Origin of the sequence: Gillisia sp. JM1 (genome assembly GCF_000424645.1) — a bacterium.
Taxonomy (GTDB): Bacteria; Bacteroidota; Bacteroidia; order Flavobacteriales; family Flavobacteriaceae; genus Gillisia.
The window spans coordinates 1,178,423-1,293,765 of the sequence record NZ_KE384218.1 but is presented as its reverse complement, the minus strand read 5'-3'; the positions used below and the strand labels follow the sequence as shown (position 1 = coordinate 1,293,765).

Sequence of the window (115,343 nt, the reverse complement as noted above, 5' to 3'; positions counted from 1 at the left end):
AATTTTATAAAACATATAATTTATAAATGGGAGGATATTCTTACTTACAGCTCTAAATGAAACATCTCCACCAGCAGTATGAAAAATAATATTAACCAAGTTCCTTTTTTTATACCATAAGGGCTGAAATATGCTTACAGATTGAGTTTTGTAGATCTCAAAACGCTTTTCTGTTTTATTCCAAACGCCATGTTTTTTATAAATAAAATCTTCAGAAATAATCAAGCTTAAGGATCTGAACATTAAAATCTGCCAGATTACAGCAATTACGGTATATAAGCCGACCAGCAAAAGCCAGGATGAAAAAGATAAAGCATCCACAAAAAACACTACAAAATAACTTACCAGGGCAGGAATCAGCGCAATAATTAAGTGTCTCATCAGCAAGATCCTATCCGGCGAAAAGGTTTCCTCAAAACCGCTGAGCTGGTCTGTATACAGGAACGAATTCACCTTCGCAACTGTAGCTTGATCCAGACCAGGAATTTTAATTTTACTTTTCTGAAGTTCATCTTCACTGTTTGCAAGTGAAATACGAACTTCATATAAATTCAGCCATTTTTGGACAGGATTTGTGATCACCTGCAATAATTGCACGCGCCTTGGCTGTAGAGAAATTTTTGTATTGGTCTTCAAGCCCATTTCCAATTCAAGACTCTCCTTAGTTTGAGTTAATTTTAAGTTGAAATATTTTATAAAAACTTCAGCGACAGTTATTAAAACACTCAGGAACAGTACAATGACAGCAATGAACAAGAAAATGGAAACCGATTCCATAGGACCGGGCAATTCGTTTAAATATTCCTGAATAGTTTCAGAATGTTCCTCAGATACTGTTCTTACTTCATTGTAGATAGTAGAGAAAAATGCGACAATCAATATCAATCCCCGCAAATAATTAGTGCTTATTCCTATTTTTAGTAAAGTTAAAAAACTCAATTCGTGAGTCCAGAATTGCTTGTTAGGTGTTTCTCCGGTAGTTTCTGTATTGGTTATTTCTTCGGAATATTTGTCCTTTACCTTAATTAGGATAGCCAGAAGCTGGTTTGCCTTTTCATGAGAAATAGCCTTAATACTGATTTCTTCTTTTTTGCTTCCCGCTGTTTCAATTACAAAACTGTTAACATTAAGAATGCGTTGTAGAATGGAACGTTTAATATATACCTGCTGAATTCTATCAAAAGGGATCGCAATATCTTCTGTATTGAAGACTCCTTCCTGAAGCACAAATTCCTGATTTTCATAATCTATATGAAAAAGGAATCTGCGATAATACACATAGCTGTATATTAGAACCAGAACTGAAATCACTCCCGAACCTGTCACGATGTAAACTAGGGTTTCCACACTTGGTCCGGTGAATAAAAAATATACGATAATTGCCCAAAACCCTTTTAATAAATTAAAAATTCTGGTGAGAAAAATTAGAAGGATCCCAATTTCAGATTGCCTTTGCGGAACTCCAAACAAATTAGAATTCATTTGCAGTGAGCTTTGCGGCCAAAGCCTCTTTTAACCGGAGCGCTAGATCTGGGGCCAATCCGGGAATTATAATATCACTGCCGCTACCGCCAGCAGTAAAAATTTTAAGGCTTGAGATCTTAAGCATCTTATCCAGAACATCCCGGGAAATTGAGGCGTGCTGAATTCTATTAAAGGGAACAACCGTAGTTTTATTTACCAAATAGCCCCTCCTGTACAAAATATCCTTTTCCCTAAGTGCAAATCCATAATTCTTCTGTAGCTGAAAAATGTTCCAAAATTTGAAACCAAAATATAAAACGATCCCTATAAGGAGTATGTTTAATTGAAACTGAATAATTTCGAAATAAAATAAAACCACCCAACCAATCACCGCCAGGCAGAAAAAAACCAGATTTTGAAGACTGGCTTTTATGAGATAAGCCTTTGAAATCGGTTCAAAAGAAACTTCTTCAAATTGAGGTAGTGAAGCAATATCAATTGATTTATTGGTGAAATTTTCCATTACGGAAGCCATTTCTTGACAAAGTTAGGCTTGCGCTTTTCCAGGAATGCGTCTCTTCCTTCCTTTGCTTCCTCTGTCATATATGCAAGTCTGGTGGCTTCTCCAGCAAAGACTTGCTGCCCAACCATACCATCATCGGTAAGGTTCATTGCAAATTTCAACATTTTAATAGAAGTTGGAGATTTCGCTAAGATTTCCTGAGCCCATTCGTAAGCAGTATTTTCAAGATCTGCATGCGGAACTACGGCATTTACCATTCCCATTTCAAAAGCTTGTTGAGCAGAATAATCCCTTCCTAAGAAGAAGATCTCTCTGGCGCGTTTTTGGCCTACCATTTTTGCTAGGTAAGCTGACCCATAACCACCATCGAAACTAGTTACATCTGCATCTGTTTGTTTAAAAATTGCATGTTCTTTACTGGCAAGCGTCATATCGCACACTACGTGTAAGCTATGCCCTCCTCCTACTGCCCAACCTGGTACTACTGCGATCACCACTTTTGGCATAAATCGAATTAAACGTTGAACTTCAAGAATGTTAAGTCGATGCATTCCATCTTCTCCCACATAACCTTGATGCCCTCTTGCTTTTTGATCTCCTCCACTACAAAAAGAATACACTCCATCTTTAGAGGAAGGTCCTTCTGCAGAAAGTAAAACCACTCCAATAGAAGTATCTTCTTGTGCATCATAAAATGCATCATATAATTCACTTGTTGTTTTTGGCCTGAACGCATTGCGTATATCTGGCCTATTAAAAGCGATTCTGGCTACACCATTCGCTTTTTTGTAAGTTATGTCCTCGTATGTTTTAGCAGGCTTCCATTCTATCTTGCTCATCTTTCTAATTTTTTATAAAAATAGAGTTTTTACAAAACTGTACATAATATTAGACAAAGAAGAATTAGTTTAAAATTATTTGTCATCCTGAACTCGATTCAGGATCTTTTATTAAATAAAAGAAATAATTCAAACTAATGTGCATCTCCGGACAGGTATACCGATTATTTAAAATACGGCAAAAAATTACAGCCTAGAAAGTACTGTCCACGTCAAGCTGAACTTGTTTCAGCTTCCAAATAATCCGAATTACTGGATTGTAAAGATCCTGAAATAAATTCAGGATGACGATTTCAACTTTTTAGGCTGTCTCTTTTAATGTTCTTCTAAAAATTTACTTAGAATATTTAGCAATAATCGGTTGTAATTGCATACCCCATTGTTGACCAATTTGCATAGACTTTTCAGTAATTACAGGTAATTCTGCAGTCATTTTTTGTCCAACAGGAGTTGCATAAAATGCAAGAATTTCGTCTAATTCTGCTTCAGTAAAACTTTCCATATAAACTACAGCAAGCTTATCAAATAGGCCTTTCATACTTTCTTTAACTTCTGCTTTAAAAGCATCACGGTTTTCTTCAGCAACCATACCTACTAAAGGTTTAAGCATTACATCGAAAGTTGCTCCAGAATTAATTTCAATCAATTGTACGGCTTTAGGTTTGTATGTTGAATCTGATTCTTGTGCAAAGCCTGAGAATCCTACTAATAAAAATACGACTGCGTAAAAAGTGTTTTTCATAATTAAGTTTTTTTTGAAATCCAAAAATAGAATTATTTGGGTATTATAAAACTAAAAATCCAAGTTTTTAAGCGGTTTCAAATAAATGTCTAAAGAAATCATTTCAAAATTTAGCTATTGCACAATTCTTGATACCTTTAAAATCAATAACTTCGTGGAAAGCTTGCGAGGTCTATTGGAAATACTTAAAAAAAATCAAGCAAGCCACAGTAATCAAACCCTCTATGAGGGATTAAATGAAAATAATGAAATTCTTAGGGCTGCTTGTATTATTATTGATTTCTTCAACTTATGGCGTTGCACAGGAGATCCCTGTATTAAATTCGCCTGATGATTTTATAATACAACGCACAGAGATAATACCTTCCTTATCTATACTTGCTCCAGAAAATCCATATGTCGGAAAATTTAAGATACGAACCGTGAATTTTGATGTTAAAGACCAACCCATTCAGGTAAATATTTCTGAAATAATGCGGGAAGAAGAACAAATGAGATCTAACAGTTATGTAGAACTTGCTCCTCCTGTGCAGCTCTCTCAAAAAAAGGCATCAGTTAGCTTCTCTGCGAATCCAAGAGAAACTGATGCCAGATACTTCAACCAGAATTTCAATCCTTCTTTGCCACGAACTGGAACACGAAATACGGTTTATAAAGATGCTTCAGAAACTACAAGACCTATTTATTATAGTAGATACTCTCCTTTTTACAGAAGATATTATTAAGAGTCTTCCTTTAGATAGATTCCGTCATCTTTAATTTCGATCATTCGCTGCTTATAAAGTGTTCCGATAGCCTTCTTAAAGCTCTTCTTACTCATTTGCAAAACACGTTGAATTTCGGTAGGATCAGATTTATCTGTAAGTTTTAAATGCCCGCCTTTCAAAGAGATCTCATTCAAGATACTTTGTGCATTTGGCTCGATACTTCTATATCCTGGACGTTGTAGCGTCACATCCAATTTACCGTCTGGTCTGGTTTTCTTTATCCATGCTTTTAAACGATCTCCAGGATTTAGATCCTGAAATATATCATCCTTATATATTAGTCCTTGGTGTAATTCATTTACAATCACATTTACGCCAAGATCAGTAGGATTTACTACTATGATGTCTACTTCTTCATAAGGTTCTACTGTGATCTCTGAATTGTCCATGAAAGCATTGGTCTTGCTAGACGCGACAAGCCTATCTGTATCTTCATCTAAATAACAGAAAACTAGATACCAACTGTCTTTACGCATCTTAGATGCCATTTCACGGTAAGGAACAAAAAGATGTTTTTCTAATCCCCAGTCTAAAAATGCCCCAATATCAGACACCTCTACACATTTCAAATAAGCAAACTCATCCAATTTTACATAAGGATGTAGTGTAGTTGCCACCGGTCGTTCAGAATGGTCTAAATAAACAAAAACGTCTATTTCGTCTCCAATATTAAAAGATTCCGGTTTGTATTTATTTGGTAATAATACCTCATCATCTCCAGACCCGGTTAAAAATAATCCCGGTTCGGTATCACGATCTATTATTAATGTATGGTATTGTCCTATATTAAGCATAACTGAAATTTAAAATGCAAAGATACTTTATATTTTATGGGAAACTCAAAATCCTATTGCTTTATAAAAGCCTCTAAATCTAACTTATTTCAACTCTTAAATTGATGAATTTAGAAATCCAATTCTTAGTATATTAAGATTTAATAAAATCGAAATACTCCAACAACACCCCATCATTCAAGGATCTCGGAGTCATAATTTCCAATAATTTTGGTTTTTCTGAAGGATTAAAGAATTCTTTCAATTCAGCATTCACTTGATCTGAATCCTGAGCACGGGCATATTCAAAACTATACATTTCACAAAGGGCTTTCGCATTAAGACCGTGTATTGTTTCAAAATAAGTATCAAAATTTTCGGTATTCTTATTCCCTGGGAGAATTCTAAAGATCCCTCCGCCAGAATTATTAATTACAATAATTCTGAAATTTACAGGAATATAATTATTCCAAAGACCATTGCTATCATATATAAAACTTAGATCTCCACAAATAAGTAATGTAGGTTCTTTCTTCACTAAAGCTGCACCCACAGCGGTAGAAACGCTTCCATCTATCCCGCTGGTGCCGCGATTACAAAATACAAATTGCGAGGCATCCCAATTAAAAAGTTGTGCATAGCGCACGGTAGAACTATTTCCTAGCTGCACATTATAATGCTTAGGAATCGCCGGAACTATAGATTGCATGGCCTTAAAATCCGAATAAGGGATCTTATTCACGTAGATATCATGACGCTGTTTCCGTTGTTCATTTATCTTTTTCCAATGCACTGCATAATCACTTTTTACTGAAATCGTTTCTGGCAAGAACTTCTGAAAGAATGAATTCACTGAAGTTTCAAAATGTTTATTTAAACAGAAGAAGGTGTTATATGCTTTTTTTGGATCTACATGCCAGTGCTGTTTTGGCTGAAAATTTCTTAAGAATGATTTTATCTTTTTAGAAACGATCATTCCTCCAAAGGTCAATAGAATATCTGGCTGTAATGCTTCAAATTGCTCATTAGCATCTGCAGACTTTTCTATGGGTCCAATCAAGGTGTCTATTCTGGTAAAGAATTCAGCATGATCTACATTAGAAGTAGTTTCTGTAAAGATAATCACTGTAGGATCTTCAGCTAAAAGATCCAGGTATTGTTGTTCTACACTATCTGGTGCCATCACTCCTACAATGATCATTTTTCGCTTCGCGGTATTCCAAAGATCTAGATAGGGCTGCAGCTCCACTTTAGAATATTCTCGCTGACTAAGGTCTGGCAGAATTTGAACTGGATCTGTGATCTTATTTTCTTCTACGGAATATAACGGCTCATAAAATGGTACATTTATGTGTACTGGTCCATTATTCTCTAGAGCACTGTTCAATGCTAGGTTGATTTCTCGTTCATTATGCCTACGACTTTCAAATTGCTTCTGAAGCAACTTTTTGTCTGAAGCCATATTTTCTAATACCAACTCAGAATATAAGTTTGCTGAATATAAAATATGATTTTCAAAAACATTCTTTTGTCTAATGGTTTGTCCATCCCCAATGTCGATGCGTTCTATAGGCCTGTCTGCAGAGATCACTACCAAAGGAATATCACTATAATAAGCTTCTGCAATTGCGGGATAATAATTTAGTAAGGCAGATCCTGAGGTACATACTACCGCTACAGGTTGTTTTATTTGTTGAGCGATGCCCAAAGCAAAAAATGCAGCACAACGTTCATCTACAATACTGTAAGCTTTAATTTCCGGATGATTGGTAAAACCAATAGTCAAGGGAGCATTTCGTGAGCCCGGAGAGATCACAACATGTTTTATGTTCTTTGCAACACACAATGCAACTATCGACTGTGCAACCGGTATTTTGGAGTATTTCACAAGTTCTGTTTAAAAATGAGTCAAGCATTTCAGACTTTAAAAGAAATATCTTGACAATCTATTGAATCCAAAATTACAATTTTTAACTACTATTCTTTCAAATTACCTGTTTATAACGCCGCTTTAATAGTACGAGTCTTATTTACGGTTTCTTCCCATTCTGAAGTAGGATCTGAATCTTTTGTAATTCCACCACCAACATATATCTCGACTTCTCCATCTTTGAATTTCAAGCAACGCAAATTTACAAATATGGAAGAGTCTTTTCTAATACTGGAATACGCCTGATTTTCCTGATTTCGGGTTCTACTGCTTCGCTTGATCTCAGTAGTCATATTTAATAAGCCTAAATAACCTGTATAAAACTCCCGATCATAGTTTTCATGATCATTTATAAATTTATAAGCAGCCTTTGTTGGTAATCCGCAAATTGCAGGAGTTGGATGCAAGGCTTTTATAATCGCTCCTATTTCAGTAGTATTATTTTTGACAGTACCCGAAATATCTGTTCTTAAATGAAGTAAACTCCCGGCCTCACTGGTGTAGGTTTCTGAAACTTTTAATGTCTCATCAGTATGTCCTAATTCTTTTAATTTAAAAACTATAGAATCGGTTACGATTTGCTGTTCTACTATTTCTTTCTGGGTCCAATCATCTTCAGGAAAATTCTGAAGTTTTCTCGTTCCCGCAAGTGCCATAGTGCTAAACTTTGTGCGTTCAGTTTTTAATAAGGTTTCTGGAGTTGCCCCAATCCAAACTCCGGTTTCCGGATGACTCCATATATAAACGAAGGCATTTGGATATAATGAGAGGAGATTCTGAAAGATTTCAGAAGCAGAAATACTTGCTTTTTGAAGTTCTTTTCTGGAAAGTACCACTTTTTTTAGCTCAGTTTTTTGAATTGCTTCAATCCCCTGCTCTACTAAATTGATATGAGCAGACTTAGCCTCTTGATCTATATTTTCAGAAGGTTCCGCTATAGTATATAATTGGTAATTATCATTTTCAAAAAATGCTAACACTGTTTTTTCGCAGTCATTTTCAGGAATGAAAAGTGGATTTTCATTGTTTTTAAAAGGCGCAAATACGAATCCGCTTTCAGCAAAATCCTTAATTCTAAAGGATCCACTTCTAGTTTGCGATAAAAGCTGTACAGACTCTTTTCCCGGAAGTCTATAACTCACCATCGCTTTTCCTTCTTCTAGAGTTTGTTCTAGTAATTGGAAAAAATCTGAAACGTTCATTAACTATTTTTAGGTAATGAAAGGGTGGTAAGCTTTACCAAAGAGATGAGATTATCCTCTTCATCTGTGATCCTTATTTCCCAGAGCTGTGTAGTTTTACCTTTATGTATGGCTGAAGCTTTTGCATACACAAATCCTTCCCGAATACTTTTTAAATGGTTTGCAGAGATCTCTATTCCTCTTATCACAAAATCTGCAGTATTACACAATAAGAATGAAGCCATGCTCCCAATTGTTTCTGCCAAAGCTACAGAAGCTCCCCCATGTAAAACACCATCTGGTTGATGCACTTTTGAAGTTACAGGCATTTTACCCAGCACATAATCTTCTGTAATATCGATAACCTCAATATCCAAAGTTTCCATTAAGGTATTCTTGAACATTTGACGACAATTTTCGAGGATTTCCTCTTTCTGTATATTATCCATATAGAATGTTTTACTTTGTAAAAATACAAAACCAAAAAGGATGAATCCAACCCAAAAACAGGTTTCTTATAAAATCACCAATTCCTATTGCACCTTAAATGAAAAGACTCAATACACAAAGAATGTGTGGGTGGTTTTTCATGGAATAGGATATCTGTCCAAATACTTTTTGAAATATTTTAAAGGATTAGATCCTGAAGAAAATTATATAATCGCTCCACAAGCAGCTTCCAAGTACTATCTGAATGGCAAGTACACACATGTAGGAGCCTCTTGGTTTACTAAAGATAATACACAACAAGAAGTGGGAAATGCGATGAATTATTTAGATGAAGTGTTTCAGGCAGAAGATCTAGAATCTGTAACAAATCTTATTGTTCTGGGTTATTCTCAAGGGGTTTCTGTAGCCACAAGATGGGTAGCCAGAAAAGGAATTAGTCCTAGCCAATTGATCTTATGTTCTGGCGGACTTCCAAAAGAATTAGAACCTAAAGACTTTTTACATCTAAAAGAAGCGAAGATCTCTATGATCTATGGAACCAGAGATCCTTATATGGACAAAGAACGTTTACACAACGAGTCTCTTCGGTTTAAAGAAATTTTTCCAGAAAATCTCACTATTATCCCTTTTGAAGGAATTCATGAAATGAAACCGTCTATACTAGAATCTTTAGTTTAGATTTATCCCCATTAGTGTCCATTAAAAAAATTCAAATGTTCTTTGATATTACTGATAATCTATAGGTTACAAGCCCCAAAGTTGAGTGACGATTTGAATTGATTAGGTTTAGCCTCTAAAAGTTGGCTAACATGAATCAAGGAAAATACGTTTTCTCTCAATTGACCGGATATTTACCCCAGCGGGTTTTCGATGGGTTTGTGAAAAATCATAATGGGAACAAGTATGTGAAACATTTCACTTGCTGGAACCAACTGCTTTGTATGTTATTCGGTCAGCTTACCAATCGCGAAAGCCTTCGGGACCTAATCGTTGCCCTGGAGGCACATAGTGGAAAATCCTATCACCTTGGATTGGGCAAAAGTGTTACCAGAAGTAACCTTGCAAAAGCCAATGAAGTTCGCAACTCCAAAATTTTTGAAGAGTTTGCCTATCATTTGATTTCCATTGCAAGGGAATTACATTCTTCTGAAGATTTTAAAATCAAAGGAAACATTTATGCCTTCGATTCTTCCACCATAGATCTTTGTTTAAATGTCTTTTGGTGGGCGAAATTCCGAAAGGCAAAAGGCGGGATCAAACTTCACACCTTATATGATATTAATACACAAATACCAGCCTTTCTGCATATTACCTCCGCTAATGTCCATGATGTAAAGGCAATGGATCAGTTGGTTTATGAAGCAGGTGCTCACTATATATTTGATCGTGCCTACCTTGATTTTACCAGGTTGTACAAAATAGAACGTTGCTCCGCTTACTTTGTGATTCGTGCAAAGTCTAATACAAAATTCAAGCGGATGTACTCTAACAAAGTTGATAAGCTTACTGGGGTTCGATGTGATCAAATTGGAAAAATAAGCGGTTTTTATACCTCCAAGGATTACCCGGTAAAACTTCGTAGGGTGAAATATTATGATATTGAGTCGAACAGAACCTTTGTCTTCTTGACCAACAACATGAATATTTCTGCAGACAATGTTGCCTTACTGTACAAAAACAGATGGCAGGTCGAGCTGTTTTTTAAATGGATTAAACAACACCTGAAAATAAAGTCATTCTGGGGAACATCTGAAAATGCCGTAAGGATTCAGATTTATAGTGCGATAAGTGCTTATTGTTTGGTTTCAATTGTAGCTGAAAAACTGAAATTGAAGCGCTCTACCTACGAAATATTACAGGTCTTGGGCATCTCATTATTAGACAAAACCCCTATAAATGAGCTATTTATAAATATAGATTTCAATAATGTCAAAGAGCTTGATTGTAACCAACTGACCCTCAGTCTATTTTAACTGGACAGTTATGATTTATCCCTTATAATTTTATTGGATGAAAAGAAAGAATGCAGTTTCTAAAAAATATAAAAGCTCCTTATTAAAAAGCCTTGGTCCAGGATTTTTATTAGCCGGAGCTGCCATTGGAGTTTCTCACTTAGTGCAATCTACACGTGCTGGTGCCGATTATGGATTTATTCTTATTTGGGCATTAACACTGGCCTGTGTCACCAAATATCCTTTTATGGAATTCGGGCCAAGATATGCTGCTGCCACTGGAAACCACCTGATCACCGGTTATAAAAAATTGGGGATATTTCCATACTGGGCATTTATCGTGTTTACCGTGGGTACTATGTTTATTATTCAAGCTGCGGTAACTATTGTAACAGCTGGATTAGCAGAGAGATTATTTAACTTTGGATGGTCACCCTTTGTTTGGAGCCTGGTCATTTTAATTTTCTGTATCTCACTTCTTCTCATTGGAAAATATCCCGGACTGGATAAAAGCATGAAGATCATAGTTAGCTTTCTTACCATAGCAACCTTAGCCGCTGTTATTATGGCTTTAGGTGCTGGCACTATGACCAAGACACTGCAAACTCCCATTCCCTCTTTATGGACAACTGCTAGTGTCGGTTTTATTATTGCATTTATGGGTTGGATGCCAATTCCACTAGATGCTTCGGTCTGGCATTCTATCTGGACTCGGGAAAAAGCTAAACAAACCAAGCATAGACCAAGCATAAAAGAAGCTTTTACCGATTTTAATATTGGATACCTTTCTGCATCCTTTATTGGATTGCTATTTCTAACATTAGGTGCTTTGGTTATGTTTGGCAGTGGTACTTCGTTTTCTTCTAACAGTGTAGAATTCTCTTCTCAATTAGTAGACCTCTACGGAAAAACTTTAGGATCATGGAGCACACCAATAATTTCAATCGCAGCATTTGTTGCCTTATTAAGTACTACTTTAACAGTTACAGATGCATTCCCACGTGTCATCTCAGAATTATTAAATATAGAAAAGAAGGAGCTTCAAGTAGAAAAGAAAAAATGGAAGGATTATAAAATTGGGATTTTTGTGATCCCCATTCTCTCTTTGTGTATTCTATTCTTTCTTTCTGGTTCCTTTATATTTCTAATAGATTTCGCCACTGGACTCTCCTTTCTATCGGCTCCATTTTTGGCTTGGTTCAATTATAAATTAGTTACAGGAAGTCATCTAAAAAAAGAAGATCAACCATCACAGGCCTACAGAATATTTAGTTTATTCTGCTTCGCAATTTTAGTGATCTTCACTTTGGTTTATCTCTATTATATAATATTCATGTAAATAAAAAAAACGCAATCAAATTAATGATTACGTTTTTAATTTATTTACTCAAAAATGAGTATCCTTTGAAAAGATCCCGATTTTCATCGGGATAAGCAACTCGTAGCGCTTTGCAAGGCAAAGCTTACGATCTGCTTATTTAACTTCTTCGAAGTCTACATCTTCAACATCATCTTTTTTAGCATCATCTGCTTCACCAGCATCTCCTTCTGGAGCTCCATTTGCATCTGGTGCACCTTGAGCATCTGCTTGCGCTTTATACATTTCTTCTGAAGCTGTTTTCCATGCTTCATTCAATTTGTCTAAAGCAGGAGAAATTGTTTCAATTTCCTTAGTTTCGTAAGCTTTCTTCAATTCTTCTAAAGCATCTTCAACTGGTTTCTTCTTATCCTCAGATATTTTATCACCAAATTCCTTCAATTGCTTTTCAGTTTGGAAGATCATTCCATCAGCCTCATTCAACTTGTCTACTTTCTCTTTCGTTTTCTTATCAGATTCAGCATTTGCTTCAGCATCTTGCTTCATCTTTTGGATCTCTTCTTCAGTTAATCCAGAAGAAGCTTCAATTCTAATATCCTGAGATTTGTTAGTAGCTTTATCTGTAGCACTTACTTTAATAATACCATTCGCATCAATATCAAAAGTCACTTCAATTTGTGGAGTTCCTCTTTGTGCCGGTGGAATACCATCTAAATGGAATCTACCAATGGTTTTATTATCTGTTGCCATAGGACGTTCTCCTTGCAAAACATGGATCTCAACCGATGGTTGATTATCTGATGCTGTAGAGAATACCTGAGATTTCTTAGTTGGAATAGTTGTGTTAGACTCAATTAACTTAGTCAATACACCACCCATAGTTTCAATACCGAGAGAAAGAGGCGTTACATCTAGTAACAATACATCTTTTACATCTCCTGTTAATACTCCACCTTGAATAGCTGCTCCAATTGCAACAACCTCATCTGGGTTCACCCCTTTAGAAGGTTTCTTTTTAAAGAAAGCTTCTACTTCTTCCTGAATCTTAGGAATACGAGTAGAACCACCTACTAAAATAACTTCGTCTATATCACTTATAGAAAGACCCGCATCACTTAATGCCTTTTTCACAGGATCCATAGAACGTGTTACCAACTCATGAGCTAATTGCTCAAATTTAGATCTAGTTAAAGTTTCTACCAAGTGTTTTGGTCCACTTGCAGTAGCCGTAACATATGGTAAGTTTATCTCTGTTTGGGTAGAAGAAGATAATTCTATCTTCGCTTTTTCTGCAGCTTCTTTTAAACGTTGCAAAGCCATAGGATCTTTTCTAAGATCGATGTCTTCAGCTTTCTTAAAAGTATCTGCAAGGAAATCTATAATCACCTGGTCAAAATCATCCCCACCTAAGTGAGTATCACCATTTGTAGATAACACTTCGAATACACCATCACCTAATTCAAGGATAGAGATATCAAAAGTACCACCACCAAGATCATAAACAGCGATCTTTTGGTCGATAGATTTTTTATCTAATCCATAAGCCAATGCTGCTGCAGTAGGCTCGTTGATTATTCTTCTTACTTTAAGTCCTGCGATCTCACCAGCTTCTTTAGTTGCATGACGTTGAGAATCGTTAAAATATGCAGGTACAGTAATAACCGCTTCAGTTACCTCATGTCCAAGGTAGTCTTCAGCTGTTTTTTTCATTTTTTGCAAAATCATTGCAGATAATTCTTGTGGAGTATACATTCTCCCGTCAATATCTACTCTTGCAGTATCATTATCTCCTTTGATCACTTTATAAGGAACTCTTCCTGCTTCCTTAGAAGATTCAGAATATTTGTTCCCCATAAATCTCTTTATAGAAGATATAGTTTTAGTTGGGTTTGTAACAGCCTGACGTTTTGCAGGATCTCCCACTTTAATCTCACCACCTTCTACAAATGCAATTACAGAAGGAGTTGTTCTTTTCCCTTCAGCGTTAGGGATTACCACAGGCTCGCTACCTTCCATTACAGATACACAGGAGTTAGTAGTACCTAAGTCAATTCCAATTATTTTACTCATAACAGTATACGTATTTAAATTTTATATATTCAATTTCACAAACACAAATAGTCAATCATTATGCCAGCGGTTTAGTTCTGACAGGTTGTCATAAATATTGTTTCTATTGGCATTCCATCTTTATTGCGCCTCTAAGTAGCACAATAAAGCCGTCGGGCTTTGCGCTTAATCTTTTAATTTCTCAAAAAAATTAAAAGGATATCGCTGCAATCCCTAATGCAAAAAAAATTATTTGAATAAAATCCTCAAGTAGAAATCTTTAATAGTTCATCCCACTGTGTAGTAAAGCGTGAACTTCTATGGGCTTTAATAAGTTCCCATTCTTTCCGACTTTCAGAAAATCCAGCATGAGCCGATTGGATAGTAGATTTTCCATATTTAAAATTAAGTTGATCTATAACCTCCCAAAGTCCCTCTTTGTTAGCATGCATCTCTGGCTCAAACAAATTAACTTGAACATATTCCTTGGGCACTAATCCGCTAAGATTGACCCCTACTTTTTTATAGCGATAACCGGCTTTATATATGTTCTTTAAAGCCTCATGTGCGTAAGAAGTCAACAAAAGAGTATCGCTAGTAGGAACAGGAAGTGTTAGCGTTACCCCATTAGAATATTGTTTATCGGATTTACTATGATAGTTTGTATGTAAAAAAACATGAACAAAACTGGCGCAGGAATTCTGTTGCCTTAAAACTTCGCTTACTTCCCCAATATAAAAAGCGCATGCTTCAGAAATCATCTCGAAACTCTCTATTCTTTTTCCAAAAGATTTGGCTGTCCCAATTGCTTTTTTTGTTTTAGGAAGTTCATTTATTTGTAGACAAGATTTACCCCGAAGTTCATGCCATATCCTTAAACCTACAATTTTCATATTTTTAAGCACCCAAGAGGAAGGCAGCTGTGTGAAATCTAAAGCTGTGTAAATATTTATCTTGTTCAGGGTTTTTACATGAGCTCTCCCAATCCCCCAAACATCCTTAATATTCGTCTTTTTTAAAGCACTTTCTCTTTTCTCTTCAGTATCTATTACAAATACATTATTGAGATTGGTAGCATTCTTGGCTATCTTATTAGCCACTTTAGCAAGAACTTTCGTTGGAGCTATACCTACTCCTACTGGTAAACCTGTATTTTTTAAAATTCGGTTTCTTATAGAGAGTCCATATTTTCTGTAGTCAATATTTTTAATGCCTTCTAGGTTTAAAAAGGACTCATCTATACTGTAAACTTCTACAGCAGGAGAAAAATCCATTAAAATATTCATTACCCGCTGTGACATTTCTCCATAAAGGGTATAATTTGATGAAAAAAAAGTGACATTGTTTTCTTTCAACAATTTTTCAATCTTAAAAACAGGCTCAAACATTGGGATATTAGTAAGCGCTTTTGCCTCTTTATTAGCAGCTATTATACATCCATCGTTATTACTTAGAACAACTACTGGTTTCCCAAGCAAATCTGGTCTAAAAACCTGCTCACAGGAAGCATAAAAGCTATTACAATCTACTAATGCTATCATTACATTTTATGAATTACATAGGTAACAACTCCCCAAATTATTGCATCGGGTATTTTTTTTGCATCAGATTTAGTTAAAATCTTGAATTCGTTCTCATCAACTATAATTATAATGCTGGAAAGTGTAGGGTTTTTGGAGCGATCTACAATTAAAACATCGCCATCTAGAATACGATGTTCTTCTAATCCATTTCCTTCAATTTCAATATAAAAAGTAGCATCGCTATTAGTTACAAGTTCTTTGTTCAAATCTATCCCCGATTCTAGGTAGTGAGTCGCAGGGCTAGGGAATCCTGTTTGTTTGGAAACCTCAGCTGCATGTCGGTTCTTAGACTTCTCTATTTTTCCTGCTTTTTTCACATCCATACCTCAAAATTACTAAATATTGAAGCTGAATTTTTAAATTTTGCTTTTAAAATTCTTAATAACATATTCAGAAAAATGAAGCCTTAGACTAACAAATCCTTATTTTTGCGTGTAAATTTTGGAGTAAAATGCGAAAAATAGAATGTATTAGTGTTTTTGACATGTTAAAGGTGGGGGTTGGTCCATCCAGTTCTCACACCTTAGGGCCTTGGCGAGCTGCCCAACGATGGATCCAGGAACTCAAGGACAATAAATGTTTTGAAGAGGTAGATTCAGTTCATATAGATCTTTATGGTTCCCTTTCGCTTACCGGAAAAGGTCATGCTACAGATCTAGCCGTAATGCTTGGTTTAGCGGGATTCGATCCGGTTAAAATGGAAATAGATCAAATAGACCCGGAGATCTTCAATATTAAAACCACAAAATCTATCATTTTAAATGGAGAGAACGCCATTCATTTTGATCCAGAGACACAAATCAAATTCAATAGAAAATTCCTGCCTTTCCATCCTAACGGACTCACTTTTAGAGCGACCTTAAATAACGGAAAGAAAACCTCCTCTTCTTATTATTCTATAGGCGGAGGTTTTGTAGTGAAAGAAGAGCGAAAAAATGCTTCAAAAAAAATGAAGAGCTTTCAGGAATTTCCCTTTCAAATAGAGAAAGCGACAGAACTTCTGGCTTACTGCAATGCAGAAAATAAATGCATTTCAGAAATAGTGATGGAAAATGAAAAATCCTTACGCTCTCCAGAAGAAATTCACCAGGGGCTAAAAGAAATTTGGGATGTTATGCTAGAGTCTATGTACATAGGTTGTCATACAGAAGGTAGACTTCCTGGAGGGCTCAATGTGCATCGCCGTGCTTTCGACATGAACAAACGTTTATTAGGCGAAGCAACTTATAATTCTCCGCAAGAATGGCTGGAAACCATTAGAAATACTGAGGTGAAATTTAGACAGATCCTTAAATGGGTGAGTTGTTTTGCTATAAGCGTGAATGAGGTAAATGCTTCTTTAGGAAGAGTAGTAACCGCTCCAACCAATGGTAGTGCAGGAACTGTTCCCGCAGTGCTCATGTATTATATGGTAATAGAGAATCATAAGGCTACTTTCGAGGATGTAAAGAGATTTATGCTGGTAGCAGGAGAAATAGGAAGTTTATTTAAAAAGGGAGCTACCATCTCTGCGGCCATGGGTGGCTGCCAAGCAGAAATTGGGGTATCATCGGCTATGGCAGCCGGTGCCTTGACAGAAGCTATGGGTGGAACTCCAGCGCAAGTTTTAATGGCAAGTGAAATTGCTATGGAACACCATCTAGGTTTAACTTGTGATCCTATTGGAGGTTTAGTGCAAATTCCTTGTATAGAACGTAACGCCATGGGAGCTATTAAAGCTATTAATGCAGCAGAAATTGCAATGGATAGCGATGCTTCAAAAGCAAAAGTACCTTTAGATAAGGTGATAGAAACCATGTGGGATACGGCAAAAGACATGAATTCTAAATATAAAGAAACTTCAGAAGGTGGACTGGCAGTAAGAGTGAATTTGAGTGACTGTTAATTTTAAAAGGAACTCTTGGTAAATTATCCTAACTTTAATTTCTATTAGCACTACCATATTGTTTAAAGCAAGCCATATTACATTATTTAAAATCAAAAATCTGTTCCGAAATTATGGCTGGATGCTAGGTTCTTACTTTGCATTTTTTGCCTTACTGGGAATACTTCAAGCAGTTTTTCCGAATTTAGATTTTATAAAATATCAGCAATCAGACCTTAATGCCTTAATGTCTGAAAATCCATGGAAATTTGTTTTATTGGCAGTTGTTATAGCTCCTGTTTTGGAGGAGGGAATGTTCAGGACCCTTATTAAACCCTCGCCTAATGAATTTATTTTTTTTCTTTGCAGCTGGATCCTTGTGGGGGCCGCAATTATTATTCCAGTAGATGTTCATTGGACATTAAAATTTGGTTTTCTACTACTCTTTATCACTTTGATCTATTTTTTTCTGAAAGAATTAATTCCAAGAGCATTTCAGTATAAAGCATGTAGTTTTTTAAACAGGAATTATATATCCATCTGGATGATCACTGCAGTTATTTTTGGCTTGGTTCATATCTCCAATTATGTAGATGGTTTTCGTTTAGATTTTCTATTATTCTTAATGATAGTTCCAAGAATTATAGCCGGTTTTTACTTTGGAAAAGTAAAAATTGAAAATAGAAGTATGATTTGGCCTATTGCGATGCATGCCATGAACAATGCAACTGTATTAGTGTTTCTAATTCCTAGAATGATTTAAATTCCAATTTTTATTCTGAAATACAGCCTTTCTTAGTTCGCGTGTCTATAACATAAACAATCTTCCAAGCATCTTTTTTCTTGAATAACTGAAAAGTATTCACCCCACAATGACTTAGCTCCCCATTTACATAAAATGAGTAGGGAGTAGAAACATTTGCCATTGGCCCATCTACCTGAACTTTATAGGAATGTATCTTTTCCTGAAATTCTGTATTTTTTGGAATGGCATAGATCGCTTTCAAAAAGTTAGAATAATCTGTGGTAACCAAATCTGAATCTGCTCCCTCTTTAACACTTATAGAATGCATTTGTACCATTGGGTCTGCCATTGCCCTAAGTGCCGTGGTGTCTTGCTTATGAAAAGCAATAAAAAAATCTTCTATTAAGGTCTTTGCTGAAACCTCATCTATGGTTTCTTGTGCAGTGCCTATAAAACCAATAAAAAAAATAAGAACACTTAAATATTTCTTCATGATTCTAAGTTTTGAATGTGGAACTCTAATTTACTACTTTTACTCATCTAAAAAAAAGCTAATGTCAGTTGCCAAGAAACAATACAAAAGGATTACAGTTAAATCGTTGGTGGAAATGAAAGCCAATGGAGAAAAGATCGCTATGCTAACTGCATACGATTATACCATGGCTCAAATTGTAGATGGCGCGGGCATAGACGTGATCCTTGTAGGAGACTCTGCCAGTAATGTTATGGCGGGGCACGAAACAACCCTTCCTATTACCTTGGATCAAATGATCTATCATGCAGCTAGTGTGGTGAGAGGTATAGAACGTTCATTAGTAGTTGTAGACCTTCCTTTTGGAAGTTACCAGAGTGATCCAAAGGAAGCACTTAGGTCTGCTATTAGAATTATGAAAGAAAGCGGTGGACACGCAGTGAAGATGGAAGGTGGAAAAGAAATTAAAGAATCGATCAAAAGGATTCTGAATGCTGGAATTCCCGTCATGGGACATTTAGGACTTACGCCACAATCCATCTATAAATTCGGAACATACACAGTACGTGCAAAGGAAGATCAAGAAGCTATAAAATTAAAAGAAGATGCTCTTTTATTAGAAAGATTGGGCTGTTTTGCGATGGTATTGGAAAAAGTGCCGGCAAAACTTGCTAAAGAAGTGGCAGAAAGCGTGAGCATTCCAGTTATTGGTATTGGTGCAGGAAATGGCGTAGATGGACAAGTTTTGGTGACTCATGATATGTTGGGAATGAATCATGAATTTAATCCGAGATTCTTAAGACGCTATGCAGATCTTCATGGAGAAATGACAAAAGCTTTTGAAGGTTATAAAAATGATGTGAAAAGTAAAAGTTTTCCAACAGATGAGGAGCAATATTAAATCCTATTTCTGGCTGATATTTATTTACGATGTTGAATCAATCTAGTTTAACAGCCATCAAAAACAGATAAAACTATTTCTACCCAATCCGGTATCCGGCTAGTAGTAAATCCTAATACCCAGAATTTGAATTCAGAAAAAATTCTTTCCAATAAGCATAACTTACAGGTCTTATATGAAGATAATCATATAATTGTGATCAATAAAAGGCCAGGAGATATTGTGCAAGGAGATAAGACAGGAGACACTCCTCTAAGCGAGCATGTAAAAGAATACATAAAGGACAAATACGATAAACCGGGAAAGGTGTATTTGGGGGTTGTACATCGCTTAGACAGACCCACCAGTGGCATTGTGATCTTTGCCAGAACTTCTAAAGCGCTGCCTAGATTAAATCAATTATTTAAGGATCGGGATGCACAGAAAACCTATTGGGCACTTGTGAAAAATATGCCTCCTAAGGAAGAAGATACTCTTATACATTACTTAAAAAGAAATCCCAAACAGAATAAATCTTACGCTCATATTAAAGAAGTGCCAGAGAGTAAAAAAGCCATCTTAGATTATAAAATCATCCAGAAGTTGGATAATTATTTTCTTTTAGAAATCGCATTGCATACAGGAAGACACCATCAAATAAGAAGTCAATTATCTGTTATAGGATCTCCAATTAAAGGAGATCTTAAGTATGGATTCGACAGGAGTAATAAAGACGCTAGTATATCCTTGCATGCCCGTAAATTATCTTTTAAACATCCAGTGAAAGATCTGGAGTTAAACTTAGTGGCCCCAGTACCAAACGATCCGATTTGGAACGCGATAAATATTTTATAAATAGCTTAACATTATAAATATTACTTTTAAATAAAAACCATGAAATGGAAAGGTAGGAGACAAAGCTCAAATGTAGAGGACAGAAGAGGATCATCTACCGGTGGAAAAGTAGCTGTTGGCGGTGGAATTATAGGGCTCATTTTTTTAGCAATTCAGCTCTTTTCTGGTGGAGATATTTCTGAAACTCTTCAGCAACTAGAAAATCAAGTTCCAGCAACAACTGAATCTAGAGAATTAACTGCTGACGAAATTGAATTAGGTGAATTTACTGAAACTGTTCTTGCAGATACCGAAGATATTTGGAATAAGATATTTTCAGAAAATAACATGAATTATCAGGAACCAGGATTGGTTCTCTTTACAGATGGTGTAAGGACAGCTTGCGGCGGAGCTTCTGCCGCATCAGGACCTTTTTATTGCCCGGCAGATCAAAAAGTATACATGGATCTTTCCTTTTTCGAAGAGTTGAGAACTCGATTTGGAGCACAAGGTGGTGACTTTGCCATTGCTTATGTTATTGCCCATGAAGTTGGGCATCATGTTCAAACCATACTCGGAACTTCCGGGAAGGTAAGACAGCTTCAACAAGAACAGAATCAGACGGCTGCAAATCAACTATCTGTAGCTTTAGAATTACAAGCCGATTTCTATGCTGGCGTATGGGCCTATCATAATAAAGAGTATTTGGAAGAAGGGGATATTCAGGAAGCTATGAGCGCTGCGAGTGCTGTAGGAGACGACGCTATCCAGAAGCGTACTTCCGGGAGAGTGGTTCCAGATGCTTTTACACATGGAACTTCTAAACAACGAATAGAGTGGTTTATGAGAGGTTATAATTCTGGAGATATTAGACAGGGTGACACTTTTAATGGACGACTTAATTAATCGCAATATACTTAATCGATCCCTTCAACTACTGCATTTTTCCGAAGGGATCTGATACTTTCTATTATAACTGCGCTTATAATAAGCACACCTCCTATGATCGTTTTTAAGCTAGGATATTCAGAAAGAAATAGTATCCCTAAAATTATAGCGTATAAAGGCTGAGCACTACTCATAATGCTGGCCGCGGTAGTTGAAAAATTCCTTAGACTCAGCAAGAAAAGTGTATGGCCTATGCAGGTAGTAACAATTGCTAGCGTTAAAAGAGGCGCCCATTGTAATATTACCTCATTAAAATCACTGAAAAACAGCACTGGTGAAAGAACCACCGCCACCACTACTATTTGGTACATCATTAAAACAGAACCATTATACTTCTCAATTTCCTGCTTCATTAAAATATTTCGGAGCGCGTAGAATATTCCAGATAATATTCCCAGCAAAACCGCAATAGTATAATTATTTTGAAAACTGATTTCCGGTACCAAAAAATAGACTCCGAATAATACCAATACCCCTAATGCTAAATGAACCTTACTGAATTTGGTTTTTAAAATTAATGGTTCTAAAAATACGGTAACTACAGGATACGTAAAAAGTGAAAGGATTCCTATTGCCACATTAGAATATTGAAGAGCAAAGAAATAAGCCACCCAATGTCCTGCCATTAGTAATCCAGACAATAAAATTTTTAAAACATCTCTTTTATTAGAAATTCGAAGATCTAATTTTTTAAATCTACAGAATAGATAAAATAGTATTGCCGCTAATAATGTTCTGTAAAATATAGTTATAAAAGGGTTTAACGTTATATATCTTCCCAATACTCCCGAGGTGCTAATAAAAAGCACGGCGAGATTAAGTTCCAGTATTTTCGAATATTGTGAGTTCTTTTCAGCCAAGTTTTGAAATATGGAGCAAAATGCAATTTTTAAAGGAACTTTCTTTACTTGTAGAGATTAATCTTGTATTGGTATTTTTTCTCACTAATTTCCTGAAGTTATTTTTTCAATCCTTTTTTGTAGAATATATGTAGAAATTCCCGAGATTCAGGAGCGACGATTTTTTTAATCGTTGTTCCGCGTGAATTTCTGCATGGTTTTTGGCTTTTTTTGCCAAAAAATTCCTCAAAAAGGCGTCTTTCCTGCCCGAAATGTTCAGGCGGGTTCTTTGCTTCGTTTCTGATTGCTTCCGACGAACGAAGCGAGAGGAAAGCATAGCAAAATAAATGAAGGGCCAGATAATAAGAGACAATGGGTTTAAGATTTTAGACTAAAAACAATGGACTTGTTTTACTTAGGCAAGGAGAACAATTTCCCATTAATAATGCTTGTAAACCACTTTCCTAAAATTTAGAAAAACTCTCGATGATAGTGATTTTTCTATTTCCTTAATTTATACAAATACATATATAAAACCCATTGAATGAATTTTTCTTTTGAGTTATAATGCTTTCTTAATTTTGGGTAAGTTGATTGAAAAATTTGCAAGTAATACCTATATTACCTCAATAGATGTTCCTTTAAGATATTCTACCTAATTAATTTATTATGAATCACAATATAAGTAGTGTGTTAATTTCCCAAAGATCCTTCTTCAAAGAAGGAAAGCTCCTTGATGTAGGGTTCAGGATCGAAAAATTAAAATTGCTTAAATCGGTTATTGAAGAGCACGAATCTGAAATATGCGAGGCACTGTTTCAGGATTTCAAAAAACCTGAATTTGAAAGTGTTTTAAGCGAAACTGCTTTTGTTATAAGTGAGCTTGACTATATAATTAAAAAGTTGAAAGGCTGGTCTAAACCCAAAAAGGTTTCCAGTTCTTTAATAAATTTCCCTTCTTCAGATTATATCTATTCTGAACCTTACGGAGCCTGTTTGATCATTGCCCCTTGGAACTATCCTTTTCAATTAGCCATCTCACCCTTAATGGGAGCAATTGCTGCAGGAAACACGGTAGTTTTAAAGCCCAGTGAATTAGCACCAAACACCTCTCAAATATTAGCAGATATTTTGGCAAAGGTTTTTCCAACCGAAATCGTAGCTGTAGTACAAGGAGGAGTGCCGGTTTCTGAAGCATTATTGGAAGAAAAATGGGACTATGTTTTCTTTACTGGAAGTGTTCCTGTTGGGAAAATAGTTGCAAAAGCGATCGCACCTCACCTCACTCCTTCTACCTTAGAATTAGGTGGAAAAAATCCTTGCATCATCCATAAATCGGCTAAAGTACAACTTGCAGCAAAGCGAATTGTTTGGGGTAAATTTTTAAACGGAGGCCAAACCTGCATTGCGCCAGATTATATTCTGATCGATTCTTCTATAAAAAAGGATTTTATAGATGCAGTTCAAAAGGAGATCACAGCAGCTTACGGAATCAATCCTAAGGAATCTCCAGATTATGCGCGGATAATCAATGAAAAGAATTTTGACCGATTAGCAGAAATGCTGGAGGGTGAAAACTGTCAAATTGGTGGTGAAACAAATAGAGAAAAATTATATATCGCTCCAACTTTAATAGATGAACCTAAATTGACTAGCAAGGTGATGGAGGATGAGATATTTGGTCCTATCCTTCCGGTTTTAAGTTTTTCTTCCGAAGAAAATATGGCTGATATTATTGCTAACTATTCCAAGCCTCTTGCCTTATATGTGTTTTCTGAAGACAAGAGCTTTTCAGAAAAAATATTAAAGTCCTACAGTTTTGGTGGTGGAGCAATAAATGATGTGGTAATTCAGATAGTTAATAAAAATCTGCCATTTGGAGGCGTTGGAACTAGTGGGAATGGAGCTTATCATGGCAAACATTCTTTCGATACATTTTCCCATAAAAAAAGTATTTCAAAAAGGGGAACATGGTTAGATGTTCCCCTTAGATATGCACCTTACGGTGATAAAGTAAGTTTAATAGGTAAACTTATGAAGAAATTTTAATAAACGAACTTTTAAAGAAAGAATTCAATTTCTTTAAATAGTGCGAGGACGCAAGGAAGTTTTTTCTTTTAAAATATCTGCGACGGGTCTGTTCTCAATTTTGCTCTCCAGCCACGATAGGATATCTAGATATAAAAAGGCCCTTCTTTCGTAGGGATGGTTTTCGAATTGTTTTAAAGTAGTATGAAGATTCCTAAATTCCTCTTTAATATTTAATGGAGAAACATCTGGCAATCTTCTTAAGAATTTAATCATCTCTTTCTGCACTTCATGCATATCATTCATTCGAATTAAAAACTTATACGTAGAACGTATTAATCTTTCCAAATGATAGTCCAATCCGGCTTCATAATGGGCTACAAGGTTCAATATTCTTGAAAAACACATTAAATCTTCCCGCATTTCGAGAGCCGTGTTATTTATAATTTTCTTCAAAAATTCAATACATTTTTTATTTTCACCATTCCCAAAGTGCAGGCTAGCTATTTTATAATAAAAAACCATAATATGATGGCCATCTAACCTATCCTCATATTTCTTTATTTTTTTCTGGATTTTATCTATCAATAATTCCCCTCCTCCAAAATCACCCGTCATAAACCTTAAATTCAATTTATTTGAATAGATATATAAAAAGGAAAGAGCAGCAATATTATCATCATCTGGAATCTTAGGGTCTTTAATTGTAGCTTCTAGATCTAGAAGTACTTTTTCAAAAATTTCTACATGGTTCAGATAAAATAATGATTCTAATAAATAATGATTCCCTTTTAAATAGGATACCGGATGCAAGGATACCATATGTGGATTTTCATTAAATAAATCTATCCATTTTAAGGAGTAACGATAACTAGATAAAAAATTCTGAGTTAGAAAACTATACCACAAAAATGCCTTGTAAAGCAAAAGTTTTTCTCGAAAACCCATCTCATTAAAACTGTATTCAGGGAGATTTTCCTGAAAAATCTCCCTGATACCGGTTGTTTCTTCTTCGGTACGAGCATAGCCCATTTTTAATAAAATACCATATAATTGTAGGGATAGATTGGACAACCTACTTGCCAAAACATTCAGCCTACTAAGTTGCTCGGTTTGTTTTATTAAACTCTCAGCTCGGTTTTGAATACTACGGGTAATATATTGAGACTCAATTATTTTTTCCCATTCCAGGATTTCATAGGCTACATTTTTTTCTTCGTTGTATAAAGCAACCACCTTTACTTTATCAAGCAATTTTAAACTCTGATTATATAAGCCTTTTCTATATAAAATAAGTGCAAAATCCAGTTGTTCTCTAATTTGCACCGGGATACTCTGATGTGCAGGATTCAGTCGAAGACTTACAAGGATTTGTTTATAAAGGTGAGCTTTAACATTGGATAATTGCAACTTACTAATGTTGGTATGCTCAAGGATTAACTTCTCGTTATATTGAGATTGCTTCGCCATAACCTTAAATAATTTAAGGAATTTACTATCTGTATTTACGCCTATTCTTCCCACATATAATGAAAATTGCCTTTTTTCAGAAGAGGAAAGAGACTTTATAAGGGTAAAAAGATTGTCGGTTAAGTCATTGGTCATTGTAACGATTATGTTTTCAACGTATTGATTATCAGCATAATTAACTTCCTTATTTTAAATCAATTGTCGTAATTACTCGGTGTTTTAATCTATCAAGTGAAGATGTATCTGCTACTTTAGTTAAAGATAAAGCAAAATAAATCTGATATGAGTACGGAAAAGGTAGAAATTTTTGACACAACATTACGAGATGGAGAACAAGTGCCTGGTTGTAAATTAAATACAGTTCAAAAATTAAAAATTGCCGCACGACTCGATGAACTTGGAGTGGATGTGATTGAAGCTGGTTTTCCAGTTTCCAGTCCGGGGGATTTTAAATCGGTTTCTGAAATATCAAAAATAATTAAAAATGCCGTTGTGTGTGGACTTACACGCGCAGTTAAAAATGATATCGAAGTTGCTGCTGAAGCATTAAAATATGCTAAATATCCTAGAATTCATACTGGGATTGGGACTTCAGATTCTCATATAAAATACAAGTTCAATTCCACACGAGAGGAGATCATTGAAAGAGCAATTATGGCTGTTTCTTATGCCAAAACTTTTGTAGAGGATGTCGAATTCTATGCTGAAGATGCCGGGAGAACAGATAATGAATTTCTTGCAAAAGTTTGTACGGCTGCAGTTAAGGCTGGAGCTACAGTTTTAAATATTCCGGATACTACAGGATACTGTCTTCCTGAAGAGTATGGTCAGAAAATTAAATATTTAAAAGAAAATGTAACAGGGATTCATAAGGTAAGACTTTCCTGTCACTGCCATAACGACCTGGGAATGGCTACTGCCAATGCAATTGCAGGTGTGGCTAACGGTGCCAGACAAATTGAATGTACCATTAACGGGATTGGAGAGCGTGCAGGAAACACAGCCTTAGAGGAGGTGGTGATGATCTTAAGACAACATCCTAGTTTAAATCTAAATACCAATATTAATTCAAAATTACTGTATGGTACCAGTAAAATGGTTTCTCAAGAAATGGGAATGCTAGTCCAACCAAACAAAGCTATTGTAGGAGCAAATGCATTTGCCCACAGTTCTGGGATTCACCAGGACGGGATGATAAAAAATAAAGCAACCTATGAAATTATAGATCCTGCAGATGTAGGTGTAACAGAATCGGCTATTATACTTACCGCAAGAAGCGGAAGAGCCGCTTTGGCTTATAGAGCAAAGAAAATGGGTTATGAATTAACTAAACTTCAATTAGACACGGTCTACATTGAGTTTTTAAACTTTGCTGACCATAGAAAAGAAGTCGAGGATAATGACATTCATGTTATTATGGATTTGTCCAGAAAAAGAAACAGAGCTATTGCCTAATGAAAAAAACACTTTTTGATAAAATCTGGGATGCGCACGTGGTAGAATCCATACCTGCAGGTCCGGATATTTTATATATAGACAAACATCTTATTCATGAGGTAACTAGTCCTCAGGCATTTAACGAATTAAAAGAAAGGGGTATCTCTATTTTAAGGCCTAAGCAAATTGTTGCCACAGCCGATCATAATACTCCAACAGAAAATCAGCATTTACCAATAAAGGATCTTCTGTCGAGAAATCAACTCAAACAACTTACTAAGAACTGTGAAGATAACAACATAACGCTTTATGGCTTAGGTCATCCTTATAATGGGATAGTTCATGTAATGGCACCAGAATTGGGAATAACCCAGCCTGGAATGACCCTTGTTTGTGGAGATAGCCACACCTCTACTCATGGAGCATTTGGTACCATTGCCTTTGGTATTGGGACAAGCCAAGTAGCGCAAGTATTTGCTAGTCAGTGTCTATTAGTGGATAAGCCAAAGAAGCTCAGGGTTAATGTTAATGGAGAATTAAGGTACGGAGTGCTTCCAAAAGATGTGATATTATACATTATCAGCCAATTAGGAACTAACTCAGGAACTGGATATTTCTGTGAGTATGCAGGAAATGTTTTTGAGGATATGTCTATGGAGGGCAGGATGACAGTATGTAATATGAGTATTGAAATGGGAGCCCGAGGTGGACTAATAGCTCCAGATGAAACTACCTTCGATTATTTAGAAGGAAAGGAATTCGCTCCTAAAGGAGAAGATTTTGAGATGATGAAAGTATATTGGAAAACCCTTAAAACCGAGGAAGGAGCTAAGTTTGATCAGGAATATTCTTTTGATGCATCCGATATAGAACCAATGATCACTTATGGTACAAATCCCGGAATGGGGATTAAACTAAGTGATCCAATCCCTAAGAACACAGGGAAAAGCGATGAAAAAGCATTGGAATATATGGGTTTTAAAGAAGGAGAATCATTAATTGACAAACCTATTAATTATATTTTTATTGGTAGTTGCACCAATTCCAGAATTGAAGATTTCCGCACTGCAGCAAGTTATATTAAAGGAAAACAAAAAGCGGCTAATGTAAACGCTCTTATAGTTCCCGGTTCAAGGCAAGTAGCAGAACAGATAAAGGCAGAAGGTTTACAACTTATTTTTGAAGAAGCTGGTTTTTCCTTACGCCAACCAGGATGTTCTGCATGCCTCGCAATGAATGACGATAAGATCCCAGCTGGGGAATATTGTGTTTCCACAAGTAACCGGAATTTTGAAGGCAGACAGGGCCAAGGTTCCAGAACGCTATTAGCTAGTCCACTTACCGCTGCTGCTACAGCAATTGCAGGGAAAATTACAAACTTTACTCAAAATTTAAACTAGATGGAAAAATTTATAAGTCTTACAGACACTGCGGTTCCACTAGAGATTGAAAATATAGATACTGACCAAATTATACCTGCCAGATTTTTAAAGGCTACAGATAAAGAAGGCTTTGGTGAGAATCTATTTCAAGATTGGAGGTTCGACGAAGCCGGGAATCCTAATTCAGAATTTAATTTGAATAATAAAAAATATAAGGGTTCCATTTTGGTTGCTGGAAATAATTTTGGTTGTGGTTCCAGTAGGGAGCATGCGGCTTGGGCATTGAAAGCTTATGGTTTTAAGGTAATTATTTCCAGTTATTTTGCAGATATTTTTAAAGGAAATTCGTTGAATAATGGCTTGCTCCCTTTACAGGTAAGCCCAGGATTTCTTAAAAAGATATTTACAGCTATCAACATAGATCCTTCAGAAAAACTTCATGTAGATCTGGAAAATCAGCTCATAAAGATTACAAGTACAGGAGTATCAGAAAAATTTGAAATAGATCCTTATAAGAAGAATTGCATGATAAATGGCTATGATGACATTGACTTTTTAGTGAGCCGAAAAGAAGCCATTCAAAAATTTGAAGAAAAAACATTCCAGTTCTAAAAGTCTTAACGGGAGACAATTTAAACTAAATTGATTATCCTTTTATATTTTTAGAGTGAGTAGTTTTCAACTAATATATACTAGATAATTTACCTCATTCTGTTTCAATTGTCATTCTGAAAATAGCGTAGCGGATTGAAGAATCTCAAAGAAGAAGGATTAAAGTTTAAAAGAGATCCCTCCTTATGTCGGGATGACAAATAGAAATGTTGTTTCGTACCTAAGGTTATAAGAATAGGCTAATGTGATCATTTCAAAGAGAATAATTGGTCATCGTACCTATAACGATGTACGAGGATTAAAAAATAAATAAGAAAAGAAAAAGTATTTCCAGAAAAAAAATCAATTAAGATGAAACTAAAAATAGCAGTATTGCCCGGAGACGGGATAGGTCCAGAAATAACAGAACAAGCAGTTAAAATATTAAAGTCTATAGCGGACAGATTTGATCATGATTTTCACTTTGAAAAAGCCTCAGTGGGAGCAACAGCTATAGATCAATTTAACAATCCATTACCAGAAGCTACCTTAGATCTTTGCAAGGAATCTGATGCTGTATTATTTGGGGCCATTGGGCATCCAAAATATGACAATGATCCCAGCGCCAAAATAAGGCCAGAACAAGGTTTACTTAGGTTGAGAAAAGAATTGGGATTATTTGCAAATATCCGACCGGTAACCACTTATTCAAAATTAATAGACTTGTCCCCTTTACGCCGCGAGCGGATCGAAGGGGTAGATATGGTGATCTATCGGGAGTTAACCGGTGGCATTTATTTTGGCGAGAAAAGTTTAAATGAAGAAGGTACCAGTGCCACAGATGTTTGCAGCTACTCTGTTATGGAAATTGAAAAAATTGCTCACCTGGCATTTAAAGCAGCTCAAAAACGCCGTAAAAAAATAACCTTAGTAGATAAAGCCAATGTATTGGAAACTTCCAGGCTTTGGAGGAAAACGGTAACTGCAATTGCCAAACAATACCCAGATATTCAACTTGATTTCCTGTTTGTAGACAATGCAGCCATGCAAATGATCTTAAATCCCAAACAATTTGATGTAATCCTTACCGAGAATTTATTCGGTGATATTCTATCTGACGAAGCCAGTGTGATTTCAGGAAGTATCGGACTGTTAGCGTCGGCATCGGTTGGCAAGAAAAATGCCTTATTCGAACCTATTCATGGGTCTTACCCTGATGCAACCGGCAAGGGAATAGCAAATCCATTGGCAGCCATTCTCTCGGCAGCTATGTTACTGGATCATTTCCACCTAACCGAAGAAGCTAAAGCTATTAAAGATGCGGTAAAAATTAGTATTAATCTGAATATTTGTACCCAAGATATCAATAATGAATATCACTACTCTACTGAAAAGGTAGGAGATTTTTTAGATGGTCTTATAAGCGAGGTAGATAATTATAATATCAATAACGAAAATCTAAATCTAGGTCAGATGACCATTATCTAATAATTTGTTTTAGTTTGAAAATGTATATCCGATTTAATTCCAGAAATGTAGTAAATCGTCTCGTCACCCTGTCCCGAACCATCGGGAGTTTCAGGGTCTCCTCCAGAATCACTGGGATGCTGAAACAAGTTCAGCATGACGAAAAATCTAAATCTAGGCCAAATGACCATTATTTAATAATTTGCTTTTAGTTTGAATGAAGAAACCTCCTTTGACTTGGTTAGTCTTTGGAGGTTTTAACTTTTTTAGAATTATTATAAATCCTTCTTTTTTGCAATTTGATCCAGTGCTAAATTATCTTTACTTCCAAGATGCGTATGTTTTTTAATATGTGCAGGAATATAAGTTCCATTTTCGACCTTCCCTCCTATATCATTATATGCTTCCCGAAAAGACTTTCCCTCTATCACCAGATCATTAATACTATCTACCGTAAACAGATATTTATACTTCTCGTCATGCATATTTATATCCTTTACTTTGATAAGTGCAATGGAGTGAATAAATACATCTAAAATTTCCTTGATATTTTCTACCGCATAAATACTATTCTCCTTTATTAACTGAAAATCTCTATGATAACCACTAGGTAAGTTATTGGTAATTAAGATCATTTCATTAGCAATAGCCTGAAGTTTGTTACATTTCCCTCTTATCAATTCGAAAACATCTGGATTCTTTTTGTGAGGCATAATACTGGATCCTGTGGTGAGTTCATCTGGAAAAGTGATAAAATCAAAATTCTGACTCATATATAAACAGATATCCATAGAAAATCTTGAAAGCGTATTTGCAAGGGAAGCTATATTGGAAGTTACTGTTCTCTCACATTTCCCGCGGCTCATTTGCGCTGCGACCACATTATATTTTAATGTTTTAAAACCTAATTCCTTAGTGGTGAATTCTCGATCTATCGGAAATGAAGAACCATAGCCAGCAGCAGATCCCAACGGATTCTGATCTACGATCTTTAATCCTGCTTGCAACAAATACAAATCATCTATTAATATTTCTGCATAGGCTGAAAACCATAATCCAAAGGATGATGGCATTGCCACTTGTAGATGAGTATAACCCGGAAGTAATTTATTCTGATGCTCCTTAGCAAGCCCTAAAAGAACATCAATAAGACTTTCTGTTTTCGAATAGATCTCTAATAAATTCGCTTTAAAATAAAGCTGCATTGCCACTAATACCTGATCGTTCCTGGAGCGTGCGGTGTGAATCTTCTTACCTGTATCTCCTAGAGTTTTTGTGAGCTCAAATTCTATTTTAGAATGTACATCTTCAAAATCCTCTTCAATCACAAAACTGCCATCTGTTACCTGAGCTTGAAGTTTGTTGAGTTCTAATAGAATTGACTCCACCTCATCTGAGGTTAAAATTTCAATTTTTCCAAGCATTTTAGCATGTACTTTCGAGGCTGTAATATCATATTCAGCTAAAAAAAGATCCAATTCCCGGTCGTTACCAACAGTAAATTTTTCAATCTTCTTATCTATAGAAATGCCTTTATCCCAAAGTTTCATAATTTTCAAATTTTAACCCTCACTGAGGGTTTTAATTAATATTGGCATACTTCAATTGTTAAAAGTATTTTCCAATTTATACCTAGTCGTTTTGTTCCAAGGTGCTTTATTTCTTTAATGCTTTTTCAAGCAAACTAATATACATTTCAATCCCTTCCTCTATCTCGTTCACGTAAATAAATTCATCTGTAGAATGTGATCTGGTAGAATCACCAGGCCCTAGCTTTAAAGAAGGACAAGATAACATTGCCTGATCAGACAGGGTTGGTGATCCGTAAGATGACATTCCCAATCCAGCTCCAGAAACCACCAATGGATGTTCCATGGAAATCGAAGAAGAATTCAATCTAAGAGAACGAGGAGTAATTTCATCTACAGGAGCATTTTTTTCTAAAATTTCAGCAACCTCTGCATTGCTATATCGGTCGTTTACTCGTACATCTATCACAAGATCTACAGATGCCGGAACTACATTATGTTGGCTTCCCGCATTTATTTGAGTAACAGTAAGTTTTACTTCTCCCAATGCTTCAGATACTTTTTCGAATTTGAAATTCTTAAACCAATCCAGTACAGAGATACATTTATAAATAGCACTATCACTATTTGGATGCGCTGCATGAGAGGGCGTTCCTTTTACCTTGGCATCAAAAACAACCAGCCCTTTTTCTGCAATAGCCATTTGCATTAGCGTTGGTTCTCCCACAATAGCAACATCAATTTTTGGGATTAATGGCAATAAACTTGCTATCCCATTTTTGCCATTTATTTCCTCCTCTGCAGTACCTGCAAAAAGCAAATTAAAATCGAGATCTTGTGCTTCAAAGAAATGGGTAAAAGTCGCCAGTAAGGAGACCAAACATCCTCCAGCATCATTGCTGCCTAAGCCATATAATTTTCCGTCTTCAATAATCGCAGCGAAAGGATCACGAGTATAGGCAGAATTAGGTTTAACGGAATCGTGATGAGAATTCAATAACAATGTTGGTTTCTCATGATCAAAATATTTATTCACCGCCCAAACATTATTGACACTGCGCTCAAATGGAATTTCAAATTCCTGAAGCCAATTTTCCAACAATGCTGCAGTCCCCTCTTCTTCAGAAGAAAAGGATTGTGTCTCAATTAGATTCTGTAAAAGTTTAATAGCTTTCTTTTGAAGCTTTGAAATTTCCATTATTTTATGATTTTTGTATGTTTAGCCCCTTTTTTAAGCAAGTTTGGGCCTCCTAAAGAAACTTCAGAAACTGCATGCTCTAAGGCATAAAAACAATTATGCAATTTTGGAATCATCCCTTCACTAATTAACTTCTCCTTCAATAAATTCTGATACGTTTTGGTATCTAATACCTCGATCACCGAATTATCATCGAAAGGATCTTTCAGGACTCCATTTTTTTCAAAACAGAAAAACAATTCAGTTTGATAGTTTTCAGAGAAAGCAATAGCAATTTCCGCAGCTACCGAGTCGGCATTCGTGTTATAAAGCTCTCCTTCATTACTACATGAAATAGCTGAAAATACTGGGATAATATCATTTTCCAAAAGTGATGAAATGAATGTGGTATTGATTACTTCTACATCTCCAACAAATCCAAAATCAATTTCTTTATTAATACGTCTTTTTGAGATGATACTTTTTCCATCGGCACCACAAAGCCCTACAGCATTACTTTTTAGACCTTGTAATTCGGCTACAATTTTCTTATTAATAAGTCCAGCATATACCATTGTGATCACATCCATTGCATCGGCATCTGTTATTCTTCTCCCATCAACCATATTAGTTTTGAAACCTAATTTATCAGACAATTCGGTTGCCATCTTTCCTCCACCGTGAACTAATATTTTAGGGACCTCCAATTGAGAAAAACTATGAAGAAAAGCACTTAGACTCTCCTCATTTTCGATGAGCTTCCCTCCTATTTTAACAATTTTTAAAATTTGTTTTTTCATTCTGATAGTTCTTAGCCCTGCAATAATTTTTTCAATACTGCCTGCGCAGCAAAAGTTCGGTTATTAGCCTGATGGATCACCACAGAATTTTCACTGTCAAGCACGTCATCTGCAATTACTACATTTCTCCTTACTGGTAAACAATGCATCACCTTAGCATTGTTTGTAACTCGTAATTTTTCCTGATTAAAAGTCCAATCTCGATCTGTTTTAAGTGCTTCCCCATAATTTTCATAACTACTCCAGTTCTTCACATAAACAAAATCCGCATTTTTCAATGCTTCCTTTTGATCATGAAATACCCTTGTGTTTTTAGTGATTTCAGGATTCAAATTATAGCCTTCAGGATTCGCTATGCATAGCTCAACATCCATTTTTTGCATGATTTGTACAAAAGAATTGGGTACTGCATGGGGTAATGCTTTAGGATGAGGCGCCCAAGTTAGAACCACCTTAGGACGTTTCACATTCTTAAGTTCTGTAATTGTGAGTGCATCTGTGAGTGCCTGCAAAGGGTGGCCCGTAGCACTTTCCATATTTAAGATAGGCACAGAAGCATATTTTTTAAAACCATTCATCACTAGTTCCGCATTATCTCTTTCTTTATCTTTTAATTCTGGAAATGCACGTACCGCAATGATATCGCAATACTGAGAAAGCACTGCGGCTCCCTCTTTAATATGTTCCGCTTTATTAGAATCCATTACCTGCCCGTCTTCAAACTCCAAAGCCCAGCCGTCGCTATTTATATTCATAACCATGACTTCCATTCCCAGTAATTTAGCAGCTTTCTCTGTGCTAAGTCGGGTTCTTAAACTCGGATTGAAAAACAGCATGCCCAAGGTCTTTCCTTTTCCCACCTCTGGGTTGGAGTTGATCTTCTTAAGTTGTAATGCGTCCTGCAGCAATGCCGGAAGATCTTCTATATCGGATAGATCGATGTAATTCTTCATACTTGTTTAATTTCTTAGTACAGTAATCCTAAATGCAAACGAGATAGGATAATGTAAATTTAAATGTGTAAATCCTCTTTCTTATCTGTTTTAATCTTTAACTAGCAACATTCTGGTTTTTCGTCAACCTGTGTTTGTACCAAACATAAGCTCAGTTTAACAGAACAGAAAAATGTCACCCTGAGCCTGTCGAAGGGTCTCAATGGAGCAGAATCTCTTCTAGAAAAGATCCCTCCTCACGTCGGGATGACAACGCAATTTCATGATGTTCCGAACCAATGAGAGTTCAACTTCCCAATTATCGGGAGAAGACCCTTCGACTTTAGTTTACCCTGAGCGATAGTCGAAGGGCTCATGGAGACAATACAACGAACCAATAAAACTGTTAAGCTTTCGGCATAAAACCAGATTCAGCTATTTTTAATCAATAGTTTTTCAGTTCAATTTTCAGCGCTTCAAACAACATTTCAAAATGTTGTTGCTCGACATTTAATGGCGGTAAAATTCGAAGCAACTTTTTGTTAGATGCAGCTCCTGTAAAAATATGATGGTTAAACAGCAGCGATTTTCTCAATGCTGCGATCTCAAAATCAAATTTTAAGCCCAGCATTAAACCTCTTCCTTTCAATCTTTTTATCTGAGGGATCTTTGCCACTTCTTGCTGAACAAATTCATATATTTTTTTCGCATTATCCATGAGTTGCTCTTCTTCAATAACATCTAAAACTGCAATTCCTGCAGCACAGGCCAAATGATTTCCTCCAAAAGTGGTTCCTAACATTCCATGTTTTGCAGGAATAGAATTATCTATCAAAATCCCACCAATAGGAAAGCCATTTCCCATGCCTTTTGCTATGGAAATGATACCCGGACGAAGCTTATGTTTTTGATAGGCGAAAAAATCACCTGTCCTACCATATCCCGCTTGAACCTCATCTGCAATTAGCACAACATTATATTGATCACATAATGATGCTGTTTTCTGATAAAACCCGGTGCTTGCTTCATCCAATCCTCCAACTCCCTGAATAAATTCTATAATCACTGCAGCAGTTTCTCCTTTTTTCAATTCCTCTTCCAGCCCTGAAATATCTTCGAAGGCAAGTTTACAAACGCTATGTGAATTATTTATAGGTGCTTTGATGCCTTCATTATCTGTTACTGCAACCGCTGCCGAAGTCCTTCCGTGAAAAGCATTTTCAAAATAGATTATATTGCCTTTCCCAGTATGGAAGGATGCAAGTTTTAAGGCGTTTTCGTTAGCTTCTGCTCCCGAATTGCACAAAAACAAACTATAATCTGTGATTTTTGCCGCTTTTTCTAACTTTCTAGCTAATTCTTCTTGTAAAGGATTTTTTATTGAATTTGAGTAAAACCCCAATTGCTTTAATTGTGCCCCAAGCTTTTCTAAATAATGTGGATGAGAATGACCTATAGAGATCACAGCATGCCCACCATATAGATCCAAATACTTTGTACCTTTTTCGTCATATACAAAACAGCCTTTCCCTTTAACCGGAGTAATATTATATAAGGGATAAACGTCAAATAACTCCATATTTAAAGTTTTGTGATTGAATTAATTTTTTTAAATGAAGCTTGAATCCCTTTGATGAGCGATGAACTTAAGCCTCCGTGCTCCATTTCATTCAATCCTTCAATAGTGCAGCCTCGAGGCGTAGTCACCTTGTCTATTTCTTCTTCCGGATGATTCCCAGATTCTATCAAGAGACTGGCAGCTCCTAAACAGGTTTGCATAGAAAGCTCTTGTGCTTCCTTAGCATCAAAACCGAGTTGTACGGCGCCTTGGGTGTTAGCTCTTATTAAACGCATCCAAAATGCAATTCCACTAGCGCAAATCACTGTTGCAGCCTGCATCTTTGATTCCGGAATAATTACACTGGTTCCTAGTCTATTAAATATAGCTTCGGCAATTTCAATTCGTTTCTCCCCATTTACATTACTGCAAAGGCAAGTCATCGATTTTCCTACTGCGATCGCAGTATTAGGCATGGCCCGGATTATGTATTGATCTTCTCCTACAATTTCTTCGATCCTTGGGATATTTATGCCTGTAACTGTTGATATCAAGATGTGCTTCTCTGTTAATGATCCCTTTATTTCATGGAGAATGGCTTCCAGCTGAAGTGGCTGTACTGCAAAAATGACCACATCTGAATTTTGAACTGCTACCTTATTATCTGAGGTCAATTTCACTCCTGAATACTCTTCAAGATCCTTGATACTTTCAAGCTTTCTTTTAGAAAGATACAGCGTGGTAATTGCATTTTTTACAATTAGACCTTTTGCTATAGATTTTCCCAGATTACCCGTCCCTATAATTGCTACTTTCATACTTTATTGGTTTTATCACAATTCATTGTGTGGTAGTTTAAATTCTAGAAATAACTGGCTTTTAACTGAAGTCCTTGATCTTCCGGAAATCCAAACATTAGATTCATATTCTGCACTGCCTGACCGGAAGCTCCTTTCAATAAATTATCTATAACACTTGTAATTAATAATTTACTCTTATATTTCTGAAGTTTCATCAAGCACTTATTGGTGTTTACCACTTGTTTCAGGTGAACCTCTTCCTCTATCACAAATGTGAATGCCGCATCTTTATAATAGGTATCATACAAAGCTTTTGCATCTTCTAAATTTCCATCAAAATTGGTGTAGGTAGTTGCAAATATTCCTCTTGAAAAATTTCCTCTGTTCGGAATAAAATTTATCTCAGAATCAAAGTTTGGTTGAAACATTTGAATGCTCTGACCTATCTCATCTAAATGTTGATGCTCAAATTCCTTATATGCTGAAAAGTTATTATCCCTCCATGTAAAATGGGAGGTAGCCGAAAGTGAAGTCCCTGATCCAGTTGCTCCGGTAACAGCATTAATATGCAACTCATCTTTAAGCAACATCTCCCCTGCTAATGGCAGAACAGCTAAACTAATTGCTGTCGCAAAACAACCCGGGTTGGCTATAAATTGTGCCTTTTTAATTTCTTCTTTTTTAAATTCTGGCAAGCCATAAACAAAAGAATGATCCTTGGAATGCATTCTATAATCTGTACTTAGATCTATGATTTTTGTATTCTTAGAAAAAGGATTGTTTTTTAAAAATTCGATCGAATTCCCGTGTCCTAAACATAAGAACACAACATCTACTTCAGGATTGATGTTTCCGCTAAACCTAAGCGCTGTTTCTCCCATTAGATCTTGATGTATGCTTGAAACCGGTGAACCAGCCTGAGACGTACTAAAAATAAAATCTAGACTAACATCTGGATGTCTTAATAGGATCCTGAGTAATTCCCCGGCCGTGTATCCGGCACCTCCAATTATTCCTGCTGATATCATGCTTGATTTTTTACGTGTTGATGGATCTTCCCTGTATTTGAGAGAATCTTAATAAAGCCTTTAGCATCAGTTGCAGTCCAGGCTGTATTCTCTTCGCCATATTTCCCGAAACCGTTATTCATAAGATCAAACTTAGATTCAATTCCGTTTAGAGTAAATCTATAGGGATGTAAATTTATAGATACTGTTCCGGTAACCTGTTCCTGAGAACTTTGTAAAAAAGCTTCAAAATCTCTCATTACAGGATCCAGATATTGACCTTCGTGCAAATGTGTTCCATACCAATTAGCTATATAATCCTTATGTTGTAATTGCCATTTACTTAAGGTGTGCTTCTCTAATAAATGATGTGCTTTTATAATGATCGTTGCCGATGCTGCCTCGAAACCTACTCTCCCTTTAATTCCAATAATGGTGTCCCCCACGTGAATATCCCTTCCTATTGCATATTTAGAGGCAAGTTCTTCTAAGGTCTCTATGATATTTTCTGGTGTGTCTTCTTTTCCATTAATTGCAGTTAATTCTCCCTTATTAAAGCTAAGACTAATTTGCTTAACATCGTTTTCTGTAAGTTGAGATGGATAGGCAGCTTCTGGTAATGACTTGTGTGAAGTAAGCGTTTCTTCACCTCCAACACTAGTTCCCCACAGCCCCTTATTAACAGAATATTTTGCTTTTTCCCAGTTCATATCTACCCCATGGGATTTAAGATATTCTATTTCCTCCTGTCTTGTTAACTGCTTATCTCTAATAGGCGTGATAATTTCTATCTCTGGAGCTAAAATCTGAAAGATCATATCAAATCTTACCTGATCATTTCCTGCACCTGTACTTCCATGTGCAATGGCATCTGCTCCTATTTTCTTTGCATAATTCACAACCTCAATGGCTTGTATAATACGTTCAGCACTTACAGATAAGGGGTAGTTGTTATTTTTAAGAACATTACCAAAAATCAGATACTTTACTACCTTATTATAAAATGTTGAAATCGCATCGATATTCTTATAGGATTTTGCGCCCATCTTAACCGCTTTCTCACCTATCGCTTTTATTTCTGCTTCAGAAAATCCACCGGTGTTCACACTTACCGCGTGTATCTCTGTATTTTCTTCCTGAGATAAATATTTTGCACAATAAGATGTATCTAAACCTCCGCTATATGCTATTACTATTTTTTTCATTCTTTTATTTTTTTTAATTTTCTTAGTCAAACCGTGCCGATAGCTTTCAGAATTTTTTCAAGCTTCTTATATCTGAGATCCTTCGACAAGCTCAGGATGACAGTTAAAGTTTTGTCTGTTCGAGCGTCCCGATAATTTCGGGAGAGAAGTCCTTAAATTAACAAGTTGCTTCTTTGAGATTCTTCCCTTCGCTCAGAATGACATCGAATTATGTTTTTTACTCCTTTTTATCTTTTTCCTTTTTATAAAAAAGCGTTTGCTTAATATTCTTCAATCTTCTATAAGTTTTTTCATTAAAGGTTTCATGTCTTGGCTTTTCACTTTTCTTCTTATTGGGATCGTACATCATGCCTGTACATAAGCACATTTTACGCTCAGTACGGGTAAGAATATCGTAGTTTTTACATGTTTGACAGCCTTTCCAGAAACTTTCATCATCGGTTAATTCAGAAAATGGAACAGGTTGGTATCCCAATTCGTAATTTATCTTCATTACCGCAAGACCTGTAGTTATTCCAAATATCTTAGCTCCGGGAAATTTATTTTTGGAGTGTTCGAAAATGGCTTTTTTAATATCTTTTGCCAATCCCTGATTTCTATACTCCGGACTTACAATTAGCCCGGAATTGGCGACAAATTTATCGTGTCCCCAGACCTCGATGTAACAGAATCCTGCAAATTTATCTCCATCTAAGGCAATAATAGCGTTGCCATTCTCCATTTTGGTGATAACATATTCTGGAGTCCTTCGAGCTATACCCGTGCCCCTAACTTTAGCAGATTCTGCTATTGTTTCGCAAATGATCTCTGCATATTTTGCATGAGATTTATTAGCAATGAGTATTTTCATCTGCTAAAAGATTAAAGTATGAATTAATAAAATTTTGATATTTCTGAAGGAAGAACCGGACTCACCTAAGTTCCATAAAATTATACACGCACAAGGCGGCGCGGAAAACTGCGTACGGGAGAATTTTCAGAGGTGTTTCTGAAATTGTTTAAAGTATATAGAGAGAATGTGGTTTTCAAGATTGTAAAATGTAAAATAATATTAAAAAAAGGGAATGCGCAGCCTACCGACTGAAGCGGGGCCTAAAGCGTAAATTGAATATTATTTCTGTAGTTGAAATCACATGGTAAATTTAAACAATATTTTAAAAACACCTACTTTATTATATTAAAAATTGAAATAGATCCGGATTATCGTTTAAATATTGTCCGTAAAACTTATACTCTTTCATACGCTGTACCAAGGGATCAAAGTCTTTTGGATCTTTAAGTTCTATTCCCACAACGGCCGGACCATTCTCTCTATGGTGTTTTTTAGAATACTCAAAATGAGTAATATCGTCATCTGGACCAAGAACTTTTGCCACAAATTGCTTCAATGCTCCTGCCCGCTGAGGGAAAGGAACAATGAAATAATGTTTAAGTCCTGCATATAGCAGGGCTTTTTCTTTAATTTCAGCAGTTCGCGTAATATCGTTATTACTTCCACTTACAACACAAACCACATTTTTCCCTTTGATATCTTCTGCAAAAGTATCTAATGCCGTAATAGACATGGCTCCTGCAGGTTCTACTACAATCGCATCCTGATTGTACAAATCCAGAATTGTCTGGCATATTTTACCTTCCGGCACTGTTATCATTTCATCCAGAAAATTTTTGCATATTTCGAAATTTCTACTTCCTACCTTTTGCACAGCAGCCCCATCCACAAATCTATCTATCTCTTTAAGCTCTATAAGTTTGCCGATTTTTAGTGATGCACTCATAGAAGGGGCACCCTCCGGTTCCACTCCAATAATCTTGGTATTAGGAGATAGTTGTTTAAAGACAGAAGATAGCCCGGCAAGTAAACCTCCTCCTCCAAGGGGTGCAAAAATATAATCTATTGGCCCGTCGGCTTGATCCAAAATTTCCAGACCAATAGTCGCCTGGCCTTCTATTACTTTTTCATCATCAAAAGGATGAATAAATACCATATTGTACTTGTCCCCATATTTTATGGCATTTTTATAAGAATCATCAAAAGTATCACCCTTCAAGATCACCTCTACCCATTTTCCACCAAACATTCTTGTTTGTTCCACCTTTTGTTTAGGTGTCGTTATTGGCATAAAAATCACGCCTTTCGCCTCTAGCTTATTGCATGCAAAAGCAACTCCCTGTGCATGATTCCCGGCACTTGCACAAATTACGCCTTTGCTTAATTCATCCTTTGGCAAACTCGAGATCTTATTATATGCGCCACGAATCTTATAGGATCTAACCTGCTGCAAATCTTCCCTTTTCAAAAAAACATTGGCTTCATACTTTTTACTGTAGGTAAAAGATGGAGCTAATGGAGTCTTGATCACAACCTTTGAGATTCGTTCTGCGGCTTGCTGTACCGCCTCAATTTGTGGAATATAAATGTCTTTTTTAACTAAGGAATTACTCATTACACGTGTATCTTTTTCATTTCGGTCATTGCCTCTCTCAGCTGCTCCCCTATAATTTCCACTGGATGTTTTCTAATTGAGGCATTCACTTTGATTAGTTTTTTATTATCTACTCCAGATTCCTTTGTCCCATAGGCTTTTCCTATTAATCCAGGTTCTAAATTATCAATATAGTCTTTGATCAATGGTTTACAGGAATGATCAAAAAGATAACAACCGTATTCAGCAGTATCAGAAATAATCCTGTTCATCTCATAAAGCTTTTTACGAGCTATCGTATTTGCAATTAGCGGAGTTTCATGCAAAGATTCATAATATGCAGATTCTGCAATGATTCCTGCTTCTACCATAGTTTCAAAAGCCAACTCTACCCCAGACTTCACAAAGGCAACTAATAAAAGTCCTTTGTCAAAATATTCCTGTTCTGAAATTTCCTCTTGGGTCGCTTCTGTTTTTTCAAAAGCGGTATTTTCTGTGGCTGCTCGCCATTCTAATAATTCCTTATCGTCCTTGTCCCAATCTTTCATCATTCTGGTGCTAAACGCCCCAGATATAATGTCATCCATATGTTTTTGAAAAAGAGGACGCATAATAGTTTTTAATTCTTCTGATATTTCCGCCGCTTTTATTTTGGCCGGATTAGAAAGTCTATCCATCATATTGGTGATCCCTCCATGCTTCAAGGCTTCGGTAATGGTTTCCCAACCATACTGAATTAATTTTGCGGCATATGCCGGCTCCACTCCTTCAGCAACCATTTTATCAAAACTTAAGATAGATCCAGTTTGGAGCACACCACATAAAATAGTTTGTTCTCCCATCAGGTCCGATTTTACTTCGGCCACAAAAGAGGAATCCAACACACCAGCCCTATGGCCTCCTGTTGCGAAAGCATATGCTTTTGCCCAATCGTATCCTTTTCCTTCAGGATCGTTCTCTGGATGAACGGCTATTAGGGTAGGAACTCCAAAGCCTCTCTTATATTCTTCTCTCACTTCAGATCCAGGGCATTTAGGAGCAACCATTATTACCGTAATATCTTCCCTAATCTTCATTCCCTCTTCCACAATATTAAAACCGTGAGAATAGGACAAAGCAGCACCTTTTTTGATAAGAGGCACTATTTTCTTTATAACTGAAGTATGTTGTTTATCTGGAGTTAAATTAATAACAAGGTCTGCAGAAGGAATAAACTCTTCGTAAGTGCCAACTTTAAAATTGTTTGAAGAAGCGTTCTTATAAGATTGTCTTTGATCTTTTATAGCATCTTCTCTTAAAGCATATGTGATATCTAGTCCGCTGTCGCGCATGTTCAAACCTTGATTTAAACCTTGGGCACCACAACCTACTATAACTATTTTTTTGTCTTTTAACGCGTTAATACCTTCGCTAAATTCTTCACTGAGCATAAATCTACAAGTCCCCAATTGGGCTAATTGATCTCTTAAGGAAAGGCTATTAAAATAATTTGTCATGAGTTTATATTTATGGTATTAAAATCTTCAAGAATACTTGAAATTGGCATTTCATTTTTTGATACTGCAATTTTTCCGGAGCGAACAAATTGCATTAATCCATAGGGTTTTAATTTATCGTATAAATTATCTATTTCGTGACGTTTGCCTGTTTTCTCAATTACAAAGAATTTAGGTGTCACCGTAACAATTCGTGCATTGGTCTCTTTTATGAAATCCTGAATAGTTAGGTCTTCAACAAATTCGGCTGAATTCACTTTATAAAGTGCCGTTTCCTGAAAGATTAGCTCTTCATCTGTATGATAATATACTCGTATAACTTCTATTTGTTTCTCTATTTGGCCAGCGACTTTTTTCACTTGTTCTTCTGTAACCTCAACCACGATTATAAACCGCATCACCTCATTCACCTCGCTTTTGGAAGCTGTGATACTTTCTATATTGATGTGTCGCTTCAAAAAGATCGCTGCGATCCTGCTCAATAATCCTATGTTGTTTTCCGTATATATGGAAACTGTATAGTTTTTCTTTTCCATTATTCTAGTCTTATGTCTGAAACTGAAGCTCCCGTTGGAATCATAGGAAAAACATTTTCTTCTTGTTCTACTTTTACCTCTAAGAAATATGCCTCTGGAGAATCCATCATTTCCTTTATTGCTTCTTGTAATTGACTACGCTCAGTCACTTGTTTAGCTTTTATATAATATCCTTTGGCTATTGCCACAAAATCAGGATTTATTAACTCTGTGCTAGCATAGCGTTTATCAAAGAACATTTGTTGCCATTGCCTAACCATTCCAAGAAAACCATTGTTAAGCACTACAATTTTTACGGGAACTTTAGTTTGAAAAATGGTTCCCAACTCCTGAATGGTCATTTGAAATCCACCATCTCCAATAATTGCCACAACTTGCCTGTTTGGCATTCCCATCTTTGCACCTATAGCGGCTGGCAAAGCAAAGCCCATAGTCCCTAAGCCACCAGAAGTAACATTACTTCTTGATTGGTTGAATTTAGCATATCTGCAGGCTACCATTTGGTGCTGCCCAACGTCTGAAACTATTATAGCATCTCCTTTAGATGTAGTATTAATTTCATCTATTACCTCTGCCATCCCAAGTTTCTCCTGTTTGCCGTTTAGTTCATTTTTAATGATCTTATCATATTCGATTTTGTACAGATCCTTAAATTTCTGGTGCCAAGCATCATGATTCTTCGGCTGTAAAAACCCTAATAACAATTGCAAGGTCTCTTTTACATCTCCCAATACAGCAACATCTGCTTTTACATTTTTATCGATCTCAGAAGGATCAATTTCAAAATGGATCACCTTGGCCTGTTTTGCATAATGTTCAAGATTTCCAGTTACCCTATCGTCAAATCGCATCCCTATAGCTATAAGGACATCACAATCATTGGTGAGGACATTTGGCCCATAATTACCATGCATTCCAACCATCCCTACATTTAAAGGGTGATCTGTATCCATCGCGGATAGTCCAAGAATGGTCCATGCAGCAGGAATTCCTGCTTTCTCTACAACTTTTTGAAATAGGGCCTCTGCACCTCCTAAAATCACCCCTTGACCAAAAACGATCATCGGTTTTTTTGCTGAATTAATTAAATCTGCAGCTCGTTCTACTTGCGAAAGATCTACTTTGGGGAAAGGTTTATAGCTTCTAATCCCGGTACATTTTTTATAAGTGAAATCCAAGCTTGCAAACTGAGCATCTTTGGTAATATCTATCAATACAGGTCCCGGTCGTCCAGATCTGGCAATGTAAAATGCCTTTGCTAAAACTTCTGGAATCTCTGAAGCTTTTGTTACCTGATAGTTCCATTTGGTCACTGGTGTCGAGATCCCAACGATATCGGTCTCCTGGAAAGCATCACTTCCCAGTAGATGTGAACCTACTTGTCCCGTAATACAAACCATAGGAGTAGAATCTATCTGTGCATCGGCAATTCCAGTCACCAAATTAGTAGCTCCGGGACCAGAAGTGGCGATACATACACCTACTTTCCCGGTTACTCTTGCATAGCCCTGAGCTGCATGCGTAGAACCTTGCTCATGCCTGGTGAGCACATGATGTATTTTATCTTGATATTTATACAATTCGTCATAAACAGGCATAATTGCCCCTCCAGGATATCCATATATGGTATTTATCCCCTCTTCCAACAAACATTTTATCACAGCTTCTGCTCCAGTAACCGTGGTTGGAGCTTGAATGGCTTTATTCTCCTTTTTGGCTGTTTTAACTTCCATAATTCAACTAATTAAAATTCATCTGTAACACATCCCTGAGAGGCAGAGGAAACTGTCCTTGCATATTTATAAAGCACTCCTTTACTGAATTTAAGTGCCGGTGCCTCCCAATTTTTTTTCCTGTTCTCTATTTCTGAATCACTTAAATCCACACTTATAGTATTGTTTTCGGCATTTATTGTAATTTCATCTCCATCTTTAAGAAATGCAATTAATCCTCCTTCCTGAGCTTCCGGGGTTATGTGTCCTACCACAAAACCATGAGTCCCTCCAGAAAATCTTCCATCGGTAATAAGAGCAACGTCCTTTCCTAATTTCGCACCCATTATTGCTGCAGTAGGTTTGAGCATTTCGGGCATTCCTGGTCCTCCTTTTGGGCCCTCAAAACGGATCACTATTACATCTCCTTTGCTTACTTTTCCTTGTGATATTCCATCATTAGCTTCATATTCAGAATTATAAACCTTTGCTTTTCCCTTAAATTTCAAGCCTTCTTTTCCCGTGATCTTTGCTACGGAACCTTCTGTGGCTAAATTCCCGTAAAGGATGCGGATGTGTCCAGACTTCTTAATAGGATTATTAATGGGAAAGATCACTTCTTGTCCCTTTTCCAGATCTGGAACATTCGCCAGATTTTCTGCCAATGTCTTTCCGGTTACCGTTAAGCAATCTCCATGAAGCATTCCTTCTTTCAGCATATATTTAAGAACGGCGGGAATTCCTCCAACCCTGTGTATATCTTCCATAAGATATTTTCCACTAGGCTTTAGATCTGCTAAAAAAGGAGTAGAATCACATATTTTTTCAAAATCATCCATTCCAAATTCTACTTCTGCTGCTTTCGCTATGGCTAAATAATGCAGCACGGCATTCGTAGAACCGCCGAGTACGGTAAGTAATCTTATGGCATTTTCCATGGATTTTCTGGTAACTATATCCTTTGGTTTTATATCTCTTTCTATCAATAAACGTATCGCCTTTCCGGCTTCTCTGCTTTCTTCTTTCTTTTCATTGCCAATAGCTGGGTTAGATGAGTTGTAAGGCAGCGCCATTCCCAAAGCCTCAATAGTGGAAGCCATTGTATTTGCTGTGTACATTCCTCCACATGCTCCAGCTCCTGGGCATGCTTTCTCTATTACCATATTATAATCCTCATCGCTAATATCGCCGGCAACCTTTGCTCCCCACGCTTCGAATGCAGAAACTACATCCAGTTTTTCACCTTTATGACATCCGGAAGCTATGGTGCCTCCATATACCAAAATTGCCGGACGGTTAACTCGCAACATTGCCATCAAGGCTCCCGGCATATTCTTATCGCATCCTACCACGGTGATCATAGCATCATATGACATTGCTTGAACAACAGTTTCCATTGAATCGGCAATAAGATCTCGGGAAGGCAAGGAATATCTCATTCCAGGGGTACCCATTGAAATTCCATCGCTTACTCCAATGGTGTTGAAGATAAGACCAACCATTTTATTGGAATTACACCCTTCTTTAACCAGTTTCGCCAGGTCGTTCAGATGCATATTACAAGGATTCCCCTCATAACCTGTACTTGCAATCCCTACAAAAGGCTTTTTAAAATCCTCTTTTGTTAAGCCAATGGCATGTAACATGGCCTGGGCTGCAGGGTTGGAATCGTTTTGTGTTAAAATCTGACTATATTTATTATCCATCGTTTTTTATCAATCAATATATTTAAATCAAGAACCTCGGGGCAAGCCTAGCAGTTGTGTCCTGACAGCTCGGGAGGAAATAATTTTAAAATTTCGAGGCAAGCCCGCCTGAATGAAATTCTTTTCGGGCAAGCCTCGGGGAATTAACTCCTCAATGAGGGATTAAAAGTAGTTTCTTGTGTGTAGAAGGATAGATATAGTCCTAGATGAATATTAATTCCAAAGAATGAATTAATATTTTAATAAGCTGATTGTCAATAATTTATACTTTAATGTATTACGATAGCTGAAGGATTCAAGTTTTTATGACATAAAAATCTGTGAATACAGCAAGATTCTCAACTTGATTAGACATCGATATTTCAATTATCTGTAATTTATTAGTGATGAAAATGAATAATTCCTTTTTTGAAGAGATGTTTCAGTTTTAAGCGATATCCGAAGTAAACTAATCTATTTACTTTTTTTAGTTTTTGTAAACATTTAAGTTTACTTTGTAATGTTCCATTAGTTGAATTTGCAAAAAACTAAAGTCAACATCGGTTTGCACTGTTTCACATAAAAAAAGGGGAACATTAAAAATGTTCCCCTTTTTTATTCACCTTTGGTAATAAGGTAATTTTAAAAAGTATAATTATTCAGAAATTTTAATATTCTTCCTTTTTAGAGAATAAAGATCCAATCTTCGGTCCTTCATGTTTCGTACACTTCCAAAACTGTGAAGTTCTTTTAGTAAATCTAGATCCACGTCTACCAATAAAGTACTTTCTGTATTTGGAGTAGCCTCAGCTTTAATTCCGTTAACTGGAAAAGCAAAGTCTGATGGTGTAAATACAGCAGATTGGGAATACTGAATATCCATGTTGTTCACCTTTGGCAAGTTTCCAACAGATCCGGCAACCGCAACATAACATTCATTCTCTACAGCTCTGGCCTGAGCACAAATTTTTACTCGAGAATATCCATTTTGAGTATCTGTCATAAACGGAACAAAAAGAATATTCATCCCATCTTCTGCCAATAATCTTGGCAATTCCGGGAACTCAACATCATAACAAATAAGTACTCCAATCTTACCACAATCGGTATCGAAAGTTCTTAATTGCGTTCCACCTTTCATTCCCCATGCAGATTCTTCAGCTGGAGTAATGTGCAATTTCTCATATCGTTCTACACTACCATCTCTTCGGCATAAAAAGCCCACATTATGCATGTGTTCTCCTACAGCTTGCGGCATACTTCCGGTAATAATGTTAATGTTATAATTAATAGCAAAGTTTCTAAAGGTTTCCAGCAACCTATCTGTATAACTGGAAAGGCCACGAATAGCCTCGGCTTCATTTAAATGATTGAACTGTGCCATCAACGGAGCATTGAACAATTCTGGAAATAAAATGAAATCACTTTGGTAATCACTTACGGCATCTACAAAAAATTCGATCTGTTCCACCAAGGAGTCATAATCCTTAAATAAACGCATCTGCCATTGGACTAAACCTAGTCTTACCACCTTCTTCTTGGTGTTAATTAATCTTTCAGGTTTTGTATAGTAAATGTTATGCCATTCCATTAATGTAGCGAACTCCTTGCTTTCATGATCTCCTGGCAAATATCCTTTGATCACCTTTTTCACATGAAAATCATTAGATAACTGAAATGAAAGTACAGGGTCGTGGATCTCCTTTAATTTTACTTTATCAATGTATTTTTTTGGAGTTAATGTTTCAGCGTATTCCCCATAATTTGGAATTCTACCACCAAAGATGATAGATTTTAGATTTAATTGTTCACAAAGTTCTTTTCGCGCTTCATACAATCTACGTCCAAGCCTCATTCCGCGATAATCTGGAAGAATAAAAACATCTATCCCGTAGAGTACATTTCCATCTTCATTATGATTGGCAAATTCATGACCTCCAATAATATCATTGTATTTATGATCGTCATCATAATTATCGTAATCTACGATCATAGATAAGGCACATCCTGCAATTTTACCATCTATAACAATGCAAAATTGCCCGTCGGGAAACTTGTTTACCAAGGTAGAAATATCTGCTTTGCTCCAATAGGAATTGGACATCGCACTATATACCTGTACCATGGATTTTTTAAACTCTACATAATCTTTAACTCTTAAATTTCTTAATTCTATTGTAGCTGAATCTAACACAGGATTTTTTTTTAATTTATCGCGAAGATACTAAGGAAATCAATCAATTAGAAATGAATAACACGAATTTAGCAATGTAGGAAACGACGAAGAAAAATTCGAGATTGTCATCCTGAACGCAGCGAAGGATCTCAAAGGAGTAATAAATTTATTTAATAAGAGATCCCTCTTGGCATCGGGATGACAATATCAATGTCATTCGGAACATAGTGAAGAATCTCAATGGAACAGGAATTTATTTAATAAGAGATCCCTCCTTCGTCGGGATGACAAAGTCAATGTCCTTCTGAGCGCAGCGAAGAATCTCAAACGAGCCAGGAAAATCTTTAGTAAGAGATTCCTCTCCCGAAATCATTCGGGACCGGATGACAAAAAAGGGCTGGCATTTTGAATATAGCGAAGCGAAATGAAGAATCTCAGAGAAGAGAATGACAATTATTAAAATCTTAAATCTTTACAATTTCATTTTTTACTGCGAAAAGTACCATTCCTACCCTACTTTTCACTTGAAGTTTAGAAAATAGGCTTTCACGATAACCATCGATAGTCTTCGGACTTAGATTCATTTCTTCAGCAACCTCTTTGTATGTTTTCTCTGAACAGGCATGATTTAAGAATTCCATTTCTCGATTACTCAGATCGCCATAATTTTTTGAGGAAGAATGATCCATTACTTCTACAATTTCCTCACTAAAATAAAAGCCACTGGTAGCAACAGATTCTAACGCATATAGAAATTCCTCTGGCTCAATATCCTTTAATAAATAGCCTCTGCACCCCATTCTAATCATTTTAATAATGATCTCCTCATCATGCTCCATAGTAAGAGCCAATGTTTTTTGCTCAGGAAAATGCTCTTTTAACCAAGACATGGTCGCCATTCCGTCCATTACAGGCATTCTAATATCTAACAATAAAATATCCGGGCGTTTATGATTTGCGTTAAAATAATCTACAAGCTCTTGTCCGTTTTTTAAGACTTTTATTACCTCATATTCCTGAAATGAATTCACAAGACCTTGGAGTGATAATGCAAATAGAGTGTGATCATCAACGATTAGTATCGTTTTCTTCATATAGCGAGGGCTTTAATGGGTATTTTAAGGTTAGAGATGTTCCTTCTCCCTGTACAGAATTCAAGCTGAACTTAGAATTTATAAGTGCTGCCCGACTTTCCATATTTAGCAAGCCAGAACTTTTTTTAACTTCTTCCTGGTTGAATCCATCTCCATTATCTTTAATTTCTATTTGCAATTCTTCGGAAAGATATTCAATTAATACACTAATTTTAGTGGCATGTGAGTGTTTAATTATATTGGAGAAAAATTCCTGAATTATCCTAAAAAGTATTATTGAGTCTTTTTCTATAATATCAAAAGATTCGCCTTCAGTAAGTATTTCAGTTTTAAGATTATTAAGTCTTTCAAACCTTGCCAATTCATTATTTATGGAAGCTTCTATTCCTGTATAACTAATTACCTCGCTATTTAAAGATTTGGAAAGCGAACGTACTTCTTTTAGGGAATTGGAAACAACCTCTTTGATATCCTGTACAGATTGCTTTGCTGATGCATCTACAGTTCCAGATAAAATATTTAATTGCATATTGGCCACAGAAAGTAGTTGCCCAATATTATCATGCAATTCCCAACTTACATTTTTTAAGGTTTGCTCCTGAATTTCAATTTTGGATTGCGCCAGCTCATTTTCGAAACGAATTTCAGCTTCAATTTTTTCAAGTAGTAGTTTATTCTTACGCTTTTGGAAGGTAATAAAGAAGATTATTGCAAAACTGGTCAGAAATAGAATGACCACGATAAAATAAACTATTAATAAAAGTTCTTCCTTGGCAAGCATGCAATATTATTAGTTAATACAAGTTTACGCTATTTTTATTGACTTTTAAATAGATTGAAAAGTGAGATGCTATTTGACTACAGTTTTTAGCTTTAAATTAGACTTCCCATTAGCGCAATAGATAAAAGCAAATGAAAATAAACCGTACATAAAAATATTGCTATACCTTAAAATAGCAGCGTAGAGTAAAATAAAATCTTCATTTTTAGTGTTAAAATAACTATCATAAATAAATATGGGGGTTACACACAAATTCCAAACTAAATATCCTACCGCAATATAAAATGTTAAGTCTCTAGAAAAGTTTAAAACATCATCGCTTTGTGTTAGTTTTCGAAAATAAGCACCAACACAAATTAATAACAGAATAGTTCCCATAAAAATATTCTCGATGATATATGCATAAAACACCTTCCCCGAGAATAAAATCTCAGCCACACCTATTATAAAATATAAGACCACCGCAAACTTCAATCTACTTTTAAGTTTTGAGGTTTCTAAGGAACTTATAAGAATAGAGCTTATAATTATGTAGGTAATCAGCTTCAAACAGTTATAAAGCCACTCATTTCGAACAAACACAGAATCTTCCAACCATGGAAAAGTTTCATAATCATCAAAATAATTCCAAATTGTATATCCGCCAAACATATCTACAAAAAAGATCAACCATAAAAACCATGCAAAAAATTTAAATCTGCGTGCTGCGTTTTTATTTTTTAAAAAATAATAACTGCCACTGAGCGCCGCTATAAATTCAAATAAATAACTTATATACAGCTTATAATGTAAAATATATTCTAGCAATTGTTTTGTTTGATTTGTTATTCTAAGGATGCCGATATAGCCGAATTTTTCAAATAGCTCTTGATTATTTGAAATTAGTCGACTCTTTCATTTATTTTCCGCATATTTTCCACCTTCTAATTTTTTCGAATTCCCTTCTCCTTTAGCGCAATAGATAAAAGCAAATGAAAATAAACCGTACATAAAAATGTTACTATATCTTAAAATAGCAGCGTAGAGCATAATAAATTCTTGGTTTTCTGTGTTAAAATAACTATCATAAATAAATATGGGGGTTACACACAAATTCCAAATTAAATATCCTACCGCAATATAAAATGTTAAGTCTCTAGAAAAGCTAAGAATATTATCACTCAAAAATAGTTTTCGGAAAAAGGAGCTAACACAAATTAATAACAGCAAAGTTCCCATAAAAATATTCTCGATGATATATGCATAAAACACCTTCCCCGAGAATAAAATCTCAGCCACACCTATTATAAAATATAAGACCACCGCAAACTTCAATCTACTTTTAAGTTTTGAGGTTTCTAAGGAACTTATTAAGATAGAGCTTATAATTATGTAGGTAATCAGCTTCAAACAGTTATACAGCCACTCATTTCGAACAAACACAGAATCTTCCAACCATGGAAAAGTTTTATAATCATCAAAATAATTCCATAATGCATAAGATCCAGAAATATCCACAAAAAAGACAAACCATAAGAACCACACAAAATATTTGAATCTGCGTGCTGCGTTTTTACTTTTTAAAAGATAATAACTACCACATAAGCATGCTATTAATACAGACAGATTTCCTATATATAATTTTTGTTCTATAAAATAATCAAACATTATACATATAGAATATTAGTAAATAGTTGGAGGCCACTTTCCTTGTGTTTCATTTATTGGTTCTATCTCATCGTTGGCAACATCTTCAAATTCCATCTCCGGATCATCAGATTTTACTCTTTTGGTTGGTGCTAAAAATACCGTCGCCAAACTTGGTTTATCTGCTGTTTCATCATAAGCACCAAACCAAATATTAATTCCGGGAGTTTCCACTCCCTGCTGTAAAGATTTGGTCTTTACCTCGGCCAAATATGTCTGTAATTCTTCTACCGTAAAATAGAACTGGCAAGTGTCTTCATGTCCTTTACCATTTGTGGTAACCATAGATCTGGTATCCCACCATTTTTTTTGAAGTTTTTTAGCTTTCGCAACTGTGATTTTTTTACCCATTTTATCTAATTTCTATTAACTAAGGATTCATTAAAATAGAATTTTGTTAAAAATAGATTTTTTATACATCAATCTATTATAAGAGTATAAAAAAGGGGGAAAATCCCCTTGTTAAGATCTAATTGCTGAAGTAATTTTGTTTAATAAGTTAAAAACTTGTTGTTGTTTTAAAAAAAAGTGTCGTTTAAGGTGTGATATATTACTAGGTGGGGCTACTAATAGATCAAGAACACTAAAACGACACCTTTTTATTTGAATTTTAGAATCAGTTTAGGATAGTTAATTTCTTAATTAGCAAGTATCCGTATTAATAATTCAAAAAAGGGGAAAAACCCCCTTGTGAGAATTTAGAGTCAAGCTTATTTTTGAGTATTCATTTAATTAACTTTTATAAGTTAAGGTTAAAAAAGTGTCGTTAAAAGTGTAAATCGATTTTTAGGTAGGGCTTTAAATCTTTAGACCACTATTAACAGACACTTTTTCTTTTTTAACCTTGTAGTGTTTTTAAACGCTCATTTCTTCATTTTATTTCAATAAGCTCAAATAAAATCTGATCGCCTATTACTTTTTGAGCTATCGTATTAATTCCATTTTCAGAAAGCTGTAAAACCCTTGGATACCCACCTGTAGTTTGGCAATCCCGCATCAACACAATTAATTTTCCCGATGGAGTTAACTGCACCGTTCCAGGCAACACAGGGCCGGTAATAATAGGATCTAAATCGTTATCCAAAGGCTCTTTAATCTGAATAGCCATTCTATTATTATTTATATCAATATGGAATGCGGATTCCATAAGCACCTTTTGCTGAAAAGAGGATAACAACTCATATTCTGGTCCTGGAAATACCTGAATCACATTTTCATTTAAATACTCGTCCATCACTTTCACCGATGCATTTAAGCTATTTAATGAACGCATTAAGCTGGAATACTTAATAGTACTTCCTTTTTTAAGCATCTCAAATTTAGTAATTCCGTTATACCAACTATAACTCCCTAAAACTTTTTTAGAAATGAAACCACCATTAATCGCGATATATGCCCTGCAACCAATATCTCTCTTCCCAAAAGATAAAACATCTCCTTTTTCAAGTGAAAGAATTCGATTATTCCAAACCACAGATTCATTAATTTTCGGATTTAAATAAGCCCCACAAATTGATAATTGAGTGGGTTCAGAAAATTTCAATTTAGGACCTAATTGGGTAATTTCTAAAACGGGTGCAGCTTCTGAATTAGACAAAATAAGATTTGCTTTTTTAGCGGCATAAGAATCCATTACCCCACTTTGAGGCACTCCATATTTAAGGAAATTATGCCTCCCCAAATCTTGAAGAGAAGAGTATAATCCCGGATGTAGAACCTCAATCTTACCCATGATATTTTTCGCTTTTTAATTGAAAATTATTAGCCTTTATTTCTTCAGAAATTTGAAAATATTGAGACTTGCTAACCGAATAAAATTTTATTTTATCTCCGGACGAAATTATACAAGGAGGATTCCTGTTTTTGTCAAAAAAAGTCATTGGAGAATTTCCTATTATTTGCCAACCACCCGGACTGGTTTTTGGATAAATTCCAGTCTGTTTTTCACCTATGCCAACAGCCCCTTTTTCAACCTTCATTCTAGGGGATGATTTTCTAGAAATTTGAAGCTTTTCATCAAGACCTCCCAAGTATAAAAATCCGGGTAAAAAACCAGTAAAATAAACTGTGTATATTGGGGTAGTATGTAATTGAATTATGTCCGGAATTTTCAAATTATTCTCCATAGAAATGAGCTCAAGATCCAATCCAAATTCTTCGTCATAACACACTGGGATATGAAAAATTTGTGAGTTGATATTTTTTCCTATATTAGCCTTGGAAACAAGCTCTTTTAGTGCAAAAACCTTATCATAGCTTTTTTCTATAGTGGATACATAAACAATTAATAATGAGTGATATGTATTAATCACCTCAACCTTATCTTCAATTAGTTCCTTTTCTATAATTTCCTTAAAACTTAGAAGTTTATTAAGGGATTTTTCATTGATTTCTGGTTCAAAATCTATCAAAATAGCTCTATCCCCCATCGGTTTTATTTGTGGGTATTTCTGTTTCATACCTTCGCTATTTTAATATTCAAAGTATTAAATTTTTCAACTAAAAATTCTAATATTTCTATCGAATTTGGGGTGTCACTATGAAGACAAAAAGTAGCTGCAGCAGATGATATTTTTAGGTTATTTTCACAGGCTATTTCACCTTCAGAAAACATAGAAAAAAGATGCTTAAAGACAGATTCTTTTTGAGTGATCAAGGCATTGTTTTTTGTTCTAGAAACTAGACTGAAATCGGGATTGTAATTTCGGTCTGCAAAGGCTTCAAAAACAACTTCTATTTTGCCATTTGCAAGCTCTGAAATAATAGAATTCTGAGGTGCATAAAGCTTCAAATCTAAGTAAGATTCTGCTATAGAATTCAAAATTATCTGAGCTATTTTTTCGTCTTTTGCAGCATCATTATAAAGTGCTCCATGAGGTTTAATATGAGTTAATTTTCTACCCTGTTTTTTCACTATTTCATGAAGCGAAAAAAGCTGTTCCTGGATGGATCTTTTAAGTTCATTTTCTGAGATCTCTAAAGATCGTCTTCCAAAATTTTCTGTACCCGGATAAGAAGGATGTGCTCCAATTTCAACATTAAATTCCATAGCCAACAAGACTGTTTTCAGCATCGTTTCCGTATCTCCAGCATGCCCTCCACAGGCGATATTACATGCCGAGATATGTGGCATTAATTGGGCATCATACTTTTCACCTTCTCCTAGATCGCAGTTAAGATGAATTGTTTTCATAGTATTAGTTTTAGAAATTTTGAAGAACTGAATAAATGGACTTTGCACCCAGGAATATAGAAATCACAATAATTATGGTACCTAAAATATTTTGGAGTAAGGAGTTCTTATACTTTCCCATTACAGATGTTTTGTTAACTATCCAGAAAAGAAACATCGCAATAACGGGTAATAGTAAACCATTAGCTATTTGCGCAAACCGAATGATCTCTATAGGACTAAACCGCAGTGAGGAGAACAACACTCCTAAACTTAATATACTTATCCATACAGCTCTAAATTTAGCAGATTTCATTCCACTCTCCCAACCAAAACATCCCTTTACCACATAGGCCGAAGCTAAAGGTGCTGTGATAGCAGAGGTGATTCCGGCTGCTAACAAACCAATTGCTATAAACCAGGTGGCATATTCTCCAAACAAAGGGTTTAAACCAACTGCCAGATCTGCTGCAGAAGACACATTTGCAAGATTTGGAGCAGCGGCGCAGATTACGATTGCCATAGACACAATTCCGCCCAAAATTATGGCGGCTGTAAGCTCCTTTCTTGCTGTTTTAATTTTAGAAGCATCCTTCCATTTCTCACTAACCAAAGATGCGTGTAAAAATAAATTATAAGGAACTACAGTAGTTCCAACAAGGGCTATTACAGTTAAGATTCCGTCGGTCCCCATTTTTGGAACAAACATTCCTTCTAAAATAGCCGAAAAATCAGGCTGAGTAAGAAAAGCGGTGATTATAAAAGATATGCTCATTAGAGCCACCAATGCTATAAAAACCCGCTCTAAAATTTTATAATTACCAATATAGAGCAAACTAAAAGCAATTGCACCTATCAAAACGCTCCAAATATTAAGGCTAAATGAAGAACCAAGCTGAACTTCTAAAGGAGACAAAACTGCTGTAATACCTAAAACCGCACCGGTAATATTTCCAGCTTCATAAGCTGCATTTCCTATTACAATAGCTGAAAGTACCAAGGTTATGGCTAAACCTCTAAGAATTGGGTGCTGAATTTCTTTTCTTATGCTTTCACTTAAACCAGCTTGAGATACAATCCCCAATCTCGCAGCCATTTCTTGAAGCACAATACATGAGATAATTGATAATAATAGTGCCCATAATAATGCAAATTGAAAATTCACACCGGCCAGTGTACAAACGGTAACAGTTCCCGGACCAATAAATGCAGCCGACACCAAAACTCCCGGACCTACATTTTTAAACCAATTTTTCACTTTTGCGCCTTAGATTCCTGCAAGGCGTATAATGCAAAACTACCTAACCAATGACCTCCTTCGTAACTGTCCCCAACTAAATTAGGGAACGATTTGGAGACGTGACGATCTGCTACTGCTCTTAAATGGGAATATTTATCTGGGTATTTATTAGCAAGTCCATATAACACCCATGCTCTGCTAAAATTAAGTCCATCTAGATGCACCAACTTTCCATCGGTTCTATCAGACACTTCTCCAACAGCCATATCGAAATCTTTATTCTTTAATTCTGGCATAAAATCTTCTATCCATAATGGAAAAGCAGCATTTGGCAATACCTTTCGCATAATATCTATCTCTTGTAAACAAGGAGATAAAAAGTCAAATCCGCTTGGCTCCCAGGTTACAGGGCAATTATCATCTTTTAGATAAAACTCCTTTGCTCTCACCGATATTAGTTCTTGAAATTCAGGATTTTCAACTGCTTCAGCATAATCGTAAGCAAAACTTAATGCGAATGCTGTGTTGGTATGCTCTCCAACTCGAATAGGATAGATCAGCTTCGGAAGAAATTCCGTGAAATTAGCAACCATAAGATCTGTTAACGGCTTTAAGTTTCCGGCCAATTCCTCTCCTAGATCAGAATCCCAGCTCTGAAGCTCTTGAGCTAATTTAAGCAACCAGGCCCATCCATAAGTACGTTCGTAATCCTTATTGTTTTCAGTTTTAAAATACTTTACCTCTGCTGCGATATTCTCTTTAGAGAGAGATTCTTCTAATTTCGCCTTGATCTCCTCTGCTTTTTCAAGTTTAGGGAATTGTTTCAACAATTTTACCAAGGTCCATTGCGCATGTACCGAAGAATGCCAATCGAAACACCCATAAAATGCAGGATGTAACTCTTTTGGCGATTTAAGATCTTGTTTACTACCTAAAGTTTGACCTAACTTGTTAGGATATTCGGTATTGATGCAGGCTAATGGTAAAGCAGCAAGTTTATTTCCCTGATCGATGTTGAGTTCAATACTTTCTATACCTAAGATAGAATCCAAGGAAATATCCGAATTATTGACACTATCAGATTCTTCATTTTTGTTTATATCTGCCTTATTTCGCTCATCTCCTTTGCAACCTATCAAAAAGATAAGCAAAAGACTCAATAGTGTTATTTTTGTTTTCAAGTAGGTGTGTCTTTAAGTATATTTCTCAAATGTATTAAAATCTTATGTAAGCGATAGTTATGTAGGAAAATTTTAACCTAACCAACCTTCTCTATCTAAACTTCTATATTGAATAGCTTCGGAAATATGACTTCCTTGAATGTTTTCACTTTCGGAAAGATCGGCAATAGTGCGGGAAACTTTAAGTATTCTGTCATAAGCTCTTGCTGAAAGATTTAGACGTTCCATTGCGGATTTCAGGAGCGCTTTTGAAGAATCCTCCAGTTTACAATATTCGGAAATCTGCTTCACACTCATTTGAGCATTGTAATGCACTTTTTCATTATCTTTAAAACGCTCTGTTTGAAGCTGCCTGGCTTCTGTAACTCTTTTTCTTATATCTACGCTTTTTTCTCCCGTACGCTCCTCACTTAATTTTTCAAAAGGAACTGGAGTTACTTCAATATGGATATCTATCCTGTCTAATAATGGGCCGCTTATTTTACTAAGGTAGCGCTGCATTTCTCCTGGAGAAGAAGACATAGGAGAACCAGGATCATTAAAGAAACCACTAGGACTAGGATTCATACTTGCCACCAACATAAAACTTGAAGGATAGGTGACGGTGAATTTCGCTCTGGAGATTGTCACTTCCCTATCTTCTAATGGTTGCCTCATAACCTCTAAGACACCTCTTTTAAACTCAGGTAATTCATCCAGAAATAAAACCCCATTATGGGATAGAGAAATTTCTCCAGGTTGCGGGTATGCCCCACCTCCAACAAGTGCCACATCAGAAATTGTATGATGCGGACTTCTAAATGGCCTTTGAGACATCAATCCAACATGCTCTTTTAATTTCCCAACCACACTATGAATTTTAGTTGTTTCCAGTGCCTCTTGAAGCGTCATTGGGGGAAGAATACTGGGCAATCTTTTAGCTAGCATGGTCTTTCCTGCTCCCGGAGGACCAATAAGAATTATATTATGCCCACCCGCAGCAGCGATCTCCATGCAGCGTTTTATACTTTCCTGGCCTTTCACATCGGCAAAATCATGCTCTAAATGATCCAGATTGTTGTAGAATTCCTTCTTAGTGTCTATAATCGTTCTTTCCAGCGGAGTTCCTTTATCAAAGTAATTTATCACTTCCAAAATATTGGAAACCCCGTATACTTCCAGTCCGCTAACAATAGCAGCTTCTTTTACATTTTGGATTGGCAGAATAAATCCTTTATAACCTTCCTCTTTTGCTTTTATCGCGATTGGCAAGGCACCTTTAATGGGTTGTAAGCTTCCATCTAGGGAAAGTTCTCCCATGATAAGAAAGTCTCCAATATCTATGGCTTTAATTTGATCTGATGCTGCAAGAATACCCAGTGCTAGTGTAAGATCATAAGCAGATCCCTCTTTGCGAAGGTCGGCTGGTGCCATATTAATGGTGATCTTTTTACCTGGGAATTTATAAGAATTGTTTTGAAGTGCGGCAGCAATTCTAAAACTGCTTTCTTTAATGGCATTATCTGGAAGTCCTACCAAATGATAACCGATACCAGTTACTACATTTACTTCTACAGTAATCGTGGTAGCTTCTACTCCAAAAACAGCGCTACCATAAACTTTTACTAGCATCTAATATCATTTTAATCCCTCATTGATGATTTAATTCCCCGAGGTTCCTGATTTTAAATATAGTGAAAATTTATGGTAGATTGACTGTTAGTTATTTAACACGTTTTTTCTATAGTGTTCAATAAGAGCATCTATAGGTCTGCGAATAATATTTCCTATTTCAAGATTATAAGGTTGTGCAACCGCTCTAATAATATCCTGACTAAAATAGGCGATGCTTCCTATAAAATGAATGGGCACTGTTTGAGCTTGTTTAAATGAAAGTACGCGTGTATGCATAAATTCTTTTATTCCCTCATGTACTAATTTGTAGAAATATCCATTTCGCTCATTAGTAAAAATGAATTCAGCAAAAGAAGCTAAATACGTATTTGGATTTTCTTTCTTGTAAAGGTTCTTTTTGATCTCGTCGCTATTCAAATTGAAATCTTTTTCAAATTTAGCAGCGATATCTGGTGGCATTCTTTTGTAGTAATAATCTCTTATTAAACGTTTTCCGAAGTAATTCCCACTAGCTTCATCCATAAGAATATAACCTAAAGATTCTACAGCCATGTGAACATCTTTTCCATCGAAATAACAGCTATTAGAACCCGTACCTAAAATACAAACGATCCCAGGCTCAGTGGTAGCGGCATATGCTGCAGCAACCATATCTTCTTTTACCATTACTTCCGAGGCATTTGTAAAGAAATTTGCAATTATATCCTCCAAAAGTTTACGTGGAATTTCAGTTCCGCAACCTGCTCCAAAAAAATGAACTTTTTCAATCTCATTTCTTACTTCGAATAAATCAGAGTTTTCTTCAATTCTTTGTTCCAACATCGCTTCTGGAAAAACAGCAGGATTTAAACCTTTTGTACGAGTTTGAAACACTTGCTCCCCTTTCTTATTTAGCAGAATCCAGTCACATTTGGTGGAACCACCATCAGCAATTAATATCATTTTAATTTCTTTAAGATAAAATTCGCCATTTATTTTCAACTTATCGCATTAATAAATGGCAAATTATAATTTAAATTGAAGCTACGTGTGCTGCAAGTTCAACTAATTTAGCAGAATATGCATATTCATTATCATACCAAGCTATTAACTTAAAGAAGTTATCGTTTAGAGCTATCCCTGCTTCAGCATCAAAATTACAAGTGTAAGGATTAGATACAAAATCTTGAGAAACTACCATGTCTTCAGTATAAGAAACGACACCTTTGTAAGCTCCTTCTGAAGCCTTTTTGAATACAGCTTTTATCTCTTCATAAGTAGCAGATTTTTCAGTTCTCACTGTAAGATCAACAACAGAAACATCTACCGTAGGTACTCTAAAAGCCATTCCAGTAAGTTTTCCTTTTAAAGAAGGGATCACTTTAGTTACCGCCACGGCCGCTCCTGTAGAAGTAGGAATGATGTTATTTAAAGCACTTCTTCCTAATCTATGATTCTTCTTATCTGGAGAATCTACTGTGTACTCAGATGCTGTAGTTGCATGAACAGTGGTCATTAAACCTTCTATCAATCCAAACTCATCATCTATAATTTTAGCTAAAGGCGCTAAACAGTTAGTTGTACATGATGCATTAGACACAATAGTATCTTCTGCTTTTAAGTCCATATGGTTAACTCCCATTACAAACATTGGTACATCCTTAGATGGTGCCGAGATCACAACCTTTTTTGCTCCTGCTTTAAGGTGTGCTCCAGCAGATTCTTTAGTTGTAAATATTCCAGTACAATCTAGAACTACCTCTACTTTTGCTGCATCCCATTTCAAATCTTCAGGGTTGCGCTCTGCAGTTACTCTAATAGTTTTTCCGTTAACCAGTAAATGACCATCCTTCACCTCTACTTCTCCATCAAATCTTCCGTGAACAGAATCGTACTTTAAAAGGTATGCCAATTGATCTACATCTAAAAGATCGTTAACAGCTACCACTTCTACTGCATCATTTAAAATAGCATTTCTAAAAGCTATTCGTCCAATTCGGCCAAAGCCGTTTATTCCAATTTTAGTACTCATAATATGTGTTTTCAATTATTATACTGAAGTAATATCAGCGACTCTTCTTAAATTCTTATCGTATTTAGCACCATTCTTAATAGCTGTTTCCAAGGGTACCGAAACTACTTTTTGATGATGGATTCCAATCATAATGGTACGTTCTCCATTTATAAGTGCGTCAACAGCACCAATTCCTAGTTTACTTGCCAAAACCCTGTCAAAACAACTTGGAGATCCTCCACGCTGAATGTGCCCTAGCACAGAAACTCTAATTTCATAATCTTCAAGGTGCTCTTCTATGTACTCGGCGAGTTCAAAAATATTTTTCCCGCTTTTGTCTCCTTCAGCTACCACAATGATACTAGAGGTCTTTCCTGATTTTCTACTTTTCTTAAGGGATTCTACTAAACGCTCTATCCCTCTATCTTCCTCTGGAATCAATATTTCTTCTGCTCCAGCTCCAATTCCGCTATTCAAGGCTATATCTCCTGCATCTCTCCCCATTACCTCAATCAAGAATAATCTATTATGGGAGCTAGCAGTATCTCTAATCTTATCTATTGCTTCTACCACGGTATTTAAAGCCGTATCGTACCCAATAGTAAAATCGGTACCATTAATATCATTATCTATCGTTGCAGGTATTCCTATTACCGGAAAATCATGTTCTTCGTTAAATATCAGTGCTCCTGTAAAAGTTCCATCACCGCCAATAACCACTAATGCATCGATATCAGCATTTATTAAATTCTCGTATGCTTTTCTTCTTCCTTCTTTGGTTTGAAATTCCTTTGATCTGGCAGATTTTAAAAAAGTACCACCTCGGCTTATAATATTTCGAACAGATCTCGCATTGAGCTCTTCAAAATCATTCTCTATTAATCCTTGATATCCTCTGTAAATACCTACGCATTCAATTTCTTGAAAAGCACAACCTCTCACCACCGCTCGGATTGCGGCATTCATTCCGGGAGCATCGCCCCCTGAAGTAAGTACTCCTATTTTCTTAATTTTTATTTGCATTACTGTAAAGCTATCTGATTTGTTTCTTAATTCCTAATGAACTCTTTTACTAAAACGTTTTCGGTTAATAACTCATAAAAAAAGCCTCAATATTGAGGCTTTTTTAAAGATTTTGTAAAATTACTTAGTTGTTTATCAATATTTTGTATTCCCACGGCTTAAATTCCATTTCCATATCCTTCTTAAGATCTACCTCTCCAGAGTTCATATAATCCTGAAATTTACCATCCAACTCTATCTGGAATTTTACTGGTGCTTTTGTAAGATTGGCAACATAGACAAGCATATCATCTCCATTTCCTCTTGAGAAAGCTAATACTTGATCATCTTTAGTTGTTTTTAATCTAGTATAAGCTGCAGCTTCTTTACCTCCAGCCAGAGCGGATTTGGTATTTTTAAGCTCTCCTAATTTTACCATTACCGGCCAAACTTTACCCTTAGTTTTTGGTATGCTATCTTTTTCAAAGAATAATAATCTTCGATCCATGTCATATTCCTGCCCACTATAGATCAATGGCATTCCCGGCAAAGTGTAAGAAAGTGCCAACATAGCTTCTCCTGCATCTCCCATTCTTTCTTTAACCGTACCATTCCATGAATTCTCATCGTGATTGGTGATAAAGTTCATCAAGAAATCGTCTTTCTGGTATAATGTGTCAATTTTGGTCATATACTCGTCCCAAGCGGCAACAGTTTTCTTTCCTTGAGCCATCTCATTCATGATATGATGTCCTTCCCAGTTGTATCCCATATCGAATGCATCATGAAAAAGATCTTTCTTTTCAGATTCTGCCAACATAAATACAGGCTTTACTTCCTTAATAGCTGATACCGCTTGTTTCCAGAATTCAGTTGAAACTTCTCCGGCAACATCTGCTCTAAATCCATCTACATCATGATTCTCTACCCAATATTTCATTTCCTTGGTCATCGCTGTCCAAAGCTCTTTATTGTCGTAGTTAAGATCTGCAGTATCTGTCCATCCCCAAGATTCACCTGTTTCCGGGTTTAGAGGGTCTACAATTTCACCTGCTTCATTTTGAGTATAATATTCTGGATGCTCTGCAATCCAAGGATGATCCCATCCTGTGTGATTGGCCACCCAATCCATGATCACGAACATTCCGTTCTCATGAGCTACGTCTACCATGTTCTGAAAATCCTCGATAGTACCAAACTCAGGATTCACTTTAGTGTAGTCTGCAATCGCATAATAACTACCTAAATATTTCTCACGTTCCTTTTCATCCTCAATTTCACTAACCATTTTTCCACCTGTAGCTTTTCTATTCTTCATAGAAATAGGATATACCGGCATTACCCAGATCACTTTTACACCTAATTCTTTCAACTTCGGAATATCTTGCGTAAATGCATTAAAAGTCCCCTCTGGAGAATACTGGCGAATATTTGCCTCATAGATCACAGCATTCTCAAGATCGCTGTCTTCAATACTAACTTTTTGCTCCTCGTTTGGAGTTTCTGAATCTTTCTTTTCTTTATTTTCATCTTTACAAGATGCCATTACAGCAACCATACAAAATGCTAATGCCATTTTTTTAATCATAGTATATTAGGTTTAAATTAATTGAATTCTATTTTTATAATCGTTTCGTTTTGATCAAATCTCACAGGGATGTTTAATTTTTCTAAGTGCATATAGTTCTTACCTGTATATTTTATTCCGTTCACATAAACAAACTGCACTTCTTTTTCAAGGTTCTCTATATGGAGATCTATTAATTTTATTTCTGAAGTGGCATTTTTCCCTACTTCCTTTTTAATCTTAATAGTTACTGCATCAACATCTAATTCAGATTCCAATTTCACTAATTCGAACATGCCTTTCTCGAATGCATCCGGAGTTTTACCGTCGTCATTATATATAACAGCATCGCTTTTTTTAGCCTGCTCATCGTAATAAAAATAAACATCTAGAGTTGAAGCATCATAGTTCGCAGTGGTTTGCATAGGCCTTGCCATAGGAATAAAAGCGCCACCTCTAACAAATACCGGAATATGATCTTCTACTACATTTACAGAAGCTACCGTTCCTTTTGCATATTTCTTGCCCGTATAGAAATCGAACCAATTATTAGTTGATGGAAAAATCACTTCCTTGGAAGTAACTCCCGGGTTTAAAACTGGTGAAACCAAGAAACTATCTCCCCATAAATAGGTGTTGGAAACAGCATACATCTTATAATTTTCAGGCTCTTCAAAGAATAAAGGTCTCATTAATGGTTTCCCTGAAATATGATTTTCGAAGGCCAAGCTATAATTATAAGGCAATAATTTATATCGCAATTCAATGGCTTTTTTAGCCAATGCTTTAGTCTTCTCATTTTTAAAAACTGGTTCCGAAGCCACGTCTTCTTGCGCATGTGGACGGAATATTGGCTGAAAAACTCCATACTGTAACCATCTGGTATATAACTCATCATCTTCAAGAGCACCAGCAAAACCACCCAAATCGGAGTGCATATATGCCAAGCCTTGTAATCCCATTTGTAAGCTTATCTCTGGTTGTGGTTTTAAACCATTCCAACCTCTATTAACATCGCCAGACCATGGAATTAATCCGAAGCGTTGTGATCCTGCTGCACCCGCTCTCATTAAAATAAAAGGACGCTCTTCAGGAAAATCGGCTTCATATCCTTCCTTTATCATTTTCGCCCAATAATGTCCGTAGATATTATGAACCTCATCTGCAGATCCAATACTGTGTTGTAGTTTTGTTGGATGTACCTCTGGTTCTCCAAGATCTCCCCACCATCCAGCTACTCCCAAAGATTTAAGATCTTTATAGATATTCCAAAACCAATCTTGTGCTTTTAGTTTAAAAATATCTACCAATCCTGTATTCCCAAAGTAAAAATCATATTTGAACGGATTCCCTACAGAATCTGTAGCTAATACATTTTTCTCTACTGCCTCGTCCCATTTTTTGGAAGTGGTTAGGATAAATGGCTCTGTAACTAGGATCGTTTTTACTCCTTGATCTGCTAATTTTGAGATCATTTGTTTTGGTTCCGGGAAAGAATCTTTCACAAACTCCAGATTTCCCATGGTTCCTTTTATATCATGTCCAAACCAATAAAGATCAAGAATAACGGCATCTACCGGAATGCTGTCTTTTTTGAATTTAGCAATCGTTTTTTCGACTTCTTCCTGAGAATGATATCCAAATCTACTTGAGAAATTACCAAAGGCCCATCTTGGTGGTAATGGCTGGCGCCCGGTTAAAAGTGTATAATTCTCAATGATCTTCTCCCATGTTTTCCCAACAATTAGTTGATAGGTCTTTCTCCCACTAATCGTTTCATAGCTTAAGGTGTTAGAATTATTGCTGTCCAGGTCCAAAAATCCTATAGGTGCATTATCAAAATGCAACAGGTATTTTTCTGAAGATAATACCACAGGTAAGGTATAGTTCAACAAAGCAGATTTTGTACCGTAGCCATAATCTGCTCGGTTGTATAATTCTAATCTGTTTCCCCTTCTGTCCATGCCCAAAGCGCGGGCTCCTCCTCCAAATAGCATTTCATATTCCGCTATATTGAAATCGAGCTTTTCATGAGTTTCAGATTTGGAATAACCGGTTTTTTCTGAAATTACCTCTTCTCCTTCATAGAAATACTTTACCTGAAAAGGTTTTTTATTGATAATCACTGTAATACCAGAAGTTGCAATTTTAATTGAATTAGCTTCTTCTGTAACCGTTGGTGCTATTTCTGAAGGCTTTAGAACTACAGAATATGAATCTTCGATATAGGTTTCTCCAGATGGGATAAAACTGGTTTCCATGATCTCTGGCGTGAATGCTTGGAAACGATATTTTCCATCGCTGGTCATCACCGAGATAACGCCCTCCTTATTTTCAAAACTCTTAAAATTTCTTTCTGAGTTTTGCGCCGAAATGAAAACTGAATTCATTCCAATGAAAATCAAAAGAAACAGGCATTTTATATGTTTTAGATGGATCTTCATGACCTTATTTCAGTTTTATAAATTATTATAAATGTCTTTTTACAGATACTAATTTGAACAAATCGTTACCCTGTCTTGAACTACCAAGACATTGTGTTGTCATCCCGACGGAAGGAGGGATCTCTTATCGAAGAGATTCTACTCCATTGAAATTTCTCGTCTCTAATTTATCCTGAGCGAAGCATCGAGCCGCAAACTGACATTGATCTGTTTTGTCAGGTTACTCAATTCTACTTCGCATTGTCATCCCGACGGAATGAGGGATCTCTTATCGAAGAGATTCTGCTCCATTGAAATTTCTCGTCTCTAGTTTATCCTGAGCGAAGCCGAAGGCTCGAACTCACATTAATCTGTTTTGAGCGTCACCCTGTCCCGAACTATCGGGAGTTTCAGGGTCTCCCCCCGACTTAAAGGGATGCTGAAACAAGTTCAGCATGACGTAAAAAATTATCTCAATTCTATCACCATCGAAGATTTCCCTTCAATTTTCAAAGTCTTATCTAAAGAGATCTCACTATTAGACAATATTTCCTTTCCAGAAGTTATTCCCACTAAACCTTCAGCAAAACGAGTGAGCTCTAATTCCTGTGCTTCAGGATTATTATTTATCACCACCATAACCCGCTCATTTTCATCATATCTAAAATAAACGTACACGTTGTTTTCTGGTAAGAACTGAAGCAATTTCCCGAAGTGCAGCACTTCCTTATCTTTTCTATAATTCAGTAATTTCTTGGTAAAAGCATGATAAGCTTCCTGATCCTGATTTCTTCCTGTTTCAGTAAAAGCATTGTTATCGTCTCCTATCCAGCCTCCTGGAAAATCTCTACGAATATCGCCATCACCAAGTTTTTCTTTATTTCCAACCATCCCTATTTCATCTCCGTAATACAATTGTGGAATTCCACGTGTAGTCAGCACCAAAGTCATTACTAGTTTGTATTTATCAAGATCGCTTTTGTAAATCCCATTAATCCTATTGGTATCATGGTTTCCGGCAAAGACCAACAAATTATTGATATCGGCATATAAAAAATCATTCACGAAATTCTCGTAAACCTTGATCATTCCGGTGTCCCAGCCAGGATTTTCTTCATCAAAAACCGTCATCAAGGCATCATGCAAAGTGAAATCCATTACAGAGGGTAAATTGGAATTATAGCTTTGGATCGCTCCAATTGGGCTATCTTTTTGCCAATAAGAGATTTGTGCCTGATCGTGCATCCAAACTTCCCCAACAATATTGAAATTAGGATATTCATCCATGATTGCTTTTGTCCACTTGGCAATTCCATCTTTATCATTAAAAGAATAAGTGTCCACACGAAAACCATCCAAATTGGCATACTCAATCCACCAAATAGCATTTTCGGTAAGATAGTTCAACACCAATGGATTACTCTGATTTAGATCTGGCATTGTACTAACAAACCAACCATCTACACAATATTTCCAATCTATCTGAGATCTATTAGGATCGTACTGAGTGGTCATTCTATAATTTGAATTCGCATATCCTGGAAACTGATGGATCCAATCGTAAGTTGGAAGATCTTTGATCATCCAATGCTCTGCCCCCCAATGATTGGTAACATAATCCATTACCAATTTCATATCGCGCTTGTGCATCTCATTTGCTAACTTTTTATAATCTTCGTTAGAACCGTAACGTGGGTCTATTTTATAAACATCACTTTGAGCATATGTATGGTAAGAGTAAGCTTGATCGTTATCTTCTAAAAGCGGTGTGCTCCATAAGGTTGTCACTCCCAGATCTTCTAAATAATCCAAATTATTGATCACTCCTTGAAGATCCCCACCATGGCGACCTCCCAGTAATTCACTATTTGCTTTTTCTGTAAGCTTAGGATTAGAATCGTTTTCAGGGTTTCCATTCGCAAAACGATCTGGCATAATTAAATACATCGCATCGCTGGCATCAAAACCTTTTCTGATAGCAGATCCTTCCCTTCTTTCTTTCAACTCATAAGCCTTAGAAAATCCTTTAGTTCCTTTTTTGCTGAAATTAAAAGTATAAGAACCTGTGGGAAGATCTTTAGTTTTGATAGTTACAAATACGTAATTAGAATTCTCTGTTTTAAGCACATTTTCTATCACCACATCTTTTGGAGCAGACACTTCATGTTGCGAAATATCTTTACCATAGAACATGATTTGTAGATTCTCCTGATGCATATCACTCCACCAAAATGGAGGCTCTACTTTATCTATCTGTGCAAATGTTGAAAGGCTAAAAAATACCGAAAAAAGAAAAAATAACTGCTTCATTAAATTGATTTAATATTATAACTGACTCACTTAAAAAATCTACCTATACCTCAACCTCGTTATTTGGCTGAACTTCTATAGATTTACCTTTTACTAAAATATTAATCGGCTCGGTTCCTTCTAATTTAAAAGTAGTTTTCGCCTTGGTGACATTAACTTTTAAGATCTGATTTCTGAAATTCACTTTAAAAGAATAGGCATCCCATTCGTCTGGAATTCTTGTATTAAATGATAATTGATCATTCACCACACGCATTCCTCCAAATCCTTCTACAATGCTTATCCAAGTACCAGCCATACTAGTGATATGACAACCTTCTTTTACTTCGTTATTATAATCGTCCAGATCCAATCTAGAAGTTCTCACATAGAACTCATAGGCCTGTTCCATTCTTCCCAACTTAGCAGCTTGAATACTGTGTACACAAGGAGAAAGCGAAGATTCATGAACCGTTAGTGGCTCATAGAAATCAAAATGTTTGGCTAGTTCTGCATCATTAAAACGATCTTCAAAAAAATAGAATCCTTGTAATACATCTGCTTGTTTGATATAGCAAGATCTTAAAATTCTATCCCAACTCCATTTCTGGTTGATTGGTCGGCTGTTTTTTGCTAAATCTTCGACTGGAATTAATTCCTTATCTAAAAATCCATCTTGTTGTAGAAATACCCCAAATTCTTCTGAATATGGGAAATACATGTTTTCTGCCACTTCTTTCCATTTCATCAATTCAGCATCAGTAAGACTGGTAAGTCCCATTATACGATCATGATCATCAGAATGTCCGTCTTTCACCTTTTTAATTGTCTCCAAACAATACTCTATACACCATTTAGCTAGATAATTGGTATACCAGTTGTTATTCACATTGTTCTCATATTCATTAGGACCTGTAACCCCAAGGATCACAAACTTATTCTTGTCTTTACTAAAGTTTGCACGTTGCTGCCAGAATCGGGCAATAGCGATCATAACTTCCAAACCTTTCTCTGGGATATAATCGAAATCTCCAGTATATCGCACATAATTATAGATAGCGAACACCATAGCTCCGTTCCTGTGGATCTCCTCGAAAGTGATCTCCCATTCGTTATGGCTTTCTTCTCCATTCATGGTTACCATAGGATACAATGCAGCTCCATTAGTAAAACCTAATTTTTCGGCATTTTCAATAGCCTTATCTAAATGATTGTATCTATAGGCCAACAAATTTCTTGCTACCTGTTGATCTTTGGTAGCCATATAAAATGGAATACAATAAGCTTCGGTATCCCAATAAGTACTCCCTCCATATTTCTCTCCTGTAAAACCTTTTGGTCCAATATTCAAGCGTTCATCTTTTCCTGAATAGGTTTGATTTAGCTGAAAAATATTGAAACGAATTCCTTGCTGTGCTTTTACATCTCCAGAAATGGTGATATCTGCCATTTCCCAAGTTTTGGCCCAAGCATCTTTTTGATCCTGAAGCATGCCGTTATATCCTTTGCCAACCGCTTTGGATAATACATTTTTGGCAGCAATAACTAGATCATTTCTATCATGATTCATATCTGTAACATAACCTGCAAATTTCTGCAAACTCACTACATCCCCTTTTTCTGCTGAAATCTCATAGGTAAAGACAATCTTATCCTGCTCTCTCTCTTTTTTATGAGCAAGCTCAACTTTTTTACCATTTAGTAAAATTTCAGATTGCATGAAGGTACAAGCATGAAATTCTGTCTTTAATGTTTTTGAAACTATAAAGCCTTGATTTTCTGTAGAACTAACCTCAATGGTTTTCCAGAATTTCTCTTCCCAGTTAGCATCGATGTTGGAAACACCACTATCCAAATAAGGTTGAAAAGTGATCTTCGCATCTCCAGAAATTAATTCCACTTGATAATCTATAGATCCAGTTTCATCCAATTCTAAAGATAAAAATCTGGTTGCTATTACTTTAATTGTAATGTCATTTGGTAAGGTGGCAACAAAACTACGCTGGTACCAACCTTCCTTCATATTCAGCTCCCTGCGATAATCTGCAACTTTAGTACACGTGTTTAGATCTAAAGCTTCTCCATTTACAAAAACATTGATCCCAATCCAATTGGGAGCATTTAATACTTTTGCAAAGTATTCTGGATAGCCATTCTTCCACCAACCAACTTTGGTTTTATCTGGGTAATACACCCCGGCGATATAACTTCCTTGGAAGGTTTCTCCTGAATACTGTTCTTCAAAATTGGCTCTCTGGCCCATTTTCCCGTTTCCTATACTGAATAAACTCTCTGAAGATTCTACTCGATCCTTATCGAAACCTTCCTCTATGATAGACCAATTGTCTGGTTTTATATAATCTTGATTCATGCTTTTGGTGTCAATAAATTTTTTATAAAGTCTATTTCAATTTCTTCAAAACTGCTAAAAATATAATCTGCTTCATGCAGCACATCTTTCTCACCAATTCCTATACTTATCATTCCCGCAATATTCGCAGCTTGTACTCCTGCAACAGAATCTTCAAAGACCATGCAGTTTTCTTGAGCTACTCCAATTTTTTCAGCAGCAATAAGGAAAACCTCCGGATCTGGTTTGGCTTTACTTACATCGTTCCCATCTACAATCGCATGAAATTTCTCCATCAATCCTGTTTTCTCCAAGATCGGGCGTGCATTTTTACTTGCAGATCCCAATGAGATTGGAATATTTTGTTCAGAAAGAAAATCTATAATTCTGGGAACTCCAGGCAAGATATCTTTACTGCTAAGATTGGTGATATAAGAAAGATAGTTGTCATTCTTCTCCGCCATTTTTTCCTTGAATTTATCTTCAGATAAACTCGTGTTTCCCCATTTTAATATTTTCTCAAGAGATCGCACTCGACTAACCCCTTTTAGTTCTTCATTTTGAAGTTCTGTAAAATCTAAACCCAGATCATTAGCCAGTTTTTTCCAAGCTAAGAAGTGGAATTTAGCAGTATCTACAATTACTCCATCCAAATCGAAAATTACTCCTTTAATTTTGCTCACTGATATTAATTTTTCGTTGTGTTTGAACTCTTAGGGTTAAGATTCCCGCCAAGATCATTGAGAAACCTCCTATTAACAAAGCGTAGATTGGTTCGTTCCCAAAAAATTCTTTTACTAAAAATCCTAAAATTGTGGCTGCCACAATTTGAGGTATCACTATAAAGAAGTTAAAAACTCCCATATAATATCCCATTTTATTAGAAGGTAAAGATCCAGACAACATAGCATAAGGTATAGATAGAATACTCGCCCAAGCGATTCCTACTCCTATCATAGCTAATAATAATCCTATTTTATCTGAAAGAAAATAAATAGAAATAAGTCCTAAACCTCCCGCACAAAGTGCTAGCATATGGGTGAATTTATTGCTTGTTCTTCTTGCCAATACTGGTAATAGAAATGCTACAGCTGCAGCAACTCCATTATAAACAGTGAACATTACTGTTACCCAGTCTGCTGCATCGTTGTAAAGTTCTGAAGTAGTGTCTGAAGTATTAAATACATGTCCTGTCACGGCTTGAGTAGTATAGATCCACATAGAAAATAATGCAAACCAAGAAAAAAATTGTACCCATGCCAACTGCTTCATAGCACGTGGCATATTAAGCATATCGGTAATAATTACAGTAAATCCATTTCGGACCTGTTTTTTGCGCAGCTGAGAAGCTATCATAAACAGAATTCCAGCTATTAATAACCCTATAAAAAGGATATATAGCTCTTTAGTTAAATCTTCAAAATAAATAATGCCTGAGAATAAAGCTCCTACTAAAGACATAATAAAACCTATCTTAAATTGGGATTTAATATTTTTCTGCTTGTCAACAATCTCATCATTTATAGTCGAAATTGCCTTATCGGCTTTATCAAAAGCAGCTAATTCCTCTGGTGAGTATTCCTTAGATTTAAATACCGTCCAGAGCACTGCGAGTAAAAATACCACGCCACCTACATAGAAAGACCATTTTACAGAATCAGGAATAATTCCTTCTGCTGCTGTATTGCTTACACCAAACCAGTTGGTAAACATATAGGGTAATAAAGAACCTACTACGGCACCTATCCCAATAAAGAAACTTTGCATGGAAAACCCAAGGGTGCGCTGCCTTTCAGGAAGATTATCACCTACAAAAGCCCTAAATGGTTCCATAGAAATATTTATGGAAGCATCCATGATCCATAAAGTTCCTGCTGCAACCCAAAGAGTTGGGGAATTGGGCATAATAAATAAGGCTAAAGAAGAAAGAATTGCTCCAACTAAAAAATATGGGCGTCTCCTCCCTAGTTTTGTCCAGGTTCTATCGCTAAAATATCCAACTATTGGTTGTACTATTAGTCCGGTTACCGGGGCAGCTATCCATAGAATGGGAATATCCTCAACTTGTGCTCCAAGAGTTTCAAAGATCCTCGAGGTATTAGCATTTTGTAAAGCAAATCCAAATTGAATCCCTAGGAATCCAAAACTCATGTTCCAGATCTCCCAGAAACTAAGATTGCGTTTTTGCATATCGTAAGATTAAATTTCTACTACGACAAGCGCTATGACTCGTCAAAACGTATTAACAGGAAGTGAAAATATCAGTTTTGACTAAAATTATAAGGTGGTAAAGATATATAAAATTTTAAATGTTCAAAGAGAAATTAGCGTTTTGTAGAATTGCGCTCTACCAAACCAGTCTCAATTATGATCGTTTCAAAAGGCTCATCTTCAGAATCATCATTCTCCAATTTCTTTATAAGCAATCGGGCTGCCTGTGCACCCATTTCTTCTCCATGCTGATTAATAGTGGTTAAACTTGGAATAAATCTTTTGGAAAGCTCTCCATCTGTAAATGCAATTACCGAAACATCCTTTGGAACATCTAAGCCTTGTTCCTTAAAGGCTTTTATGGCATAAATCGCAAAATGCTCATTCACGGCAAAGACTGCATCCATGGATTTATCACTTAAAAATCTGCTTATTTCTTCTTCACTTTCGTCAAAGTCATCCACCTTTAAGATCAAAGATTCATTTAGCTCTATATTGTTTTCAGATAATGCTTCTAAATACCCCTGAGTTCTAAGCTTTCCAACACTTACGTAATCTATGGTACTTATTAGACCTATATTTTTACAGCCTTTGTCTACTAAAAACTGAACTGCTTTTTTAGCACCCAAGGTATCATCAATAATTACCTTATCGCAATTAATTTCTTCTATAACCCTATCAAACATTACCAAAGGCATCCCCTGTTCTATTACCTCTGTTAAATGGTGGTAGTCTCTTTTTTGCTGAGTTTCCTTTGCTACTGAAAGAATGAATCCATCTGTACTCCCATTCGCCAAGATTTCCATATTTATCACTTCTTTATCGAAGGAATTATTGGAGGTGCAAATTATTACATGATAGCCCTTTTCATTGGCTACTTGCTCTATTCCGCTTATCACAGTAGTAAAATAATGATGTACGATCTCAGGAATAATTACTCCAATGGTTTTTGATTTCCTGTTCTTTAAGCTTAGTGCTATATTATTTGGCTTGTAATTATACAACTTAGCAAAGGCCTTTATTTTTTGACGGGTATCCTCACTAATTTCAGCACTATCACGCAAAGCTTTAGAAACGGTAGAAATTGAAACGTCCAACTCTTTGGCAATTAATTTAAGGGTTAATCTTTTTTTCATAGGGTATTAATAGTAGGACGTGGTAGTTTCTTGTAATCTACAACAAAATTACAAAAAACCGCTTAATTCAATTAAATACAAAAGTTGTCAACACGAAAACGTTTTCGTGGTGGTCATCAAGCAAATACGCAAGAAATTAACATATCGTTTACATACATTTAACCCCAGGAAGTGATAATATACAGTTAAATTTTATTTAAATCAATCAAATTATTTATGGAAAAATTACTTAAAAGTTCGTTGTTTTTGCTGTTAATGCTACCGATGAGCTTTTTTGCCCAACAAAGCGTAAGCGGTACTGTCACTGAAAGTGCAACCGGATTACCAGTGCCCGGGGTGAATATAATCGTAAAGGGAACTAATAATGGAACAATTACCGATTTTGATGGTAATTACACTTTAACTAGTGTTGAAAGCGAAAACGTTTTAGTATTCTCCTTTTTAGGATTTACTACTAAAGAAGTTGCATATAGTGGACGAGCTGTTGTAAATGTTCAGTTAGACGAGAGCGAGAATGCTTTGGACGAGATAGTAGTAATAGGATATGGAACAGTTAAGAAATCTGATGCTACCGGTGCAGTAACTTCAATCACTCCTAAAGAATTTAATAAAGGAGCTGTAGTAGCTGCCGATCAACTTATCCAAGGAAAAGTTGCCGGGATTCAAGTTATTAACGGTGGTGGATCTCCAGGTGAAGGAGCACAAATTAGAATTAGAAGTGGATCTTCTTTAAATGCAAATAATGACCCATTATACGTTATAGATGGCGTACCAACTGATAATGGTGGTATTAGAGGAGGAAGAAACCCTTTAGCGAACATCAACCAAAATGACATTGCATCGATTAACATCCTTAAGGATGCATCTGCAACTGCTATTTACGGAGTAAGAGCTTCTAATGGGGTGGTAATAATCACCACCAAAAGAGGTAATACTGGTGAACTAAAAGTTAATTATAATTCTAGTTATGCTTATTCTACTATAGATGAAACTGCAGATGTCCTTTCAGCTAATCAATTTCGAGATTTTGTGACAGAAAATGGAAATGATGCTCAGATTGGCTTAGTAGGAGAGGCTAATACCAATTGGCAAGATTTGATCTACCAAGATTCATATGGTACAGATCAAAACGTATCTGTTTCTGGTGGTCAAGATTTTTACACTTTTAGAGCTTCCGCCGGTTATTCTAATTACGATGGTATTCTAAAGAGGGATCAATTCGAAAGAACAACATTCTCTGCTGCTTTAACTTTTAAGTTTTTAGAAGATCATTTAAAGGTAGACATCAATAACAACACTTCACTAGTAGAGAATAACTATAGTAATAGAGGCGCGATTGGAGCCGCTGTTTATTTCGATCCCACACAAGCTCCTACTGTAGATGATCAAACTTATGGGGGATACTTTAGATGGACTCAGGCAAACGGAGATTTAGATCCATTAGCCCCGGCTAACCCATTGGCACTTTTAAATCAAACTACTAATTTGGGAAGATCTTTTAGAAGTATTGGAAATATTCAATTTGACTATAAATTACAGTTCTTCCCAGAATTAAAAGCAGTGCTTAACTTAGGATATGACAATTCTGTAGGTAGAAATTATGGATTCCAAGATCCTGAATTTACAAATCCAGATCAAGATGGCTCTTCTTATAATGATAGAGATGAAAAGAAAAACAAATTGATGGATGCTTACCTTAATTATAATAAGAATTTTGAAAGCATAAATACCTTAGTAGATTTTACTGGTGGTTATAACTACCAAGATTTCACCTACCCTACGAGTTTTGTAAGAGATAATGGTGCGGGGGTTTTGGTTACAATTAATAATGAAACTAGATTAAATTTACAATCTTTCTTCGGTCGTGTTAATTTTACTCATAACAATAAATATTTACTAACTGCATCCTTAAGAAGAGATGCTACTTCCAGGTTTATTGAAGAAAACAGATGGGGAAATTTCCCTTCAGCTGCCTTAGGTTGGAAAGTACATGAAGAGAATTTCTTAAAAGATAGCAATATTATTAGTGAATTTAAGCTAAGAGCTAGTTGGGGTATAACAGGACAACAATCTGTTGGAGACATATACCCATCAGTAGCATTATACCAGACTGGAACAAGTACTGCCGGTTACCAATTTGGAGACCGATTTGTACAAACTCTTAGACCTCAGCCCTATAACCCTAACTTAGTTTGGGAAGAAACTGAATCAAGGAACTTAGGTTTAGATTTTGGTTTTTTCAATGGTAGAATTGATGGAACTATAGATGCTTACCAAAGAACTACAGACGATCTTATAGTTTTCACAAACAACCCTCAGGGGGTAGGCTTTTCTAATGCAGACGATTATAATATTGGATCTCTAGAGAATAAAGGTTTAGAGATTGGTACTAATATGTATCCAATTAGAAATCAGAATATGCAATGGAGAGTTGGTGGAAACATAACCTTTCAGGAATCTAAGATCACAAAGTTAACATTAGTTACCGACCCTAATTATACTGGGATAGATGTTGGTGGTATTTCAGGAGGGACTGGAAACACTATACAAAATCATCAAGTTGGTTTTGCGCCAAGTTCGTTCTTTGTTTTTGAACAAGCATATGATGCAGCAGGACAGCCTTTGGGTGGTGTGTATGTAGATAGAAATAAAGATGGAATTGTAAACTCTAATGATAAATATAGATTTAGAAAACCTGCTTCAGATGTTTACTACGGTTTCAATACAGATTTTAATTACAATAACTTCTCTTTTAACATGGCTTGGAGAGGTAGTTGGGGTAATTATAATTATAATAATGTGGATTCTGGTGCTGGGTTTGAAAACAATATTCTGGTATTTGACACCTTCATCAATAATGGGGTAACTAGTTTATTAGACACCGGATTCGAAGAGGCTCAATATTTATCAGATTATTACATTCAAGATGCTGCATTTCTAAAGCTGGACAATGCTACTATCGGTTATACTTTTAATGAGTTTTTAACTGAAAATACTTCATTGACTTTAACAGCAACTGGACAAAACCTACTCACAATTACAGATTACAAAGGGATTGACCCTGAGACATATGGGATTGATAATAATATTTATCCAAGACCAAGAACTTTTGTTTTAGGATTAAATCTTAATTTTTAATATTACAAGACTATGAAAAAATTAAAGTATACTATTTTAAAACTGGCACTATCTATTTTTGCAGTAACAATGGTTTCTTGTACTGCAGATCTTGATCAGTCCAACCCGAACAGTGAAAGCTTACTTTCTGCTGAAGAGGTTTTTCAAGAGCCAGATTCTTATATCAGGTTTTTAGCTAAACTTTACGCTGGACTAGCAACTACGGGTCAAGAAGGACCTTCAGGTAATCCCGATATTACAGGAATAGATGAAGGAGAAAGCCAGTATGTTAGAGGATTATGGGTGATGCAAGAGCTTACCACAGATGAAGCTATTATTGCTTGGAATGATAAAACTATTAAGGATTTTCATTATCAAACATGGACTTCTAGTGATCTTTTTATAAATGCAACTTTTAGTAGATTGGATTTTCAAGTAAAGAATTGTAATGAATTCTTACGTCAAACTACAGAAGATAAATTACAATCTCGCGGATTGTCTGCCTCAGAAATTGAAGATATTCAGGGATACAGAGCAGAAGCTAGATATCTAAGAGCCTTGAGTTATTGGCATTTCTTAGATCTATTCGGATCTGTTGGTTTAGTTACAGAGAATGACCCAACAGATTTCTTTTTGCCAGAACAAGCCTCTAGACAACAATTATTCGAATTTGTTGAAACAGAATTAATTGCTGCCGCTGAAGCTTTACCAGAGGTTGGAACTAATGAGTATCCAAGAGCAGATAAAGGTGCTGCATGGATGGTTTTGAGTAAGCTATACATGAATGCTGAAGTTTATACTGGAACTCCTAGATATACAGATGCTATCACTTATTTAACAAAGATTAATACTGCTGGTTACCTGCTACATAATAACTATGAGGAATTATTTTTAGCAGATAACAACATGAATGGATCTCAAAATGAATTTATCTTCTCTGTAGCTTTCGATGGAATTAATACGCAAACTTACGGAGGAACCACTTTCCTTACCCACGCACCAGTAGGTGGAACTATGGATCCTGATGAGTTTGGGATAAACGGAGGTTGGGCAGGTATTAGAACTACTTCTGCTTTAGTAAACAAATTCCAAATGGACCTAGATTCTAGAGAGCAGTTCTATACAGATGGTCAATCCTTAGAGATTGAAGATGTAGGATCATTTACAGATGGATACGCTATCTCAAAATGGAAAAATGTAGATGTAAATGGAAATCCTGGATCTGATTCTAATGGAAACTTTGTAGATATTGATTTTCCAATGTTCCGTTTAGCCGATGCCTATTTAATGTATGCCGAAGCATTTTTAAGAGGTGGAGGTGGAAATTCTGCAGATGCCTTAAGCTATGTAAATATGATTAGAACAAGAGCATTTGGTGGTACTTCACAAAATATTAGCAGTGGAAGATTAACTTTAGATTTTATTCTAGAAGAAAGAGCAAGAGAATTACATTGGGAAGGACATAGAAGAACAGACCTTATAAGATTCGGTAAATTCACCGGAGGTTCTTATATCTGGCCTTGGAAAGGAAATGTACCAAATGGTGCCCCAACTCCTAGTTTCAGAAATCTTTTCCCTATTCCAGCGAACGCAATTGCAGGAAACCCAAAACTTCAACAAAACCCAGGTTATTAATTAAGATAAAATAATATAAAATGAAAACTATAAAAAGTTTATTAGTCCTTTTTAGTGCAATTCTTATTACATCTTGTTCTACAGACGATGTAGAGGATCGCCCAGTGATCGAAGCCATTGATGCTCCGGTACTTGTTTCTCCAAATAACGGAGCTATTTATAATTTAAATGTTGAAAACAAAGCTAGCCTTGCAGAAAGATTTGTGTGGTCTGATGCAAATTTTGGTGGTGATGTAGAGATCAACTATGCCATAGAAATGGATATTGCTGGTAACGAGTTTGCTAGTCCTGTCGTACTTGGTTCAGTAAACAGTGAAAATCAATTAGCTGTAAGTGTAGAGACCTTAAATAGTGCAGCACTTTCTTTAGGTGCAGAGCCTTTTGCTGCTGTTCCTTACGAAGTTCGGGTTAAAGCAAGTGTTGGTGAAATGGAAATGCTTAGCAATAGCACTCCTATTACCGTTTCTGCTTACACCACAGAAGCTCCTAAAGTATATGTAGTTGGAAGTTTCTTAGCTGATAGTGGATATGGTGACAACTGGACTCCAGCAAATGCAGTTCCTTTAGCTGCAGCAGGATTTGGTGAAACCAATTTTGAAGGGTTCGTGAACATTGCACAAGAAAATGCTGAATTCAAAATCCTACCAACAAATACTAGTTTTGACGGTGATTTTGGGGATACTGGAGAAAACAATGGTGATTTCTCAGGAACTATAGAGCAAACCGATGAAGTAAATGCTGGAACTCCAGATAGATCTGCTGGATACTACTTTGTAAAAGTAGATACTGAGGCCTTAACTTATTCATTAGATAAAACTTCTTGGGCTGTTACTGGAGCTGCAACTCCTAATGGATGGCCTGGTGATGATCCAATTGCTACTGCAGATCAAGACATGACCTATAATTCTGATACCAAAATCTGGGAGATAGATGTAGATCTTACTGCCGATGAGTATAAATTTAGAGCTAATGATGATTGGGCTTATAACATCGGAAAAGATAATAATGATGATGGTTTCTTAAATTTTGGGGGAGATAATTTCAAAGTAGACACTGCAGGTAACTACCATATAGAATTGGATCTTAGTAATCCTAGAGAATATACCATGACAATTACAATGAACTAAAAAAGTTTAAAGGGCTGTAAATTTTACAGCCCTTTTTTATATACTATGAAAAAAATAAAATTCATATACTTAATTGCTTTCGCTCTATTGTTAGGATTTGCTTCCTGCTCTAAAGATGATGATCCAAGCAAGGAAGCCCCTACCCCAAATCCAACAGGTCCACAAGCTCTCAATTTAGAGAATTATAAAAACGGATCTGGAGTGATGATGCAAACCTTTTATTGGGATGTAGAACCTCGCGGAGAATGGTGGAACAAACTAAATAGCAAAATTGAAGGTTGGGCAGATGCCGGAATAGATAGACTTTGGTTGCCAGTGGTAAGCAAAGGACAATCTGGTAGCAGCTCTATGGGATATGATCCTTCAGATTATTTCGACTTTGGTAATTTCAATCAACACGGAACTACAGAAACGAGATTTGGAAGTCGCACTGAATTAGAGAATTTGATCTCCAATGCTCACGACAATAATCTTGAAGTTATTGCTGATATCGTACTAAACCATAATTCTGGTGGCGGAGCGGAGTATAATCCATATAGAGATAAACAAACCTTTACCAATTTTGATGAGCAAAATGGGAATGCTTCCGGATTATTCAATAGATCTTTTGAAGATTTTCATCCCAACAGCACGCACGAAAGTGATGCTGGCGATTTGTTTTTTTGCAGAACAGGATCTATGTCATGACCAAGAACGCGTTCAAAACTGGTTGTGGAAAGATGCCAATTCTGTAGCGAAATATTACAAAAATGTAATGAAATTCGATGGTTGGAGATTCGATTACGTAAAAGGTTTTGAACCTTGGGTAATCAAAGAATGGATGGCTTCAGTTGGTGGTTTTGCCGTTGGTGAATTTTGGGATGGCTATGGGCCTGCTCTTGAGCAATTCGTAAAGGATTCAGGAATCGATGCTTTTGATTTCGCCTGTTTTTATAAAATGGATGAAGCTTTCGATAGAAATAAAGATCTCACCTATTTAAATAAGGACATGTTACGTAAGACTATGCCAGATAATGCGGTTACGTTTGTTGCAAATCATGACACTGAAAAGGACAGCAATCAGGACAACAATATTTCTTATGCAAATAAAATGAAAGCCTACGCGTATATTTTAACGCACGATGGCTATCCTACCATGTTCTATTCAGATTTTGAGAACGCAAGCTTTCAGAAAGAATTAAAACAATTAATGCTACTTCATAATACATTAGCTACTGGAAGTGTAGAAATACTTCATATAGATAAGGATGAATATATTATGAAGCGAGGCGGAAATGGTACAAATCCAGGTTTAGTTTTGTATATAAATATTGCCAATACCAAACAAAGAAGAGAAATAACTACTTCTTGGAATGGTAAACAGATTATGGATTACAGTTCTAATACTTCATTTTCGCAAACAGTGGGAGCAGATGGCACAGTGAGTTTAGAAGCTCCTGCTAATTCTTATAGCATCTACTCCATTATGGAGTAAGTTGATAAATTATTTATAATGCAAAGGCCAGATGAATTATTATCTGGCCTTTTTTAATTGTATTAATCTTTTACTAAATTGAATTTGTATGAGATCTTATTTAAATATGTTTCACCAGCATTTAGAATACTAGAAGGGAAATTTGAATGATTTGGAGCATCTGGAAAGTTCTGTGCTTCCAAGCAAAAAGACGGAAACTTCTTACTTATTTTGGTATTATATTCCCAATGATCTGGTAATTGCACTGGTATAAAAGTTACTACCGCTGACTGATTGGTTTTTAAGATCATCTCAATTTTAGATTTAGATGAATAAATTCTTGCGGCAATATTATTATGTTGATTCAACACATAAGTATCGTCCACATTAATATTTTTAATCCTTTTGGAAACTAAAAAGTCCTTCTCTTCTGAAATCAGATCTCTTATTACTCCAGTTGGTCTTAATTTGGAATCTACCTCGAGAATTTTAGGAGCATTGATTTGTAATTTGTGATCCTTGACACTCCCTTCTCCATTTAAATTGAAGTAGGTGTGATTGGTAAGATTTATTATTGTTTGCTTATCACTTTTAGCAGTGTACTCTATTTTTAATTCATTCTCTTCAGTAAGCGTATAGAAAACCTCAACATTTAAATTTCCGGGATAACCTTCCTCTCCATCTTTAGAAGAACAGCTTAGTCTAATAGAAGGATTTGCACCTTTTGTTTGAGATATCATATCCCAAACCTTTTGCTGCAGCCCTTTCTTACCTCCATGTAAATGCACTCCATTCTTTTGAAACAGTTTTAAAGCTTTTCCATCAAGTATAAACTCTCCTTCAGAAATTCTTCCTGCATACCTCCCTATAGAAGCTCCAAAACACATATTTTTTTGCCGGTATTCCTCATTTACGTAATCTTCTTTATTCTTTGGGCCAACCACAACATTTATCAAATTTCCTTCTGCATCTTTAATTTTTAGGCTGAAGATCGTAGCGCCTAAATTCAGAATTTCTAAAGTGGTTTTAGCTGCATTTGTAAGTTTATATAATTGAAGATCTTCTGTAAACATGAAAATTATTTCTGAGTCAAATAAAAATTTAAAGGAACTTCAAAGATCGGAATTATTTACTTCTGAATATTTCGCTTTGACCAACAGATCTTCTTATTATTTGTTTAATACTTTAAAAACCCAAGTGATTGCTCACTCAGGGTTTAATTGAAATGTTTTTGATTATTCAGAAACTCAGGGAATAAAATCCTCAATGAGGATGAGGAATTAAATTCTAGGTAGATCTCCTTCTCCTTTAAGAGGTAGTTCTGAAGTGCCCATTAAATATTTATCTACATAATACGCAGCCTCACGTCCTTCTGAAATTGCCCAAACTATTAAAGATTGCCCCCGTCTCATATCTCCGGCTACAAAAATTCCGGGTACATTGCTCTGATAATCGTTGACAGATGCATGAATATTGGTTCTGGCATCCATCTTTAACCCTAGTTGTTCTGCCAAAGTTGTTTCACTCCCTGTAAAACCCAAAGCCAACAAAGCAAGATCACAATCCCATCGTTTATCTGTCCCGGGAATTTCCTCTAACAGAGGTCTTTCTCCTAGTTTATGAGTCCATTCTACCTCTGTGGTGATCAAGCCAACAAGGTTACCTTGTGCATCCCCCAAAAACTCTTTGGTAGAAATACTCCATTCTCTTTCAGCACCTTCAGCGTGAGAAGAAGTTGTTCTAAGCTTCATTGGCCAATATGGCCAAGGCTGATCTGCTGTGCGATCTACGGAAGCTTTTTTCAAAATTTCGAAGTTAAGAACGCTTTCTGCTCCTTGCCGGAATGATGTTCCAATACAATCGCTTCCCGTATCTCCTCCCCCAATAACAACTACATTTTTGCCTTTAGCTGAAATTTCATTTTCAGAAAATTTAAGCCCGTCTACTCTTCTGTTATTTTGGGAAAGAAAGTCCATCGCTTGATGTACTCCTTTTAAATGCGCACCTTTAATTGGTAATTGCCTGTTAATCGTGGCACCTCCACAAAGCACAATTGAATCATGATTTAATTTCACCTCCTCTATAGCAATATTCTTGCCTACATGAGCATTAGTTATAAATTTAATACCTTCCTGCTCCAAGACTTCCAGACGACGATCTATGACATTTTTCTCCATCTTAAAATCTGGGATTCCATAACGAAGTAAGCCCCCAACTTTCTCATCTCTTTCATAAACCGTCACCTCATGTCCAGCTCTATTTAGTTGTTGTGCTGCAGCTAATCCGGCCGGTCCAGACCCAATAACTGCTACTTTTTTTCCGGTTCTATGCTCTGGAATTTGAGGCTTCACCCAGCCATTTTTAAAGGCTTCTTCAGCAATGTTCTTCTCTATATTTTCTATAGTTACCGGATCTTCGTTGATGTTAAGCACACATGCTTCTTCACATGGAGCGGGACATAATCTTCCTGTAAACTCCGGAAAGTTGTTGGTACCATGTAAAATCTCGGCTGCTTTTTGCCATTTACCCTGGTAAACCGCATCATTAAAATCTGGAATTAGATTACCTAAAGGACATCCACTATGGCAAAAAGGAATACCACAATCCATACATCTGGCTCCCTGATCTTTTAATTCAGACTCTTTTAGCTTTACCGTAAATTCTTTATAATTCTCAACTCTTTTTTCAACCGGTTCATAATCTTCTGACTTACTTTTGAATTCTAAGAATCCTGTTATCTTTCCCATTATCTTACTCCGTTATATCTGTTAATTTTTCCTCTTCCAGCCTTATCAATGCCAGTCTATATTCTTCAGGAAGTACTTTCACGAATTTACTCAGACTGGTTTCCCAGTTCTCTAAAATTCTTTGAGCATGCCTGCTTTGTGTATAATTGTAATGATTGGTAATCAATAGATGTAATTGCTCCTGATCTTCACTTTCAGTAACTGGCTCCAAGTTTAGATCGCTTAAATTGCAATTCTTTTTAAACGAATCATTTTCATCAAAAACATATGCAATTCCTCCACTCATACCTGCTCCAAAGTTCCTTCCTGTTTCACCTAGAATAACAGCAACTCCTCCGGTCATATATTCACAACCATGATCTCCAATTCCTTCAACTACAGCCTGGGCTCCACTATTTCTCACACAAAAACGCTCTCCTGCCATGCCGTTAAAATATGCTTCCCCCTCTATGGCGCCGTATAAAGCAACATTACCAATAATGATATTTTTCTCCGCTTGTAGCGTGGATTCTTCTGGGATCTTTACAATTATTCTACCTCCAGAAAGTCCTTTCCCTACATAATCATTGGCATTACCATCTATTTTTAAAGTTAAACCTCGGGTTGCGAATGCTCCAAAACTTTGACCGGCAGCACCTTTAAAATTGATCTTTAAAGTATTGTCAGGCAAGCCCTGTTCTCCATAGATCTTAGAAATCTCATTGCTTAAGATAGCACCTACAGCTCTGTCTGTATTATGAATTTCAAGATCCAATATTGTCTTTTCTTTTCTAAATAGAGCGGTATGTGCCAACTCGATAATTTCAAAATCAATAGATTTTTCCAGTTGATGATCTTGAGATCCTGTATTGTAAATATCTACACCTTTTGGAGTTTCAATTTTATGAAGAATCGGAGAAAGGTCGATTCCTGCTGCTTTAAAATGATCAATTGCTTTATTTCTATTCAATTTATACACCTGACCCACCATTTCATCTACAGTTCTAAAACCTAATTGTGCCATGATCTCTCTTAATTCTTCAGCAATAAAATACATGTAGTTCACTACGTGCTCTGGTTTACCCTTAAATTTCTTTCTTAAGTCTGGATTTTGAGTAGCAATACCAACCGGGCATGTATTTAAATGGCAAACTCTCATCATTATACATCCTGAAGCTACCAGCGGGGCTGTTGCAAAACCAAATTCTTCGGCACCTAAAAGACAAGCTACAGCTACATCTCTCCCGGTTTTTAACTGTCCGTCACATTCAAGTCTTATTCTGCTTCTAAGATCATTTAATACCAAAGTTTGCTGAGCTTCAGCAATTCCTAATTCCCAAGGTAAGCCTGCGTGCCTAAGTGATGTCAAAGGAGCGGCACCGGTACCACCATCATATCCTGAAATTAAAATCACGTCTGCCTTAGCCTTAGCAACTCCAGCAGCCACGGTTCCAACCCCGACTTCAGAAACCAGTTTTACGTTTATTCTAGCTGCTCTGTTAGCTGATTTTAGATCGTAAATCAATTGTGCCAGATCTTCAATAGAATAAATATCGTGATGAGGTGGCGGCGAAATAAGACCTACATAGGGCGTACTATTCCTGGTCTTAGCAATAAATTTATTCACTTTAGATCCTGGCAAATGCCCTCCCTCTCCTGGCTTCGCACCTTGAGCCATCTTGATCTGAATTTCGGTGGCATTGGTAAGATAATTACTTGAAACTCCAAATCTTCCTGAAGCCACTTGCTTTATAGCACTATTTGCCCAATCTCCATTGGCGTTCTTATAAAATCTGTTAGAATCTTCTCCTCCTTCTCCACTATTGCTCTTTCCTCCTATTCTATTCATCGCAATAGCAAGATTCTCATGAGCTTCTTTACTTATGGAACCATAAGACATAGCGCCGGTTTTAAACCTTTTTACGATCTTTGTCCAGGGCTCCACTTCAGCTAACGGAATAGGATCATAATTTGAGAATTCAAACATTCCTCTAATAGTCATTAACTGTTTAGACTGCTCATTAACAAGTGCCGCATATTCTTTATAGGTTGCTGGATTGTTGGTCCTCACAGATTCCTGCAATTTTGCAATGCTAATTGGATTAAACATATGCTTTTCACCATTTCTTCTCCAACGGTAATCACCTCCTATTTCCATTCCTATAGAACCAGGGATGTTTCTCTCTTTAAATGTCCTTAAATGTCTTTTTGCTACTTCTTTTTCTACTTCGTACAAGCCAATACCTTCAATTCTACTTGGGGTGTTTGGAAAGTATTTGTCTATTAGTGGAGAGTTAAGTCCTAAAGCTTCAAATAACTGAGATCCTCTGTAAGAATTAAGGGTGGAAATACCTATCTTATTCATGATCTTCACTACACCTTTTCCAACTGCCTTGTTATAATTCTCTACAGCATCAACAAAACCAATATTATTAAGATTTTTTTCTTCAATTTGCTCTTGAATGATCTCATTTACTAAATATGGATTGATAGCACTCGCTCCATATCCAAATAACAAGGCAAAATGATGCACCTCTCTAGGTTCCGCAGACTCTATGATAAAACTTATTTTAGACCTTTTTCCCAATTTAAACAAGCCATTATTTAAATAAGAACAAGCTAATAAAGCTGGTATTGGAGCCATTTCTTTATTCACACCTCTATCTGAAAGTATCAATATTGAATAAGCCTGATCAATTTTTTCTGAAGCAGTTCTCAACATAATTTCAAGCGCCTCTTCCAATCCGTTCAGCCCTTTTTCGGCTTTATATAAAATAGGAATGCTCACCGACTTAAAATCTGGATGCTCAAAATATTTGATCTTATCCAGATCTTCTTTTGAAATTACCGGATTATGAATCATGATCTTTTTACAGTAATGTGGAGAAACCTCCATTAAATTTGAATCTCTTCCTAAAGTAAGACTAAGGTCTGTGATCAACTCTTCCCGAATACCATCTAAAGGAGGATTGGTAACCTGAGCGAACATTTGTTTGAAGTAATTGTACATTAATTGTGGCCTTTCAGATAGTACCGCCAAAGGGGTATCTGTTCCCATAGATCCAATAGGTTCTTTTGCTTGACCAGCCATCGGTAAGATTATAGTTTCTATATCTTCTTCTGTATATCCAAAAATATTTTTTCTTAAGTTGATTGGAGTTTTTTCAATTTCTAAAGCCTCACTTCTGTATGGAATCTCCTTTAGGTGAATTCTGTTTTGTGACAGCCATTTTTTATAATCATGATTTCCAGCTATTCTTTCCTTGATCTCTTCATCGTTTATAATTCTGCCTTCTTTCATATTTACCAAGAACATACGCCCTGGCTGTAACCTTCCGTGATAGGCAATATTCTCTGGTTTTAGATCCAGCACTCCTGTTTCTGAAGACATAATAACGTAATCGTCTTTGGTTACAGAATATCTTGAAGGTCTTAAACCATTTCTATCCAGCACTGCACCTATATAATCTCCATCTGTAAATGGTACCGAAGCTGGCCCATCCCAAGGTTCCATGATACAACTATTAAATTCATAGAAAGATTTTTTGGTTTCACTCATTTCCTTATGCTTTTCCCAGGCTTCAGGGATCAACATCATCATGATCTCAGGGAGCGATCTACCAGACATTAGCAATAATTCTACAACCATATCCATAGATGCAGAATCTGATTTTCCTTTTAATATTATAGGAAATAGCTCTTTTAATTCATCATCAAAAAGATCACTTTTCAATAACTCCTCTCTACTTCTCATTCTGGCAATATTCCCTCTCAAGGTGTTTATCTCACCATTGTGGCACATATACCTAAAAGGTTGGGCCAGATCCCAGGTTGGAAAAGTATTGGTAGAGAATCTTTGATGTACCAGCGCGAGTCTTGTAACTACCGTTGGATCTAAGAGATCTTTATAGTAGAACTTGATATCTTCTGGCATTAAAAGCCCTTTAAAAATGAGGGTTTTAGTTGAAAGACTTGGCAAGTAAAAATATGCACTTTCAGATAATTTTGATTTTAAGATGATATGCTCTGTTACCTTTCTGGCAGCAAAAAGTTGGATCTGAAATTTTTGATCTCCAAGTCCGTCTTCAGGTTTACCAACAAATATTTGCTCTATAAAAGGCTCTACTTCTGCAGCGATGGCTCCAAGGTGTTCATTATCTACCGGAACTTTTCTCCAGCCCAATAAAACCAATCCTTTAAGTATAAGTTGCTCTTCAAAAATCTTTTTACAATATTCACGTTGATTTAACTTTCTGGGCAAGAACACATTTCCCATGGCATATTCGCGAGATTCCGGAATTTCAAAATCGCAATTCTCTACAAAAAAATCATGCGGTATATCTATTAAAATTCCCGCTCCATCGCCGGTTTTTCCATCACTACTTACAGCACCTCGATGCTCTAACTTTTCTAAAATTTCTAAAGCCTTATGTATAATATCATTAGATTTCTTTCCTTTCAGATTGCATATAAACCCCGCACCGCAATTTTCATGTTCAAATTCGGGTGAATATAATCCCTGTTTCTCTTTCATATTTTCTTCAATTTTTCATCTTTATTCTTCCTAAAGTAAAGAATAAACTCAATATTGAATAATATTTAATAAACTGATTTCTACATTTAATACTTTCTTAAAATATCAATTTTTTAATATGAAATTCATAATTAAAAACCTCTTTTTTACCAAATCTGCAACAAATTTATCGTCTCTTTTTCCTAAAAATGACTTTTTATGGACTTTAATAATAGATTGAAAATCAGAATCTGACGTTTTTATCAGTTTTTGAAGGTGTTTTTTACCTCATATTCATGAAAACAAGTAATATTTCATCATGAATACAATAATTTCTTAGCTTTTTTATGTAAAATAATTATTACCCCCTAAAATATAGGGGGTAATAATTATTAAATACACAAATATCAATACACGCCCCCTATTTTTTAATTGAGATGCTCAAAATATACATAGATTAGTGACCAACTAATTAATTGTATATCAAATGAAAAAAATCTACCTACCCCTTGTTCTGCTTTTTGCGCTCAATTCTCATGCGCAAGAAGAGGATTCTCCAACAAACGGTTTTAAAATATCAGGTTCAGCTGATGTATATACACGTTTCAATTTAAACTCCTTTAACAGGAATTATGACGATATAGATGCACCGGCACCTGCAACATCTTTCGCTAACGACCCTGGCTTTGCAATAGGTATGGCTAATATTATTATGAGTTACGAGACAGGAAAGGTAGGTGCAGTTGCAGATCTCGTATATGGACCTCGAGGAGAAGATGCCGTATTTAATTCTATAGGTAATCCGAATATCGTAAATCAGCTTTATGTATACTGGAATGTAAGTGATAAAGTAACATTAACGCTTGGTAACTGGAACACTTATTTAGGTTATGAGGTTATATCACCCGCAGCAAACTTTAATTATTCCACTTCTTACATGTTCTCTTATGGGCCGTTCTCTCATACGGGTATAAAAGCAGATTTTGAGTTAAGTGATGAATTTAGTGCTATGGTAGCGGTAATGAACCCTACAGATTATACTGAGTTTAATCCTGTAGGCACCTATACTCTTGGAGCACAACTTGGATACGCTAAGGATGCCGGAAGTGCATTTTTGAATTTTCTCTACGGAGATCAGGACGGAAAACTTGATGGTATAGGCAATAATGGCGGAGATTCTTCTGCTGGTTCAACTTTTCAGGTAGACCTTACTGCAGGTGTGGATTTATCAGATGAATTTTATTTAGGCTTCAATACTACTTAAAACACTACCTCTACTGGGGAAGCTTATACAGATACTGGAATACGAGATATTGATGGAGATGATTTCGGCTTTTATGGTGCAGCGGATATCTGCAGTATAGCTTAAATGACAGTTTTGGGCTAGGTACAAGAGGCGAATATTTTAAAGAATTTAATAGCGGCGCAGGAGCTCTAGGTGTTTATGATGCCGATGGCGATGCCGGAGTCTTTGCTTTAACTGTTTCAGGAAATATTGCAATAGGTAATCTTATGTTAATTCCAGAAATACGCCTTGATTCAGCTAATCAAGATATATTCCTTAATAAGGATATCGTCGGGACACAAGACAGCTTAGCATCTGTTCTTCTTGCAGCAGTTTATAAATTTTAATCTAAACATATAAATCATGAAAAAAATAGAAGCAATAATCAGGAAATCAAAGTTTTCTGCAGTTAAAAAAGCTTTACATCAAAAAGGTATCAACTTCTTCTCCTATTGGGATGTAACTGGATTGGGAAATGAAAAAATGGGTAGTGTATACCGAGGAGTATCCTATAGTACTAGTGATATTCAGCGTAGATATTTATCGATTGTGGTAGATGATTCTTTTGTAGAATCCACTATCGAAGCTATTCTTACAGCAGGTCGTACAGGAGAAGTCGGCGATGGAAAAATATTTGTTTCCGAGATCAGTGAAGCATATAGAATTCGTACAGGAGACAAAGGAAAAGAAACTCTAAACTAATTATTAAAGCATAAAATGTTAATTATATGGACTCAGGATTATTTACAGTAAACAATGTATGGATGATGATATGCACCGGGCTGGTATTTTTTATGCACCTCGGTTTTTCATTGCTCGAAATTGGACTTACCAGGCAAAAGAATACCATCAACATACTCTTCAAAAATCTATTTATAATTTGTGCGGGATTACTTATGTACTATATAGGAGGATTCAATTTAATGTATCCGGGATTTGAAGAAGGATCTGCAGGGATCTTGAAATTTGCAGGTTTCGGAATAGCAGCACCAGAAAATGGAATGCTCCCCGAATATGCCAGCGGAGGATACACTTGGTGGACTGATTTCCTTTTTCAAGGAATGTTTGCAGCCACTGCAGCCACCATTGTATCTGGAGCTGTAGCAGAACGAATTAAGATTGGAGGATTTATGATATTTGTTGTTATTTACGTAGGACTTATCTATCCAATAGTAGGCTCATGGAAATGGGGTGGTGGATTCCTTGATGCTATGAATTTTTATGACTTTGCCGGATCTACCTTAGTTCACTCTGTTGGAGGATGGGCCGCGTTGGTAGCTATATTTATATTGGGACCTCGTATTGGTAAATTCAGTGAAAACAACAAACCTCAACCAATTCCTGGTCACAATATTCCCTTTGCAGCCGCAGGAGTACTTATATTATGGTTAGGATGGTTTGGATTTAACGGAGGTTCTGTGTTATCTGCCGATCCTGCCATAACCTCTTTGGTTCTTGTAACAACATCTTTGGCAGCAGCAGCTGGTGGAATTTCAGCTTTTTTGACATCTACTTTAATGTATAAAAATTATGACCTTACTATGTTCTTAAACGGAATTTTAGGAGGACTTGTAGGTATTACTGCTGGCGCCGATTTAATGTCCCCAAATGAAGCTGTGGTAATTGGCTTGATTGCAGGAGTTGTTATAGTTCTGGGTGTAGCGCTTATAGATAAGTTGAAACTGGATGACCCAGTAGGTGCAGTTGCTGTACATTTAATTTGTGGAATTTGGGGTACACTAGCCGTAGGAATATTTGGAAGCATGGCAGGAATAGATCAATTCTTTATTCAATTAGCTGGTGTTGGAATCGTGGGCGCATTTTGCGTAAGTAGTACTTTCATAATTCTTAAAATCATTAAAGCTCTAGCTGGATTAAGAGTTTCTGAAATAGAAGAACTAGAAGGATTAGACAGACATGAACATGGAATGGATGCCTATCCAGATTTTAGATCTAACGAGCACTAAGAATTTTTAATCCAATTTTTCGGCGTACTCATTAAAATGTTTATTTTTGCCCTATGGGATTAACAAACAACGACACATTTAAAAAACTTAGAGTTGCGCTAAAATTGCGTGATGAAGATATAGTAGAAATCTGTGCACTGGTAGATTTTAAAGTTACCAGAAGTGAGCTTGGGGCAATCTTTAGAAATGAAGATCACCCAAAATATGTTGAATGTGGCGATCAATTCTTAAGAAATTTCTTGAATGGGCTCGTTATTCATATGCGTGGTCCAATGCCTAAAAAAAATAAACCAGAACCAAAAAGCGATAGTTAAAAGCTTTATTTAAATTTATTGTCGTCCAACAAAGGATATAAGACCGCTGCGCTGCTTGATTCAAGACGTAAGACTTCATTTCAACTAATTGAAAATCAATATTTTAATATGTATTAATATTTCAAAAAGAAAAAAATAATTCTGTGTTCCAATAGCAAGCTCCTAAACATTAAAAACAGTCTTAATCCACGTTACTTCTAGCCGCACCGAAATCCTGATTTTTTTACCGACAATACTAATTTAAATTATAAACGAAAAAAGTCCCAAGAAATATCTTGGGACTTTTTTTATTCTATAAGAAAAGTTTAAGCTAGAACCGCCTGAACTTTATCTGCAGCTTCTTGGAATTCTATAGCACTCTGCACATCCAATCCGCTATTGTCTATAATTTCTTTTGCAATATCTGCATTAGTACCTTGTAGACGAACAATTATAGGCACATTTATGTTCCCCATGTTCTTATATGCATCTACAATTCCTTGCGCAACACGATCACATCTAACAATACCACCAAAGATATTAATAAGGATCGCTTTTACATTTTCATCCTTTAAGATAAGTCTGAAAGCTTCTTCTACCCTTTTTGCATCTGCAGTTCCACCAACATCTAAAAAGTTTGCTGGTTCTCCACCTGCCTGCTTAATAAGATCCATAGTTGCCATTGCAAGTCCGGCACCGTTTACCATACACCCAACGTTTCCGTCTAGATCTACATAGTTAAGACCAACTTTTCTTGCTTCAACTTCTACCGGATTTTCTTCACGGATATCACGCATTTCTGCATAATTCTTATGTCTGTATAAAGCGTTGTCATCTAAAGTTACTTTAGCATCTACCGCCATGATCTTATCGTCACTTGTTTTAAGAACAGGATTGATCTCAAATAAAGCTGAATCAGATTCTACGTATGCAGTATAAAGAGCAGTAACGAATTTGATCATTTCTTTAAATGCCATTCCGCTTAAACCTAAGTTGAATGCTATTCTTCTTGCTTGAAAACCTTGTAATCCAACTGAAGGATCAATTTCTTCAGTAAAGATTAAATGCGGAGTTTCTTCTGCAACTGTTTCGATATCCATTCCTCCTTCAGTAGAATACATGATCATATTACGTCCTGTATTTCTATTTAAAAGCACAGACATGTAATACTCTTCTGGATCACTATCACCAGGATAATAAACATCTTCTGTAACTAATACTTGGTGAACTTTTTTCCCTTCAGCAGAAGTTTGAGGAGTAACCAGGTTCATCCCGATTATTTGTCCTGCAATTTCTTCTACCTCTTTAAGGTTTTTGGCAAGTTTAACTCCACCACCTTTACCTCGGCCTCCGGCATGCACCTGAGCTTTGATAACGTGCCATCCAGTTCCGGTTAGCTCGGTGAGTTCTTTTGCAGCATCTACTGCTTCTTTTGCATTATGAGCAACAATACCACGCTGAATGCGTACGCCAAAGCTGTCCAAAATTTCTTTTCCTTGATATTCGTGTATGTTCATAATCTGCTTTTCTTCAGTATTAATTACGGAACGCAAAAGTAATAAATGTAATAGGATGTACCAATATTTTTTGAATTTATAAACTTTGTAGATATTCTTAACTTTTAAAGTCAAAATAAAACAATATGCTGCTCCTATAGCTATCTATATCATCTCAGCATCTAAAGTCATTAATATTAGAAAATGAATTGAAGAGACTGAGTCTCCCTATGCCTTAGGATAGGGAGAAATATTATTTATAAAAAAGAAATTCATGAAATTTAAATATCATAAAATGCACAAATTGCTAGAATGTGTTATATTTTCATAAAATTTATAGCTTACTAATAATCTAAAGTATTTTTGCCCGCAATTTAATTTCTATATGAATAATCAAGACCTTTTAAACATAGCTGCAGAGTTTGGCAGCCCAGTATACGTTTATGATGCTGAAAAAATTGAGTCTCAGTACAATAGACTTACTTACGCATTCAATCAAGTGGATAGCCTTAAGATTAATTATGCGGTAAAAGCATTATCTAATATTTCTGTCCTAAAGTTATTTAAAAAATTAGGAGCTGGACTAGATACTGTTTCTATACAGGAAGTGAAATTAGGTTTAAAGGCTGGATTTGATCCGTCAAAAATCATCTACACTCCTAATGGGGTTTCTTTGGAAGAAATTGAAGAAGCAACTACTTTAGGTGTTCAAATAAACATAGATAACCTTTCTATTTTAGAGCAGTTTGGAACCAGACACCCTAAAATTCCAGTATGTATCAGGATCAATCCGCATGTGATGGCTGGTGGGAATAGCAATATTTCTGTAGGGCACATAGATTCTAAATTCGGGATCTCGATACATCAAATTCCGCATCTATTGAGAATTATAGAGAATACCGGAATGCACATCAATGGAATCCATATGCACACGGGTAGTGATATTTTAGATATTGAAGTCTTTTTATATGCTTCAGAGATCTTATTTGAAACCGCAAAGCACTTTCCAGATCTGGATTTTATCGATTTTGGGAGCGGATTTAAAGTGCCTTACAAACCAGGCGATATTGAAACCAATATTGAAGAATTAGGCGAAAAATTAAGTGAACGCTTTAATGGATTTTGTAAAGAATATGGCAGAGACCTAACACTCGCCTTCGAACCTGGTAAATTTTTGGTGAGTGAAGCCGGGAAATTTGTAGCAAAAGTGAATGTGATAAAACAAACTACCTCTACTGTCTTTGCAGGGATAGATTCTGGTTTTAACCATTTAATAAGACCGATGCTATACGGATCTCAACATGAAATAAAGAATATTTCCAACCCCGATGGTAAAGAGCGATTTTATTCGGTGGTAGGATATATTTGTGAAACCGATACTTTCGCTACTAATAAAAGAATTCCTGAAATTAAAGAAGGAGATCTTCTAAGCTTCAACAATGCCGGGGCGTATTGTTTTAGTATGGCCAGCAATTACAATTCCAGATATCGCCCTGCTGAAGTATTATGGTATAATGGAGAAGCTCATCTTATAAGAAAAAGAGAGGTTTTCGAAGATCTAGTTTACAATCAGGTAGAATTAGATTTTTAACTTTTATACTCTATTTGGGATCTTCTGAAGCGTCATTAATTTTCTGTAATTAATACAGGTTGTTACCGTCATGCTGAACTTGTTTCAGCATCTCAAATATGTGGTATAAGACCCTGAAACTCCCGATGCTTCGGGACAGGGTGACGCGACCATTTCAGATAGGATAATTTGGTAACTGGACTCTAAACGGATATACAATTAATTTTAAAAAATAGAGAAGACCTAGAATTCCCTAAGATTTGGTTAAATATAAATTGAGATTTTGCAAAAATGATATCTTGCAGTGTAATCGAGCTATCCAACTATGTTTTATTTAGTGCATCATCCAGATGATTTTGAGAAAATTACAGAAACCGTAATCCCGTTTTTCGAAGAATCTAATTTCACTTTACTTACATTTCCAATATCCCAAGAATTTGAACCAGAAGAAGAGTCGGTGCTTGTCTCATACCTCTCTAATTTAGATTTTAAAGAATTATTACTAAAGGCTGCAAAAAATAAGTGGCCTATAGCAATATTACCACATCCTGAGGGTCAAAAAGCCACCAAATGTTTTGGAGTTTCAGGAAAAATGGAAGAGGTTGCCAAGGAGATCTTAGCGCTAAACGAAGTAAATGAATTGGATTTACTTTATTGCAATGAGGTCCCTGTACTACAATCTGTAAATGTGGGAGATGTCCTTATTTTTTCAGAACAAAAAGGTGCTCGAGGTTTTTTTGCTGAAGTATTTCAATTTTTGAAGAATATTAGAAGATTACCTGGATTATCACATAAGGCCTTTCTTTTTAGCGCAGACGAAGAAGAAATTATTCATACTTCTGCCTTAGGTATTATCGCTGTAGAACATCCTTCGGCTTCGGTGATCTCTAAAAGATTGCTAGGAAACCTTGTGATGAACGATGGGAAATTTCAAGTACTCATTCTTTCACCTCAAAGCATGTTTCAGCTTTTAGCCTTTCTATTTAAAAGTTTACTACCCAACCCCACTACCAAACCAGAATTACCTTCATTCATAGGACATATAAAAACCACGAATATAAAAATAGTGAATGGAGTGCCTATAGATTTTTCTGTAGACGGCGAGAAATTAACTGCAAAAGAAATAAACATAAGTGTACATAACCGGGAAATAAAACTTCATCAAAAAAGCGAATATGCTTCAAAAAATGAAGGAGTCGACGAAAAAAAGAATCTCAAAATAGACAAATTACCCACTGGGGAAAAAAGGGAAGAACTTACTCAACGGAAAATACCTTTTTTACCCAGAGCCACGACAGAGGAGTTTCAGGAACTATTCAAGGTTTTAAAAGAGAATGCAAAACTTAGCTCTTCCTTTTTGGTTATGATGATTCTCGCTACGCTAATTGCCACTTTTGGACTATTTGGAGACTCGTCTCCGGTAATTATTGGCGCTATGATCCTTGCGCCCATCATCGCTCCAATTGTTTCATTTTCTATGGGAATGGTGCGTTATGATATCAATATGCTAAAAACTGGAATCGTTACCATCCTTATTGGAACTATTGTAGCATTAATATTTGCAGCCGGCGTAAGTATGCTTATACCTCTCAAAGTTCTAACCTCTGAAATTGATGCACGCCTTACCCCTACCCTTTTAGATATGGGAATAGCCGTTGCCTCTGGAATTGCTGCAGCCTATGCGCATGCAAAAGAAGGGATCGCGAAAAGCTTAGCGGGTGTTGCCATTGCGGTTGCCTTAGTACCACCATTGGCTGTTGCAGGTATTGGAATTGGATGGTGGGACTGGGATGTGTTTTCTGGTGCTTTTCTACTTTATTTAACCAACCTTGCTGGAATTATCATGTTTGCCGGTATCACATTTTTACTTTTAGGTTTTGCGCCTTTTAGGCGTGCAAGAATAGGATTGGTTTATACCCTTATCACAATTAGTATAGTAATGATACCACTTTCTCTTTCATTTAATCGAATAAAACAAGAAGCTAGAATTACTTCAAAACTGGAAGGAACTAATTTTGATGATATCCTTCTGAGAAATGTAAAGGTAAGAACCGGAAAACCACTTATGGTCTCTTTAAAACTGGTAAGTCCTGAAGCTATAGATTCTAAAGAAATGACAAAAGTCAAGAAGCAAATTGAAGAGAAAATTGGAGAACCAATTATTTTAGAAGTTATAACTGCAATTGAATTTTAAACCTTCATTGAGTGTTTTGTCCTCCTTAAAAACCGGAAAAGATTTCCGAGGCTTGCCCGAAACATTGAGCCGGGCTTGCCTTGAAATCTCGAAAGTATTTTTCATTTCAGCATTTATCGGGAAATAGGTAGTGAACTTGGCTGAGGATCTTGATTCAATTATAATTTAACAACATATTAAAAGCACATACCAAAGATGAAAAAGTTAGATTTTAAAAACTGGAATAGAAAAGAACATTTTGAATTTTTCTCATCCTTCGACGAACCTTTTTTTGGGGTAGTTTCTGAAGTAGATTCTACAAAAGCATATGATTTCTCTAAAAATAATGATCGTTCGTTTTTCGCACATTATCTACACAAATCCTTAACTGCGGTTAACGAGATCCCAGAATTTAAATATAGAATATTAGATAATGAAGTAGTTGTGTGCAATGAAGTACATTCCGCAGCTACTATTGGTAGACCAGATGGTACTTTCGCGTTTTCCTTTGCTGAATTTGATATAGATTTTCACGTTTTTCAGAAGAGATTGAAGAAAGAAATTGAAGAAGTTCAAAATTCCTCTGGACTTAGATTTAATGAAGATGCGAAACGCTTGGATACAATTCATATTTCCTCTTTTCCCTGGCATAAACTAACCGGGCTAACACATTCTCGAAATTTTAAATATCCAGACAGTGTTCCCAAAATCACATTCGGTAAGATGTATTCTATAGGGAATGAGTATAAGTTACCTATTGCTATTAATGTTCATCATGGATTAATGGATGGTTTTCATGTTGCGAAATTCCTTGACGTATTTCAGGAATTGTTGGATTCTGAATAAACAAAAACTAAGTTGAAATTTATATTCAAAAGCAGTGTTTACTTTCCATATATTTGAACTCTAAAAACATAAAAATGAAATATACCCTACTAGCATTTGTAATTACTCTATTCTTATCCTGTGATGATAATGACAATAAAAATGTAGACTATAAAGTTCAAAACGAACAAGATATTGCTGCATATATCGATGAAAATGATCTAAATGCTCAAAAAAGCGAATCTGGATTATATTATGTAATAAATGAAGAAGGAGCCGGTGTGCAACCTACTGCAAATTCTGATGTTACTGTTGCCTATAAAGGAACTTTTTTGAATGGATCTATCTTCGATCAAAGTAATTCGAACGGAATAAGCTTCAACTTACAACAAGTTATAAAAGGATGGACAGAGGGAATCACTTATTTTAAAGAAGGAGGATCAGGACTATTATTAGTTCCTTCACATTTGGGTTATGGTTCTAATGATAATAGAGGTATTCCTGGTGGTTCTGTACTCATCTTTGAGATTAATTTGATCTCTGTAGATTAGAAACTAATCATTTTGTAATAGATAATTTACAAGAAACTATTTGTTTCCCTTCATCATATGTTTTTATAAACTTATTGAGTAGCGACTGCTAAAACTCTATAAGTATATTACTGTATACAATCGACAAACAATAAAAGAGCTTCAAAAAATGAATTTAGAAGGTGTTTTTGATCTTCATTTTCATAAATACCATTCACATAATTAAAATCAAACACAATTCTATCCCACAATTCGAGCTATTGTAAACTCTTCAATTAAGCTTTTTCATTATTCAATTCAAAGAGAATTATTTAGTCTTCAATAATATCACATAACTACATAAGCCTCTGCATTGGAGCAAAATGGGTGCTTCAGTTATATTTTGCATATATTCGTTCCTTCGTAACTAGGAATTCCTCCTAATTATTCAAAAAATAGTGAGTTTTAAGATTGACTCATTAAACAATATAATTTTCCTAAAACTATAATTAATAGAGAATAGGGAAATTCCTTTTTTGGAGATCCAAAATTCCAGTTCAGATAATTCTAATCTGATCTCGGTTATTCTGCCGTATCGGTTTTCCCTATATTTTTAATTCAACTCAGAGTTGAAGTTTTACAGCTTAAATGTGTTGAAAATCAACATGTTTTCAATTAATATCTAATAAAATGAGGAAAGAATACTCAAAAAAATCATTATCCAATTTAAAAAATTCGCATAGCAAGATGTCCTTAGCGCTAAAATTCAGCTTTTGCATTTTTGCCCTCTGTACAGTTCAAATGTCTGCTTCCAGTACTGATTTTAAAAGTGCAATAGAGAATTATAATCCATACCAAGAGCGCGAGGTCTCCGGAATCGTTAGAGATAATACTGGCACTCCACTTCCAGGTGCAACGATTTTAGTTAAAGGGACTAATGTAGGCGTTCAAACAGATTTTGATGGAAAGTTTAGCCTAATGCTACCAGAAGGAAAAAACATTATAGAGATTTCTTTTATAAGTTTTAAAACTAAAGAGGTAGATGTTTCAAAAACAAAGACCATCGATGTCCAATTGGAGGAAGCTGCTGCAAGATTAGACGATGTAGTAATTATTGGAAGTCGTGGGAAACCAAGAACATCTTTCGATTCTCCGGTACCAGTTGATAATATTTCAACTTCGGAATTGAAACAAACCGGAAAAGCTGTTCTGGATCAGCAACTAATGTATAAAGTACCGTCTTATAACTCTACAGAGCAACCAGTATCCGATGCTGCAGCACATTTTAGTCCTGCAGGCCTAAGGGGCTTGTTTCCTAGTAGAACATTGGTATTAGTAAATGGTAAAAGAAAGAATTTAAGTGCATTAGTATATAGTTATGTAACCCCAGGGCGTGGTGAAGTTGGGGTAGACATGAAGGCTATACCTTCTGCCGCTTTAGAGCGTGTCGAAATTCTAAGAGATGGTGCTGCCGCTCAATATGGCTCTGATGCCGTTGCCGGAGTAATTAATTTAGTGCTTAAAGAAAATTCAGATCCGTTTATAAATACTGGATATAGTGTAACTACCGAAGGTGATGGAGAACAATATCAAATTGAAACAGGATTTGGAGTTAAAATAGCCGATAAAGGTTTTGCGAATTTCACATTCAGTTATTTCGATCAGAAAAAAACGCAACGTGCAGGTAAAATAACAAGCGTAGAAGCTGAGGCTAACTACTGGGGAGTTACAGATGATACAGATTTTACAACTTTAGATTTAACATCTTTCTTGCAACGTAACCCGAGTGCGGGATTTCAAGTGGGATCACCAGACATGACCATTACAAATTTCGCTTACAACACAGGCTATACATTAGATGAAGAGACCAATACCGAAATTTATTCATTTGGTACATTAGCTAATAGAAGCGGATCTTCTCCTCAATTTGCCAGAGTACCTTACTGGGTTTCTGGATTCGAACAAATTTATCCGGGTGCAGATTTTTTCTTAGCACAAATGGCACCTAGAATTAATGATTACACGTTTGCATTGGGTTTGAAAACTACTTATAATGAGTGGGATTTTGATTTAAGCACTACGCTAGGAAGGAACAGAATAGATTATTATATTGAAAATTCCTTTAATCAATCTTTTGGAGCAAGTAGTCCATCAGATTTTTATAATGGTGCACATCAATTTAGCCATGTTGTAAATAATCTAGATATAGTAAGATCGTTTGAAGATACAGGCTTAAATGCATTAACTGTAGCCTTTGGTGCAGAACATCGTACAGAACGTTTTGTTACTGAAGAAGGAGAATTTGCTTCTTATGGTGATGGAACCCCAGATGATCTAACAGATAGAACTGGATCTGAATCTTTTGGTGGGTTTAGACCCGAAAACGCTTCCAATGATTACAGAAGTAATCTAGGACTTTATACAGATGTTACAGCAGATATAACGGAGGACTTCCTACTGGGAGGTGCTTTACGTTATGAGAATTATTCTGATTTTGGATCTAATTTAAGCTGGAAAGTAAACACCAGATATAAAACCTTAGATAACAAATTAGCCATTAGAGGTTCAATAAGTACTGGCTTTAGAGCACCTGCCTTACACCAAATATATTATACGGCTACTACTACCACCCTTACAGAAAATGGGATACAACAAAATGGAATTTTAAACAATGCAGATCCTGCATTGCGTGCTTTGGGTATTCCAGAATTAGATGCAGAAACCGCTTTTAACATTGGAGCAGGTTTAACTTACCGATTTACTAGAAAAATTGGAATTACAATGGATGTGTATCAAATAGATGTGGATGATAGAATTGTACTTTCTGGCCAGGTAACTCCAACCGGAGATCCTAGCAGTCCAATAGATCAAACCTTATCTAGTGTGAATGTAGGTGCTGCTGGATTCTTTTTAAATGCTATAAACACTCGTACCAAAGGAATAGACATTGTGTTTAGCTATGACAAAATTGAACTTGGAAAAGGTTTTTTGAGTGGTAGTATTGCTGCCAATTTTAATGAAACAGAAGTTAGAAGTACTCAGTTTCCCAAATTCATTGAAGATAACAATCTAGGAGATGCTTTATTCTCTAGAGAAGATGTATCACGTGTAGAAACATGGAGACCAAGATCTAAGATTATAGGTACGGTAAATTACAGCCTAGATAAATTCTCCACGAACTTATCTATGATGCACTACGGAAAAGTTACTTATAGACACCCAAGTAACCCTGCAGATGATGCTACCTATGGTGGTAAGTTATTAACTAATCTAAGCTTTAGTTATGCTTTCACAGAGAAAATCGCTTTAACTGTGGGAGCTAATAATTTATTTAATGTGTATCCAGATACCTTCGCCGATGCGTATAGCAGTAATGGTGGAGTACCTAATGACAGAAACTTAGATTTTGTAGGAAGATTTAAATACCCTTGGCAAACCACTCAATTTGGAATTGATGGAACAAGAATATTTACTAATCTTGCTTTCAAATTCTAGAACGCTATAATAGATTATATAGTCCGCATTCAAGTAAAATTGGATGCGGATTTTTTTATTTATAGAATCATCACATATAACACTTTAACTATTTTAAACCTTAAACAAAGTTAGAAGAGCCCGGTTGACTCTATTATCTTTGTAATAAACCCTGAAATGCTGGATTTCATTATAATAGGTGGCGCACAAGCTGGCCTTAGTATGGCCTATCATTTGAAGCAACTAGGGAAATCTTTTCTTGTTGTAGATAAGGAAGATAAAATTGGAGAGTCTTGGTTAAGCAGATGGGACTCCCTAAAGCTTTTTACACCTACAGAATTTAATCATTTAGAAGGGATGGAATTCCCAGCACCTAAGGGTCATTACCCTAATAAATATGAAGTAGCAACCTATTTTAAATCTTATGTAGAAAAATTCGAGATTCCTATTCAGTTCAATACACTTATCACTTCAATAGAACAGAAAAAAGGTATATTCACATTAAAGCATGAGAGTGGTGAGCTTACATGCTCGAATGTTATTATTGCTACTGGTCCTTTTCATACTCCTTACACTCCCCCATTTTCAATTAAAATCAATAAGAAGGTTACCCAGATATATAGTAACTATTATAAGAATGTTGAACAATTACAGCAAGGCGATACTATGGTAGTTGGCGGAGGGGATTCTGGATTTCAGATCCTTGATGAGATTTCAAAAGATGGTTTGAAAACATATTTTGCAGGTCCAGACGATGCTAAAACTTTGCCCCAAGAGATCCTAGGTAAAACATTGTGGTGGTGGTTTACAAAAACCGGATTTCTTAGTTCCAGCAAACATTCATGGATTGGTAAGGTGATCGCTAACAGTCCTCAACCTATTATAGGGATTAACATCAAGGAAATATTAAATAGAGAGAACGTGATCCCTGTTGGCCGAGCATTAAATGCAGATGGGAATTCTATAAGTTTTGATAGGAATGAATTAAGCACCATTAAAAATGTTGTGTGGGCAACAGGTTACCGCCCAAATTTTAATTGGATTCAAGGCTTAGAACTCGATAAGAAAGGATATCCTAAGAACAAAAGAGGAATAAGTTCTATAAAAGGTCTTTACTTTATTGGCCTACCCTGGTTGTATACCCGTGGTTCTGCTACCTTGGGTGGGGTAAAGAAAGATGCAGCTTACATTTCTAAGGTCATAGAAACAGAATAAAGGAGATTAATCCCTACTAAATAAATTATCTGTATGTCCGCTTTTGCTCCAGTAAATAGTTTTTTATTAATAATTACAGTTTACCGTCATGCTGTCCCGAGACTTCGGGACAGCATGACGCGACCATGTCAGATAGGATAATTTGGTCACTGGACTCTAAACGGATATACAAATAAATTATAAGCATAAAAAAACTGCCCCATTTCTGGAGCAGTTTTTTTATGCTTATAATTTTGAAGAAGCTTAGAAAATATATCTAAGACCAACTTGCATTTGCCATCTAGAATCTAAACTAAAGTCGTTAGCAAAAGTGTTTTTCTGAGATGGATCAAAACTATATACCGGAGTATTAGTTTGGTCTACAGAAACACCGAGAGGCTGATCGTTCACAGGAATTTCAATAACTCCCCAATCAGAATTTATTAAATTTCCGAAGTTTAAAACATCTAAACTTAACTGAATCGTATTTGTACCATTACCAACTTTAAAGTCGTAATCCTGTAAGAACTTCACATCCCAACGTCCTCTCCATGGGCTTAATACAGCATATTTCTCTGCATAATCTCCTCTTCTATCTCTTAGGTATTCATCTTGCTGAATATAAGATTCGAATGCCGCTCTTTGTGCTCCTTGCTCTGCATCAGTTCCAGTAAAGTTATATCCTGAAAGATCAGATTGGGTTGGAATATAGATCAAGTCATTTAATGCAGATCCATCATTATTGATGTCTCCAGAATATGTGTAAGAGAATCTACCACCTTGAGCATATTCGTAAAATGCACCAATAGAAGTTCTCCATTGCTTATTCTCACCATAGCTGAAAGACTTATTCAGTTGTCCAACAATTCTGTGTTTGTCTCCATAACGAGAAGTAGAACTTACCGCTCTATTCACGTTTCCAATTGCAGGGTTTCTGTCGTAAGCATCACTAGAAATTTCAGCATCCAATGAACTTGCATCTTCAGACTCTAAATAGTTGTAAGCTATAGTAGCAAACAATCCATTACTAAAATTCTTTTGTAATTTGAAAGACCAGTTAAATGAGTAACCAACATCTGTATTAGAGAATACATAAGCATTGGTAATTCCACCAAATTCGTTTACCGCTCTATCAGAATTCAAATAAACTATTCTATTATCTGCTCCATTTAGAGTTCCTGTTGGCGTTGCTAAACCGTAGTTTCTTACCATTTGAGAGTTAACATCTCTTGTATAGATAATATCTGTAGTGGCAAGGATACCATTTTCAAACTTATAATCTAATCCTAAGTTACTTCTCCAAACCTGTGGGAATTGGAAGTTTGGTGCAGAAGTCTGGTAAAAGAAAAAGTTAGGATTTGCCACTTGGTTTCCAATCCATACAAATGGTAAACGACCTGTAAATATCCCTGTTCCACCTCGTACTTGAAGTGTCTTATTTCCTCGTACATCATAATTAAAACCTAATCTTGGGGAGAATAATAATTTTTTCGAAGGAAGTTCCAAACTGCTCAATTTAGTTTCTGCTCCATTCTCATTGAAATAAGTAATACCTGGTTGGTAGTTTCCGTCAGGAAAAGTTCCTCCAGCCGCTCTATCAATATTTTCTTGGATCTTATCCTGAGTATCAAAATATAAAGGTTGATCTACTCTTAATCCGTAAGTCAAGGTAAATTTATCTGTAGCTTTCCATTTGTCCTGAGCATAAAATGCTAATTGTCCAACATTTGTTTCAGCTAAAGCCCATGAGTCATTTGCATTGTTGTTATCAAAAACATTTTGAGCATTTGCAAGTGCTGCTGTAATTGTTCCATTATTTACAGCTTCTTCAAAACTACCCGCTCCATCTCTAACACTCGTAAAAGCATCAAAGAAAGTACTTATCGGGCCTTGACCTGCATCAGCATTTCCACCAAAATCATAGGCTCCTAAATTAAAAGAATTATCAAATTCAAATCTTTCAAAACTAGCTCCTAAAGTGATCGTGTGGTTTCCAAGAATGAAGTTTAGGTTGTTAGTAATTTGATAAACCTTCTGATCTAATTTATTGTTGATCGAGAAAGGCTCATGCCCTGCAACTATATATCGAACTCCATCTTCCTGAATGTTGATTGGAGGTGCCGGAGCAGAAAACGGATCTCTACTATCTTCAAATCTAGTATATCCTGCTTGAAATTTGTTAGTGATGTTTCCAGAAAAATTCGAATTCAATTCAACTAAGAAAGAGTTAATCTTGTTATTGATCCTGTATCCGGAATTCCTAAACTGTAAAGTTGTTAGATCTGGTCCTCTGCGTCCAATAGCCTCTCTGTTTGCTGGCAAATCTCTTGAAGCATTTAAAAAGTTATAAATAAAAGCTACACGATGTTTATCTGAAACGTTCCAGTCCAGTTTAAAAAGTCCTTTAGTAGATTCTGTTTTATGAGTATAACCTTCATAAGCACCTGTTTCGTATCCTAAAGTTCCTAATTGAGTAGAAACAAAATCTAGATCGTCTGCAGTAACTCTAGAAACATTAGAACCTGTTAATCCAGGTCTAGCTGCTAAAAAGTTAGATCCAAGATCTTCTCTATCATCTTTTTCAAAATTCCCGAATACGAATAATTTATTTTCAATAATTGGTCCTCCAACACTCAATCCATATTGGGCTTGAGTAAGGTCTGGAACAATAATATCATCTCCTTCGACTTTACTTCCTGTTAAATCCTGATTTCTATAAAAGCCATAAACCGTTCCTTTCCAATTGTTCGTTCCACTCTTAGTTACAGCATTTACAGAAGCTCCGGTAAAACCAGCCTGAGTAACATCGTAAGGTGCGGTAGAAACCTGAATTTGCTCAATCGCATCTAAAGACACTGGCTGTGCACTTGTTTGCCCTCCTGGTGTTGCAGCATCTAGGCCAAATGGGTTGTTAAAGATAGAACCATCCAAACTAAAGTTGTTAAACTGGTCGTTTCTACCTCCAAAAGATCCATTGCTGGAAGCGGTTGGTTCTAATCGGTAAAAATCGGCAGCAGATCTTGTAATAGAAGGCAATGTTTTTAATTCTCTGCTCCCTATGTTAGTTTCTGCTCCAGTACGATCACTATTAATCACTGTATTTTTTGCACTACTAATAACTACAGCATCTAAAGATGTTGCATCTGCCGTCATGACCACATCCATATTAAATGTTTGCCCAAGTCTAAGATCTACATCTTTTAGTATATACTCTTTAAATCCAACAAAACTTACTGTGATCGTATATGGACCACCAATTCTTAAGTTTAACATGTTAAATCTTCCGTCAAAATTTGTTACCGCTCCATAAACAGTACCTGTTGGGGTATGCACAGCTTTTACATTGGCTCCAGGGAGCACCAAATTTTGATCTTCATAAATAATACCGCTAATCTCTGCTGTAGTTACTTGGGAAAACCCAGTAAAACCCAGAAGAAGAGCGGTTACAAATAAAAGTAAATTCCGTTTCATTTTTATTTTTTTGATGTGTGTTATGATTGTTAATATTTTGCAAAAATACTGTAAATTAATTGTAAAAAATGGCTACTAAATGCGAAATTAAAAATATAAGTATGTTTCCTTTTTATACAATATGACTATATTATTAAATTTGTAAATATTTGATTTAAAGTAAGTTATAGTTAATTATTTTGATTGATCTATAAAGCAAATGAAATCCTGCATGTGTGTCTCAACAAATCGAAAACCATTATGACAAATTACAAGTTGTGGGTAGTATAGCTAGAATAAAATTATATCGGGGGTCAAGATTTGTGAGATTCTTGAGGTTTATATGAAGCTAAAGATCAAAAAAACGAAACAGGTGATTCTTTTTTAGAATCGAAAGAAATTATAGCCGGTCATTTAATTATTTAAACTGAAAGTAAAGAGATAACAATTAAATTCTAGCTGCATGTGTATTGATAATTAAATCCCTCATTGAGGGTTTAATTCCCCGAGGCTTGCCTCGAATTTTTAAAAGTATTTTCCAATTCATATCTCGTGGGCTTGACCCGAGGTTCTAGATTTGTACTTAATGTTCGTTTTTTGTATTTTTAAGTTATAATCAATATATCTATCCCTATAATACTTGAAATTCTCATTTTAGAACGACAAGCCAAAAAAAACTACCCTATATTTATTTAAACAAAATTCACAATACTGTAAATGATAATTCTCTAAGTATGAATAGCCTTAAATCACCTCTTATTTTTTTGCTACTAATTATGGGATTATTATTTTCCTGCAAGAATGGATCTGAGCATTTCGAAATTGGTTTGAATGAAAAAATCCATCATGACAACTTCGCATATTTAGTGACAGATTTCGAGGTTTTATCTGTAGATGAATATACCAAAAGATATGTAGTAAAATTTAAAGTAATTAATGATGACGAGGTTTTAAAACATACTTGGAAAAACTCTATTGCATATATAGTAGATTCTAAGGGAAACATTTATAACAACAATAAAAAACTTCAAATTAAACTCAATGAATTAGAACCCTTTGAATGGCAAAATGAATATCACACCTACCCTAATTCTGAAGGAACCACTACATTGATCTTCGATCTACCAAAAAAGGTAGCAAAACCATACTTAAAAGTGAAAGGTGAATTTTTAATAGGAGATGTATTGGATCTCAGCGAGTATAAGAAAATGAAAGTTAAATTGTTTTAATAAGGGTTTTTAGTAATCCCATTTAAGTACTCTAAAATTATAAGTAGAGACATCTCAAAAAATTCAATCTTTTTGTCATTAATAAACATGAACAGTTAAGTAAAAGTTACAGATCAGCTTATGCGCCTTTTAGATGGGGTTTTCAATAGTATTGTACTCCAGAGCTTCCGCTGCCATTTATTAATATTGCTTCACAAAAAAAATTCATAGCATTTTATCACTTGGGGATTTATGCGAATAAAGCCTTATTAGATTGGTTTGTAACTAAATTTCCCAAGCATAGTAAATTATACCACGATATGGGAAAAAGCTGTATTAGATTAAAAAACCAGAACAAATTCCATTTGAGCTAATTGGCGAACTATCTTCATAAATGACCTGAGAAGAATGGATTGATGTTTATGACATCTAAGATAAAAAGATAATATGCTTACATTAGTATAAGATTAAATCAAATTTTATAAGAAAATATAAGCCAATAATTACATATAACATATAATTATAATATTTGTTATATATTGTCTTTCTTATAATTAGTCAAACCCTGCTAAAAAAAATATTATGTATAAATACGGTCTTAACGTAAAATTTAAATCTACAGAAAACAATGCACAAAGATTGTCTTCAGTACTATTAAAAGCTTCAGAATTAGTTTCAACGGCCAAAGGTTGTCAATTATATTTAGTGAGTTTAGATGAAGATGAACCAGACACTGTATGGACCACAGAAATATGGGATTCCAAAGAAGATCACGAAAATTCCTTATCTGTTATTGGAGTAAAAGAGCTTATTTCCCAAGCTACACCGCTATTTGCTGCTCCGCCCGAAAAATGCAAAGAAATAAAAATACTAGGCGGTTATGGGATAAATCCATAGTCAAAGTGTCTCAGGATCGTTCTTTTCCTGTTTTTATTAACTGGAGTAATCATCTTAGTTATGACAATTTTCTCATAACTTTTTTAGCTTTCCAGAGCCATTACACTTCTTGCAGCATGCTATTTATAATTAAATTTCCTAGAATAAGTAAGCTTATACATCGTATTCAAAAATGAATCTGAGAAATAAGAAAGCCATAACTTCATAAAATAAATTTAATTTATAAAATATCTGGGGAATGAATGTAAGAGCAATCTGGAGCTATTATATAGATATTAATATCGTGAACTTAATCTTTTCTATATTTATCATGCACCTATTTAATAGGTATTGGGGCATCTTCATGTTTTGCTCTCTTGGAGTTTTTGTAGGTCGTTTTGCCTTTAAATATTTTAAAAACAATGAATACAATCTTTATTACAATCTTGGTTTTAATAAATTGAAGTTGCTTAAAATAGTCTGGATACTCAATCTTATTGTTGGCATCCCGCTACTAATAATCGCTTTATTTATATAAATTATGGATCATCTTTTAGAAATAAGCGGAGCTTATAAATCCTTTGGTAAAAAAAGAATTCTAGAGAACATTTCCTTTGAGCTTAAAACAGGAGATATTCTGGGCATCTTCGGAAGAAATGGTAGCGGGAAATCCTCGCTTTTAAGGATGATATTTGGCACTTTGCCGGCAAACCATATCCAAATAAAATTTGATTCAGAAATTGTTGAAGCAGATGAAATAATTCCACGTCAACTTATTGGTTATCTCCCACAAGATAGTTTTTTGCCAAAGAGTACTAAGGTTAGAGGTATCATTGCTCAGGGCAAACGCATTAAAAAAAGTTTAAGTTAATTGGGTAAAAAAGAGTGCCAATCACTTAAAAAACCAGCAGAATATTTGCTGTTTTCAGTTTAAAATATTGTATATTATACTGATAATCAATATTTTACACATTTGAAAACCGCCCAAAAACTAAAGACCATATTTGGTCAAATACCCGACTTTAGACGTTCCCACAAGCAACTTTATGATTTGGAAAGCATCCTTCTCATCGGGATCATTTCAGTAATCTGTGGGGCAGATTCATGGAACGAAATGGAAAACTATGCCAACTCAAAAGAAGAATTCCTTCGCAGCTTCCTTGATCTGCCCAATGGCATCCCTTCGCACGACACATTTAATCGCGTTTTTTCCAATATTGACAGTGATCAATTTGAAAAGTGCTTTATACAATGGGTCAGTGATCTTGCACAACTCCAGCCCAGGGAAATCATTGCCATAGATGGCAAAACAATCAGGGGTGCCAAAGCTGGCGGTAAAAAATCCCCGGTGCACATGGTCAGTGCTTGGGCAAACGACAATAATTTGGTCTTGGGACAAGTCAAGGTTTCTGAGAAGTCAAATGAGATTACTGCCATTCCAGAATTATTAAAGGCCTTGTCCATAGAAAACACCATTGTAACCATTGATGCCATGGGATGTCAGACAGAAATAGCCAAGGCCATCGTCAATAAAAATGCAGACTATATCTTGGCCGTAAAAGACAATCAACCTCAGTTGCTGGAGCATATTGAAGATGAATTTAGATTTGGGAAAACCATGGAATCAAACCTTGTCCAAGAACTGGACCATGGCAGGATAGAAACCAGGACATGCAGTGTGATCGACAACTTTCAGTTTATTGAAAAGACCAATAACTGGGAAAACCTGACAAGTGTTATAAAAATAGAAAGCAAACGTGAGTTTAAAAACTCAGAAAAGCCTGCACAACATGCAATAAGATATTATATTTCAAGTATAAAGGCCAGCTCCCAAGATTTCCAAAAGGCCATTCGTTCCCATTGGTCCATAGAAAACAAGTTGCACTGGACTTTAGATGTTGCTTTTTCAGAAGATGCTTCTAGAAAAAGAACAGGCAACTCCACTCAAAATTTCTCGATACTCAATAAAATCGCATTGAATTTGTTGAAAAATGAAAAATCATCCAAAATAGGCGTTAAAAGCAGAAGGCTCAAAGCGGGATGGGACAACCACTATCTGATAGAAGTGCTGAATCTAATGAAAGTTTAATGCGTTTGCCCTGTATCATTGCTCTTTTTTGCGATGATGAAGAAAAACAGAACAAAGTCTTTTATGCTCCCGGAGTTTCAAAATTCGATCATCTTAAAATAGGTCAGCTTTCCATGGGCCAATTAAGATATCTGGAAACTTTACTGGTAGGTTCTTTGGAGCATTCATTTATAATGCTAGATGAACCCTTTTCTATGTTGGAGCCTCTTTATAAAGAGCTTCTTAAAGAACTATTACGTAATCTGAGCCAAACCAAAGGGATTATTGTAACAGATCATTATTACCATGATGTTTTAGACATCACCAATGTAAATTTCCTTCTTAAAGATGGACATAAAATAGAGGTTATAGAAAAGATGGACTTAGTTAATAATGGTTATATCTCGTCTCTATAGAACCTTCGCATAATATCTTAATGAATATTTTCGGGGAAACAGATCCTAAGATTTCTTCAGAATCACTTTAACATCTTCAGTCTCAATATTAGACAGCAATTTCAACTTACCTTCTTCAAACAATTCATCAAGTTGACATAGGTCTGTATTAAAATCTTCTTGAGTATAATTTTTATAATCTACAAACCTAATTCCTTCGATCACACGTGGATTATAAGCCTCTCTAAAACGAAGCCCACCTTCATTGATATGAAACTTATAAGCAAGATAATCTATAGTAAAATTCTCTTTATGGATCCAATATAAAAACTCATCATGATGATCTGTACCTCCACCGTTCTGACTAAAAGTAACTTTTAATTGGTAATAAGGCATTCCATTAATTTCTGCATCTCCCACCAATTCCTTATTAACAGCTTTATCATTTAAACCGTAAGGTAAGTGTGCAAAATAATGCACAGAATTTACGCTACTAATATATTTAACCATCATACTGTCTGGTACGGTAATTAAACTATCATTCAAAAATCGCTGGTATCCGGTGTTGCTAACTACATCCCGAATGGTATCTAAAGAGTCTTTAATTTCTCGCTCTAAAAGGAATTCCCCACCATTACGAACACTCTTATATTTATTTTCTCGAAATTTAAAGTCGATCGTTGCTTTTTTGTAAATATCACCACCCGCGATAGCTATAGTTCTATTGATGATCTCGTCTGCAGAAAACTGCTCTTTTTCATTCTGGCAGGAAGCAAATAGCACAAGTAAGGCAAATATTAAAAGGTATCTCATAGTATCTTTAAAGTAGGCGCTAAGATAAAAAAATTAACACAATAGACATTTTATAATCTAGTATATCAACATTCTAAGACTACATTTCACCTAACTCCTTACACCTTAAATAATTCTTCTCGAATTAATTAGAATAGGTCAATCTTAAAACTTTACAAAATCATTATAGGAATTTCTAAAGAAACCTTCCTATTTTTGTGCCTCTATGAAGAATACCATCAACATAAAGAACCGTAAAGCGAAATTTGAATATGAATTTCTGGAAACCTATGTAGCAGGAATAAAACTTGCAGGGACAGAGATCAAAGCAATTCGTATGGGGAAAGCATCTATTACCGAAAGTTTTTGTGAATTCCAGAATAACGAACTCTTTGTAATAAATATGCATGTAGAAGAATATTCTCATGCCACACACTTTAATCATAACCCCAAAAGTGAGCGTAAACTGCTTATGCAAAAACGGGAACTTAAAAGTCTGGAGAAAAACGTTAAGAATTCTGGATTAACAATTATTCCTATCAGACTCTTTATCAACGATCGTGGTATTGCAAAACTTAAGATCACCTTAGCAAAAGGTAAAAAGTTATACGACAAGCGGGAAACAATCAAGGATAGGGATAGCAAACGCAGACTAGATAGAATTAAAAAAGACTTTAATTAAGCCCCGTACTCATTCCTTTTATTTAGCTATTTTGCAGTGTTAAAACCTCTGTTTATGAATGGTAGCTTAAAATCTCTCTTGTTTCTTTTACTTATTTCTCAATTTACATTCGCGCAAGTTACCGGTACTGTTAGGGATATTAACGACCTTCCACTACCCTATGTGAATATTTATACTGAAGATGGTACACAGGGAACCACCACAAATGAAGATGGAAATTTTGAGCTACGTCTATCTAAAACTGGCGAATACGAATTAGTTTTTCAATTTCTAGGCTATCAAACCCTCAAAAAAAAGATAGTTGTAGATAAATTCCCTTTTCAATTAGATGTACAGTTAACTTCAGAAACAACCAATCTGGATGAAGTAACTATTAACTCTAAAGATAATCCTGCTGATAGAATTATTAGAAATGCCATTGCAAGCCGAAAGGAAAACCTCGCAAAATTAGAACAATACACAGCCAATTATTATTCCCGTGGTTTATGGCGAATTAAAAATGCACCAGAAAAGATCCTGGGTCAAGAATTGGGAGATCTGGGTGGCGGTTTAGATTCTACCCGGAGCGGAATTATTTATTTAAGCGAAACTATTTCTGAAATCACTTTTCGTGCTCCAGATGATTTTAAAGAGAAAATAATAGCCTCCAAAGTAAGTGGAAATGACAATGGTTTCAGCTTGAATTCTGCTGAAGAATCTGATTTCTCTTTTTATAACAATACTATAAATCTCAATGCAGAGATCGTCTCTCCCATTGCCGATTATGCCTTTAACTATTACGACTATAAATTGGAAGGTGTCTTTTATGATAATGAGGCACAGCTCATCAATAAGATTCTCGTAACTCCTAAACGTCCCAAGGATCGTGTTTTTAGCGGTTTTATTTATATTGTAGAAGATACATGGCAGATCTTTGGTACAGAATTAAAAACTACGGGACAAGCAATCCAAGTGGCCCCAATAGAGGAACTCACTTTTACTCAAAACTTTAAATATTCTGAAGAAAATAAATTCTGGATCAAGATAAGTCAGGCGGTAGATTTTAGCTTTTCGATGTTTGGTATTGGTGGTGATGGAAGATTTACTGCTGTTTACAGCAATTATAATTTTGAACCTCAATTTAAAAAAAGAACATTTACCAGAGAGGTCTTAAGTTTTGCTGAAGAAGCCAATAAAAAAGATTCTTTATACTGGAATAAAATAAGGCCG

General features: G+C 35.8%; 92 protein-coding genes and 1 pseudogene (2 of these 93 running past the window's edge). 37 read left to right on the top strand and 56 right to left on the bottom strand.

The window, feature by feature from the left end; all coding sequences use genetic code 11:
- The 4 genes from H033_RS0109085 to H033_RS0109070 form a co-directional block, all read right to left on the bottom strand.
- Positions 1-1,482, bottom strand: the 5' portion of a protein-coding gene (locus H033_RS0109085; RefSeq protein ID WP_026838036.1) for a PH domain-containing protein. Its footprint begins 27 nt before the window's first position; 1,482 of the gene's 1,509 nt are visible here — the first part of the coding sequence; its start codon is at positions 1,480-1,482; its stop codon lies off the left edge, out of view.
- The gene (locus H033_RS19875) at positions 1,472-1,987 is read right to left on the bottom strand and encodes a PH domain-containing protein (protein WP_051227851.1); all 516 of its coding nucleotides are present in this window, start codon (positions 1,985-1,987) and stop codon (positions 1,472-1,474) included. The genes H033_RS0109085 and H033_RS19875 overlap by 11 nt, the downstream gene beginning before the upstream one ends.
- Complete coding sequence (locus tag H033_RS0109075; protein ID WP_026838035.1) at positions 1,987-2,826, bottom strand: 1,4-dihydroxy-2-naphthoyl-CoA synthase; 840 nt, start codon at positions 2,824-2,826, stop codon at positions 1,987-1,989. The genes H033_RS19875 and H033_RS0109075 overlap by 1 nt, the downstream gene beginning before the upstream one ends.
- Before the next feature lie 334 nt (positions 2,827-3,160).
- Positions 3,161-3,568 carry a DUF2059 domain-containing protein gene (locus tag H033_RS0109070; RefSeq protein ID WP_026838034.1) on the bottom strand — a complete coding sequence of 136 codons (408 nt, stop codon included), beginning with the start codon at positions 3,566-3,568 and terminating at the stop codon, positions 3,161-3,163.
- 245 nt (positions 3,569-3,813) lie between these two features.
- On the opposite strand from H033_RS0109070, the gene H033_RS0109065 reads away from it, so the two are divergent.
- Positions 3,814-4,293, top strand: a complete 480-nt coding sequence (locus H033_RS0109065; protein ID WP_026838033.1) for a hypothetical protein — start codon at positions 3,814-3,816, stop codon at positions 4,291-4,293.
- Here H033_RS0109065 and H033_RS0109060 read toward each other — a convergent pair.
- The 4 genes from H033_RS0109060 to H033_RS0109045 all read right to left on the bottom strand — a co-directional run bounded on the left by H033_RS0109060 (position 4,290) and on the right by H033_RS0109045 (position 8,668).
- Positions 4,290-5,129 carry a S1 RNA-binding domain-containing protein gene (locus tag H033_RS0109060; protein ID WP_026838032.1) on the bottom strand — a complete coding sequence of 280 codons (840 nt, stop codon included), beginning with the start codon at positions 5,127-5,129 and terminating at the stop codon, positions 4,290-4,292. The two genes, H033_RS0109065 and H033_RS0109060, sit on opposite strands and share 4 nt — an antisense overlap.
- A gap of 133 nt (positions 5,130-5,262) precedes the next feature.
- Entirely contained in the window at positions 5,263-6,996 is a 1,734-nt protein-coding gene (gene menD, locus H033_RS0109055) for a 2-succinyl-5-enolpyruvyl-6-hydroxy-3-cyclohexene-1-carboxylic-acid synthase (RefSeq protein WP_026838031.1), read from the bottom strand.
- Between the two features lie 110 nt (positions 6,997-7,106).
- Positions 7,107-8,240, bottom strand: coding sequence for a chorismate-binding protein (locus H033_RS0109050; protein WP_026838030.1), 1,134 nt, complete (start codon positions 8,238-8,240; stop codon positions 7,107-7,109).
- Entirely contained in the window at positions 8,240-8,668 is a 429-nt protein-coding gene (locus H033_RS0109045; protein WP_026838029.1) for a PaaI family thioesterase, read from the bottom strand. The genes H033_RS0109050 and H033_RS0109045 overlap by 1 nt, the downstream gene beginning before the upstream one ends.
- Positions 8,669-8,708: 40 nt before the next feature.
- On the opposite strand from H033_RS0109045, the gene H033_RS0109040 reads away from it, so the two are divergent.
- From H033_RS0109040 to H033_RS0109030, 3 genes are all read left to right on the top strand, one after another.
- Entirely contained in the window at positions 8,709-9,347 is a 639-nt protein-coding gene (locus H033_RS0109040; RefSeq protein ID WP_026838028.1) for an alpha/beta hydrolase, read from the top strand.
- A 131-nt stretch (positions 9,348-9,478) separates the two neighbouring features.
- A complete protein-coding gene (locus H033_RS0109035) occupies positions 9,479-10,642 on the top strand; it encodes an IS4 family transposase (RefSeq protein WP_026838027.1) in 1,164 nt (387 codons plus the stop codon).
- Between the two features lie 37 nt (positions 10,643-10,679).
- On the top strand, positions 10,680-11,960 hold the full coding sequence (locus H033_RS0109030) for an Nramp family divalent metal transporter (protein ID WP_026838026.1): 1,281 nt from the start codon (positions 10,680-10,682) through the stop codon (positions 11,958-11,960).
- A gap of 135 nt (positions 11,961-12,095) precedes the next feature.
- On the opposite strand, the gene dnaK is transcribed toward H033_RS0109030, so the two are convergent.
- From dnaK to H033_RS0109015, 3 genes are all read right to left on the bottom strand, one after another.
- Positions 12,096-14,009, bottom strand: a complete 1,914-nt coding sequence (gene dnaK / locus H033_RS0109025) for a molecular chaperone DnaK (RefSeq protein WP_026838025.1) — start codon at positions 14,007-14,009, stop codon at positions 12,096-12,098.
- Between the two features lie 245 nt (positions 14,010-14,254).
- On the bottom strand, positions 14,255-15,529 hold the full coding sequence (locus H033_RS0109020) for a Y-family DNA polymerase (protein ID WP_026838024.1): 1,275 nt from the start codon (positions 15,527-15,529) through the stop codon (positions 14,255-14,257).
- Positions 15,529-15,894, bottom strand: coding sequence for a S24 family peptidase (locus tag H033_RS0109015; protein ID WP_026838023.1), 366 nt, complete (start codon positions 15,892-15,894; stop codon positions 15,529-15,531). The genes H033_RS0109020 and H033_RS0109015 overlap by 1 nt, the downstream gene beginning before the upstream one ends.
- A gap of 128 nt (positions 15,895-16,022) precedes the next feature.
- Here H033_RS0109015 and H033_RS0109010 point away from each other — a divergent pair, with 128 nt between their 5' ends.
- Together H033_RS0109010 and H033_RS0109005 are read left to right on the top strand one after the other, a co-directional pair.
- A complete protein-coding gene (locus H033_RS0109010) occupies positions 16,023-17,456 on the top strand; it encodes an L-serine ammonia-lyase (protein WP_026838022.1) in 1,434 nt (477 codons plus the stop codon).
- 121 nt (positions 17,457-17,577) lie between these two features.
- Entirely contained in the window at positions 17,578-18,198 is a 621-nt protein-coding gene (locus H033_RS0109005; RefSeq protein WP_034886335.1) for a CPBP family intramembrane glutamic endopeptidase, read from the top strand.
- Between the two features lie 10 nt (positions 18,199-18,208).
- On the opposite strand, the gene H033_RS0109000 is transcribed toward H033_RS0109005, so the two are convergent.
- Entirely contained in the window at positions 18,209-18,673 is a 465-nt protein-coding gene (locus H033_RS0109000) for a 3-methyl-2-oxobutanoate hydroxymethyltransferase (protein ID WP_026838020.1), read from the bottom strand.
- Between the two features lie 61 nt (positions 18,674-18,734).
- Here H033_RS0109000 and panB point away from each other — a divergent pair, with 61 nt between their 5' ends.
- The 3 genes from panB (at position 18,735) to H033_RS0108985 (ending at position 21,272) form a co-directional block, all read left to right on the top strand.
- Entirely contained in the window at positions 18,735-19,553 is an 819-nt protein-coding gene (panB, locus tag H033_RS0108995) for a 3-methyl-2-oxobutanoate hydroxymethyltransferase (RefSeq protein ID WP_026838019.1), read from the top strand.
- 126 nt (positions 19,554-19,679) lie between these two features.
- Positions 19,680-20,387: an RluA family pseudouridine synthase gene (locus H033_RS0108990; protein ID WP_026838018.1), complete on the top strand. Its 708-nt coding sequence runs from the start codon at positions 19,680-19,682 to the stop codon at positions 20,385-20,387.
- Positions 20,388-20,426: 39 nt separating this feature from the next.
- Positions 20,427-21,272, top strand: coding sequence for a neutral zinc metallopeptidase (locus tag H033_RS0108985; RefSeq protein WP_026838017.1), 846 nt, complete (start codon positions 20,427-20,429; stop codon positions 21,270-21,272).
- Between the two features lie 11 nt (positions 21,273-21,283).
- Here H033_RS0108985 and H033_RS0108980 read toward each other — a convergent pair whose 3' ends face one another.
- A complete protein-coding gene (locus H033_RS0108980; protein ID WP_026838016.1) occupies positions 21,284-22,174 on the bottom strand; it encodes a DMT family transporter in 891 nt (296 codons plus the stop codon).
- 648 nt (positions 22,175-22,822) lie between these two features.
- On the opposite strand from H033_RS0108980, the gene H033_RS0108970 reads away from it, so the two are divergent.
- Positions 22,823-24,202 carry an aldehyde dehydrogenase gene (locus H033_RS0108970; RefSeq protein ID WP_026838015.1) on the top strand — a complete coding sequence of 460 codons (1,380 nt, stop codon included), beginning with the start codon at positions 22,823-22,825 and terminating at the stop codon, positions 24,200-24,202.
- 33 nt (positions 24,203-24,235) lie between these two features.
- Here H033_RS0108970 and H033_RS0108965 read toward each other — a convergent pair whose 3' ends face one another.
- Positions 24,236-25,786, bottom strand: a complete 1,551-nt coding sequence (locus H033_RS0108965) for a hypothetical protein (RefSeq protein WP_026838014.1) — start codon at positions 25,784-25,786, stop codon at positions 24,236-24,238.
- Between the two features lie 147 nt (positions 25,787-25,933).
- On the opposite strand from H033_RS0108965, the gene H033_RS19870 reads away from it, so the two are divergent.
- The 4 genes from H033_RS19870 (at position 25,934) to leuB (ending at position 30,549) form a co-directional block, all read left to right on the top strand.
- The gene (locus H033_RS19870) at positions 25,934-27,106 is read left to right on the top strand and encodes a 2-isopropylmalate synthase (protein ID WP_081661826.1); all 1,173 of its coding nucleotides are present in this window, start codon (positions 25,934-25,936) and stop codon (positions 27,104-27,106) included.
- On the top strand, positions 27,106-28,488 hold the full coding sequence (gene leuC, locus H033_RS0108955; RefSeq protein WP_026838013.1) for a 3-isopropylmalate dehydratase large subunit: 1,383 nt from the start codon (positions 27,106-27,108) through the stop codon (positions 28,486-28,488). Before H033_RS19870 ends, leuC begins: the two co-directional genes overlap by 1 nt.
- A complete protein-coding gene (gene leuD / locus H033_RS0108950) occupies positions 28,489-29,082 on the top strand; it encodes a 3-isopropylmalate dehydratase small subunit (RefSeq protein WP_026838012.1) in 594 nt (197 codons plus the stop codon).
- Positions 29,083-29,433: 351 nt separating this feature from the next.
- Positions 29,434-30,549, top strand: coding sequence for a 3-isopropylmalate dehydrogenase (gene leuB / locus H033_RS0108945; RefSeq protein ID WP_026838011.1), 1,116 nt, complete (start codon positions 29,434-29,436; stop codon positions 30,547-30,549).
- A gap of 254 nt (positions 30,550-30,803) precedes the next feature.
- Here leuB and argH read toward each other — a convergent pair whose 3' ends face one another.
- The 36 genes from argH to H033_RS0108760 all read right to left on the bottom strand — a co-directional run bounded on the left by argH (position 30,804) and on the right by H033_RS0108760 (position 75,306).
- Entirely contained in the window at positions 30,804-32,078 is a 1,275-nt protein-coding gene (gene argH / locus H033_RS0108935) for an argininosuccinate lyase (RefSeq protein ID WP_026838010.1), read from the bottom strand.
- A 106-nt stretch (positions 32,079-32,184) separates the two neighbouring features.
- Complete coding sequence (locus H033_RS0108930) at positions 32,185-33,255, bottom strand: M20 family metallo-hydrolase (RefSeq protein ID WP_034886175.1); 1,071 nt, start codon at positions 33,253-33,255, stop codon at positions 32,185-32,187.
- The gene (gene argB / locus H033_RS0108925) at positions 33,255-34,034 is read right to left on the bottom strand and encodes an acetylglutamate kinase (RefSeq protein WP_026838008.1); all 780 of its coding nucleotides are present in this window, start codon (positions 34,032-34,034) and stop codon (positions 33,255-33,257) included. Before argB ends, H033_RS0108930 begins: the two co-directional genes overlap by 1 nt.
- Before the next feature lie 11 nt (positions 34,035-34,045).
- On the bottom strand, positions 34,046-34,987 hold the full coding sequence (locus tag H033_RS0108920; RefSeq protein WP_026838007.1) for an N-acetylornithine carbamoyltransferase: 942 nt from the start codon (positions 34,985-34,987) through the stop codon (positions 34,046-34,048).
- A gap of 424 nt (positions 34,988-35,411) precedes the next feature.
- Positions 35,412-36,545, bottom strand: coding sequence for an aspartate aminotransferase family protein (locus H033_RS0108915; RefSeq protein WP_026838006.1), 1,134 nt, complete (start codon positions 36,543-36,545; stop codon positions 35,412-35,414).
- Positions 36,546-36,547: 2 nt separating this feature from the next.
- Positions 36,548-37,342, bottom strand: coding sequence for a pyrroline-5-carboxylate reductase (gene proC / locus H033_RS0108910; protein ID WP_026838005.1), 795 nt, complete (start codon positions 37,340-37,342; stop codon positions 36,548-36,550).
- A gap of 44 nt (positions 37,343-37,386) precedes the next feature.
- Positions 37,387-38,352, bottom strand: coding sequence for an N-acetyl-gamma-glutamyl-phosphate reductase (gene argC, locus H033_RS0108905; RefSeq protein WP_026838004.1), 966 nt, complete (start codon positions 38,350-38,352; stop codon positions 37,387-37,389).
- Entirely contained in the window at positions 38,349-39,536 is a 1,188-nt protein-coding gene (gene argG, locus H033_RS0108900; protein WP_026838003.1) for an argininosuccinate synthase, read from the bottom strand. The genes argC and argG overlap by 4 nt, the downstream gene beginning before the upstream one ends.
- Positions 39,537-39,753: 217 nt before the next feature.
- Positions 39,754-40,386, bottom strand: a complete 633-nt coding sequence (locus H033_RS0108895; RefSeq protein WP_026838002.1) for a GNAT family N-acetyltransferase — start codon at positions 40,384-40,386, stop codon at positions 39,754-39,756.
- 322 nt (positions 40,387-40,708) lie between these two features.
- Positions 40,709-41,983, bottom strand: coding sequence for a threonine ammonia-lyase IlvA (gene ilvA, locus H033_RS0108890; RefSeq protein WP_026838001.1), 1,275 nt, complete (start codon positions 41,981-41,983; stop codon positions 40,709-40,711).
- On the bottom strand, positions 41,983-43,458 hold the full coding sequence (ilvC, locus tag H033_RS0108885) for a ketol-acid reductoisomerase (RefSeq protein WP_026838000.1): 1,476 nt from the start codon (positions 43,456-43,458) through the stop codon (positions 41,983-41,985). Before ilvC ends, ilvA begins: the two co-directional genes overlap by 1 nt.
- Positions 43,455-43,994, bottom strand: a complete 540-nt coding sequence (gene ilvN / locus H033_RS0108880; RefSeq protein WP_034886174.1) for an acetolactate synthase small subunit — start codon at positions 43,992-43,994, stop codon at positions 43,455-43,457. Before ilvN ends, ilvC begins: the two co-directional genes overlap by 4 nt.
- Positions 43,994-45,727, bottom strand: a complete 1,734-nt coding sequence (ilvB, locus tag H033_RS0108875; RefSeq protein ID WP_026837998.1) for a biosynthetic-type acetolactate synthase large subunit — start codon at positions 45,725-45,727, stop codon at positions 43,994-43,996. The genes ilvN and ilvB overlap by 1 nt, the downstream gene beginning before the upstream one ends.
- Positions 45,728-45,738: 11 nt before the next feature.
- Positions 45,739-47,412: a dihydroxy-acid dehydratase gene (ilvD, locus tag H033_RS0108870; RefSeq protein WP_026837997.1), complete on the bottom strand. Its 1,674-nt coding sequence runs from the start codon at positions 47,410-47,412 to the stop codon at positions 45,739-45,741.
- 634 nt (positions 47,413-48,046) lie between these two features.
- Entirely contained in the window at positions 48,047-49,585 is a 1,539-nt protein-coding gene (locus H033_RS0108865) for a bifunctional GNAT family N-acetyltransferase/carbon-nitrogen hydrolase family protein (protein ID WP_026837996.1), read from the bottom strand.
- 446 nt (positions 49,586-50,031) lie between these two features.
- Positions 50,032-50,661, bottom strand: a complete 630-nt coding sequence (locus tag H033_RS0108860) for a response regulator transcription factor (RefSeq protein WP_026837995.1) — start codon at positions 50,659-50,661, stop codon at positions 50,032-50,034.
- Positions 50,636-51,442 carry a sensor histidine kinase gene (locus H033_RS0108855; RefSeq protein WP_026837994.1) on the bottom strand — a complete coding sequence of 269 codons (807 nt, stop codon included), beginning with the start codon at positions 51,440-51,442 and terminating at the stop codon, positions 50,636-50,638. The genes H033_RS0108860 and H033_RS0108855 overlap by 26 nt, the downstream gene beginning before the upstream one ends.
- Before the next feature lie 69 nt (positions 51,443-51,511).
- Entirely contained in the window at positions 51,512-52,249 is a 738-nt protein-coding gene (locus tag H033_RS0108850) for a hypothetical protein (protein ID WP_026837993.1), read from the bottom strand.
- 87 nt (positions 52,250-52,336) lie between these two features.
- Entirely contained in the window at positions 52,337-53,089 is a 753-nt protein-coding gene (locus tag H033_RS0108845) for a hypothetical protein (protein ID WP_026837992.1), read from the bottom strand.
- 15 nt (positions 53,090-53,104) lie between these two features.
- Positions 53,105-53,479 carry a hypothetical protein gene (locus H033_RS0108840; protein ID WP_026837991.1) on the bottom strand — a complete coding sequence of 125 codons (375 nt, stop codon included), beginning with the start codon at positions 53,477-53,479 and terminating at the stop codon, positions 53,105-53,107.
- A 520-nt stretch (positions 53,480-53,999) separates the two neighbouring features.
- A complete protein-coding gene (locus tag H033_RS0108835; RefSeq protein ID WP_026837990.1) occupies positions 54,000-54,860 on the bottom strand; it encodes a biotin-dependent carboxyltransferase family protein in 861 nt (286 codons plus the stop codon).
- Positions 54,853-55,587 (bottom strand): 5-oxoprolinase subunit PxpB, encoded by a 735-nt coding sequence (gene pxpB / locus H033_RS0108830; protein ID WP_026837989.1) that lies wholly within the window; start codon positions 55,585-55,587, stop codon positions 54,853-54,855. The genes H033_RS0108835 and pxpB overlap by 8 nt, the downstream gene beginning before the upstream one ends.
- Positions 55,584-56,321 (bottom strand): 5-oxoprolinase subunit PxpA, encoded by a 738-nt coding sequence (gene pxpA / locus H033_RS0108825; protein ID WP_026837988.1) that lies wholly within the window; start codon positions 56,319-56,321, stop codon positions 55,584-55,586. The genes pxpB and pxpA overlap by 4 nt, the downstream gene beginning before the upstream one ends.
- 10 nt (positions 56,322-56,331) lie before the next feature.
- Complete coding sequence (locus tag H033_RS0108820; RefSeq protein WP_026837987.1) at positions 56,332-57,558, bottom strand: Nramp family divalent metal transporter; 1,227 nt, start codon at positions 57,556-57,558, stop codon at positions 56,332-56,334.
- Positions 57,555-58,721, bottom strand: coding sequence for a DUF2891 domain-containing protein (locus H033_RS0108815; protein WP_026837986.1), 1,167 nt, complete (start codon positions 58,719-58,721; stop codon positions 57,555-57,557). Before H033_RS0108815 ends, H033_RS0108820 begins: the two co-directional genes overlap by 4 nt.
- 72 nt (positions 58,722-58,793) lie before the next feature.
- Positions 58,794-60,332 (bottom strand): YifB family Mg chelatase-like AAA ATPase, encoded by a 1,539-nt coding sequence (locus H033_RS0108810; protein ID WP_026837985.1) that lies wholly within the window; start codon positions 60,330-60,332, stop codon positions 58,794-58,796.
- An 87-nt stretch (positions 60,333-60,419) separates the two neighbouring features.
- Positions 60,420-61,277 carry an N-acetylglucosamine kinase gene (locus H033_RS0108805; protein WP_026837984.1) on the bottom strand — a complete coding sequence of 286 codons (858 nt, stop codon included), beginning with the start codon at positions 61,275-61,277 and terminating at the stop codon, positions 60,420-60,422.
- Between the two features lie 70 nt (positions 61,278-61,347).
- Positions 61,348-62,346, bottom strand: a complete 999-nt coding sequence (gene gap / locus H033_RS0108800; protein ID WP_026837983.1) for a type I glyceraldehyde-3-phosphate dehydrogenase — start codon at positions 62,344-62,346, stop codon at positions 61,348-61,350.
- A gap of 18 nt (positions 62,347-62,364) precedes the next feature.
- Positions 62,365-63,351, bottom strand: a complete 987-nt coding sequence (pfkA, locus tag H033_RS0108795) for a 6-phosphofructokinase (RefSeq protein ID WP_026837982.1) — start codon at positions 63,349-63,351, stop codon at positions 62,365-62,367.
- A gap of 124 nt (positions 63,352-63,475) precedes the next feature.
- Positions 63,476-64,918 carry an alpha-amylase family glycosyl hydrolase gene (locus H033_RS0108790; RefSeq protein ID WP_051227849.1) on the bottom strand — a complete coding sequence of 481 codons (1,443 nt, stop codon included), beginning with the start codon at positions 64,916-64,918 and terminating at the stop codon, positions 63,476-63,478.
- 17 nt (positions 64,919-64,935) lie between these two features.
- Positions 64,936-67,287, bottom strand: coding sequence for a TIM-barrel domain-containing protein (locus H033_RS0108785; protein WP_231367581.1), 2,352 nt, complete (start codon positions 67,285-67,287; stop codon positions 64,936-64,938).
- Between the two features lie 501 nt (positions 67,288-67,788).
- The gene (locus H033_RS0108780) at positions 67,789-69,630 is read right to left on the bottom strand and encodes a glycoside hydrolase family 13 protein (protein WP_026837979.1); all 1,842 of its coding nucleotides are present in this window, start codon (positions 69,628-69,630) and stop codon (positions 67,789-67,791) included.
- Between the two features lie 43 nt (positions 69,631-69,673).
- On the bottom strand, positions 69,674-71,980 hold the full coding sequence (locus H033_RS0108775) for a glycoside hydrolase family 65 protein (RefSeq protein ID WP_026837978.1): 2,307 nt from the start codon (positions 71,978-71,980) through the stop codon (positions 69,674-69,676).
- Positions 71,977-72,642 (bottom strand): beta-phosphoglucomutase, encoded by a 666-nt coding sequence (gene pgmB / locus H033_RS0108770; RefSeq protein WP_026837977.1) that lies wholly within the window; start codon positions 72,640-72,642, stop codon positions 71,977-71,979. Before pgmB ends, H033_RS0108775 begins: the two co-directional genes overlap by 4 nt.
- The gene (locus H033_RS0108765; RefSeq protein WP_026837976.1) at positions 72,629-74,149 is read right to left on the bottom strand and encodes an MFS transporter; all 1,521 of its coding nucleotides are present in this window, start codon (positions 74,147-74,149) and stop codon (positions 72,629-72,631) included. Before H033_RS0108765 ends, pgmB begins: the two co-directional genes overlap by 14 nt.
- Before the next feature lie 134 nt (positions 74,150-74,283).
- On the bottom strand, positions 74,284-75,306 hold the full coding sequence (locus H033_RS0108760) for a LacI family DNA-binding transcriptional regulator (protein ID WP_026837975.1): 1,023 nt from the start codon (positions 75,304-75,306) through the stop codon (positions 74,284-74,286).
- Positions 75,307-75,522: 216 nt separating this feature from the next.
- Here H033_RS0108760 and H033_RS0108755 point away from each other — a divergent pair, with 216 nt between their 5' ends.
- From H033_RS0108755 to H033_RS22485, 4 genes and pseudogenes are all read left to right on the top strand, one after another.
- The gene (locus tag H033_RS0108755; RefSeq protein ID WP_026837974.1) at positions 75,523-78,444 is read left to right on the top strand and encodes a SusC/RagA family TonB-linked outer membrane protein; all 2,922 of its coding nucleotides are present in this window, start codon (positions 75,523-75,525) and stop codon (positions 78,442-78,444) included.
- 12 nt (positions 78,445-78,456) lie between these two features.
- A complete protein-coding gene (locus H033_RS0108750) occupies positions 78,457-80,058 on the top strand; it encodes a RagB/SusD family nutrient uptake outer membrane protein (protein WP_026837973.1) in 1,602 nt (533 codons plus the stop codon).
- 20 nt (positions 80,059-80,078) lie between these two features.
- Positions 80,079-81,185 carry a SusE domain-containing protein gene (locus H033_RS0108745; RefSeq protein WP_026837972.1) on the top strand — a complete coding sequence of 369 codons (1,107 nt, stop codon included), beginning with the start codon at positions 80,079-80,081 and terminating at the stop codon, positions 81,183-81,185.
- Positions 81,186-81,230: 45 nt separating this feature from the next.
- Positions 81,231-82,659: pseudogene (locus H033_RS22485) on the top strand (alpha-amylase).
- Between the two features lie 62 nt (positions 82,660-82,721).
- On the opposite strand, the gene H033_RS0108735 reads toward H033_RS22485, so the two are convergent.
- The 3 genes from H033_RS0108735 to gltB all read right to left on the bottom strand — a co-directional run bounded on the left by H033_RS0108735 (position 82,722) and on the right by gltB (position 89,898).
- A complete protein-coding gene (locus H033_RS0108735; protein ID WP_034886173.1) occupies positions 82,722-83,711 on the bottom strand; it encodes an aldose epimerase family protein in 990 nt (329 codons plus the stop codon).
- A 207-nt stretch (positions 83,712-83,918) separates the two neighbouring features.
- Positions 83,919-85,385: a glutamate synthase subunit beta gene (locus H033_RS0108725; protein WP_026837970.1), complete on the bottom strand. Its 1,467-nt coding sequence runs from the start codon at positions 85,383-85,385 to the stop codon at positions 83,919-83,921.
- Positions 85,386-85,389: 4 nt separating this feature from the next.
- Positions 85,390-89,898 (bottom strand): glutamate synthase large subunit, encoded by a 4,509-nt coding sequence (gltB, locus tag H033_RS0108720; protein ID WP_026837969.1) that lies wholly within the window; start codon positions 89,896-89,898, stop codon positions 85,390-85,392.
- Between the two features lie 466 nt (positions 89,899-90,364).
- On the opposite strand from gltB, the gene H033_RS19860 reads away from it, so the two are divergent.
- The 5 genes from H033_RS19860 (at position 90,365) to H033_RS0108700 (ending at position 93,443) form a co-directional block, all read left to right on the top strand.
- Positions 90,365-91,141: an outer membrane beta-barrel protein gene (locus H033_RS19860; RefSeq protein WP_316928634.1), complete on the top strand. Its 777-nt coding sequence runs from the start codon at positions 90,365-90,367 to the stop codon at positions 91,139-91,141.
- An 89-nt stretch (positions 91,142-91,230) separates the two neighbouring features.
- Entirely contained in the window at positions 91,231-91,509 is a 279-nt protein-coding gene (locus tag H033_RS22370; protein WP_316928647.1) for an outer membrane beta-barrel protein, read from the top strand.
- Between the two features lie 16 nt (positions 91,510-91,525).
- Complete coding sequence (locus H033_RS0108710) at positions 91,526-91,864, top strand: P-II family nitrogen regulator (protein WP_026837968.1); 339 nt, start codon at positions 91,526-91,528, stop codon at positions 91,862-91,864.
- A gap of 26 nt (positions 91,865-91,890) precedes the next feature.
- A complete protein-coding gene (locus tag H033_RS0108705) occupies positions 91,891-93,129 on the top strand; it encodes an ammonium transporter (RefSeq protein WP_026837967.1) in 1,239 nt (412 codons plus the stop codon).
- 53 nt (positions 93,130-93,182) lie between these two features.
- The gene (locus H033_RS0108700) at positions 93,183-93,443 is read left to right on the top strand and encodes a DUF1456 family protein (RefSeq protein ID WP_026837966.1); all 261 of its coding nucleotides are present in this window, start codon (positions 93,183-93,185) and stop codon (positions 93,441-93,443) included.
- Positions 93,444-93,748: 305 nt separating this feature from the next.
- Here the strand turns inward: H033_RS0108700 and sucC are convergent, their stop codons facing one another.
- On the bottom strand, positions 93,749-94,939 hold the full coding sequence (sucC, locus tag H033_RS0108695) for an ADP-forming succinate--CoA ligase subunit beta (protein WP_026837965.1): 1,191 nt from the start codon (positions 94,937-94,939) through the stop codon (positions 93,749-93,751).
- Between the two features lie 364 nt (positions 94,940-95,303).
- Here sucC and lysA point away from each other — a divergent pair, with 364 nt between their 5' ends.
- The 6 genes from lysA to H033_RS0108665 all read left to right on the top strand — a co-directional run bounded on the left by lysA (position 95,304) and on the right by H033_RS0108665 (position 104,684).
- A complete protein-coding gene (gene lysA, locus H033_RS0108690) occupies positions 95,304-96,509 on the top strand; it encodes a diaminopimelate decarboxylase (RefSeq protein WP_026837964.1) in 1,206 nt (401 codons plus the stop codon).
- A gap of 304 nt (positions 96,510-96,813) precedes the next feature.
- Positions 96,814-98,682 carry a TIGR00341 family protein gene (locus H033_RS0108685; RefSeq protein ID WP_026837963.1) on the top strand — a complete coding sequence of 623 codons (1,869 nt, stop codon included), beginning with the start codon at positions 96,814-96,816 and terminating at the stop codon, positions 98,680-98,682.
- 195 nt (positions 98,683-98,877) lie between these two features.
- Entirely contained in the window at positions 98,878-99,507 is a 630-nt protein-coding gene (locus H033_RS0108680; RefSeq protein WP_026837962.1) for a chloramphenicol acetyltransferase, read from the top strand.
- Between the two features lie 74 nt (positions 99,508-99,581).
- Entirely contained in the window at positions 99,582-100,037 is a 456-nt protein-coding gene (locus tag H033_RS0108675; protein ID WP_026837961.1) for an FKBP-type peptidyl-prolyl cis-trans isomerase, read from the top strand.
- A 648-nt stretch (positions 100,038-100,685) separates the two neighbouring features.
- Positions 100,686-103,490 (top strand): TonB-dependent receptor, encoded by a 2,805-nt coding sequence (locus H033_RS19855; protein ID WP_155827757.1) that lies wholly within the window; start codon positions 100,686-100,688, stop codon positions 103,488-103,490.
- Between the two features lie 156 nt (positions 103,491-103,646).
- Entirely contained in the window at positions 103,647-104,684 is a 1,038-nt protein-coding gene (locus H033_RS0108665) for a flavin-containing monooxygenase (protein WP_026837960.1), read from the top strand.
- 243 nt (positions 104,685-104,927) lie between these two features.
- Here H033_RS0108665 and H033_RS0108660 read toward each other — a convergent pair whose 3' ends face one another.
- The gene (locus H033_RS0108660) at positions 104,928-108,134 is read right to left on the bottom strand and encodes a carboxypeptidase regulatory-like domain-containing protein (protein WP_026837959.1); all 3,207 of its coding nucleotides are present in this window, start codon (positions 108,132-108,134) and stop codon (positions 104,928-104,930) included.
- Positions 108,135-108,889: 755 nt separating this feature from the next.
- Here H033_RS0108660 and H033_RS0108655 point away from each other — a divergent pair.
- From H033_RS0108655 to H033_RS19845, 6 genes are all read left to right on the top strand, one after another.
- The gene (locus H033_RS0108655) at positions 108,890-109,342 is read left to right on the top strand and encodes a hypothetical protein (RefSeq protein WP_026837958.1); all 453 of its coding nucleotides are present in this window, start codon (positions 108,890-108,892) and stop codon (positions 109,340-109,342) included.
- A 561-nt stretch (positions 109,343-109,903) separates the two neighbouring features.
- Positions 109,904-110,218, top strand: coding sequence for a putative quinol monooxygenase (locus H033_RS0108650; protein ID WP_026837957.1), 315 nt, complete (start codon positions 109,904-109,906; stop codon positions 110,216-110,218).
- 238 nt (positions 110,219-110,456) lie between these two features.
- On the top strand, positions 110,457-110,735 hold the full coding sequence (locus H033_RS0108645; RefSeq protein WP_026837956.1) for a hypothetical protein: 279 nt from the start codon (positions 110,457-110,459) through the stop codon (positions 110,733-110,735).
- A gap of 3 nt (positions 110,736-110,738) precedes the next feature.
- A complete protein-coding gene (locus H033_RS19850; protein WP_231367580.1) occupies positions 110,739-111,068 on the top strand; it encodes an ATP-binding cassette domain-containing protein in 330 nt (109 codons plus the stop codon).
- Between the two features lie 102 nt (positions 111,069-111,170).
- The gene (locus H033_RS0108635) at positions 111,171-112,286 is read left to right on the top strand and encodes an ISAs1 family transposase (RefSeq protein WP_026836489.1); all 1,116 of its coding nucleotides are present in this window, start codon (positions 111,171-111,173) and stop codon (positions 112,284-112,286) included.
- Positions 112,238-112,681 carry a hypothetical protein gene (locus H033_RS19845; protein WP_196809430.1) on the top strand — a complete coding sequence of 148 codons (444 nt, stop codon included), beginning with the start codon at positions 112,238-112,240 and terminating at the stop codon, positions 112,679-112,681. Before H033_RS0108635 ends, H033_RS19845 begins: the two co-directional genes overlap by 49 nt.
- A 45-nt stretch (positions 112,682-112,726) precedes the next feature.
- On the opposite strand, the gene H033_RS0108625 is transcribed toward H033_RS19845, so the two are convergent.
- Entirely contained in the window at positions 112,727-113,473 is a 747-nt protein-coding gene (locus H033_RS0108625; RefSeq protein WP_026837955.1) for a DUF6503 family protein, read from the bottom strand.
- Between the two features lie 205 nt (positions 113,474-113,678).
- Here H033_RS0108625 and smpB point away from each other — a divergent pair, with 205 nt between their 5' ends.
- Together smpB and H033_RS0108615 are read left to right on the top strand one after the other, a co-directional pair.
- Positions 113,679-114,134 carry an SsrA-binding protein SmpB gene (gene smpB, locus H033_RS0108620; RefSeq protein ID WP_026837954.1) on the top strand — a complete coding sequence of 152 codons (456 nt, stop codon included), beginning with the start codon at positions 113,679-113,681 and terminating at the stop codon, positions 114,132-114,134.
- A 54-nt stretch (positions 114,135-114,188) separates the two neighbouring features.
- A protein-coding gene (locus H033_RS0108615; RefSeq protein ID WP_026837953.1) for a DUF5686 and carboxypeptidase regulatory-like domain-containing protein crosses the window boundary here: on the top strand, positions 114,189-115,343 show its start. 1,329 nt of this gene lie beyond the right edge of the window; only the first 1,155 of its 2,484 coding nucleotides appear in the window; its start codon is at positions 114,189-114,191; the stop codon falls past the right edge of the window.

What these genes read in the sequence shown, in the direction of transcription:
- H033_RS0109070 (WP_026838034.1), bottom strand. Translation starts at nt 3,568, where the DNA reads ATGAAAAACACTTTTTACGCAGTCGTATTTTTATTAGTAGGATTCTCA.
- H033_RS19875 (WP_051227851.1), bottom strand. Translation starts at nt 1,987, where the DNA reads ATGGAAAATTTCACCAATAAATCAATTGATATTGCTTCACTACCTCAA.
- H033_RS0108705 (WP_026837967.1), top strand. Translation starts at nt 91,891, where the DNA reads ATGGACTCAGGATTATTTACAGTAAACAATGTATGGATGATGATATGC.
- H033_RS0108855 (WP_026837994.1), bottom strand. Translation starts at nt 51,442, where the DNA reads ATGCTTGCCAAGGAAGAACTTTTATTAATAGTTTATTTTATCGTGGTC.
- lysA (WP_026837964.1), top strand. Translation starts at nt 95,304, where the DNA reads ATGAATAATCAAGACCTTTTAAACATAGCTGCAGAGTTTGGCAGCCCA.
- leuC (WP_026838013.1), top strand. Translation starts at nt 27,106, where the DNA reads ATGAAAAAAACACTTTTTGATAAAATCTGGGATGCGCACGTGGTAGAA.
- H033_RS0108655 (WP_026837958.1), top strand. Translation starts at nt 108,890, where the DNA reads ATGGGATTATTATTTTCCTGCAAGAATGGATCTGAGCATTTCGAAATT.
- pxpA (WP_026837988.1), bottom strand. Translation starts at nt 56,321, where the DNA reads ATGAAAACAATTCATCTTAACTGCGATCTAGGAGAAGGTGAAAAGTAT.
- H033_RS0109000 (WP_026838020.1), bottom strand. Translation starts at nt 18,673, where the DNA reads ATGAAGAAATATTTAAGTGTTCTTATTTTTTTTATTGGTTTTATAGGC.
- H033_RS19845 (WP_196809430.1), top strand. Translation starts at nt 112,238, where the DNA reads ATGGGACAACCACTATCTGATAGAAGTGCTGAATCTAATGAAAGTTTA.
- H033_RS0108680 (WP_026837962.1), top strand. Translation starts at nt 98,878, where the DNA reads ATGAAAAAGTTAGATTTTAAAAACTGGAATAGAAAAGAACATTTTGAA.
- H033_RS0108765 (WP_026837976.1), bottom strand. Translation starts at nt 74,149, where the DNA reads ATGCAAAAACGCAATCTTAGTTTCTGGGAGATCTGGAACATGAGTTTT.
- H033_RS0108920 (WP_026838007.1), bottom strand. Translation starts at nt 34,987, where the DNA reads ATGAAGAATTACATCGATCTATCCGATATAGAAGATCTTCCGGCATTG.
- H033_RS19855 (WP_155827757.1), top strand. Translation starts at nt 100,686, where the DNA reads ATGAGGAAAGAATACTCAAAAAAATCATTATCCAATTTAAAAAATTCG.
- H033_RS0108735 (WP_034886173.1), bottom strand. Translation starts at nt 83,711, where the DNA reads ATGTTTACAGAAGATCTTCAATTATATAAACTTACAAATGCAGCTAAA.
- H033_RS0108785 (WP_231367581.1), bottom strand. Translation starts at nt 67,287, where the DNA reads ATGAATTCAGTTTTCATTTCGGCGCAAAACTCAGAAAGAAATTTTAAG.
- H033_RS0108895 (WP_026838002.1), bottom strand. Translation starts at nt 40,386, where the DNA reads ATGAAAATACTCATTGCTAATAAATCTCATGCAAAATATGCAGAGATC.
- panB (WP_026838019.1), top strand. Translation starts at nt 18,735, where the DNA reads ATGTCAGTTGCCAAGAAACAATACAAAAGGATTACAGTTAAATCGTTG.
- argC (WP_026838004.1), bottom strand. Translation starts at nt 38,352, where the DNA reads ATGATATCAGCAGGAATAATTGGAGGTGCCGGATACACGGCCGGGGAA.
- H033_RS0108755 (WP_026837974.1), top strand. Translation starts at nt 75,523, where the DNA reads ATGGAAAAATTACTTAAAAGTTCGTTGTTTTTGCTGTTAATGCTACCG.
- leuD (WP_026838012.1), top strand. Translation starts at nt 28,489, where the DNA reads ATGGAAAAATTTATAAGTCTTACAGACACTGCGGTTCCACTAGAGATT.
- H033_RS0108650 (WP_026837957.1), top strand. Translation starts at nt 109,904, where the DNA reads ATGTATAAATACGGTCTTAACGTAAAATTTAAATCTACAGAAAACAAT.
- argH (WP_026838010.1), bottom strand. Translation starts at nt 32,078, where the DNA reads ATGAAACTTTGGGATAAAGGCATTTCTATAGATAAGAAGATTGAAAAA.
- H033_RS0108675 (WP_026837961.1), top strand. Translation starts at nt 99,582, where the DNA reads ATGAAATATACCCTACTAGCATTTGTAATTACTCTATTCTTATCCTGT.
- H033_RS0108625 (WP_026837955.1), bottom strand. Translation starts at nt 113,473, where the DNA reads ATGAGATACCTTTTAATATTTGCCTTACTTGTGCTATTTGCTTCCTGC.
- H033_RS0109035 (WP_026838027.1), top strand. Translation starts at nt 9,479, where the DNA reads ATGAATCAAGGAAAATACGTTTTCTCTCAATTGACCGGATATTTACCC.
- H033_RS0108930 (WP_034886175.1), bottom strand. Translation starts at nt 33,255, where the DNA reads ATGGAAATTTCAAAGCTTCAAAAGAAAGCTATTAAACTTTTACAGAAT.
- argB (WP_026838008.1), bottom strand. Translation starts at nt 34,034, where the DNA reads ATGAAAAAACAAATTTTAAAAATTGTTAAAATAGGAGGGAAGCTCATC.
- pxpB (WP_026837989.1), bottom strand. Translation starts at nt 55,587, where the DNA reads ATGAAACAGAAATACCCACAAATAAAACCGATGGGGGATAGAGCTATT.
- ilvN (WP_034886174.1), bottom strand. Translation starts at nt 43,994, where the DNA reads ATGGAAAAGAAAAACTATACAGTTTCCATATATACGGAAAACAACATA.
- H033_RS19870 (WP_081661826.1), top strand. Translation starts at nt 25,934, where the DNA reads ATGAGTACGGAAAAGGTAGAAATTTTTGACACAACATTACGAGATGGA.
- H033_RS0108645 (WP_026837956.1), top strand. Translation starts at nt 110,457, where the DNA reads ATGAATGTAAGAGCAATCTGGAGCTATTATATAGATATTAATATCGTG.
- H033_RS0109060 (WP_026838032.1), bottom strand. Translation starts at nt 5,129, where the DNA reads ATGCTTAATATAGGACAATACCATACATTAATAATAGATCGTGATACC.
- H033_RS0108725 (WP_026837970.1), bottom strand. Translation starts at nt 85,385, where the DNA reads ATGGGAAAGATAACAGGATTCTTAGAATTCAAAAGTAAGTCAGAAGAT.
- ilvC (WP_026838000.1), bottom strand. Translation starts at nt 43,458, where the DNA reads ATGACAAATTATTTTAATAGCCTTTCCTTAAGAGATCAATTAGCCCAA.
- H033_RS0108760 (WP_026837975.1), bottom strand. Translation starts at nt 75,306, where the DNA reads ATGAAAAAAAGATTAACCCTTAAATTAATTGCCAAAGAGTTGGACGTT.
- H033_RS0108685 (WP_026837963.1), top strand. Translation starts at nt 96,814, where the DNA reads ATGTTTTATTTAGTGCATCATCCAGATGATTTTGAGAAAATTACAGAA.
- H033_RS0108845 (WP_026837992.1), bottom strand. Translation starts at nt 53,089, where the DNA reads ATGTTTGATTATTTTATAGAACAAAAATTATATATAGGAAATCTGTCT.
- H033_RS0108780 (WP_026837979.1), bottom strand. Translation starts at nt 69,630, where the DNA reads ATGAAGCAGTTATTTTTTCTTTTTTCGGTATTTTTTAGCCTTTCAACA.
- H033_RS0109050 (WP_026838030.1), bottom strand. Translation starts at nt 8,240, where the DNA reads ATGAACGTTTCAGATTTTTTCCAATTACTAGAACAAACTCTAGAAGAA.
- H033_RS0109010 (WP_026838022.1), top strand. Translation starts at nt 16,023, where the DNA reads ATGCGAAAAATAGAATGTATTAGTGTTTTTGACATGTTAAAGGTGGGG.
- gltB (WP_026837969.1), bottom strand. Translation starts at nt 89,898, where the DNA reads ATGAAAGAGAAACAGGGATTATATTCACCCGAATTTGAACATGAAAAT.
- dnaK (WP_026838025.1), bottom strand. Translation starts at nt 14,009, where the DNA reads ATGAGTAAAATAATTGGAATTGACTTAGGTACTACTAACTCCTGTGTA.
- H033_RS19850 (WP_231367580.1), top strand. Translation starts at nt 110,739, where the DNA reads ATGGATCATCTTTTAGAAATAAGCGGAGCTTATAAATCCTTTGGTAAA.
- H033_RS0108835 (WP_026837990.1), bottom strand. Translation starts at nt 54,860, where the DNA reads ATGGGTAAGATTGAGGTTCTACATCCGGGATTATACTCTTCTCTTCAA.
- argG (WP_026838003.1), bottom strand. Translation starts at nt 39,536, where the DNA reads ATGAAAAAAATAGTAATAGCATATAGCGGAGGTTTAGATACATCTTAT.
- H033_RS0109020 (WP_026838024.1), bottom strand. Translation starts at nt 15,529, where the DNA reads ATGATAGCATTAGTAGATTGTAATAGCTTTTATGCTTCCTGTGAGCAG.
- H033_RS0108970 (WP_026838015.1), top strand. Translation starts at nt 22,823, where the DNA reads ATGAATCACAATATAAGTAGTGTGTTAATTTCCCAAAGATCCTTCTTC.
- H033_RS0108805 (WP_026837984.1), bottom strand. Translation starts at nt 61,277, where the DNA reads ATGATATTAATTGCTGATGGTGGTTCCACCAAATGTGACTGGATTCTG.
- H033_RS0109040 (WP_026838028.1), top strand. Translation starts at nt 8,709, where the DNA reads ATGAATCCAACCCAAAAACAGGTTTCTTATAAAATCACCAATTCCTAT.
- H033_RS0108915 (WP_026838006.1), bottom strand. Translation starts at nt 36,545, where the DNA reads ATGGAGTTATTTGACGTTTATCCCTTATATAATATTACTCCGGTTAAA.
- sucC (WP_026837965.1), bottom strand. Translation starts at nt 94,939, where the DNA reads ATGAACATACACGAATATCAAGGAAAAGAAATTTTGGACAGCTTTGGC.
- H033_RS0108810 (WP_026837985.1), bottom strand. Translation starts at nt 60,332, where the DNA reads ATGCTAGTAAAAGTTTATGGTAGCGCTGTTTTTGGAGTAGAAGCTACC.
- H033_RS0109030 (WP_026838026.1), top strand. Translation starts at nt 10,680, where the DNA reads ATGAAAAGAAAGAATGCAGTTTCTAAAAAATATAAAAGCTCCTTATTA.
- H033_RS0108700 (WP_026837966.1), top strand. Translation starts at nt 93,183, where the DNA reads ATGGGATTAACAAACAACGACACATTTAAAAAACTTAGAGTTGCGCTA.
- gap (WP_026837983.1), bottom strand. Translation starts at nt 62,346, where the DNA reads ATGAGTACTAAAATTGGAATAAACGGCTTTGGCCGAATTGGACGAATA.
- H033_RS0109005 (WP_034886335.1), top strand. Translation starts at nt 17,578, where the DNA reads ATGCTAGGTTCTTACTTTGCATTTTTTGCCTTACTGGGAATACTTCAA.
- pfkA (WP_026837982.1), bottom strand. Translation starts at nt 63,351, where the DNA reads ATGCAAATAAAAATTAAGAAAATAGGAGTACTTACTTCAGGGGGCGAT.
- H033_RS0108710 (WP_026837968.1), top strand. Translation starts at nt 91,526, where the DNA reads ATGAAAAAAATAGAAGCAATAATCAGGAAATCAAAGTTTTCTGCAGTT.
- ilvB (WP_026837998.1), bottom strand. Translation starts at nt 45,727, where the DNA reads ATGGAAGTTAAAACAGCCAAAAAGGAGAATAAAGCCATTCAAGCTCCA.
- H033_RS0108860 (WP_026837995.1), bottom strand. Translation starts at nt 50,661, where the DNA reads ATGAAGAAAACGATACTAATCGTTGATGATCACACTCTATTTGCATTA.
- H033_RS0108745 (WP_026837972.1), top strand. Translation starts at nt 80,079, where the DNA reads ATGAAAACTATAAAAAGTTTATTAGTCCTTTTTAGTGCAATTCTTATT.
- ilvD (WP_026837997.1), bottom strand. Translation starts at nt 47,412, where the DNA reads ATGGATAATAAATATAGTCAGATTTTAACACAAAACGATTCCAACCCT.
- H033_RS0109045 (WP_026838029.1), bottom strand. Translation starts at nt 8,668, where the DNA reads ATGGATAATATACAGAAAGAGGAAATCCTCGAAAATTGTCGTCAAATG.
- H033_RS0108750 (WP_026837973.1), top strand. Translation starts at nt 78,457, where the DNA reads ATGAAAAAATTAAAGTATACTATTTTAAAACTGGCACTATCTATTTTT.
- H033_RS0109015 (WP_026838023.1), bottom strand. Translation starts at nt 15,894, where the DNA reads ATGGATGTGAAAAAAGCAGGAAAAATAGAGAAGTCTAAGAACCGACAT.
- H033_RS0108665 (WP_026837960.1), top strand. Translation starts at nt 103,647, where the DNA reads ATGCTGGATTTCATTATAATAGGTGGCGCACAAGCTGGCCTTAGTATG.
- proC (WP_026838005.1), bottom strand. Translation starts at nt 37,342, where the DNA reads ATGAAAGTAGCAATTATAGGGACGGGTAATCTGGGAAAATCTATAGCA.
- H033_RS0109075 (WP_026838035.1), bottom strand. Translation starts at nt 2,826, where the DNA reads ATGAGCAAGATAGAATGGAAGCCTGCTAAAACATACGAGGACATAACT.
- smpB (WP_026837954.1), top strand. Translation starts at nt 113,679, where the DNA reads ATGAAGAATACCATCAACATAAAGAACCGTAAAGCGAAATTTGAATAT.
- H033_RS0108790 (WP_051227849.1), bottom strand. Translation starts at nt 64,918, where the DNA reads ATGATTAAAAAAATGGCATTAGCATTTTGTATGGTTGCTGTAATGGCA.
- H033_RS0108985 (WP_026838017.1), top strand. Translation starts at nt 20,427, where the DNA reads ATGAAATGGAAAGGTAGGAGACAAAGCTCAAATGTAGAGGACAGAAGA.
- H033_RS0108660 (WP_026837959.1), bottom strand. Translation starts at nt 108,134, where the DNA reads ATGAAACGGAATTTACTTTTATTTGTAACCGCTCTTCTTCTGGGTTTT.
- ilvA (WP_026838001.1), bottom strand. Translation starts at nt 41,983, where the DNA reads ATGAGTAATTCCTTAGTTAAAAAAGACATTTATATTCCACAAATTGAG.
- H033_RS0108965 (WP_026838014.1), bottom strand. Translation starts at nt 25,786, where the DNA reads ATGACCAATGACTTAACCGACAATCTTTTTACCCTTATAAAGTCTCTT.
- H033_RS0108775 (WP_026837978.1), bottom strand. Translation starts at nt 71,980, where the DNA reads ATGAATCAAGATTATATAAAACCAGACAATTGGTCTATCATAGAGGAA.
- H033_RS19860 (WP_316928634.1), top strand. Translation starts at nt 90,365, where the DNA reads ATGAAAAAAATCTACCTACCCCTTGTTCTGCTTTTTGCGCTCAATTCT.
- H033_RS0108840 (WP_026837991.1), bottom strand. Translation starts at nt 53,479, where the DNA reads ATGGGTAAAAAAATCACAGTTGCGAAAGCTAAAAAACTTCAAAAAAAA.
- H033_RS0109065 (WP_026838033.1), top strand. Translation starts at nt 3,814, where the DNA reads ATGAAATTCTTAGGGCTGCTTGTATTATTATTGATTTCTTCAACTTAT.
- leuB (WP_026838011.1), top strand. Translation starts at nt 29,434, where the DNA reads ATGAAACTAAAAATAGCAGTATTGCCCGGAGACGGGATAGGTCCAGAA.